The following is a 115,343-nucleotide window of genomic DNA, read 5'->3' on the forward strand; positions in this document are numbered from 1 at the left end:
TTCAACCCGTGCGCGGTTCCAGCTGTTTATGCCGTTAAATCGTTTCTGCTGGAGATTTGGATCATAAAACTTTCCGTTGGCCGGAATCAGATCGTAAAGCGACGCCAGTGTGCGGTTGCCCAGCACTCCTTTTTTTGCATCGGGGTGTTTTTTGTCGTCAAGGATCTGGAATTCGCACCCAATTGCCGAACCTTCTCCTTTGTTCAGATTGCCTTGTACAAAATATTTTATTCCGCTGTTGGCTCCTTCAGTCAGGTTAAAATCAACTTCCAGAACAAAGTTTTTATACATTTTTTCGGTAACGATATCACCGCCATTTCCTGATTCTGCTCCATCGGCTTTTTCAACCACCAAAGTGCCGTCTTCAATGTGCCAGCCTCGTTGCGGGAAGTTATCCAGTTTTACTCCGCGCCAGCCTTTTGTGGTTTTCCCATCCCAAAGCAATTTCCAGCCATTGCTCTTTTCTTTTTCGGTAAGCGTATTGGTTAAATAACTCACTTCCCGAACTCCTTCCGGCATTGGCATACGGACGCTTTCCAGGTTTTCGGTTTTAATTCGGATATTTTTCCAGCGAATGGTTTTGCCTTCCTTTTCTGTACTGTTTCCGATTGAGTGCACCTGAAGTGCGATAAAACCTTCGGCAGTTAAATCGTCAACCAGGTTGGCAACCGGCTGTCCGTTTATCCAGGTGCGGATGGTATTGCCAATGGCTTCCACACGGTATTTATTCCATTCGCCGTTTTTGTAGGCTTTTTTTGCCGGCTGGTTGTATTCCAGCGGGTAAAGCCAGCCGCGGCGTGCCTCATCGTAAATTCCTCCCGACCAGCGTCTTTCTGAATCGTCGCACTCTACCTGGTAGCCGTGAACGCGGCCATCTCTGTAATCTTTCAGACTGTTGCTTCGGATTTGCACTCCTGAATTCAATCCGGCTTCCATTTTCATTTCGTATTCCAAAATAAAATCGCCGTAGTTTTTTTCAGTAGCTAAAAATGTGTTTGGAGTACCTGCTTTACTGGTGCCGATTATCTCGCCATCTTCAATTTTATACTCGGCTGTTCCGTTTAATACTTTCCAGCCTTTTAATGTTTTGCCATCGAATAGTTGTTTCCATTCGTTGGATGATTTGTTAGTATAAGCATTTCCTAACAAGGAAAGCACCACTAGCAAACCAGATAATACGAATACTCTCATTGGTTCTTTTTTTACAATATTCATTATACTTTTTTAATTCATTAAGGTTCGTATTCTAATACATTGTCCTATTGTCCGGAGTTATTTACTACTTCTCAGGTGCCGGAAATTCGCGCATTGGACTGTATCGAATATACGAATCAAAAACTTCCTTATCCGGCCCTACAACACGCGGATCGCCTGATTTCTTCAATTCACTCATCAGCGCATCTTTCATTTCCTGTTCTATGGCCGAATATTCCGGATTCCCTGCCAGATTGCTCAGACAATACGGGTCGTTTTTTATGTCGAAAAATTCAACTTCAGGCCTTTTTGCAACCGCCAGATTAAAATAAGGTTGAATTTCGGACTCATCGTAATGTTCCACAGTGTACGATTTTGTGGGACACGCATCAATGTCGGTAAATGCCCAGTCGGAATGGTGCTGTCCATCTTCATCAATTCCATACATCGGCAATAATTCATCCTCTGTTCCGGGTTTTATTCGCTGAGGAGCACCGGCAGGCCAACGTTCGGGTTTAATGTTCCAGATGTACAGAAAATCTTTGCTGCGAATCATTCGCTGCGGGTACCCCCGGTTTTCATAACGTGAAGACGAGTGTCTTTCACGCCCTGAAAATACATACTTTTTGGAAGGATCGACAATTCCCTGTTTCTTCGATTCAAGAATATTAATCATACTTTCTCCCGACATGGAAAGCATGCCTTCGGAACCGGTTTTTGTAATAGAAAGAATGGTTGGAGCAAGGTCGGCAAAACTTACAGGAACGTCGACTACACGCCCTCCGGGAAAGTCTTTTGGAAACCGAATGGCCATAGGAACATGTATACCATAATCGTACCCATTGGCTTTTGCCCGTGGGAACGGCATTCCATTGTCGGCCGTAACAATTACTATGGTATTTTCCAGTTCGCCAATTTCATCAAGATACTGGAGCATTCGTTGCAAATGCAAATCAAACCATTCTATTTCAACTGCATAATCAAGCATATCTCCCCGTATAATGCCGTTATCCGGGAAAAACTCAGGTACCTTTTTTATGTCATGCTGATTTTTGTTGTTTCGTTTCCATGAATCCTCTTCGTAACCACGGTGTGGCTCTTTAGCGCCATACCAGAAGAAAAATGGTTTATCGCCCTTAACATTTTCAAGAAAAAATTTGAAATTTTCGAAGTAGTTGATGTCGCTAATTCCGTTGGCGGTTCGTTCATCGCCAGGCGTTCCTTTTTTGTATACAATATGGCTATGTTCGATACCCGCCGCATTGGTCGATCGCCAAAGTGAGTCATTTGATGAACGGGCATACTGGAATGGATCGACACCTTTCCCGGTTCTGCCGGTGGCATAACCGTTAGCTTCGAGCAAATCAACGAATGGAATGTGTTTTTTCATCCATGAAGAAGCGTGTTGCCCCGATTGCTCATTTTGCCAGTGGTGGCGGCCTGTAACAATCGAACTGCGGCTTGGCGCACATCCCGGAGATCCGGCAATACAATTGCTAAAATAAACACCTTCACGAGCCACCCGGTCGAAGCCCGGAGTATTTACAAACTTGCAACCTGCAAAGCTTGTGTGTGCAAATGATTGGTCGTCGCTGATCGCAAAAAAGATATTTGGCCTGTTATCTTTTCTGTTTGCCGATGATACAAACGAAAATAACAGAATTAATATGAATAAACCAGACTTTATTTCCTTCATGAAACTTACATTTTGACTATTGAATTATTGTCATTTCAGTACATTTTTTTTTGTTCTTCCCCACTTCAAATAGTGATATGAAACTACACTAACAGCAGGATCAGAATATTCACTTTTTTCGTTCATTAGCTCGTGATAATTTTTGAAGCGAAGCTGCCTATTTCTCTAAAAGAGCATTTACACACCATATATATGGAGCCTGTCCATGAAAATCTCCGACAGGGCGTGGACGATCATAATAATATTGTTTATCGTTCTTTTTACCTGTTCCAATACAAACTTCGGTTACGTTACCCTGTTCATCAATATACGGTACCATGGCTAACCAGGCCTGACGTGCCGCCGGACCATACTCTTCAGCATCAAGCCAACCATGTTTAACGCCCATGATAAATGCGTAGGTAAACATTGCTGTTCCTGATGTTTCGGGCCAAAAATCCGGTTCATCAATGAGTTGATTCCACATACCACCTGGGCTTTGATACGCTTTAAGACTTTTCATCATAGCTAAGTAACCTTCCATAATACGTGGACGATCCTTGTGATTCTCAGGCAAATCATAAAGTAAATCGGCCATTCCTACTGCCATCCACCCATTTCCTCTCGCCCAGTAATAAGGCACATCAGGAGCGTGATAGAAAAGTCCGTTGGGACGTTGTATTTCATCCAGATAAAGCACCATTTCATTTGCCGCCCGATCAATATATTTCGGATCACCGGTTACTTTATATGCCTGATTCTGTACAACTGTGATCATATACATATCGTCGATCCAAAGGCGGGTTTGCCATGAATATCCTTGTTCATGCCATTTGCGTTCTTCTTCGTTTGCATTGGGTGGAAGCATCCACTGCGAATCAGCATAAGGCAATCCAAGTTCGAGGTAACGTTCATCTTTGGTCATGGTATATAATCTCAAAGGCAGGCTGCCAAACATATTCTGATCGACATGAATCGGCGGAGGAAGAAGGTCTTTTTCGATATGAAACAATAATTCAAAACGTGTTCTCAGCTCCTTTAATAATTTTTGATCGTTGGTAAGTTCGGCAAATTTAAGCGCCCCGTACCAGGTGCAAACTTCAGCATAATGAATACCTCGGTCGCCATAAAGCTGGTGTTTACTCTCCAGAAATCGTTTGCTTAGCTTATCGCCAACAGTTTTGGGATTTGCCATTACAGGAAAATCATCAAAATAATTTTGAGCTACGCAAATATTAGTCAACAACAGTGCAACTGCCAGTAATAAATAAGTTGATAGTTTCATTTTTTGATAGATTTATTCAAAGTTTAGATTGGTTTCAAAGTAAAGGTTGAAAATAACAGTTATGATGTACTTTTCATAGTACAATTGTTCTTTTTTAAAGACAAATATACTTTAGACCTTTGACAGGCAGCTCACCATACATATTGACATTCTTTTCGAATGTACTGTCTTCTATTCTTCCAAAAGCGCATTCAAACACCAAAGGTACGGAGCCTGCCCGTGATAATCTCCTTTTCTTCGTGGACGGTCGTAATAGTATTGCTTATCATTTTTTTTGTTGGTGCCAACACAAACTTCCGCTACTGCCCCATTTTCATCAACGCACGGAACCGGAGCCATCCAGGCTTTGCGGGCTACGGGTGCATACTCTTCAGCATCGAGCCAGCCATGTCTAACACCTATAATAAAAGCATAGGCAAACATAGCTGGCCCCTGATTTCCTTTGTCAAAAATCGGATGAACCATCAAATCAGTAAAAGTTCCTTTTGGATTATCGATAACGGCTACACCAAATCTGAAACTATACGGTTCTCTGGTTGGATATTAGCGCCAACCAGTACAAAACAGCGGACAAACTTACGATCGTCTTCCTACACCTCCGGAGCCCGGAAATTGACAATATTCCACGTATCGATAGTATTGTCCTGATAAATATGGCCATCCTCCTTGAAGTTTTGCAAGTAGGAAGATGAATACATTTTAAAGTCGTCTTTTACGCGACCGGTTCCGATCATGTAATAAATTCCATCCCACGCTTTCAAAATATATCGATTTCCAGACTTTGCAGCAGAGGATTATCAATTTTCTAATCTGAAGGTCAGGCTGGTACGCCTTAAAAAAAAGCAACAATTGCGATGAGGAAAATATAAAATCACCTGCTAATTATCTCTCGTTAAAAATTTAGTAAAACTATTCTACGCCGGTTAAACTTTTAATTGCATCAACCTCTTCATGGCTGTAAGGTGTTCCATCTGGGTGGAAAATCTCGTGAAACCAAAGTGCGGGCTCCGATCCATCCGGAATAGGTTCGTCCCATGCATATTTAGTGTTCGATTTTCCTGCTACCAATCCCCAGTTAATTGCTCCTATATTTTCTTTGTGAAGAATCGGCATTATATTCTGGAAATAACTGTTGTTGCGGCGCGCCATATACTCGGTACAAACCATTGGCAGATCTCTTGTTTTCAATGTATCGATTGCAGCCTGATGTTGTTCAGGACCTTCATAATTGTGATAAGTGATAATATCGGAATTTTCCAGCTGAAATTTATTCAGATCTGTTAAAGAAGCATTCCAAACACCTACCGAAACCGGTTGTGACGGGCGGATTTCCCAGGCCCAGTTAAATACATTTTGTAATAAAGGCATGGAACGGTTACCGTAACCAGAGTTACCAGGCTCGTTATATAGATCCCAAATTGCAATCCTGTTATCGTTGTTGAAAGTTGTTAAAACATCTTTTACGTAGGCTTCTAAAGTTGTTACCAATTCAGGATCTTCAAAAATTAAATCACCTGGATCGCGTACCCATCCTGAGTTATGAACGCCCGGTTTAGGATCGGGTTGTTTACCGGCCTGGTAAGTTGCATTCCAGCAATCATCGAAAAACACAAAAATGGTTTTTATTCCGTGGCTGTCTGCAATTTCAAGATACTGACTCATTCGTTTCTTGAAACCTTCCTTATCTACTTCCCAGGCAACGTGGTGCAGATACACCCGCATACAATTCATACCAATCTCTTCGGCCCAGCCCAACTCACGATCGATGGTTTCCGGATCGAAACTTTCTGCCTGCCAGGTTTCCAACTGATTAATTGCTGTACTCGGATTAAAATTACAACCCCGAAGCCAGCCGTGCTCATCACCCCAGGCTTTAGCTTGTTCCACAGTCCATATCTTGGCAACAGGTTCTGTTTTTACTATCTTTTCTTCAGCATTTTTAGTTTTAGTCTGACAAGCTGAAAATGCTACAACAGCTACAAGCATAAAAAAAACTACTCGTTTCATTTCTGTATTGATTTATTTAAAGTTGATATTTCTATTTAATTATTGCCAGACACCAGGTGTAAGGGCTGTTTTCTTCGCAATTCGCCAATGGTTCATCCACTCTGCCAGTTGTTGCCTGATACGTCAACACAAAGTTCACCCCTATTTCGTCAGGCAGAATATTGTTGAACATTTGCAATGGTATAGCCAATTCGAGTTGACTTTTACTGCCAACATTTTTCACCACACATTGCAAATCTGCCGGCACACTTTCTTCTTCCCAGCCACCATAGCTTCCCTGTTTGATATCCAATTGTCCATCGAATCCACATTCAAACGAATAAATACCTTCATGAGGTTTTTCGTATCCGGTTCGATGCGTATCAATCCGGAAAGTAACTTTATTACTGTTGATGTATTCAGCCAACAGGTTACTTACTTTCATCCCTACGTACAAAAAATGCTCATCAATACATAGCGATGCGGACAAATTCGTATTGCTTTCGTGCCCAACAAAATATGGCCAATCCTTCTGCCAGCATTCTTCAGCAAAAGCTCCATCAACTGCTGCTGTCCCTGACTTTATTTCGTATTCAGGAATTACATGGCCTTTAATCATCCACACTTCGGTTGCACTGTACGAATAGGCATTGGTTGAAGTGAGGGCAACCGGAACTGAACCATCTTCGATAACTGAAACTGAGTTCCACAGTCCCCATTTTGACAGTGGAATTTTAAAGGGTACACTTCTGTTTTTGAATTGCCTTCCTGAGTCATTTCCAATCTCAATATGCTGGCATGAACGATCCCACAAATCGCTGCGGTTCCATGTTGACTGATAGGAAAGTAAAACTTCACCGGTTTTTAACCTGGCCAAATAAGGGCCGCCAGCATAAACAGCCTCATCAAATGGATCCTCCAGCGGATGGTAATCCCTGCGAACATCATCAGCAGTTACATAGCCATCCGTCCAGTTATCCGGTATCTTCTCATGATAAATACCGGGTTTAAATTGTCCAATCTTGTTGTCTTCAATAGCTACAATTATCTCCCCTTTATCTTCAAGCACAAGTGGAGCCGGCATACCATCGCGGCGTCCCTGTCTGAATCCGACAATTTCCGGCTCTTCCGTCCAATTATCCCCGTTATCCGTTGATCTTAGAACCGAAATATTTTGTTCGTCGGAAGAAGTATAAATTCCTTCGTTCGAGAAAAACAATTGCACCTCACCATCGGGCAACTGGGCAAATGAAGGCTCCCAACACCCATTGTTAAAAGTTGACTGCGCTTCATAAAGTAATTGTTCATCGAACCAATTTTCACCGCCATCAGTGCTTTTTCTTACTTTAATTCCAAATTTTCGATCATCAGAATACGGTTCAAGAGGACGTGGGTTGCAGGCAATCAGTAACGAATGATCACTCAATTCAATTAGATCAGGCACTGCCATATTGATGTTATTCTCTTTTGCAAAAATAATTTGCGGAACGCTCCATGTCAGCCCCAAATCATTACTGAATACCAGCTCAACATTGCCCGCCGAGGTTTCGTACACACAGGCCAATCGATTATTGTTTAACTGTATCAGTCGCGAATATCCGCAATAAGCTATTGTGCGGCCATCGGCAGGAGCAATTTTTACCATGCTGCTATAATCCCATGCAATTCTGGTCCCATTAATATTTTGTTTAATGGACGGAACTTCCCGTTCCTCTGCAATCCCGTCCTCTTTATTGCAGGCCATAAAAAAAACGATACAGTAAAGAAATCCTGTTATGAATAATATTCTGCTCATACTTCTATTTCAATTTCGGTATGATATAATCCGGGCCAATACTCATTGTTTTCTTTCCTCCTACAGTGGTAAACTCTACAGTGGTGATATACATATGACGAGGATGAATATTGGTTTGGCTATTGTGAGCATGAAATACTTTTCGAAGGTTTCCGTCCTTATCCGTAAACAGGGCACTATGTCCCACACCTACCAAATCTCCCGGTTTCTGATAAACCGGATTATTTTCATATTTCACCCATGGCCCATTAATATCTGACGCCGTTGCAACACCAATTCCATAAAACTGGCTTTCGTAGCTGTTGGCCGAATAGGTCATATAATAGGTACCATCGTGTTTTATCACGAATGCACCTTCGTTTACCCGCGGCCATACTTCTTCCCAAGCCTGAGAAACGTTAATGCATTTTGTCATGGTTTCTGTTTTTATCGTCGTCAAGTCGTCCTCCAACTCTGCCACCCAAATATTCAGGCCATCGTTAAAACGATCGAAAAATAAATATGGCTTGCCGTCGTCGTCAATAAACAACGAGTTATCGATACACTTTTCACCTTCAATCATTGGCTTGTAAACATCTTGTGTAAACGGTCCTAAAGGACTGTCGCTTGTTGCAACACAAATATGCTCGTCGGCCGAATAGTACATGTAAAACTTTCCGTTTACATGATAAACTTCTGGCGCCCAAAACCACCGGTCGGCCCATACATCCATTTTATTTAGTGCCAAACCTCTATCGGCGCCCTCCGGAATACTCCAGGTTAACAAGTCGTCTGAAACAAAGACTGCAATACCGTCATTCAAATACGTTCCGTAGGCATAATAAGAACCCTCCCAAAGCATAATAAAAGGATCGCCTAAAGGTACTTTTGCAATTTTCGGTTCGGGGTCTATCCCGGGATCTTCAGGTTGCGACTCACTACACGATGAAAACGGTAACAAGAATAATATTGCCACACAATACAAGAATATATTTTTCATACTTTATTTAATTTTTACGATCGTAACAGATCAGGTTTTTAAAAACACCAGCTGTTTGTTTTTGAAACCTTACAACCGGTTCTTTTGTCATCCTTCCAGGAATTTAGTTTCCGGTGAAATAAAAGTTCTGATATCTTCTTCCCATAACTTATGGGTATCCGACTAACAAAAAACTTCATTCCTGGAAAATAGTTCGGGGGGGATAATCGTACGTCAGAATTAGCCGGAGCCTGCCAATTGAGACCAACTACAGGCTGCCTTCAAACGATGTCCTTCAATAAAAACTGGCCGTTTATTTTTCTGCCACTACCGGCACAATAATTTTACCGGGTTCAACGGTGAACTTATACAGGCCAGAGCTGGCGTCCCACTCTTTTTTTACAGGAACTATTCTTGTTCTTCTAGGACTAACCTGATTATTACTAAAGTGAACATGATACACATAATACAACTGTCCGTTTGGTCCTTCAAAAAAGTCGCCGTGCCCCGAGCCGTTTTCATCTACTATGGAACGATGAATAATTGGGCTGTTCTTTTGCTTTATCCATGGTCCAAATGGCGAATCGGCAACCGCATAACCAACCGCATAATCGATATTTTTGAAGTGATTGGCTGAATAAAACAGATAGTATTTGTCTTTTAATTTGAAAACTGTTGGCCCCTCCATAATTGGTGCTGATTCGAAATTTGGAGTAGCTTCCCAGGGCTCGGTCTGATCAAAACATTTTTTCAATGTTTCCGGCTTTATTTTACCTTTTTCCATATCGAACTCAGCCACCCACAAGTAATTGCCGTTATTAAAGCGCACGTGATAAAGGTAGTACCTGCCATCTTCATCCTGAAAGATGAACGAGTCAATATTCTTCTCAGAACCGTCAATCGGAGCAACTTTATCTTGCTTGTAAGGCCCCATTAAGGAGTTTGATTTTGTCAATACGGTTTGCTCGTTGGCCGTGTACGACAAATAATAAGTTTCATTAACTCTGAATATCTGAGGAGCCCAGAAACCACTTTCTCCAAAAGCCTGATTTCCTTTTTTCATGATCATATGAATCCCGTTTGTTGAACCTGCCGGCGAATTCCAGGTTTTCAGGTCTTTGGATTCCAACATCGAGAATCCTGATGGTCCTACCCGGTGCCCTCCGGTTCCAGTCAAATAAAACGTATCTCCCTCCACATAAATCGTGGGATCAGCATAAAATATTTCCTGGATTTTCTGTGCCGCTACTTGTGTGGCAAAGAATAATATGAGCGAAAAGATGATTATTAATTTCATTATTAAGTTATTTAACGTCCATTCCTGTTTTTACGGCTTCATTATAATAGAGTAAAGGCGCTGCCGAGCATTATGTATTCCCTCATGTAAACACCAATGTGATGTTATTCCGTTACAATGCCAAAATGATTCACTAATCGATCGTATTCTTCTTTTGAAATAGTAATCATGCATCCATGCCTAACCGATGAAGGAAGACTGTATTTATCCCAATCACTGAAAAAGGTGTAACCCGATGCCTGGTACCATGGTCCATTCATGTTATCAGCGATAGAAAGACCATATGAAACACCTGGGTATTGCTCGTAATAGAGGTACCAGATTTTATTGTTTGGCGATGGAACAAGCATAGGTGCTTCCCTGAAATTAGGGCTTATTGATGGACCTGGCTCGGAATAGGGCCCGAGTAAAGATGGTGCCTTCGAAATTCGGATAGTTTTACCGGTAGTCCAGTAAAGCGTTGGGTAAGTTTCATCCTTTATTACCGCATAATAGTCGTCGCCAATTTTCCGTATAAAAACATCTATAGTTCCCATATCCCATTCGAACAATCGTGTTGGGTGATCAGAAAAAGTCTTCAAATCTTTCGACAATACATAAAGCGTTCTTTGGCTTGCCCAATAGGTTTCTCCTCCTTCTTTATGAGGCGTATGCCAGGTTACCACATACTGTTTTGAATCCTGATCGAAATAAATTTTTGGAGCTCCGATTCTTTGAAGTGCATACGAATAATCGGGAGTGCTTTTTAAATCAGGAGTAAGGGTACTGTATTTTTCCCAGTTAATTAAATCATCAGAAACCCAGAAGTTGATATCGGGTGACCCATCTCCCGTATTTCCTGCAATGTAATAACGACCGTCGTGCCCTTTACAAATATCGGGGTGTCCATGATAATCATCAAACACCCGCTTACGATCATTCAATGCGTGCCAATGCAAACCATCGAGACTAACCGAATAGTACAACTCGCCATAATCCTGATGGGTCATGTGTGCGAACAAGTAGGCTTCGTTTACGGGTTGCTCACCTTCTTTTACCTGGCCTGGCGGATCGGGCTGCTGCGCGTTTAAGCTTAACACACCAAACACCTGAAAAAAAAGAAAAAAGATAGTTACAAACTGCTTCGTTTTCATTGTAGGTAGGGTTTTAAAAAGTGAAAAAATCTACAAGACCTTTGAGTACAAAGGCCCTGTAGATTCCTATACAAAAATTAATACATAGGATTTTGATCCAAATTTGGATTATTATCAATTTCTGTTTGAGGAATAGGCATACGGCTTGACTTTCCTACAACAAAATTGCTAAAGTCCTGGTCGCGGCTTATCAATTCATTTAAACCTTCGCTTGATTCCCACAAATTCCATCTTTTCAGGTCGGCCCAACGCACACCTTCCAGACAAAGCTCCAGTGAACGTTCCATTTGCAAACGTTTTAGGAAATCATCTTTTGATGTAACAGCCGAAGCGTACAACGTACTATTTTCGAGTTTTGGAAGATTTGCACGTTCCCTAACCCTGTTAACACATTCGACTGCCAATGCAGGAGGTGTACCGCTTGAAAGCTCGGTCAAACATTCAGCATATAAAAGCAGCACATCGGCATAACGGATTACACGGAAATTTATAGGCGAGTAATAGTCTTCATGGTTCCTGTAGTAGTCGCCCTGATATTTCCTGAAGAAACAGTCGGTTCCCCATCCTGCTTGCCAGTCACGACCATAAATTTTTTCATCCGGATAATCTGTCTGTAGCTCCGGATAAAAAATACTGGCACGTAAACGAGGATCGATTTGTCCGTCGGTGGTTGATTCTTTTTTATACTCATCAACCAACCATCTTCTGGGTTGTCCATCGCACCAGCCAATACCTCTTGGAGCAAAAAACTGAGCCCTGTTTGATCCAACGTTTTGGTTAGGCACATCGCCGTCACCCCTTGGATTTACATCAGAGAACTGGATTTCAAAAACCGATTCGATATTATTCTCGGTGGTATGCATAAAATTGTCTTTGTAGTTAGCTACCAGGTCGTAATAACCGGCTCCGCCTCCTTCAACCAACCACGAAAGAGCATCTTTAGCCTCCTGCCATTCGTGCATCTGCATATGAACTTTTCCGAGAAGTGCCAATGCTGCACCTTTAGTCGGGCGTCCAAGATTGCTGTTGTCCCATTGATCAGGCAAACCATTTACTGCATCCTGAAGATCGAGTTTGATTTGATCATAAACCTGTGCTTCTGAAACTTGTTCAGGAATATCGTCAGGTTGGGAAGCGTTAAGCACCAAAGGAACATTATCAAACATCAGTGCAAGGTTGTAATAGTAAAATGCCCGAAGGAATTTAGCCTGTGCCAGTATGGCATCTTTGTCGGCCTGGTTGCTGAATTCTATTTCAGGAACATAGTCAAGCACCTGGTTGCAACGGAAAATAGCTTTATAGTGATCACGCCACATCCACCGGTTACCTTCCCAGAAGTTGTAGTTGAAATAAATAAACCGGGTCCACTCCTTCAATTCGTTCCACGGACTTTGACTGTATCCTTCGTCTGATGTCAGATCGAAGCGAAAATAGATCCAGCGTGTCCAACTGCCTGGTTTATAAAACATGGTATATACCGCATCCAGGCCCAATTGGGCATCTTCAGGGCTTTTCCAAAAAGTAGCCGTTGTTGGAAAGTTTGGGTTCTCTATATCAATAAGGTCTTCGGAGCAAGACATTGCCGAGAAAACCAGTACTAATAGGCTGTATATAAATATCTTTTTCATAATTTTTCTAAATTAGAATTGGAATGAAAGTGAAAAAACAACTGATTTCGGCGACGGATAAGCAGCATCATCCTGTCCTTTAACCCAGATATCGGGTGACTTAAATTCAGGATCGAGACCAGTATAATTAGTAATCGTAATAAGGTTTTGTCCTGTTACAGATACACGCATATTATCAAACACATTAAGCAGCTGTGCTTCAGGGAATGTATACCCCAACGTCATTTGTCTGATTTTGAAATACGATCCCTTTTCAATCCAGCGATCCTGATCACCACGTGCATTTCTGTTATCGGCATATATTACCCTTGGATTTTCTGTATTTGGATTTTCCTCGGTCCATCCTTTATATCCTGAAAGGTGGTTTGTATTGTCCGAGAATCCGCCCATCCAACTGGCAGCTCCATTAAATACATCCTGACCAAATGAGCCAAAACCGGCAAAACTGAAGTCGAAGTTTTTATAACTCACCTGACCATTTAATCCGATCTCAAATTTTGGCCATGGATTTCCGGTTATCGTTCTGTCCTCATTGTTAATTTGGCCATCGTCATTTACATCCACGTAGCGGATATCACCGGGTTTTGCATTGGGTTGAATAACGGTTCCGTCCGAATTTTTATGGGCCAGAACTTCGCCTTCATTCTGGAAAAGGCCATCTGTTTTAATCGTATAGAACATGGCTAACGGTTCACCAATTTCGGTTTTTGTTATCCAGGTATATTGCTCTACTTTTCCATAACCAAATTCCAGCACTTCATTTCTTAAACGCGTAAATGTTGCTCCCAGAGAATACTTAAATCCTCCTTTTGTATCTCTCCACGATCCTGAAAACTCAAATCCCTTGTTTCGTAAGCTTGCTGCATTAACATATGGATTTCCTCCATCATTTCCCGTTGTCAACAAAATTGGCATTGGTGTTAGTACATCTTTAGTTGTCGAGATGAAATACTCTGCACTAATTTGCAATTTACTATCAAGGAAAGCGGCATCAAGACCAAAGTTTTCCTGGGTTTGCTCTTCCCATTTAAGATCTGAATTTACCAGTTTTATTTGGGTCATACCATTTTCCAAATGCTGATCTGATCCAAAAACTGCAACCGGGAACGAGTTAAGAACTGCCACATAGTCCCAGTTACCAATGTTTACATTACCCAGTGTACCGTGACTGTATCTTAACTTTAAATCGTTAATCCACGGAACGTTAAAGAAATTTTCTTTACTTATTCTCCACCCTGCAGAAACCGATGGAAAGAATCCCCATTTATTATCGGGTGCAAATTTTGAAGAACCATCGTAACGGAATGTTGCACTCAATAAGTACTTTTCTGCATACGTGTAGTTCAATCGTCCGAAATACGAAATTAACGACGATTCGCCGATATTTCCCCAGGCATTCGGATCGGTGGTACCCGCATCAATTACATCAAAATAACGCTCGCCTACCTGAACCAGATTTTTCTTTTCGGCAGCAATCATTTCATAGTATGTATTCTGGTAAGAGTTACCGACAACTGCGCTAATATCGTGTTTACCAAACTGGTTTTTATAAGTTAAAGTATTCTCAATTAACTTATTTTCGAATTTGGCTTTATTTTCATATCGGGTAGAAGGCTCGTATGGTTGATTAAGCGTGAAATTTCCTTCTTTCCTTAACCATTTATGATTATCACGGCTTGTTTCGTAACCCAGGTTTAACTTATACTGAAAGCCTTTAAAAAGGTCAAGTGTGGCATAAAGATTACCCCTGATCCTCAGGTTCTCATCACTGTTATACATTAAATCTTCTGTAGCTATCGGATTCGATCCGAATGTTCTTGCCGTTGCTTCGTTCCCATATCCATAACCGCCAAAATTGTTTTCGTCGTATATCGGAATGATCGGTAACATTCGAAGTACATCAATATGTTTTGAAAAGACAGAATTCTGGTTTTCTACAAAGGTGTTGCTCACAGCCAGATTTTCACCAATAGTGAAAATACCTTTACTTCCCTCTGTATTTACCCTGAAACTGTAGCGCTCCATTGAAGTACCGTAAACGGTTCCCGGATTATCGTAATAATTCGTGGAAACCAGATACCTTCCGTCTTTGCTGCCACCTGAAAACGATAAATTATGATCCTGTACAATTGCAGTTTCAAAAACGGCATCATTCCAGTCGGTGTTTCCATCCATCCAGTTTGGAACCGCATGAACATCAGGAACACCATCAGCGATGGCTGTTTCGTATGCCTGAGTTGTGATATCAATCCACTCTTCGCGTCCCATTAAATCCATCATCGGAAGCTGATCAATGGAAAGTTTTCCGGTATAGTTTACTTTCATTTCGCCGGCAGCACCTTTCTTGGTCTCGATAATAATTACACCGTTGGCTGCTCTTGAACCGTAGATCGCTGCTGCAGAAGCATCTTTTAATACCTGGATTGACTCGATATCATTTACGTTAAAATCGCGATTACCAGATGTTGGCAATCCATCGATAATATACAAAGGATTATTGTTGGTAAAGTTACCCAACCCCCTGATTTCAACTACTGGTTCGCTGCCAATTCCGCCACTTGACCGGATGTTTACACCTGCAACAAGTCCTTGTATTGCATCGCCAACCGACAGTGCGCTAACGTTTTTAAACTCTTCAGCTTTAACAACAGATACTGCACCGGTTAAATCGGCCTTTTTTACCGTACCGTAACCAATGGCCACTACTTCCTCAATCCCAATAGCATCAACAACCATTGAAACATTAATACTAGTCTGTGTTCCAACTTCAATCTCCTGGGTAAGCATACCTACAAAGGAAAACTGAAGTATATCGCCTTCAGAAATATTTGTTAAGAAATATTCTCCATCAGCATTGGTAACAGTACCTTTTGTAGTACCTTTTACCACAACAGTCACACCTGGTAATGGCTCACCACTTATATCGGTAACTTTACCGGTAATTCCATTTTGTTGAGATCCAATCGCTATTCCAGTAGCCAGATTATACGCTTCTGAATGTTTGACAATTATATGTCGGTCCATTAATTCGTAGGTATATTCTGTTCCTGCAAAAACTTCCGAGAGGATATCTACGATATTGGAATTTGTTTGAGTAATGGATACCCTTTTCGATAGATCAACTTGTTCACTGTCATAAAAAAAGCGGAATTCACTGGTTTTTTCAATTTGTTCAAATAGTTCAGCTAGCCGGGCATTTTTCATGTCCAATGTTAACTTTGTTGATTGTGCATATGTAGAAGCCGAAACCTGCACAAATGCTACTACTACAAGCAAACATGTGATCTTCATAATTTTCATTAGTTTTTTGAAATGAGGCATACAACTCTCCCCATTGCAAATGTTAGTTTTTTTCATACATTTAACGTGTTAAAGTTCGATAATTGAGCCGATTGGCTTATTTATTGATTCTCAAAAGGAAACCTTAGGAGTGTTTCCTGACAGACGGGAAGTGCGGCCAGGCATTTCCCGTTTTTAGTTCATAAATTTGGTTTATTACATAGGCATTATTTTTAGCTATTTGTCGATATATATTTTTCCACTGTCAAAATAGTAATCAAAGGGTTTACCCGAAGCACTTTTAAATACCTCCATAAGGGTGTAAATATTGTCATCCACACTTAAAGTACCGGTAAAAATGCGTGATTTAAGCTCTTCGTCGCCAAATATGATTTCAACATTGTAAATACGGGCAATTTTGATTGCCAGCGAATCAAATCGTTCATCCTTAAAGCTATAAATGCCTTTTTGCCAGTAATCATGAAAACCATCCGGGATGATTGATTCGTACACCTTCCCGGAGGTTTTGTCATAAACTAAACTATGCATTGGTTTTACCATAAAAGATCTGTAACTCTCTTCGGTAACACCAGATTGAATATCAAATTGAATTTTTCCTGAAACCAGTTCTGCTTTTACCTCATCGTCATCGGGGTATGCCACCACAGCAAACCTGGTTCCCAAAACTTTTATGCGGTGTTCCCCCACGTTTACAATAAAGGGATGGTCTTTATCGTGTGTTACTTCAAAGAATCCTTCTCCTTCAAGCTCCACATTTCTGAAATCTCCTACAAAATTTTCAGGATAAACCAGTCTGGTACCATTACTTAACCAAACTTTCGTACCATCGGGTAACACAATTGACGTGCGGTTTCCTTTTGGCACAAAAATCTCGTTTATAGCAATTTCATTATTAAAATCGGCATACTGAACCAAATAACCTGCAGAAACGGCCAGGATAATAATAGCCGCGTATTTTGCGATATTCAGCAGAATTGAATTCCGGTGGCCTTTAACACCTCTTTTTACTGCATTAAATCCTTGATTTATGGTTTCGTCATCCATTTCGTTACCTGTTTGCAGTAAAGCCCAAAGTGTTTTATAACGAATATATTCCCGGCTGTTCTCCCCCGATTCGTTTATATAATTTAAAAGCTCGTCTGAATCTTTCAGCGCCTTTTTTTCTGTTATCTTATGTATTAGTTTTTCTGAATCCATTTTGCGATTGTTACTAGTTAAATGACTAAACTTGCTTTTACCCTATTAATAAAAACATCATTTTTTTACTGCCCGGGCAATAAAAATTATAAAACACTGACTAACTGCACACTTAGCAGAACCGTATTTTTCTCTATTTAATGCTAAAAAGCAGCCAGGCAACTAATGGGAGATAATCTTTAAGTGAGATTCTGAGGGTTTTAAGGGCTTTGGTAATCTGGGCTTCAACTGCCTTAACTGAGATATCTAAATCTTCAGCCACCTCTTTGTTTTTCTTTCCTTCCATACGGCTTAAAATAAAAACCTCGCGACAACGCTCCGGTAGTTCCAAAAGCGTTTTCTGAATTATAGTTTCTATTTCCTGAAAAGTTACGGTGGAAGTATCGAGATCCGATAAAGCTTCTGTATAAACTTGATTTTGTTTTTGAAGAACTGCCTCTGAACGGTATTTTTTCTTCACTTTTTCGTGACGCAAATACATCAGGCAATTGTTCTTTACGTTGGTGTACAGATAGCTTTGAAGTTGTGTTTCGTTTAAAAACTGTGGTTTTTTATCCCACATGGCAATAAATGCATCCTGAACAAGGTTCTTTGATTCCCCTTCAGGAACAAATTCTTTTGCAAAATAAACAAGGCGAGGATAATACAATTTAAAAACCACTTCAAAAGCAGCCTCTTGCTTATTATTCAAAAGTTGTAGTATCTCGTTAGTTAGCGACTTCATCTGTCCGTGAAAATTCAATTGCAATGATAATCAAAAAAATACAAAACTGTATTTTCTTATGTTGAAACAGACTTTTGAATACATTTAAAATTGCAGCTCACTTAAAAGCAAATCATCTGTACTTTGATGAGTTGCATTCTTATTTTGCTATAACCCCGGCAACAAATACAACACCCCAATACTAATAATGGTTAGTGTTGATATTCCCACCGGGAACCACACCGGGGCAATCCACGGACGTGGAATTAGGAATAAAACATCGATAGTAGTGAGCTTTGGCGGCCATTTTATCAGCACATACAACGATACGTAATAAAACAAATCCCAGAAAGCAAATGTCCAAAGGAAAACCATTGCCCGGTCAAGCCATGAATTACCAACCAGTAATGCCAGTGTTACCAACATAATAATGGTTGCGGCCTCGCGCGTCATTTCAATCTTTATCGTTCGCTTTGGAACCTTCTCCAGTAATTCTTTATTTCCCGCTTCCGAATCAGCATCCAACAGTCCGATGGCTTTTCGGAGATAAACCACCACCACTCCCTCGAAATGTGCCATGGCGATACCAAAAACAGCAAGCAATACATATTGTGTAAGCATAACAAGTCGGTTTTTATCGGTTCTTTTATTTGATTTAAGTTACGCATATCTGCCGAAAAACACAATGCAGGCTTGTACCTCCCCTTCTTTTACTATTTCATATCCTATTTAAGTTATTTCACTTCGCGGACAATCTTTCCTATAAAAATGCGTAATTTTTATCCTAAAAATGAATGAAAAGGAAGCCAATCCTGAAAACAAAAAGCCCCGGCAACTTTAAAGTTGCCGGGGCTTTTTTCATGTTTACTACTTATTATCTTCAAAGAAGGCCGCAACACTTTCCTTAAAATTTTCGGTGTCGTACTGTACTTCTTCTTTAAATTCGTCCCAGGTTTCTTCTCCCTGGTCCTTCATTTCATCAACCCTAACGGTTAACGAGTCGCTTTTAATCTTTAGCTCCTCGATTAAATCTTTCGTCTCTGTATTTACCTGCTTGGTACCTTTTCTTAACTCATCTTCATAATCGTAAAGCTTTTCGTTAAAATCGGCAATAGCAGAGTCAATTTCCATTTTTAACTCCTTTTTATCCTTTTCCAGAATAGCATTAACATCCTGTTTTACTTCCTGCAGGTCTTCAGCCAATTCTTCTTTGTTCTCGTTTTGTTTGTTCGAAGAATTACACGAAAGAACAGCGGTAGAAAGTAATAGGATAAAAATCCAGTTCATCCGTTTTTTAAATGCTTTCATTGTGATGTTTTTCATTTTCATGTTACTTGTTTTTAATTCAACAGTAGAATTCGGTGAAAATACTATGCCATGCGCACAGTTGGCTGTTTATCCTTCAAACACGCCTTTTTAAGTGAAGTTTTTCCACACTATTCTCTAAAATTCTACAACCGGAAACCTGCACAGCAATAGTATCTGCTCGCAGTCCATCTATCAAAAGCGCGTACCTGCTGCATTTTCCGGTGAATAAACATTATTAAGAATGCCGGGCACGTATGTTGCCTTATGAACGGTGTAACAGGCTGATTGAAACACTGAGCACTAAACGAAATAATGTTTTCACCCGGACAAATCCCCGCCTACATTGATTTTGAGAATTAGGAATAAAAATAAATAGCCATGCAAAAAACATTTATAGGAATACTACTCGTTATACTGGCTGTTGTTTTGTTTGCATTAAACAATTCGGCAGTAGTTTCTATTAATTTCTGGGAATGGAGCATCGAGTCCAATTTGTCGTTGGTAATAATTGTAGCCGTTACGTTTGGCGCCATGACCAGCTTTATTTTATCGCTGCCCTATCGTGCAAAAAAGAATCACGAAATTAAAAACAGAGACAAATCGATTAAACAGCTAGAGAATCAGGTTCGTCAATTGGAAAACAAAATCGAATTTGCGGTAAACGATAAAAGCAAGGAACATAAAGTACCAAATGAGATGGTAGACTAAGGGCTTGTTCACACTGCATTTTGGAGACAATTGAACACCGCATTAATTTGTCGGTTTTCTGCACAATTGGCAACACTGTGAATTGTGCTTTTTTTCCGCAAAATGTGACATCTTTCCACACTGATCAGCTAACTGATTATTGCACTACAAGTTGCGCAAAGCCACTTAAGTTCTGGCAAATTAGCAAAACGGCACCAACTTCGTAATAATACCTGCAAAAAGTGTTTCGTGGCACGTTTCTGGCCAAACTAAAGCTGTAACGATTTAAAACAATTAGTTATGAGAACAAACAATCCAATAAAAAACAACTGGTCGTTTATCAAACTTGGGCTAAAAGAAAAATATCCACAGTTATCAAAAAATGACCTTACGTATGTTGACGGCTATGAGAATGAATTTCTGCATAATCTGGAGCTAAAATTGGGAATGAACAGAGAGCAGTTAACAACAATTCTTTACAGCCTTATTCCCAGCGAAAGCACCGAGAATTTATAAAATTCATACCGAAAATATAGCTCCCAAATAACTGTTCATCAAAAAACACATAGCTATGAACTCACACCACGAAAAACATAAGCACTCGAATCATGACCACCATGAAGGGGGGCAGCACAATCATACCGAACATCATAAACACATGATCGCTGATTTTCGCAAACGGTTCTGGATTTCGCTGGTACTAACAATTCCAATACTTGTTTTATCGCCGCTTATTCAGCAAATAATTGGTTACGAAATTCAGTTCAGTTTCGATAAATACATCCTGTTTACTTTATCAGCAATCATTTTCTTTTATGGCGGATGGCCTTTTCTTACCGGCTTAGCCGACGAATTGAAGAAAAAACAACCGGGAATGATGACCTTAATTGCGGTAGCCATTACCGTAGCTTTTGGTTACAGTACGGCCACAACTTTTGGATTAAAAGGCGTTTCCTTTTTCTGGGAGCTGGCCACATTGATCGATATTATGCTGGTGGGCCACTGGATAGAAATGAAATCGGTGGTAAATGCTTCAGAAGCGCTGCAAAGTTTGATTGATTTAATGCCCGGCGAGGCACACTTAATTGAAGGTGACGATACCCGCGATGTAAAAATTGATGAACTAAAAGCAGGCGACACCGTGCTGGTTCGCCCCGGAGAGAAAATTCCGGTGGACGGAAAAATTATTGAAGGGAAAAGTAATATAAACGAATCGATGGTAACCGGAGAATCACAACCGGTGAGCAAATCGAAAGATGATGAAGTAATTGGCGGAACGGTGAATGGAACCAATTCGCTAAAAATTACCGTTGAACAGGTGGGTGAAGAAGCTTATCTGAATAAAGTAATTCAGATGGTTCGCGAGGCACAAAGTAAAAAATCGAAGACACAACATCTTGCCGATAAAATTGCATTTTGGCTCACCATTATTGCTTTAACGATTGGTTTTGGAACACTCACAACGTGGCTGGTGCTGGGCAAATCGTTTGTTTTTGCGCTCGAGCGTATGGCAAGTGTGATGGTAATTACCTGCCCGCACGCACTTGGACTTGCAGTGCCGCTGGTGGTAGCTATCTCTACATCGGTATCGGCTAAACAGGGGCTGCTCATTCGTAACCGGACTGCTTTCGAAAATGCACGAAAAGTTTCGGTTGTTGTATTTGACAAAACCGGAACGCTAACCAAAGGAAACTTTGGGGTAACACGTTTTAAAAGCTTGTCCGACTCTTATTCCGACGAACAAATTCTGGCAATGTCAGGAGCTTTGGAATCCGAATCGGAGCACCCGTTGGCCGAGGGAATTCTGCGTAAAGTGAAAGATGAAGGTATTGAAATTCCGAAAGTTTCGGATGTTGACACCATTACAGGAAAAGGAATTGAAGGGAATGTAGATGGCACACAAGTTAAAGTTGTTAGTCCCGGATACCTGGAAGAGAGCAACATTGACATTCCGGAAGAAGTAGACACCGACAGCCAGGAAACTATTGTTTTTGTTGTGGCAAACGACAAGCTGGCCGGAGTTATCGCTCTTGCCGATGAGATTCGGAAAGAATCTTTTGAAGCGGTAAAAATGCTAAAAAAACAAGGAATTAAAATCTATATGATGACCGGCGACAACGAAAACGTTGCAAAAGCAGTTAGCAACAAGCTGCAACTCGACGGGTACTTTGCCGAATTGTTGCCCGATCAGAAACTGGATAAACTTAAGATGATCCAGGATAGAGGCGACTTTGTGGCCATGACCGGCGACGGAATAAACGATGCTCCGGCACTTGCAGCTGCCGACGTTGGAATTGCCATAGGATCGGGTACCGATGTGGCCGCAGAAACAGCTGATATTGTTTTGGTGAACAGTAATCCGAAAGATATTTCGGCTCTGCTGCATTTCGGAGAGAAAACCCACCGGAAAATGATACAGAATTTTATTTGGGCTACCGCTTATAATGTAGCTGCTATTCCGCTGGCTGCCGGAGTACTGATCGGTTATGGAATAATGATCAGCCCGGCGTTGGGAGCAGTGCTAATGAGTTTAAGTACCATTATTGTTGCCATAAATGCGCAACTATTAAAAAAAGGAATCAAGTAACATTTAAAAGTAAAAGCTATGTTTAAAATAATTGATATTACAAAAGAAGAGTTGATTGCTCTTGAAGTTGAAGGAAAACTGACAGAGGAAGACTACAACAAAATTACTCCGTTGATTGAAAAGGCGGTTAAAGATTTTGGAAAGGTAAAATTGTATGTCCAGCTAAATTATGTGGACGGGATTTCACCAAAAGCCTTTTGGGAAGACGTAAAAACCTACCTGAAACATTTTAACGACATGAAAAAGATTGCTGTTGTTGGAAAGTCGCGTTGGGAAAAATTGTGGTCGGAACTAGCTGCTCCATTTATTTCCGGCGAAGTAAAATATTTTGAGTTTACCGATATTGACAAAGCCCGGGAGTGGGTTAAGGATTAATTATAACCTGAATTCGAATTTAAAATAGCTCACAGCTTTAGCTATTTTTAGACAGAAACTTTCAACGGTTTTCGAAGTACTATCGGGATAATACAAGAAAATTGTTGGAAGTTTATGGCAAAAAGAGCAAAGCCATGAATGGAAAGTCCTTCTCACGCCATCTTTCCATTTAGAATTCTTTAAAATAACCCGTTATTTCTGCATAATTCTAAATGGAAATCTGACGCAATTATGACTTTCTGTGATAATATTTTAAAATCGAACTCAGGTTTATACATCAATACTAATTGTTGTTTAACCGGTTGCGGCATTCAGTTGCCCAACCGGTTTTTTCATGTAAGCACTTATAATTTAGGCTAATATTTTTTTTTCGTATGCGCAGCTTTAAACTACATGTTCTTATTTACTGTTACATTCGGACGGGTCATTTCTGCGGGTTTTACCCATTCATCAAACTGTTTTTCGTCTACCAGTTCTAATTCTGTGGCAGCTGCTTTTAAACTGCATTTGTTTGCATGCGCATATTTGGCAATTTGTGCGGCTTTGTCGTAGCCAATATGCGGCGTAAGCGAAGTCACCAACATCAACGAATTATTTACATGCGCATCAATTTTTTCAGTATCGGGTGTTATTCCTTGCAAACAATTTTTATTGAACGATACACATGCATCTGACAGCAATGTAGCCGACTGTAAAAAATTGGCAATCAACACAGGTTTAAAAACATTTAGTTGAAAATGCCAGTAGGAATTTGCCACCGAAATGGTTGTATCGTTACCCATTACCTGGGTACAAACCATTGAAAGTGCCTCGATTTGAGTTGGATTCACTTTTCCCGGCATAATCGACGAACCGGCTTCGTTGGCAGGAATATTCAATTCGCTGATTCCGGCTCGCGGCCCCGAAACCATTACCCGCAAATCATTTACAATTTTCAGTAAACTAACGGCCAGTTGCTTTATTGCACTGTGTGATTGCACAAAAGCATCGTGCCCGGCAATCAATGCAAACTTATTTTTGGCTTTTGTAAACGGCAGTCCTGTTTCGTGGCTTATTTCATTTACAATTTCGTCGTCGAAACCTGTCGGAGAATTTAATCCTGTTCCCACAGCAGTGCCTCCCAATGGCAACTCCTGCAAATCGGGCAAGGTATTTTTTAATGCATTAATTCCTTTTTCAATTTGGGTAAAATAGGCCGAAAATTCCTGGCCTAAAGTAATCGGAACGGCATCCATAAAATGCGTTCGGCCAATTTTGACGATTGCCGAAAATTCATCCGATTTTTTGTTAAAAGTATCATGCAGTTCTTTCAGTGCCGGCAACAAAGAAACTGTTAGCGTTTTGTATGCTGCAATGTGCATGGCTGCCGAAAATGTATCGTTTGATGACTGCGATTTATTCACATCGTCGATAGGGTGAAGCTCGATATTTTCCCACTGAAAATCGTTTTCTACAATTTGTTTTACCCGGTTGACGATCACCTCGTTGCAATTCATATTAGTGTGCGTGCCCGAACCGGTTTGCCAAATTACCAACGGAAAATGTTGCCCTAACTTTCCGGCTAAAATTTCGTCGCAAGCGGTTTCTATTAACTGCTTTTTGTTTGTAGAAAGTATTCCCAGTTTATGATTACTACGGGCTGCTGCTTTTTTTATAATCGCAAAAGACTCAATTATTTCCTTTGGCATTGAAGCCTCCGGGCCAATCCTGAAATTCTCCAGCGACCGCTGTGTATGCGCTCCCCAAAGTTTTTTCTCAGGTACATTTATTTCTCCCAGTGTGTCTTTTTCAACGCGATAATTCATAACTCCTCCTTTACTTCTGTTCTATTGTTTTCAGTTCTTTCGTCTTCTAAGTGTTGCTAAAGTTCGGCTCTAAATAGCATCAATTTTGGCAGCCAGAATAAAGTCGTTTGGAGATAAGCCACCAATGTTGTGCGTGCTGATTTCAACCTCAACCGAACCATAATGCACACCCAAATCGGGGTGGTGATCTTCTTCATCGGCCAGCACAGCAATTTTTTGGGCAAATGCAATGGCTTCGTTAAAATCCTTGACAGAAAAACTTTTCCAAATCTTTTTGTTATCCACTACTTTCCAATCTTCATCTATTTTCGCCTTATAATGCTTAATCTCTTCAGCATTTAGCGGTGTTGTTTCTTTTTTGCACGGTGTACAGTGCTTTTCTTTTAATTCACTCATAATCTGTATATTTTATTTGCAGGAAAATGCCTGTATAAATCATTTATGAAAATAATGTACCACAACGTAATTCATTGACTACAAGCCCGAACGTTAACATTATACGGGTGCAATTTCCACAAGTTGTGAAATGAAACCACAACTTTTAAATCCCGGCAAAGCTGTTTTCTCCTTGTTCCAAATCCCCCCTATAAAAACGAACAATAGCGTTTACGTTTTGTTTCTAATTCAGTAACTTAAACCCGATTTCTATTACCAATTAAATCTGAACTTTGATCATGAAAGAAAAATTCAACAAAGAGAATCCTCAAAAAGAAATGAAGCGCCGCGAGTTTATCCGCGCAAGTGCCACTTTTGCTGTCGGTGCCGGAATTCTGGGGCTGAGCAGTTCCAAAGCGTTTGGAGTCGGCAATGACTCAGTGGCTCAAAGCACAATCGGGAACGTAAGCTTAAACAACGGGGTTCAAATGCCAATTTTAGGATTTGGAACTTTGTATCTGAATGGAGAAACGGGTGCACAATGTGTTGCCGATGCCATTTCGCTGGGCTACCGATTGATTGACACGGCCACCATTTATGGCAACGAAGAAGCTGTTGGAGCGGGCATCAAAAAAAGCGGAATCGATAGAAGAAAATTGTTTATTACCTCGAAGCTTTGGGTGGACGATTCGGGTTATGAAAAGGGCAAAGCTGCCTTCCAGACTTCGCTTGACAAACTGGGAATTGACTATCTTGATCTTTACCTCATTCACCGTCCGCGTGGCGATGTAAAAGGCTCGTGGAAAGCTATGGAAGAGTTGCACAAAGCTGGCAAGATAAAAGCCATTGGTATCAGTAATTTCGAAGATCATCAGATTGATGAACTGCTGGAGTACGCCACCATAAAACCCGCCGTTAACCAGATTGAAACACATGCATTCTTTCAGCAAAGTAAAGCACGAAAATCGCTTCTGAATTATGGTGTACAAATGGAAGCCTGGTCGCCGCTGGCTCAGGGCCGCAACGGACTGTTTACCAACGAAACGCTGGCTTCCATTGGTGAAAAATACAATAAAAACAATGCGCAGGTAAGTTTGAGGTGGCATTACCAACGCGGTATTGTTGCCATTCCGCGCTCATCGCAAAAGGCACACATGATGGAAAACCTTAATATTTTTGATTTCGAACTCAATGATTCGGATATGAAAACAATTGCCGCCCTGGATCTGGAAAAAACACAGTTTCCGGAGTGGGAATAGCTACCATACTACCACAACATTTATCGATAACGGGGCCGGTTTTATGGCTCCGTTCTTTTCCCAAAAGAAATTTTAGCCTCAAAATCTTTACAAGCACCTAATTTTGGCCTGTTCCCGCAACATATTCTGACTATTTATTTACCGTTTTGTTTATTGACAAACAAGCTCTCAAACCACTTAAGTTCAGAATAATTTCCATTTTACTGAATTCATTATGGTCAATTCGCACCCCATAAATCAGCAATATCCTTTCTAATTAACAACCCCAAACTCTTTAGTTTTACATAGCGATAGTGCTCCATTAAATCAAAACGGGCTTTTACTTTTAGTAAACATTTCAAACCCAATGTTTACCGTAAGTTGAGGATCGCAAAATAGTTCGCCTATGAAAACACTTCTATTAATCACGATTTTTAGTTTGGTTACATTGGTATCTCATGCCCAGTGGACTGATAAGCCTTCAAGCACTACAAAACATTGTTTATACTCATCAGGAGAATATTTGGTTGGCGATCAGCAAGCCGGGAAATTAGGCATGAGTTATACCTACAACAATAAGTATATAATAAGCGTTGGATACTCGGCTACATTTAAAACAACAGTTACGCCTTCTGATAACTTTCTGAAATCGGCTACAAACGTTACGCCTGCCACTTCGGTTGAACCTTTCGAGAATTCGGAGAATTTGCATATGATGATGGGCCGAATTTTTAACCTGAATGAAAAAAAGAATTTACGTGTTGTTCTTCAGGCCGGCCCAGGAATTGCCACATTTCGAGAACCGGAATTTGCACTGGTTAATGCAAACAGCCAGTATAACTTTGAAACAAAAACATCAAAAAAGCTTAGTCTGGTTTTAAATCCAAAGTTTGAAATGCCTTTACACTCTACAGTTGGATGTTCTGTAGGACCGCTGGTTGTTGTAAACAGTAATCAAACTTACATCGGTGCAGGAATTGGAATTATGTATGGACTTCTTTAAACAACTAATTAATCCACACCCGTTTTTAACTTTAACCCTCAATCAGTAAACGAATTATTCACGATTTCCCTCGCTCCTGAAAAGGATCTCAGTTATTTACTTAGATTTTGTTAAGTATTTATTACCCCTACCCTTCATTCTTTCCGACAGTTTTGGTATCTTTAGACCAATTGACGTTTGAACATTAAAACCCTATTTGATTATTTATTATGTTGGTACCAAACAATGAGATGGAATTTATGAAGAAAATTCTGGCTATTGATGATAATAACATCAATCTGGAACTTATTTCGCAGATTATAAAGGTATACTACCCCGATTTTAAATTCATTGGCGCGTTAAACGGCAAAGAGGGCATAACTATTGCACAAAACGAAAATCCCGATCTGATTTTGTTGGATATTATGATGCCTGACCTGGATGGATACGAAACCTGTAAGTTGTTAAAGAAGAACAACCGAACAAAACAAATACCAATTATCATGGTATCGGCGCTGGGGCGCGATAGTGTTGAACGCACCAAAGGATTGAATGCTGGGGCTGATTCTTTTATTTCAAAACCGTTCGACCAGATTGAATTAAAAGCACAGATTAATGTGGCGCTACGGATAAAATCGTACCAGTTGCAGCTTAAAAAGTTAAACTCTGAAGTTACATTGGTTGAGGAGCGGGAAAGAAGGCGAATTGCTGAAAATCTGCACGACAGTTTGGGACAAACGCTGGGGCTGGCATTTATGAACCTGTCGTCGATTGACGTTGATAAATGTTCTCCCGCCATAAAAAACACCATTAAATTCACTTCAAAATTGCTCAATAAAGCCATAGAGGAATCGCGGCGGTTAACCTACGATTTAAGTCCACCAATACTATATGAATTAGGCTTGTTGCCAGCCATTCAATGGAAACTTGAACAGTTTGAGAAAGACTTTAACATTAAAACAAATCTTATTGTTGAAAACAAGAGTACGCAACTGAGTAAAGAGAATAATATTTTTCTGTATCGCACAGTTGGAGAGCTGCTAACAAATACATCGAAACATGCCGAAGCGACAGAGGTTACTGTAAAACAGGCAACAAACAACGGCATGTACTATATTTCGGTTGAAGACAACGGGATTGGTATAGACAAATCACCCTCGAAATCGGTATCAAACAAAGGTGGTTTTGGGCTATTAAGTATTGAAGAGCGAATTGAAAGTTTGAATGGAACCTTTAATATTATAACCCTTGAAAAAGGGACGAAAGCCGAAATTGAAATACCGTATTCTCTTGAACAAAATTAATCTAATAACAACAGATCTTTATAGCATATTCGTACGCTTTGCTAAGGATCTGGAAAATAAAAAGTAAATGAAACGAGCATGTAATCCGCCAACTGGCGGAACATTCAGGAAGATTATTAAAATACGTGCGAGTTCCTTATTATACCGCTAAAAACAAACAATTTTAATAATATGAAAATAAAGGTTATAGTTGCTGACGATCACCAACTTTTCAGAGAAGGTTTAATAAACCTACTACACTCGGCCGACAACATCGAAGTAATTGCCCAGGCCGAAAACGGACAAGATGCAATAGACAAAGTGGAAGCTTTTAAGCCCGATGTGCTTTTGGTTGATATTGCAATGGAAAAAATTAACGGCATAGAAGCCACACGGATTCTAAAAGACAAAATGCCGGAAGTAAAAATTATTGCCGTATCTATGCACTCCGACAAACAATATGTTAAGGGAATGCTGGAAGCCGGTGCCGATGGTTACCTTTTAAAGAACTGTACCTACCGACAGCTTACCGATGCGGTAAACTCGGTGCACGACGGCAAGAAATTCCTGAGCGAAGACATTACCGAAATTGTTATTAATGGCTACCTGAATTCGCGTGCCGATGATAACGATTCCTACTCGCAATTATCCGATCGCGAAAAAGAAATATTCCTGCTGTTTGCCGAAGGAAAATCAACACGCGAAATTGGCGACAAACTTTTTATCAGCGTAAAAACGGTTGGTACACACAAACAAAATATTCTTGAAAAGTTGGATTTAAAAACCAACTCCGATCTTGTAAAATATGCCTTGAAAAAGGGGTTGATCCAACTCGACTAGCGGGATTTTCACGCATTAAACCAAAACCTAATTTAAAACCGGATGAAGAAGAATGTTATTGTTTTGGGCGCCGGACTTGTAGGAAGTTCAATTGCCAAAGATTTATCGAAGAACCACCAGGTTACCAGTGTTGACTTTGACAAAAAAGCCCTAGACAAGTTTTCTGCGTTCCCCGAAATAAAATGCATTCAGGAGGATTTAAGCCAACCCGAAAATATAAAATCACTGGTTTCCGGTTACGACCTTGTAATTGGTGCAGTTCCGGGTTTTATGGGCTACCAAACCATGAAAGCGGTAATTGAAGCCGGAAAGAACATGGTTGATATTTCGTTTATGCCTGAAGATTTTCTGTCGTTAAACGGTTTGGCTAAAAAAAATAAGGTTTGTGTTGTGGCCGATTGCGGCGTTGCTCCCGGCATGGGAAATATTATTTTGGGGCATTATAACCAGCAAATTACAGTAAAATCATATGAATGTCTGGTTGGCGGCCTGCCCGTCATCCGCGAGTGGCCTTACGAATATAAAGCGGTGTTCTCTCCCATCGACGTAATTGAAGAATACACACGCCCTGCACGTTATATTCAAAACTACGAGCTGGTTGAAAAAGAAGCACTCTCCGATCCGGAATTAATCTATTTTGATGGAATTGGCACGCTGGAATCGTGGAACTCCGATGGTTTACGTTCGCTGATGCAAACCATGAAGAATGTTCCCGATATGATTGAAAAAACGTTGCGTTACCCGGGATGCATCGAGTACCTTCGCGTTTTACGGGAATCGGGATTTTTCTCGTACGATCCGGTTGAAGTTAACGGGGTTAAAGTGCGGCCAATTGACGTTACGGCCAAATTACTGTTCCCAAAGTGGCAACTAAAACCCGGAGAGGAAGACTTTACCATAATGCGCATTGTTATTAAAGGAGTTGAAAACGGAAGCGAAAAAACATTTACCTACCATTTGCTCGACAAATACGACCGCGATACGCAAACCATTTCAATGGCACGAACAACCGGCTATGCGTGTACCTCTGTTGCAAATCTCGTTCTTGATGGAACTTTCAACACGCCTGGCGTAAATGCCCCTGAAGCTGTTGGAGCACAACCCGGAAACCTCGGTTACATCTTCCAATACCTGAAAGAACGTGGCGTAATCTACCAGCTTTCAGAGTAGTTGCAACTCGCTCACTTAAAATTATTTTAACCTTAACCCAAAGCAAATCATCTTTTGTAGCAAATTGCTATTTTTGCACCATGGAAATGATTATTGGATTTGGCTTTTTACTACTCACCTTTATTGGTGTTTTTCTTTTAGTAAAAGCAAATAAAAAAAGCGGGAAGACAGATAACAAACAAGAAGAAGTGGTTGCTCCACCATCCGACTGTTGCGGTGCGCACGAGATATGTGAATTTGATCAGATGAAAATGAACGAATCGATTGTTGAATATTACGACGACGAGGAACTTGATGCCTATAAAAATATCGATGAAAATTCATACACAAACAACCAGATAGAACAGTTTCGCGAAGTTTTGTACACCTTAAAAACCGAGGAAATAAAGTTCTGGCTGCTCAGTATTGAGCGCCGGCACATTCAACTTCCGGCCATTTTAAAAAGTGAAGCCCGAATGCTAATGGCCGAAGCATAGTTACTTTTTCGTTGATCCCTTAAACCTCTCCGTTAACTTTGCCTTTTTTAAGGAGCAGAATAAAACTGATTTCCTTATCAACAGGAATTATTTATATCTTCATATCATTCTTTGAAAAAAGACGATTAATCTTTAATCCTCATTTTTTCACCCAACAAGGTTAAACCAACAATTTCAATTCTATGAAAAACTTTTTTCTTCTACTTGTTCTTGTAATCAGTTCAGCAAGTTTATCGGCCCAAACAGAAAAACGACCACTTACTTTTGAAGAAATCCTAAAGTGGAACAGAATTACCGAAACCCATCTATCGAACAACGGGAAATACATAGCCTGGAAAGAAGAACCCTGGAAAGGTGATGCGACTTTGAAAATCAGCACTCCCGATGCCACAGAAATTGCATCATTTAATTGGGGAAACAAAGCCCGGTTTACTGCTGATTCAGAATACCTGATTTTTACTGAAGTTCCACCGGCAGATACAATACGTGCATTAAAACTTAAGAAAACGAAAAAGGAAGACCTGCCTCAGAATAAACTGGTTGTTTTTAATATTGGTGAGAATAAATCCGAAAAAATTGAAAACCTGAAATCGGTGAAAGTTCCCGAAGAATGGCCGGGTTGGATAGCCTATCAGGCGGAAGATCCAGATGATTCCACAAAAAATGAAAAGGACAAAACAGATCCGTTGCACATCAAAAACCTCAACACCGGATTAATAAAAACATATCCTGCAGTAAGCAGTTACGAATTGGCAAAAGATCAGCCATTTATCAGTTTTATTTCGGAAGGAGACAGCACTTTTACAGCAGGAGTTTACCTGGTTGATTTACAAGCTGAAAAGGTTACCGCGATTATAGAAGCAGAAGGAAAATTCAAACAACTTTGTATTGCCGACAGTGGTGAACAACTTGCTTTTTTAGCCGATACAACCGATGCCGAAAAGCCATCGTTTGCGCTTTATTACTGGGATGGTGAGCATGAAGCTATTGTTACCGACAATTCAAACAAGGCCATTCCTGAAAATTGGGAAATAAACGAGAATGGCAATCTTTCGTTTTCAGATAATGGCGAGCGTTTATTTTTTGGCATTGCTCCTAAAATTCCCGAAAAAGACACCACAAAACTGGAGGAAGAAATCCCGACACTTGATGTTTGGACGTGGAACGAGGAACAGCTTCAAACCGTTCAGCTCAACAATAGAGAAAAGGATCTAAAGAAAAGCTATTTGGCAGTTGTTCATCTCGACGAACAAAAAACGGTTCAATTGGAAACAGAACTTTTTTCAGGGATACAAAAAATACAAAATGGCGATGCCGATAAATTGCTGGCCTACAGTAACCGGCCTTACGCTGTACAAACCATGTGGGAAGGCGGCCCGTACCACAACGATTTTTATCTGGTTGACATCAATTCAGGAGAGGCTGAAAAAATTAAAACCGACTGTCGGGCCACTCCATCAGTTTCTCCCGACGGAAAATTTGTTTACTGGTACAATGCTATCGATACTACTTGGAATACCTACGATATGGCAAGTGGCACTGAATATCAAATCACTGATCCGGCAACTATTCAAACGGCAGACGAATTAAACGATGTCCCAAATCTTCCCGGATCATATCGTACTGCTGGTTGGCTTGAAAATGATGACGCGATACTGATCTACGATCGTTACGACCTTTGGAAAGTTGATCCGACCAATGCTGCAGCCCCCGTTAATCTCACCCAAAATGGCAGAAATGAGAAGATCAACTACCGCCTTGTTCGTTTTAATCCTGAACCAAACACCGGTATCGATCCGTCAGAAACCGTTCTGCTGACCGGGCACAATGAAGTTTTTCGTGCTGATGCCTATTACACTTTTGACCTCAGCAAAAACAAAGTACCTGAAGTTCTTTTTGGTCAGAATTATAGCTTGGGAACGCCCAAAAAAGCGAAGGATGATGATCTGATCATTTTTACAAAAGAAGATTTTGAAACCTACCCCAACCTGATTGCAACCGACCTGCGGTTTAAAAAGGAAATGCAAATTAGCGATGCCGCACCTCAGCAAAACGAATTTAATTGGGGAACTGCCGAACTGGTTACTTGGCGTTCGCTTGATGGCCTGGTTTTAGAAGGCACCTTACACAAACCTGAAGATTTTGATCCGGGCAAAAAATACCCGATGATCGTGAATTTCTACGAGAAAAGTTCGCAAGAGCTGTTGAGCTATCATATGCCCGAAAACCATCGCTCAACAATCGATTATCATTATTATACCAGCCATGGTTATATCGTATTTAACCCCGATGTATACTACAAAGAAGGGTATCCGGGTGAATCGGCATTTAATTGTGTGATGCCCGGCATTACAGCGCTAATCGATAAAGGCTTTGTTGACGAAGAACACATTGGTGCGCAGGGGCACAGCTGGGGCGGTTACCAGGTAGCTTACCTCGCTACACGAACCAATATGTTTGCGGCTATAGAGTCGGGAGCTCCGGTGGTAAATATGTTTAGTGCCTACGGTGGTATTCGCTGGGGATCAGGATTAAACCGATCTTTCCAGTACGAACACACACAAAGCCGTATCGGTAAATCGATTTGGGAAGCTCCGTTGCGTTATATGGAGAATTCGCCACTGTTTACCCTTGACAAGATCAACACTCCAATTCTAATTATGCATAACGACGATGACGGTGCAGTGCCATGGTACCAGGGAATTGAATTCTTTATCGGACTTCGGCGTTTGCAAAAATCAAGTTGGTTGCTTAATTACAACGACGCTGACCACTGGCCAACTAAAATTCGTGATAAGCACGATTTCCAGATTCGAATGGCACAGTTTTTCGACCACTACCTAAAAGGTGCACCAATGCCAAAATGGATGGACGAAGGTATTCCTGCTGTTAATAAAGGAGTGGTTATGGGCTATGAATTGGTAGAATAAAAAACTAAAAAAGCGATGTACTTCCTGTTAAGTACATCGCTTTTTTGTTATTGTTATTTTATCGAGTCCAAAATCTCCAGGGCCTCTTCAAATTTTTCTTCCATTACCCGGATTTCAATACCAATATTGGTAGGACTTCCGCTAAAAGTACCATCTATAGTACTTGTAATCTCGTTTACCAGCATAAAATCGATGCCGGCTTCGTCAAGCATTTCTTTAAACAACATGTATTTCATGTCGAAATTGCTGGTGAATGTAGCAACAGTTACAGCTTTACTCATTTGTTTTTACTTTTATTTTATGCAAAAAGGCAGGTAATCGGTCTGCCGGAAAATTATTGCAGACTGTCTTCCAGCTTTCTTTCCGGGATTTAGGTAACACTATAGAGAATTAATCATCCAGACCTTTTTTGGTCTCAATAACCACCACTCCATTTGCACCGCGTGCACCATAAATTGCGGCGCTACCATCTTTAATTATGTTGATACTTCTTACCTGCGAAGGCACAAGCGTGCCCATAATGCTTCCATCTACCTGAACACCATCAACTATAATTAGTGCAGCACTGCTCAGGTTTATCGAATTAACTCCGCGAATAATTATATCTCCGTTACTTTGAACCTGAACACCGGCAAAACGTCCCCGCATCAGATCGTACATATTGGTATACTGCGCGAAATCAACATCATCACTTGTCATTTGGGCCAGTGCATTCAATCGTTCTCCATCTTTTACATAACCATATCCAATAGCATATTCCCTGGCTTTTTCTCCTGCTTTAAGTTTCAAATTAACGGCAACCAGCTTTATCTGTTCCTCCAGTTTAACATTCTGGGTAATAAATCCTTTTGCAGATATTTTCAACTTATCCTCACCATTCACTTTAACTTTAAATTGTCCCAGTGAATCAGTTTTTACAATTTCTTTGGAGCTTTTAAGCATCACTTCGGCACCAACAATAGTAATACTGTCGAACGTGGTTACTATACCTTGTACAAAACGTTCCTGAGCAATACTATTCATCGTAACTAAACAGAATAGTGCGAGAAATACGAGAGAAATTCGGGTTTTCATTGTATTGGCTTTTTTGTTTTATTGTTTGTTAAAGGTAAAATAATTTAACAAAAAGCCAAGATGCCAAAATCAGATTAAATATTTTCTTTAGCTGGTGCTACACGCTTCACCCGGTAAGGCTTTTTCTGTTGCGATTCGAAATAAGTTCGCATCTGTAACTCGGCGATAATACCTGTTGTAATAAACTGAATACCACCCAATACCAACAAAATACCAAGTAATAATAATGGTTTGCCCCAAATATCATTGCCCATAACTTTGAGTATAAGCAAGTAAATGTTAATCAGCACCCCAATTGCAAGCGTAAAAATACCGATTTGACCAAAAAAGTGCATCGGACGTTGCAGGTACTTCTTAAAGAAAACCATGAGTACAAGGTCGCTCATTACTCGAGTTGTACGGCTAAGATTGTATTTTGAACTTCCAAATTCGCGTGGACGGTGGTTCACATCTACCTGAGTAATTTTTGTAGCGCCTTCGAGTGTTACCAGTGCAGGAATATAGCGATGAAGTTCGCCGTAAATATGGATGTTTTTTATGGTATCGTTAGTAAAAATTTTCAGGGTACATCCAAGGTCTTTCATATAAATTCCGGTAGCGCGGCGTATCAAATAATTGGCAATTTTTGAAGGCACTTTACGCAGAAACATACCATCTTTTCGGTTGGCGCGCACCCCTGCAACCATGTCCCATTCTTCTTCTTCGATCATTTTCAGCATCATAGGTATATCTGCCGGATCGTTCTGTAAATCGCCGTCAATCAAGGCTACAAAATCTCCTTCCGCCTGATCAATTCCGGCCTGTAGCGCCGAACTTTGCCCGTAATTTCTTTTTAACTCCACCAATAGAAACCTGTCGTCGTTAATTTTTCTGATCTCCCGGCGTGTATTATCGGTTGATCCATCATCTACAAAAATCGCTTCGTAGTCAATTCCTTCGAGTGCTGCCTTAATTTGCTCCGATAATGGTTTAATGTTTGGCTCTTCATTCCAAACACAAATTACGAGTGAAAGCTTTTTCATGATCTGTTTTTATCTGTTTTAAGCTGCTTCAACACAACCTTGATTTTGCGATTGCAAAGGTATAAATTCTGTTTTACGATAAGTTACTCAATTCCATTAAGTTTCCAAATGAACGAAAAACGTACGGTTTTATACAACCAATCGTGTAATCCGTGTTGGTATTTTATTGAAATTGCTTTTTTATTGTATTCTTTCCGGAGTTCAAAATTTAGTTGCCTGGGTCGATCGCCATTATTTTTATAACCAGAATAACCCGACCACGACGGCGTAAAACGCCAGTTGTTTTTCTGAAAATCAGCACCTGCACCATAAAGGAAGGCATCGTTTTGTAAATTTAGCTCATCGTTGGTTTGCCAACTGTAAAAACCCAGCATTGCATGCGGACGAAACAATAGTGTTTCCGGCTGTCCATAATCTTTCGAGAAACTATAATCGAACGAATAAGCCGGCGTATCGGCATAACGTGCACCTTCGAAGTTAGTTCCCGATGCCGTTTTTAATATCGCCCGAAACATCGTATTTGGGAAAGCCCGGTCTTTAAAAAGCTGAATAAACGTTGAGAAACAGAAATCGCCCATTGCATAACCTTTTCCATCTTTGTCGCGCGAAAAACGTTCATCTCGTATTTCTTCGGTGTAGGCATAATGTTCAAGCAACACGCCATACATTTCAACGGCAATTTTGTTTTGTGCAAAAGGGATATAGACCCTTCCAGAAATATCTTGCGTTGGATCGCCCGAAAGAAAGTGACTCGAAACGGTAAGTTCAAACTCCGTACGTCCTTCGATAATACCTTTCTTAAGTTCCGGAACCGGCAAAGCATTTGGTCCCAGGTATGCAGGCGAAATGATCAGCCAGCTTCGCCAGCCCGGATCACCTGTTTCCCAGCCGTGCGCATCATTCCACCACGACCAGTCTTCCTGAGCCGAAACAAATTTTAGTGTACTTGTGAATACAAGTAAAATAATAAGTAATCGTTTCATCGATGGTTTACACCTTTTTATCTTTTCCCGTGAAGAAGACCCTTTCTTCAGAAGTAGTTAAGATATACCAAATGTAAACGATTTTTTAATGCAGCCAATGTGCACCAAGGAAAAAGCTTTTAAAAAAAATAAGCCCCTCAGGAATTCTGAAGGGCTTAAAAATCAAAGCTTAAGTTTTTCTCTTATACTTTGGGGTATGCCGTCTTTGTGCACCATAATGCACATTGTTTTGTAATTTACATAAGGTTTCGAGGCGTAGAAATAACCATCGTATTTATTGTAATCGCCCCACGAGTTTTTCACTTTGTAGAATGTATGTCCTTCCTGATCTTTTGCAGTACCGATAATATGCATTCCGTGGTCGTCGGTAGTCTCGTAATCATCAAATGCTCTCTGGCGCATTTCCTGGGTTACTACCAATTCAGGTACCGGGTTGTCCAGTTTATACAGTTCTTTTTCTTTTTCTTTTTGTGGCAGCGCCTCCCATTTTGCAATTTCGGCATCGTCCATGTTCTCTTCCGGAGCGGCCGGCAAAACAGCCACACCCTTATTACTGGTGGCAAATCCTTTTTCGCTGACATCGGCTGCCCAAGCAATGGTTAATCCATTATTCAGCGAATAATCAATAATATTCTCCAGATCTTCAAGTGGAACGTTGTACACCTGATCCCACGACCAGTTATCAGGAACTTCCAAAATAAATTTATCGTAGAACGGATGGTGTGTATATGAAGTGATCTCTACATAATCGTTCATGTTTAATCCAACATAATCGCTGGCAAAACTTTGTGGTGTATATTGTTTTCCTTCGTACTCAAACTTTTGTGGTAACTCACCTAAATACGAGTTCAGGGTACCTTCAATAGCTTCATGCCATACAGTGCTCAGTTTTCGGTTACCGTTTTTCACAACAGCGTCAACATGGTCTTTCAGCACATTATCCATTTCGCCATGCACATGTTTTTCTTCGCCATAGTTTAAACCATCGTAAACCGACTCCGGAACAATTCCGTATTTCGCAATCATATTGGTAACATCGTGAAAAGCACCACCTGCCGAAAAATTCAGATTACCATGCACACGTACGTGCTTTTCGGCTTTTACTGAATAAGTATGCCATACAACAAACATTTCTGAAAGGTCCACCTCTGGTTTTCCCAGGCGCATCATTTCCGACTCCAAAAATGATAGCCCCGAAAACGACCAGCAGGTACCTGAACGGTATTGGTCTTTTACAGGCGTGGCCGCTAATGAAATCTCGTCTTCAAAAACATAACCGGGTTCCTCCTCCTTCTTATCATTCTCCGCAAATACACTAAGTGTAAATACCGCAATCAATACGGTAAAAATAAAACGCAACTTCATCAATTAATTATTAAATTATTACCCCTCTTTTTTTTTGAATTAGCGTCAAAATTAACAATTAATTCTTTTTAGAAAAGAGAATTTAAGGTAGACTTAATAAAAATTAGAGGTCACTTTTCAGTTTAAAAGTTATGTAACGAGTTATGTGACTTAAGTTACTGAACTTCGCGGTAACGGAAGCAGTCAACCAGGTGGTCGTTTACCATTCCGGTGGCCTGCATGTGCGCATAAATTACAGTCGATCCGACAAACTTAAATCCACGCGATTTTAGGTCTTTCGATATCGCATCCGACAGTTCGGTTTTGGCCGGCAATTCAGCAAGCGTTTTAAAGCAATTTATCGTCATCATGAAGCGGCACTCCCCATTCTTCATCGTGATATTTGATCATCAACTCGTTTTTTGTTCCCCAATCACAGCGTTTACACATAATTTTAGATTTAAGTCGCTATTCGTTAAAAAACCTAACTGTTTATTACTTCCAACTATGAAAATACTATTTTTGTTTGTTTTCAAAAACAGGACGAAGTACACCTTCAAAAAAAGGGTACGAAAGAAATACATAAATGAAGAAACTTACCATACTTTTTGCACTCTTGTTATCGATGAGTTTCCTGGCCGAAGCTCAATTGAACATCAACCACTTTATCAGGGTGGGAAGAACGCGCATATCAATTGGCAACTACACGGGAGCAATCGAATATTTCAATATTGTTATTGAATTTAAACCTTATTTGGCAGAAGCTTATTTGTACCGCGGAATGGCGAAACATTCGTTGGAAGATTACCGCGGAGCAATCGCAGATTACGACAAAGCAATTGAAATAAAACCCTATTACCCGCGCGCTTACAACAACCGCGGAATGGCATATCACAACCTCAGGCTGTACAAACGTGCTATTGAGGATTACGACCGTGCACTGGAATTTGACCCGTCCGATGAATCGATATACAACAACCGGGGTATCGCCAAACTGGCACTGAAAGACCTGAATGGTGCTATTGAAGATTATGACAAGGCTCTTGAGGTAAACCCAAAATCGACACATGCCCTGATGAACCGAAGTAACGCCAAAATTGTAAGCGGAGACATTAAAGGAGCCATCAGCGATTTAAACCAGGTAATTATCATCAGACCGCATTATGCGGCTGCCTACTTAAACCGTGGATTGGCGCGATTTGAGCTGGAGGACTATGCATCAGCACTGCGCGACTACGACCAAAGTATTCGCTTCGATGCCACAAATGCGCTTGCTTTTAATAATCGGGGTATCGTAAAACATAAGCTGGAGGATTACGAAAGTGCCATTATGGATTACGACATGGCCATTCAGCTAAATCCGGAAATGGCCAGTGCCTATTTTAACCGCGCCATGGCCCGCGAAATATTAAACCGCCCCGGTTATGAGCAGGATTATCAAATTGCGGCCCGCCTTAATCCTCAATTTGATTTAAGCCAACGGCGAATTGATGCCGAGCAATTGGCACAGCAGCAACAACAGCAACAAAAACAGCAGAATTCATCATCGCAGCAAAATAATAACCAGCAAAACTCGCAGGCAAATCAGCAGGCGTTGGTACAAAACAATCAGCAACAATCGTCGCAGCAAAACAATGCCACGGTTGCCGATCAGAAATCGGATGAAGAAAAGCGCAAAGAAGAAATGGAAGCTGAAAGACGCCGACGCCGGATGCGTATGGATTTGGTTATTGAAGACACCCGCGATATTCCGGAGGAAGTGGAGGAGGTTGACGATGGCCGGATTCAGAATAAAAACATTGTTATCGATCTGCAGCCCATGTTCTTTATATCGGCATTTGAGAAAAATGCGGTCGATTACGAGCGTTTCCAGTATTACAACGTGGTAATTGATGATTTAAATGCCGAGAACAACTACAATCCTTTGCTCTCTATTTCGAATAAGCCGGTAACCACTTACCAATCGGTTTTTGAGAACTTCATCCTGTTTTTTAATGAAAAAATAGAGGTGCAGGAAAATGCGCACAACTATTTAAACCGCGGTATTTTTTATAGTCTTACGGGCGATTACAACAGTGCGTTTGCCGATTTGGATAAAGCAATAACGCTGGATGAAAAAATTTCGCTGGCCTATTTTACGCGAGCCAACACACATTACAAATTAAAAGAGCAGGTGGAACTGTTGGCCGGAGTGGGTTCAACCAATTCGCTGACATTAAACGAGGGAAAGATTAACGATAACAGCAATGAGAAGCCAACTACAGTTGAATACCAGGAGATTCTAGATGATTACGCGGTGACACTGTTTCTTGATCCCGATTTCTTTTTTGGCTATTACAACCGTGCGTTTATAAAACTGCGCCTGGGAGAATATCGCAGTGCGGTGGAGGATTTAAATCATGCCATCGACCTGGAACCTGAATTTGCTGAAGCTTATTTTAACCGCGGGCTTACAAAAATTTTCCTTGACGATATTGAAGGCGGTGCGCTGGATTTAAGCCGTGCCGGTGAGCTTGGAATCGACGGGGCTTACAACATTATTAAACGGTATTGCAACTAGGGATTGAGGGAGATTGGTCACTGGTCATTGTATATTGCCAAATTGATAAATTGTGGAATTGTTATACTGATAAGCAGCATTACTGTATCTTGTTACCTGGATGCCTGACTCTCACTTCTTGAAACATGTAACTCGTGGCTAGTAGCTCGCAACTCGTAGCTGATTCTTTCAACTTTCTACTTTTGCCTTGCACTTTTTATTTTATACTTTTTACTTTTGCTCCCGACGCTTCGGTCGGGATTTCGCCCAGCATAACTGTTCTCAACTTTCTACTTTTGCCTTTATACTTTTACCTTGTATTTTTTTACTTTTGCCTCGTCACATTTTGACTTTATACTTTTTACTTGAATTATGAATCAGCCACTCGCAGAACGCTTACGACCAAAAACATTAGACGACTACATTGGGCAGGAACATCTTGTTGGGAAGGACGCTGTTTTGCGCAAACTGATTGATTCGGGCAAGATAACCTCACTTATTTTGTGGGGACCTCCGGGAGTGGGAAAAACGACTTTGGCGCGAATAATTGCCAATACACTTGACCGGCCGTTTTACACGCTAAGCGCCATTAACTCCGGCGTAAAAGATATTCGCGATGTGATTGACAAGGCCAAAAAGCAACAGTTTTTCAGTCGCCCAAATCCGATACTGTTTATCGACGAGATACACCGTTTTAGCAAATCGCAGCAAGATTCGCTGCTGGGTGCTGTTGAAGATGGTACCATTACATTGATTGGTGCAACAACGGAAAATCCTTCGTTCGAAGTGATCTCTCCCCTGCTTTCGCGCTGCCAGGTGTATATTTTGGAGCATTTGGATAAAGCTGCTTTGCTCAAGATCATCAAAGAAGCCACAAAAAAAGACACCGTACTTAAAGAGAAAAAGATAACACTGCGCGAAGATTCGGCGATACTTCGTTACTCAGGTGGCGATGCGCGGAAACTGCTAAACGTGCTGGAACTGGTCACCCTTGGCGAAGACAGCGATAACATTGTTATTACCAATAAAAAGGTAACCGACAAGCTGCAAAAAAACCTTTCGATATATGACAAGAAAGGTGAAATGCACTACGATATTATTTCGGCATTTATAAAAAGTATTCGTGGTGGCGATCCGGATGCTGCAGTGTACTGGCTGGCGCGCATGCTTGAAGGTGGCGAAGACGTTAAATTTATTGCCCGCCGTTTGCTGATACTTGCCGCCGAAGATGTTGGGTTGGCCAATCCGAATGGCCTGCTGATGGCACAAAATACTTTCGATGCCGTGCATAAAATAGGGATGCCCGAAGCACGTATTATCTTATCGGAATGTACCATTTACCTGGCTACCTCGCCAAAAAGTAATTCGGCCTACGAAGCCATTGATAATGCCATTGCCCTGGTAAAACAAACCGGAGACCTGCCGGTACCGCTACACATACGAAATGCCCCAACCAAGCTGATGAAAGAAATTGGCTACGGCAAAGACTACAAATATGCACACGCCTACGACGGCAACTTTGTAGAGCAGGATTTCTTACCGAAAGAGATTAGAAACAACCGCATTTACCAGCCGCAAAATAACGCATCTGAACTGAAAATTTTGGAGCGTTTGAAGAAATGGTGGGGGAAGCGGTTTTAGTCACTCGAAATTAGATTTTAGTTTTTTGATAATTTCTAGCGTTTATATTTATCATTCAATCCCACCCCATCAAGAATCTGTTGTTTATATTTTTCGATTCTTCTTTCCCGTGTTTGTGTTTGTTTGGGTTGCGAGAAATATATTATGTAACCTCTCTGACGGCCCGGCGTTAACGTGTAAAACGCATTTTTAAATAACGAATCTTCTTCAAAGGCCAGTAACAGCTCATCGGGAACGGGTTCAGGGTTCTTCTTTAATTCGATCTTTTTCCCACTTTTTTCTATTTCAATTGCTTCCGATATATATAAGCTTAAAACGTCTTTCAGTTTCTCAATTTCTTTGGTGTTTGTAAATTTTACCAATCGGCTTGATTGTATATTTCCCTGTTGTTGCAGAATTTTATGCTTATCACTTAAAAGTACGCCTTTGAAAAAAACAATGTTGGCCGATTCTTTTAAAGTGTTTACCATCACTACGTTTTTGCCATTGAACGTATAAACAGGAACTCCCCATTTTATTTCTTCGGTTAAACCGCTTTCCAAAACAATTTGCCGAAACAATTCAAGCTCTTCCCTCCAATCGTTTACTTTGCACTGAAGGGTTCCGCCATATTTACACCTCATACAACCGTCGATCAGGTATTTATCCACCTTCGGATTTAATTCGATTTTCATTTTTGTACTACTATTGTTTATTTATATTAAAGGAATGCAATTCAAAGTGTTCAATGGTTTGTTCGTATAATGCTTACCGTTTGCTTAAAATTCTGTGGCGATTGAAAACCGGCATGATTATCCGATCAAAACCATAGTTTGTCAGAAGTAGAAAATTTTGAGTAACGATAATAAGTAATGGATTATTGCTGCAACGGGAAGCTGTTTTAACCTATTTCATTTCATAACACAAATAAATACCATCATTCAGTTACTCCAAAAGCTTTAGCCAAACCACTTGGTCCGGTTGGTGCCATATCCTTGAAAATCCATCTTAATCCCCGGGTATATCCCTCTGCCGCCACCCCTGTATGTCGTTCTCCTTCAATAACGTAATTTAGCAACGAGAAATTCTGGTAGTGATGACTTTCAATCTGCTTCTGTAAACGAATAATGGGAGCACGAAAAGCTGGATATTCATCTCCCCCCGCCGAAAGAAAAAGCCTGACAGGCAACTCATTGGTCAATTTAGAATAGGCACTATCTGTTAGGAATAAATAGTTCTGGCCCCACATCGCCGCCGGACTTATTGCAATATACCGTTTAAAAAGTTCCGGCTTACTATACATAGCATAAAGCGAAAAAAGGCCTCCTGCAGATTGTCCTCCCAGTGCCCGAATGGATTTATCGGCTCTGTAATTTGATTCAATAGTTGGAATAACCGATTTTTCAATAAATTGCAGAAACCCGGGCCCATCGCCAGTATTCTGATTAAACTCATACCATTTTGTTGGCGTCAGATCACGCATTCTTAAACTGTCATAATTTACATTTTCGCCCGGATAAGATAAGCCAACCATGATCATTTCAGGAATTACATTATCATACCGTAAGTTACCGTAGATGGAATAAAGTAATGGCATATGCCAATAGCCATCTAAAAAATAAAACACGGGATATTTTTTACTTTTTGAATGATTGTAACTGTCCGGAAGAAAAATAATCAGTTCGTGATCTCTGCCGGTTAATTCATTTTTTAATTGTACGGTCTCCGTGTTTTTAAGTACAAAATTTTGCGACTGTGCCTTAAATGCGGGTTGCAGTAATAAGCCAACCAGGGCGATTAACAGAAACTGTTTAGGCCAGGATTTGTTTGTTCCAGGTTTCATACTTCGAGATTAAATTACTGATACTTATGCTATAACAAAAACGGTTTCAAATGGGTTCAAAGGCAGGTTATACAAAGCAGGCTCTTCCTCTCCTCGTCACAAACGAGTGGTAGTAAACAAATTCAGCAGGTGACTTGAAATCACCTGCTGAATAGCGCACAAAAAAGGGGAAACCTTGCGGTCTCCCCTTCTTCTATCAAATTCTATAATATAACTACATTAAGAACGAAATAAGCACACCTGCAGCAACTGCCGAGCCAATTACACCAGAGATGTTACTGGCCATACAGTACTGTAAAATGTGGTTCTTTTTGTCGTATTTCAATGCCAGCTCGTTAGCCACACGCGACGCCATTGGCACGGCACTCAGTCCGGTTGCACCAATAAGCGGGTTAATCTTTTTCTTGCTAAACATGTTCACCAGTTTCACTGCAAAAATACCACCGGCAATCGATATCGCGAAGGCCACAAAACCTCCAACAACAATACCCAGTGTTTTTGCCGAAAGGAAAACCTCAGCAGTCATAGTCGCTCCAACGGTAAGCCCCAGGAAAATAGTTGCAGTGTTCATGATTGGTCCTTGTGCGGCATCGGCCAAACGGCTTGTCGACGAACCAACCTCTTTAATCAGGTTACCAAACAACAACATTCCCAATAGCGGCACCGACGACGGAACCAGAACAGCAGCCAGTGTTCCCAAAGCAATCGGGAAAATAATTTTGGCAGCTTTTATATTCTTGATCTCGTATTTTGCCGGATACTGTTTTTCCATTTGTTTCATGTTGATGGCGAACTCTTTTTTCGTGATAAACAACTTTGCAACCAATGGAATAATTACCGGTACCAGCGCCATGTACGAATAGGCCGCAATAGCGATAGGGCCAAGTAAGTGCGGAGCCAGTTTAATGGTAGTATAAATAGCGGTTGGGCCATCGGCACCACCAATAATACCCAGCGAAGCCGCTTCTTTAGGCGTAAAACCAACAGCAATGGCGCCCAGCAAAATGGCAAAAATACCAATCTGTGCAGCGGCACCAAATAAGGCCAGTTTCAGGTTACGCAACATCGGACCAAAATCGGTTAATACACCAACACCCATAAAAATTACAGGAGGCAGCAAGCCGGTTTTAATCAGCGAATAATACAGGTAATTCATAATCCCGTAATCGTGCGCAATTTCAAACAGGTTCATATACCGGTGTCCTTCCAGCTCAATCAGGTCGGAGTTTACAACTCCCATTTGCCCCCCCGGGAAATTGGCCAGCAGCACACCAAATGCTATCGGGATAAGCAACAGTGGCTCATACCCTTTCTTTATCCCAAGATAAAGCAACACAAACGAGATCGCCCACATGATCAAAGTCTGGTAGGTGATCTCGCCAAGTGCGGTCATGTTAAACAGTTCTGATAAAATATCCATAAATCTGTTTTATGACAGTTGTATCAATACATCGTCTTCATCTACACTGTCGCCGTTGGCTTTTAAAATAGCGGCAACAGTACCATCGCTCTCAGCAACAATAGCGTTATAGGTTTTCATCGATTCGATGTAACAAACCAAATCACCCTCTTTTACTTTATCGCCAACTTTAAGCGCGGTTTCCGATGTATCTTTTGTTAACATGAATTTTCCTTCCAACGGAGCAATAACTTCAGAGGCTACACTTCCGTTTACTGCCGGAGCAGCTTCTTCTTTTGCCGGAGCAGCAGCTGCAGGAGCGGGTGCTGCGTCAACACCGTCGTAGCTAACGCCAACTTTAAATTTCTCGCCGTTTACATCAATAATCATCGATTTTGGCTCGAATGCGCCGGCAGGAACTTCAACTACCGCAGGTTTTGGCTCTTTGGCTGCTTTTTGAGCTGCAAGATCGGCTTCGAAATCGGCTTTTGCTTTACCCGATTTGTAGGCACGGTATTGCTCAGGGTGCATAGCCAGCTCGAACAACTCTTCGTCGTCCTGACCATAATCCCAACCGTTGTCGTCCATTTCTTTTTTGAACACATCCAGGTTATCAGGATACTGCTCTTGCGGAACACCGGTAAAGAATTCTTTTCCATTTGCTTTGGCCAGCTCAATAATCTCAGGAGCCAATTCTCCGGGAAGTTTTCCTGATTTACCAATGATCATATCCCAGATGTTATCGGCGATCATACTCCAGCGCTCGCGGCCTTTTATTACCTGAAGCACGTTCATGAGTGCCAGGTTTTTCACGTACTGACTAAATGGTGTTACCAGTGGTGGGTAACCTAACTTAGGCCATATGTATTCTACCTCATCAAACAGTTTAATCAGCAGATCGTCCTGAGTTAAGGTTGGTTTATTGCGTTTTATCAGCCATTTGTTCAGGCTCTCGAGGTTGTTACCCAGGTCGGCCATCAAACTACCCATCATTCCACCGGGAAGACCAGAACCAATCAACAACGAGTTCATGTGACGGTTTTTCGGGTTGATGTAGTAACCCAGGAAATCGTCGATAAACTCCTGTGTCATCGAACGCACTTCCATGTAGGCTTTCATGTTCACCTCTTTTACTGCATAACCGGCATCTTTTAACATACCCTGAACGGCCAATACATCGGCGTGACCAGTACCCCACGACAGTGGCTCCATAGCAACGTCAACATAATCAACTCCTGCGCGTGCAGCCTCTAAAATACTTGCCATCGAGAAACCAGGACCAGAGTGACCGTGGTACTGAACAGTAGTTTTAGGATGTGCAGTTTTTATATTCTTGATAATTTTACCGATGAAAGCAGGACGACCGATACCGGCCATATCTTTTACACAAATCTCGTCGGCACCCATTTCAATTAAAGTGTTGGCCAACTCGGTGTAGTATTCAACCGTATGAACTTCTGAAATAGTTAAACTCAAAGCTGCCTGCGAAATCATTCCACCTTCTTTGGCAAACTTAATCGAGTTTTCAAGGTTACGCGGATCGTTCAATCCACAGAAAGAACGGGCAATATCGGTACCTTGTAATTTCTTAACTTTAAACATCAGCTTACGAACGTCGGCAGGAACCGGGCTCATACGAATACCGTTTAAAGCACGCTCCAACATGTGTGTTTGAATACCGGCATCGTTAAAAGGCTGTGTCCATCTGCGGTTGGCAATGTTTGGATTTTCGCCAAACAAAAGGTTGATCTGCTCGAATCCACCTCCGTTGGTCTCGACCCTGTCGAAACATCCCATATCGATAATTGCGGGTGCTACTTTTTCAAGTTGTTCTACTTTGGGAACGTATTTCCCTGAGGATTGCCACATATCTCTATACAGCAAGCTAAATTTGATTTCCTTCTTCATTTCTGTTTATTTTTGGTTTATTGGATAAAAAGATACCTTTTACTTCGTCGCCGTTTTTTTCCTTCGTTTGCTCTATTCTGTCTGGTTCGTCGAATCGCCTCCACGGAAAAGGTTTCGGAAGTTAATATCCGTTAACTACTCTTACATTTTCTCAACCGATGTTACCCTGCCTTTTCCTTTGGTAGTAATTTCTACAGCAGAAACAATAGCGGCCAGTTTCGATGGGTTAATCTCATTTTGCGATGTAACTGCAGAACCCGTCTGATCGACGACAACAACTGCAAAACGATTGGTTATTCGAATAATAATATTCCCCAAAACCACCACCATGATGAGGATAAAAAAGACGGTACTCATGCCCGTTAGCATCAATTTTAAAGCTTCGTTCATCTTTGTATTTTTTGTTTAAATTGATTTTTTAGAGCTTGCAAATATATATTTCATTATCACATAGCGATTCAAATTGATTTCATTTTGTAAGCATTTTTAACGTTTTACTATCATTTTGAAAGTTACAATAAAGAAAGATTTCTTTTTACATATGCAAATATTTAACTATGAAGAAGTTATAGACCATCAAAAAAAATGGTTTCCGACCACCTGCTTTACAACATAAATATCAAGCACTTAACATTAAGGTTAGATTTGAAGCAATTTTTGTGTGCGAAACACACATTGATTATTAAAATGAACTTAAGACCTGAATATCCTCATTGCGTTAAAAAAAGTAACTATTTGGAAACATAAGTCGGATGGAAATCCAGCAATACCAATAAACAGTTATATCGAATTTATTTAGTGTTTAAATTTAATGTACCTTTGTGCCAGATTTTAGGTTTAAGAATTTTTATCTACCTCCTATTCCCCCGCCTTAGGATATTTGACTTTTCTTTAAATCTCATCTCTTAACATTAAAAACATTTTTAATAGCTGCTGATATTTATTAAATTAGAGGTCGGTAAGCTATAATCACTATTAAAAATTTATATGGGAAGATCGAAAGAAACATTTGGTAAAAAAGAAGTACGAAAAAAACAAGCAAAGAAGAGAAAAGAAAAAGAAGCAAGAAAACAGGCTCGTAAAGAAAATGGCGGCAATTCAGGATTGGACGATATGATTGCCTATGTTGATGAGTTTGGTAACATCACCGATACTCCGCCTGATGAAACACAAAAGGAAGAAATAAACATTGAAGATATTGATGTAAGCGTACCAAAAGGCGGTTACGGAGAAGCAGAGCCTAAAGAAAAACAAGGTGTAGTGACTTTCTTTAACGAACAAAAAGGATACGGTTTTATTCGCAACCTGTCGAACAACCAAAATATTTTTGTTCACATTAATGAAGTTGATGGCACTATAAAAGAAGGAAACCGGGTTACCTACGAAGAAGGACAAGGGCCAAAAGGACCTGCGGCAATGAATGTGAAGATTTCGGGCTAATCTGTTCAACAAAACAAACGGCAACTTCTGCCAAAACAGTTTACAAGATGGGAAAAGATTTAAAGTTAGCGGTACTTATCGATGGCGATAATATTCCCTCTGCATACGTTAAAGAAATGATGGAGGAGATTGCCAAATACGGCAATCCAACCATTAAACGTATTTATGGCGACTGGACCCAGCCCGGTTTAATAAAGTGGAAAACACTTTTGCTCGACAACGCAATTACTCCCATACAACAATACGGTTACACCACCGGAAAAAATGCTACCGACTCGGCCATGATCATCGATGCCATGGACATCCTGTACAGCGAAAAAGTAAATGGATTTTGTTTGGTATCGAGCGACAGCGATTTTACCCGGCTGGCAACACGTCTGCGTGAAGCCGGGATGCATGTAATTGGCATTGGCGAGAAAAAAACACCGAATCCGTTTATAGTTTCGTGCGACCGTTTTATTTATATCGAAATATTAAAAAGCCGCTCGAAAGAAAATGAAAGCACGACTTCGAATAAGTCGGATAAAAAAGCAGGTGTTGACAAGATAACTCCAAAGGTTATTCGCCTGATTTCGAAAACCATATCGGACCTGGCCGACGACGACGGCTGGGCTTTCCTGGGCGATGTGGGAAGTTTACTGCAAAAGAAACAACCGAATTTCGACTCGCGGAACTATGGTTTTGAAAAACTGACACCACTTATCGACTCCACCGGGATGTTTGAGATTGATCAGCGTGTAGGACAGGGGAAATACAAATTGATGTACGTGCGGAATAAAAAGCGTTAGTATAAAAAAACAGGTTTCGAGATACGAGCTACGAGTAGCGAGCGATCAACCTACATCAATCTTCACACTCACTCCCCAATCCATTCTTCACTTTTTACTTTTCCTCCCTACGCTACGGTCGGGATTTGGCTATCGCCGATTTTCAATTCGGCCAGCACAGCTGTCCTCAACTTTTGCCTCTTGCCCTGTGATTAGCTAAACAGCTCCACAATTTCCTCTTGTGTAATCTGCTCAAACGGATTATTGGAATTGATAAACTTATCGGCCAACGAGCTTTTCCGTTCTTTTAGCTTTTGAATCTTTTCTTCAATAGAATTTTCGGTAATAAAACGATACACAAAAACATGCTTATCCTGCCCAATACGATGCGCCCTGTTAATCGCCTGGTTTTCGGCTGCAGGGTTCCACCACGGATCGATAATAAAAACATAATCGGCTTCGGTAAGGTTAAGCCCTACTCCACCGGCTTTTAATGAAATCAGAAAAATCCGGTTATCCTCATCATCCTGAAAAGCTTTAATTACTTTTTCGCGTTTTGTGGTTTGCCCGGTTAATTTGCTGTACTTCCATTTTTGTTCTCCAATTTTGCTTTCTAATAGCTCCAGGTGAGTTACAAACGATGAGAATACCAGTACTTTATGTTTCTCAGCAACAAGGTTGCTTAACATGCGGAAAATCTCGTCGAATTTGCCCGATCGTTCCGACGCTTCATCATCCACCAGCGAGGGATGATTGGCCAACTGACGCAATTTGGTAAGTCCCTGCAAAACCACAAACTGCGATTTTTTGAGCCCTTCCTTTTCAATGGTCGATAAAATGGTATTTCGGATAACCGATTTTTCCTGCTCGTACAATTTTTCCTGCTCTCCTGCCATCGGGCAAATCCGCACTTCTTCCATCAACGGCGGAAGATCTTTGGCCACCTCCACTTTTTTACGACGCAAAACAAACGGACGGATCATCAGCTGCAGTTTGTCCATTTGCTCTTCACTGGCATGCTTTTCAATGGGCGTAATAAATGTCCGGCGGAAAAAAGCCAGGTTCCCCAACATTCCGGGATTCAGGAAATTCATTTGCGACCATAAATCCGACAGGGAATTTTCAATCGGCGTTCCGGTAATTACCAGTTTGTAACGTGCTTTAATATCCATTACCGCCTTGTAGGTTTTCGAGCTTGAATTCTTTATCGACTGGCTTTCATCCAGAATCAGGTAAAAGAATTCGGTGCCCCGCAACTTATCGATATCGTTACGAACCGTTCCGTAAGTGGTAATTATAATGTCGTAGTACGATGCTACTTTACCCAATTCCTCAGCTTTTTTGCGTTGTGTTCCCACATGCTGATAAACCTTTAGCGCCGGCGTAAATTTCTTTATTTCGTTGCTCCAGTTGTGTACCAACGATGTGGGCACAACAATTAAACTGGCTGGTTGCACAGCTGTTTCCAATTTTGTTTCGCTGGCAAATAAATCGCGCTGCCCGCTGGCGTCCACAGGATTATGAATTTTAATCTCCTGTTTCAATCGTTTAAGTTTCAACAAAAGCGTAAGCGTTTGCAGGGTTTTCCCCAGCCCCATATCATCGGCAAGGCAACCACCCAGTCCGTTTCGGTACAAACCATACATCCAGTTAAAACCTTCTTCCTGGTAATTTCGCAGTTTGGCTTTTAAATTGGCAGGCAACACCGGACGCTCCATTTCGGCGTTTATCAGCTTCTCATATTTTTGTTTTACCTCCTTGTCAACCTCCTGAATGGAGTTTTGTAACAAAGTAAAATGGTGCTTCTCAAACTTTATATGCTCGCCTTGTTGTTTGCCAAAAGGCAGAAGTCCTTTGTAGCGGGCAAACCACTCTTCGGGCAACACGGCAACTTCTCCGTTTGGCAGTTCAAACTCACGAATATCGTTTAAAATGTATTTTTTAAGTTGAATAAAAGGAATGCTGAATTCGCCAAACTTTACCACCGCATAAACATCAAACCAGTCGCCTTTTGTTTGCGTTTTCAATTCCAGTTTCTGGCTTCCGGTATAAAACTTCTTCTCCAGCTGTTCCTGTTTTATCACAATCCCTTGTTCTTCCAGCTGTGGCCGTTTCTCGTTTAGCCAGTTCACAAAAAAGTACAGTGCATTTTGCGGCTCAAGCAGGGAAACGCCGTTTAAGGTGTACGATCCGTTATCATCCTTTAAGCCGGTCTTTTTAATAAGCTGAAGTACTTTCTTTTCCCAGGTAAAATCGCGCGTGGTTTTGTAATACACAAAGGTGCCGTTTTGTTTTTTCACGCTGACCGCCATTTTGCGGGAAGAATCGGGCAGAAATTTTTCGTCGCCATACTCGAAGTTCAACACCAAACACGGCCGGTATTGCAGGTTATTTTCGAGCGACAACACGGCCTTTTTACCGGCCGATGCATGAACGACTTCAAAACCTTTAGCCTTTACATCATAATCGCGCACGGTATTCAGTACAAATCCTGAATAATACTTGTCTTCGATGGTGTTGGGTACCGTAACGTAATCTTTCTCGAAAAAGGGCATCAGCTTTTTGGCATTTAGCTTTTCAAACGCTACCAACTGGTTTCGGTAAATCAATAAACACGGATCGTTGGTTACCACCTCCACCGAACGCGCCGACAACAGCATTTCCTTTTCTTCCAAAAATATGTGCAGCCTGTAACGGGTTTGTGTTTCGGTGCGCTCGAATTCAAATTCAGGCCGGGCAAAAAACGGCGGCACTTCAAGTTGATCCTCGTCGTACAGGTTCGAATATTTAGCCTCTTTACGAAACAAACGCACCGGGCTGAGCATTAAAATGGAACACACCTGCATCATACATTTTTCGATAAAAGGTGTTACCTGTTTTTCGAAATAACCGGGGCGTAACGATGTATAAAAATCGGACACACTTGCGGCACGTGAAAACTTTTTGGTAAGCCCTTCATCGCTGTATTTTTCAATCAATTGAACCAGCTCTTTTTCGTAGGGTTTAAAAGTGTACTCCGAATCATTCAAGTCGTGCGGTTTTACCAATCGCACCACCGAATAAAAACGCTCCTTCTTTTCGATTAAAAAAGGCTGAAAAACCAGCCCCAAAAAACGGTGCTCGGTTAAGGCTATTATAAATTCAAATCGGTCCATTTACTTCTTCAAAAAAAGATACGCACAGAACTTTTCAGTGTTGCCCGGCGTAGCAGTTCGAATTAAAGAACCTCAAATATATAAAAGCTGCTCGGTAACCTGACTTTATTCAGCAAAAATGTTTATAGAAAAATAACATCTTTACGGACATAAAACTTACAGCATGAAAAATCTTACCGTTACAAAAATCGATACAACAACTTCGCTATCAATACAGGAAGCAGCTTTGCTTTTGGAAAAAAACACTAAAACTGAAGCAATTGACATTCTGAATTGGGAAAAAGCCTTTCCATATAAACCGGAGCTTAAATTCAGGATTGCTCACACCGGAAACGAAATATGGTTAAGATTTTACGTTCGCGAGAAAAATATTCTGGCGCAGGAAACCGAAATAAACGGCGATGTTTACAAAGACAGTACGGTTGAGTTTTTTATTTCGGTTGACGGAAAGAATTATTACAATTTTGAGTTTAACTGTATTGGCACGCCTCATGTGGGTTATGGCCCGGGACGTGGAAACCGCACCCCCATTTTGCCCGAAGTTGTAAAACAGATCGATATTGAATCGAGTCTTGGCGACCAACCTTTTGCTGAAAAGTCGGGAGATTTCTCGTGGGAAATGATGATCTGTATTCCTACGCAGTGTTTTGCTTTTGATAAAGTGCAAACTTTAAACGGCTTGGAAGCAACAGCCAATTTCTACAAGTGTGGCGATGAAACTTCTGATCCGCATTTTGTAACCTGGAATGCTGTTAACACGGAAAATCCGGATTATCATCGCCCTGAGTTTTTTGCTCCGGTTAAGTTTAATGACTGATAGCAGCGTTACCGACAATTTCCAGAAATACATGCAAATTCCCCAAACGCTGTAACCTCTCCTATTTCCCGCCAATAAGCGCACATGCTTTAAAACAGTATTCCATTTCACTACTTACCTTGTATTACTATGTATCTGTTTATACATTAGTTGGAAATTTTCTGAAACAAAATTTATGACCAATAATAAAACAGGATTACCAATAAAGGCAATGAATAAATAGAACTTGTGAATGCCTGTTTTGAGATGATCGGTAACTCATTACTAAGAATTAAAAACTTTAAACCATAAACCTTATGAATAAATACATACTTGCGTTTGACCAGGGCACAACCAGTTCGCGCGCTATTGTTTTCGATCAGCATGGAGCGATAAAATCGGTTGCCCACAAAGAGTTTGAACAGATATTTCCGAAACCGGGGTGGGTAGAACATGATCCCAACGAAATTTGGTCGTCGCAGGCAGCAGTTGCAGCCGAGGCCATTACAAGAATTGGAATTAACGGAAAAAATATTGCAGCAATTGGTATAACAAACCAACGCGAAACAACCATTGTTTGGGACAAAGAAACCGGCGAACCGGTTTACAATGCCATTGTTTGGCAAGATCGGCGAACAGCCAAATATTGCGATGCATTAAAAGAAAAGGGATATCAGAAATTGATTCGCGCTAAAACAGGATTGGTAATTGATGCTTATTTTTCGGGTACTAAAGTGCAATGGATTCTTGAAAATGTTAAAGGTGCAAGAGAAAAAGCAAACGAAGGAAAATTGGCGTTTGGCACCGTTGATTCGTGGTTAATCTGGAAACTTACCCGCGGCGACAAACACGTTACTGATATTACAAATGCCAGCAGAACATTGCTGTACAATATAAACGATTGCTGTTGGGATAAAGAGCTGCTGGAACTTTTTGATATTCCGGAAAGTATGCTTCCCGAAGTTTGTGCATCAAGCGAAATAGTGGGATACACCAAAACAACAATATTTGCACACGAAATACCAATTGCCGGTATTGCCGGCGACCAGCAGGCAGCATTGTTTGGCCAGCAATGCATACACCCCGGAATGGCTAAAAATACCTACGGAACGGGTTGTTTTATGCTGCTTAATACCGGCGAAAAAGCCATCCTATCGGAAAACAACCTGGTAACTACCATTGCCTGGAAGATAAACGGAAAAGTATCGTATGCTCTGGAAGGAAGCATTTTTATTGCAGGGGCTGCCGTTCAGTGGCTTCGCGATCAACTGGGCCTGATAGACAGTGCACCGGAAATTGAAGCGCTGGCGCTTTCGGTTGAAGATAATGGTGGTGTTTATTTTGTTCCGGCATTAACCGGACTTGGAGCTCCACACTGGGACCAGTACGCCCGTGGTATTGTGGTTGGCATAACCAGGGGAACATCGAACGGGCATTTTGCACGAGCCACATTAGAAGGAATTGCCTTTCAGGTGATGGATGTGCTGAAAGCAATGGAGGCCGACTCGGGCATTGAAATTAAAGAACTTCGTGTTGATGGTGGCGCGGCAGCAAACAACCTGCTGTTACAATTTCAGTCGGAGACACTGCAATCGCCGGTAATCCGTCCCCGTCAACTGGAAACCACTGCTCTGGGAGCTGCTTATCTGGCAGGTTTGGCAGTTGGTTACTGGCACGATCTCAATGATTTGCAATCGCAATGGGAAAAAGACAAAACTTTTACGCCTCAAATCTCGAAAGAGGTGATGGATAAATCCATACGCAAATGGCAAAAAGCACTCACAAAAGCCAAGGAATGGATTGACGATGATGATGATGAATAAACTACTTACTAAGCCTGAAATTTATGAAAAGACACAAACAACTACGGAAAGCCAAGGCCGATATTGAATGGGATATTGTTGTAATTGGCGGTGGCGCTTCAGGACTGGGAGTAGCGCTTGAATCTGCTACACGAAAATACAAAACACTGCTGCTTGAAGGTGTCGATTTTGCCAAAGGAACCTCGAGCCGAAGCACCAAACTGGTGCACGGCGGTGTGCGTTATTTGGCACAGGGGGACATCTCGCTGGTTTTGGAAGCCCTTCGCGAAAGGGGATTAATGCGGCAAAATGCGCCTCACCTGGTAAAAAACCAGTCATTTATTATTCCCAACTACGAATGGTGGGGAGGACCACTTTACACCATTGGCTTAAAAGTTTACGACATGATGGCCGGGAAACTGGGGCTGGGGCCTTCAGTGCACCTCACAAAGGAAGAAACACTGGAAGCTTTACCCACCCTGAAAGAAGAAGGCTTAACAGGTGGTGTGATATACCACGACGGACAATTTGATGATGCCAGACTCTCGATAAACCTTGCGCAAACCATTATTGATTATGACGGAGTGGCCGTAAATTATACCAAAGTTATTGGTCTGCTAAAAGATAAAGAAGGAATGATTTGCGGGGTAAAAGCTAAAGATGTTATTGATGGCGATGAATTTGACATAAGAGCCAAAGCAGTGGTAAACGCAACCGGAGTTTTTACCGACGAAATTTTACAAATGGATGAACCCGGCACCCCAAAAAAAGTTGTACCCAGCCAGGGAATTCATCTTGTTCTCGATCATGATTTTCTGAAAGGCGACCATGCCATAATGATCCCCAAAACCGATGACGGGCGGGTGCTTTTTGCCGTTCCTTGGCGCGGGAAAGTAGTAGTTGGCACTACCGACACCATGATTGAAAATGCCAGTCTTGAACCAAGAGCACTGGAAGAAGAAATTGAGTTTATATTAAATACTGCCAAACGCTACCTTACACGCCCTCCTAAAAGAAGCGATGTAAGAAGTATTTTTGCCGGACTACGACCACTCGCTGCCCCCGAAGGAGAAGACAAACAAACAAAGGAAATTTCCCGCAGCCATAAAGTTATCATGAGCTTATCGGGACTAATTACTATAACCGGCGGAAAATGGACAACCTATCGCAAAATGGGTGAAGACACCCTACACAATGCAGTTATTTTGGCCGGCTTACCTGAACGCCCCTGCCAAACCGAAAATCTGGCAATCCATGGCTATACAAAAAACATTGATCATAACGATCATTTTTATGTGTACGGATCGGAAGCAAAAGAAATTAAAGAGATGATTGAAAACGATCCGGAATTGGGAGAAAGACTGCATGAACGGCTTGAGTTTACAGTTGCCGAGGTTATCTGGGCTTGCAAAAAAGAAATGGCAATGACTCTTGATGATGTGCTGGCACGCCGGGTAAGAGCTTTATATCTCGATGCACGTGCAGCCGAAGAAATGGCGCCCAAAGTAGCACAAATAATGGCAAACGAGCTAAACAAAGATACTGACTGGATTAACCAGCAAGTTGAAGAATTTACCGAAATTGCCAAAGGTTATTACCTGTAAAACCAATTTACTTTAAACTAAACGAATAAGAATATTAAAATAAACCTGTAACTGAAATGAATGAATTTGTAGCGGAAATAATTGCCACAATGATACTGATTCTCCTTGGAGATGGAGTTGTGGCAAATGTAGTTCTAAAAAATACCAAAGGTCACAACGGCGGATGGATCGTAATTTCACTGGGCTGGGGACTCGCCGTAATGATGGCAGTAATAGTTGCCGGCCCCATTAGCGGAGCGCACTTAAATCCTGCAGTAACACTTGGCCTCGCATTGGGCGGAATATTCCCGTGGGATAAAGTTCCGGTATATATTGCCGGCGAAATAATAGGCGCTATGCTCGGGGCCATATTGGTTTGGTTAACTTATCGCGATCATTTTAAGGCCAACACCGATAAAGACGGATTTTTAGGTGTTTTTGCCACATCGCCGGCCATCAGAAATTATAAGAACAATTTTATCACCGAACTTATCGGAACTTTTGTACTCATTTTTGTGATCTTTTATATCACCGATATTAAGTTTGAAACCCAACAGCTGCAAACTGTTGAAGTTGGTTTAGGTTCAATTGGAGCGCTTCCTGTTGCACTTTTGGTAACGGCAATAGGCTTAAGTCTTGGCGGCCCAACAGGTTACGCCATTAACCCTGCCCGCGATTTGGGACCACGTATCATCCATAGTTTGTTAAAAGCTCCGAACAAAGGAAGTTCTGACTGGGCTTATGCATGGGTTCCAATCCTTGGACCAATTGCAGGAGCTGCTCTGGCTGCAGCACTGTTTTGTTTTTGTTAAAGCAAATTCGCCGATACATACAATAAAGAAGTCACTATCAGTAAACGATAGTGACTTTTTTATTTTTAATGCACTACCTAAATATATCCATACCAATTAGTTGTTATTTTTCTGCTCATTTCATAACTTGTATATCCAATTAATTTACAAACTCTAAAGTTGTGACCCGGAGATTGCAAACACAAACCAATGACGCATGAAAAACAATTCGAGGCTTATATTCTTAGATACGGTTTCTTATGAAACCGCGGCTTCGATATTGCTATAGCCTAAACAAAGCTTAATATTTTTAAACCCATAATTATGACAACTTACTACGACATTCACTGCCACATTTTTAACAAAGACGTGATTATACGCAAGCTTGTAAATGTGGTTCAATCGCTACTTGCCATTAAAGACCTGGTGGACAAAGGAGTTACATCGGCCGAACTGAGATTTAAAATTGACGGTATTAACCGCACACTGGAAGAAGTTACGCAACCATCGAGCGAAGATGTGTTTGAAGCGCTCGACAAAGTGTACCAGGGAAATGTGGTTACTACTCCTTTAATGTTCGACCTGACTTATGCCGATGATAACGACGACGACGAGAACCAGAATAAACGTTACCGCAAGCGCATAAAACGTATTTTCTGGCTGCTGTCGGTGGCACTGCCTTTTATTAAAATGCGGGTAAACCGGAAACTACAGAGCGAAGAACTGGCCGAAGCTTTCGACAAAATCAGAGACCATGTAAAACAATTTGAAGACAGTTTCGATCGGAAATCGGATGAGGAAGTGGAAATTTTCGACAATGCCAACTATGCCCAGCAAATTGCAGATTTGGAGTACCTGGCAGGTAAATACGAAACAATAAAACCTTTTTTTAGTGTTGATCCGCGCCGTGAATACAAAGGCAACGTCAACCTGGTTGACAAGCTAAAAGAGAAGATTGTTGCCGAAGATGGTCGCTTTGCCGGTGTAAAACTGTATGCTCCGGCAGGTTTCTCTCCTACCGATCCGGTGTTAATGGGCACCCGCAACGCTCCCGGAGTTTATGCCTTATGCCAGGAGCACAATATTCCGATTACGGTGCACAATTCAAACAGCGGATTTGCCTGTTTGTCGTCGGTGCTTAAAGTGCGCGGCGATGTACTTATTAACGGAAACACCATAAAACCTAAAAAGCCACTTGTTTTCGACTACCGCTTTTTTAGCCGCAAAGTGCACAAAGCCATTGCCGAGCGGGCGAAAAAATTAAACCACCCAAAATTGTGGGAACTGGTAATGAAAAAGTATCCTGACCTGACCATTAATTTTGCGCATTTCGGTGGCAGTGGCCAGATTATGGACTACATAAATTACAATTTCCCGGAAGAGCAAAAACGGGTAGACGAAGAAGAATTTGAAGATGCTATCATGTCGCTGTCGAACAAAGACAAGGAAATTATTCGTGCGGCCTACACTTTAAAACGTAAAAAGCGAATTCTGCGCGAAGACCTTACCATTGCCGAACGTGCCAAAGTGTGGAATGCACTTTACCGAACCGGCTTTATCGACAACTGGGCAAAGGCCATTTTCGATATCATTAAGAACCCGAAATACCCGAATGCTTATACCGACCTCTCCTGTTTTTCGGAAGGAACGGTTATTGAATCGCCAACCACTCAGGAAATGGTTTTCAGCATCCGCGAAACACTTAGCACTTTTAAAACCAGCTTCTACGATAAACTTTCCGGCTACGAAAAATCGAAAATTCTTTATGGCTCCGATTATTACCTCACCCAGTTTTTTGGGCCGAGCATGGAACAATATTTCAACGATTTCAAAACAGCATTTGGCGATGATTTCGACACCATTGCCAGTGTCAATCCGAAACGTTTCCTAAGTATTAACCCTTAATGCAAATTGGTATGGAAGATTTATTAAAAATAGCGTTTGCCGAGTTGGGCACCGAAGAAATTGTTGGCTCGGAACATAACCCTGAAGTTTTAAAATATGCCGAAGAAGCAGGCATTGCAGGCGTTACCACCGACGAGATTCCGTGGTGCAGCAATTTTGTAAACTGGGTGGCCATGAAAGCCGGCCTGGAATATTCGAAAAAACCCAATGCGCGTTCGTGGCTCAATGTGGGAGTAAAAACCATAAATCCCGAGCCGGGCGATGTGGTGGTTTTCTGGCGCGAAAGTCCCGAATCGTGGAAAGGGCATGTTGGTTTTTTCCTGGGTGTTTCTACCGACAAAAAGCGTGTTTACTGTTTGGGCGGCAACCAGGGCAACCGCGTATCGGTTTCGGCTTACCGCATAAATACCGTTTTGTCGTATCAGCGATTGGCGGCACAGCAGCAACTCATTATCCCCGATCCTTTACTGCAAAAAGGCAGTAAAGGCGCGGCTGTGGTTGCCTTGCAGGATGCACTAAAACTACTGAATATTAACGTGGGAACTTCCGACGGTGATTTTGGTCCAAAAACCGAAAACGGCGTAAAAGAGCTGCAAACACGCAAACCGGAACTGGAAATAAACGGCGTTTACAACAACGAAACCCGCGATCTCCTGGAATCATTATTCCAGGCATAACTATACATTACACATTTTACTCATCATTAAATCCAAAAAATTATGACAACAAAAGTAGCCGATCTTACTCCGGAAGAATTTGTTTTACTTCTGGACGATTTTTACGCAGAACCCAAAAAGCGTAATAAAATGACAGAAGCAGAAGTTAAAGATCTTGCCATTCGCTTAAACGAAAAAATTGATGTCCCTTTTATTAATGAAACCGGCGAAGAAAAAATCCTCGTAAAAGTGATCTTTAAAATCGACACCTTTTTATACGACCATTTACCCAACGAATTTTACGACCTCATCCGCAGCTCGGATCATGGTATTTCAAAAAAGGAAGCCAAACGTTTGGTGCGACGTTTAACACGTCTTGCCAACGATAAAATTGACATACCCTACCTCCCGGAAATGGCCGAACATATTGCCATAAAATTTGTAATTGGGATGGTAGTTAAAGCTGCCCGTAAAAAGCTTAATTTCGACGATGTTCGTGCCAAATCAACAGAAATGCTCGTTCCAGAATCGGACGAGAACATTGAAGATTTGGTTGATGATTAATACGGTTTGCCCCGATGTAATTGAAAACTTTGTATCTTGGATAAAGAAAATTCCTGAAGTTGACTATTCCAGGCAGAGCCAAAGGGAAATACGCCAACTTAATTGCCGCAAAATAGCAGAAAACCGAATTTTCTTTAGTTCACCCCTCTGTCATCCGTTAGTTGCCCGATGACATCTACCATCAACGGGGGAGAAAAAGCGGCCCCATGGCAAAGACTGGGGAATTATTAGATTTAAAAGCCAAAGTTATGAGTACAATTCAATTACACCGGGGCGATATTACCCAACTTGAGGTTGATGCCATTGTAAATGCTGCCAACAAATCGTTGCTGGGTGGTGGCGGAGTCGACGGTGCCATTCACCGGGCAGCCGGCCCCGAACTTTTAAACGAATGCCGCCAGCTTAACGGCTGCGAAACCGGCGATGCAAAAATTACAAAGGGATACAATCTTCCGGCAAAATATGTGATTCATACCGTTGGTCCGGTTTATAACGGAGGCCGATACAACGAAGCCGAGAAACTGGCTTCATGCTACCGCAGAAGTTTGGAAGTGGCGCTGCAAAACGGTGTAAAATACATTGCTTTTCCCAACATCAGCACGGGTATTTACGGCTACCCGAAACACGAGGCTGCACAAATTGCAACACAAACGGTAAAAGACTTTTTGGCGAATGATCACGAACTTGATACGGTGATATTTTGCGTGTTTGATGAAGAGAATTACTCCATTTACAATAATTTGCTTACCTAACCGATGCTTCTAATGGTTTACAGGGGCACCTCTCCCATACAAAAAGTAAATTTTCATATATAAAAAACACTATTCCCTGACATTTTGTAAAATCTCCCACGGGAGAACCGGATAAATGTATGGGAGAACTACGTCCAAACGTGGGAGAACCATCCAAGACCCCGGGAGAACAGCAAAAAACCGTGGGAGAACGCCTTATTTTTATGGGAGAACGGCCGCCGGACCAAGGAAAAGTGACTTTAATCGCGGGAGAACTTACAAGCAGCGTGGGATAACTCGATATCGGGGCAGGAAGATGCTAATTCTCCGACGCCTTAAGTAAATGTTTCATGTTTCGGTGGTAGGTATTGGTAAGGCGGGTATGAAAATAAGGGTACAAGAAGTGGTCGCGCAAAACAGACTCACTTTTAAAATAAGTACGATGTGTAATTTTTGTGTATCCTTTTCGCATTTTTGTAAAAGTTAATTGCTGCTTTCCATGTGTAATATTATCCTCCACGTAGCTAAATTCAATTACTTTCTTTTTGTCGTCAACAGTTGTAATCTCAAATGCGGTGGCTAGCTTTTTAACTTTCAAAACATTCAGGTTTAAATAAATTACCTGTCCCGGATCAATTCCATCCACGTGTCCGTTCGGATAGATCATCTCATTATTACTTTTCGAAAACAACATTGCAAATGAAAACCGCGACGCATTCCAGGCAATCGATGGATTGGTATGCACGTAAAACGACCACACTTTGGGCAGGCTGTCTTTTATAACATATTCGCGTTCGTGAAAACGAAAACCAACGGTGCTGGCTGTTGGTTCCAACGATGGTTTTACATCCGAAAAAGTTTCGGTATTGTTTTTAATCTGGATCTGCACGAAATGCTCAACTTGTTCGCAGCCCACTTTGTCGAACTCAACATCGGCCAAATACATCTGGCCAAAGCTCAAACCTGCAAAGGAGTTAATAAACAAGAACAACAGCATTAATTTTTTCATGAAGTTGATTAAAAGTACTACTTCTAAAAGTACCGGTTTTTTTTACCAATTTCAATTTGATTGCCATTTTTTTTATTAATTCAAACTTCAAATTCTTTTTATCGTATATCAACTGAACAGATGACAACTTATAATTACAAGATGGGTCAAGGAAAAAACAAATACAATCGTAAACTGCGAATAATTTTTTATTCGTTCTTTGCTTTTGCGATGGTTTTGTTAACCATTTGGTTCGGACTTCGCCTTATTGAGCTATTATAGAAATATGTTGCACAACGGCTGAATTAACATTTTTACAAAAAAATAATACCTTTAATTTTTAGCATCAAAAAAATGTATCTGGAATGAAGAAGAAAATTTTTCTGTTAGCCGGTGCCCTGCTTTTTGGCTTTACAATGCTTTTTGCCCAGCAAAGTACCAATAATCCTGATGAGGAGATTTGTAACCACATTCTTAATGAATTGAAACAGCACAGCGAAAAACCGACACCAGAACTTGTTGTTGAAGCCGGAAAATTACTGATGAACACACCATACGTGGCCCACACTTTAGAAACGGAGCCCGAACAATTAATCGTTAATTTGCGCGAACTGGATTGTACTACATATGCCGAAAATTGCCTGGCGTTGGCACGAACTGCCAAAACACGAAAACCCTCGTTTAAACATTTTAAAAACGAGTTGCAACTCATCCGTTATCGCGAAGGAGAGATAAACAGTTACCCTTCGCGATTACACTATTTCAGCGACTGGATTTTGGATAACGACAAGAAGGGCACGGTAAAATCAGTTTCGCAATCGATTGGTAATACCGAATTTGATAAAACGATTAATTTTATGAGCCTACACCCCACCAGCTACAAACCATTAAAAAACAATGCAGTATTTATTGAAGCCCTGCACAAGCAAGAGCAGGAATTAACAAAAACCCAACTGTACTACATCCCTACCGAAAAACTGGAAACGCTAAAACATCAGATTAAAAATGGTGATATTTTTGGCATCACATCAACTGTTGACGGACTGGATATAACTCATGTTGGAATTGCTGTTTTTAAAGATAATGAGCTTTATTTTATGCATGCATCATCAAAAGCTGAGAAAGTAATTCTATCGGAACAAACACTGTATGAATATTTGGTAAACCGGGCTTCAGTTTCCGGAATAATGATTGCGCGTCCGCAATAAATTAAAATTCTAACCGATCATTCAAATACATTTTTTTGCATTTTTTTTGTTTTGTATTAAACAAAACATGTAATTTTTCCGTAACTTCTCAACTTAGAATTCATAAACACATGATTATTAAATTCAAAATTATGAAAAAAACAATGGTAAAATTTATAGCTGTTTTGGCTATAGTAATTGGTGGTGTAGTTTCATCAAATGCACAGGAACTTGGAGTTCGATTTGGTGATATTTCCGGAGGAAATGTTGCTATCGATGGTATTTTTAGTACAGGGCAGTTTAGCCGTATTCATGGTGATGTTTCTTTTGGAAATGGATTTGGTGTTGATCTGTTGTGGGACTTCTTTTACAGACCGTTATCAGGAGAGGCTTTTAACTGGTACATGGGTGTTGGTCCATACCTTGGAGTTTTTGATATTGGTAATGATGATGATGAGTTTAACCTCGGAGCAGCTTTCGAAATCGGACTCGAATATCATTTTAATTCAATACCAATAGCCCTGGGAGTCGACTACCGGCCTGCACTGGAGATTATTGAAGATACCGACTTTCATGCCGGAGACTTTGGTTTTAATATCAGGTATGTGTTCGGACAATAGCAGTACTTAAAATATGAAGGAAAGCGTCGTAAGGCGCTTTTTTTATGTCTTGTCGATTCCTTTTTCTATTTCCCCCTCCTGGTCTTTCATTTTGAAATAACGGCGTAGCAAAACCTTTTTCAAATCGCGGGCGATAACCTGGTGGGCAATAATTTCGATATGCGAATAATGAGGCAAATCATGCTCTGCCTGAACGATTTCGCGGTTGGTAATATCCACCTGATAAAGCACCGATAACAACAAATCGTAGTTGGTTTCAACCAAACCTGTTATCTGATCAATTAATTGCTGGTGCAATTCGTGGTAAGCATTATCTGTGTCGCCCGAAAAAGTGATCTCCACACCAAACATTCCAAAATCCTTCATAATCTGCTCGGCCGTTTGCTGAACTATTTCAGCCTTGTCCATCAGGTTTTCCAGGTTGGTGTTATTTACAACAGGTAGTTTCATTTTTGTTCTTTTTATAAAGATAAACGAAGTTTATTTCTCGCCAAATCATTTATTGTCTTTCCTTTAATTCTATTAAATTTACGGTTACTAAAAATCAATTAAATCTAAAACGATGAAAAAAAGTCTTTTCTCTCTTACCCTGGTTCTTTTTGCATTTTTTGCCATGGCCCAAAACAATTTTAGCAAATCAGCAATTGGCGTTGGTGTTGTTGTTGAAGACCTCGAAAAATCAATCGATTTTTACACCAATGTTATTGGCATGGTAAAAACCGGTGAATTTTCGGTTTCTAAAGAACAATGTACCGAGTTGGGATTAACCGACAGTTACCAGTTGGATGTTACCATTCTTAAACTGGAAAACAGCGAAGAAGCCAGCGAATGGAAACTGATGAGTTTGGGAACAAAAGCCAAACACCCGAAACAGAAATTTATGAGCGATGACACCGGAATGCAGTACATCACTTTAATGGTGAATCACCTGCAACCTGTTTTAGACCGGATTGAAAAACATGGAGTTAAAGTTTTGAGTGGCAAACCATCAGAACTCGGTGAAAACCGTTTTTTCCTGCTGGTTCAGGATCCCGATGGAACTTTTATTGAGTTGATTGGGCCAAAATAGTTTCTTTGCAATTCTAAATACCGGAAAAACGACACCAATAACCATCTGGCAAACAAAACGTTATTATTATTATTTATTTGGAATAGACATATTGTATTCAAACAATAATTTTTTTGAGTAATTTCGAACAGAATTAAGTTTTATTCGAAAAGCAACGTTTATGAAAAAAAAGGTTGAAGCCGGATACCGAACATTATCACTTGGAGAGGAGATATTTAATAGTATCACACATGGAATAGGGACTTTGCTAAGCATTGCTGCGCTTGTACTTTTGGTTGTATTTGCAGCTATAAAAGGCAATGCCTGGCATGTGGTAAGTTTTAGTATTTTCGGAAGCAGTTTAGTATTGCTCTATTTATCATCGACACTTTACCACAGTTTCACCCGCGAAAAATTGAAGAACCTGTTTGTTCGGTTCGATCATGCCGCCATATTTTTATTAATTGCAGGCACCTACACGCCTTTTGTGCTCACCACCATTCGTGGTGCTTTGGGCTGGACTCTTTTTGGAATAATATGGGGATTGGCAATTACCGGAATGGTAATCCGCTCGATTTACTTAACCCGTTTCCGGAAATTAATGGTTGGCATTTATCTGGCCATGGGCTGGATGTTTTTATTGGCCATTGGCCCCATTGTCAGAAATCTGCCTGCGTCAAGCATTGCCTTTTTGTTTGTTGGTGGAGCCTGTTATTCAATCGGTGTTATTTTTTACGCTTGGCGAGGCTTAAAATACGGCCATGGTATTTGGCACCTTTTTGTTTTGGCCGGAAGTATTATGCATTTCTTCTCGGTACTTTACAGTTTAAATTAGGAATTAACAGATTAGAGATACAAAAAAGCAGGATGATTTCTCATCCTGCTTTTTTGTTATTACGAAGTGTCTTTCTTTTACGAATGTTTTTCCGACAGGTATCGCTCTGCATCAATTGCAGCCATACAACCCGATCCGGCAGCAGTAACCGCCTGACGATATTGCGAGTCTTGCACATCGCCGCAGGCAAATACTCCGGGAACTTTTGTTTTTGATGTTCCCGGTTGGGTTAAAATATAACCTACATTGTCGGTATCAAGGTATTCAGCAAAAATATCAGAGTTTGGCTTGTGACCGATGGCCAAAAAGAATCCGTCAATTTTAATATTAACTTCCTCTTCCCCTTCTTCTCCATGGTTTTTAACCAATGTTGCACCTTCAACCACACCATTGTCGCCAACCAATCCTTTTGTTTGGTGTTTCCAAAGTATTTCTACGTTTGGTGTTTTTTTCACGCGCTCGGCCATCACTCGTGATGCACGAAGCACATCACGACGTACAATCAGGTATACTTTGTTACACAGACCGGCCAGGTACATAGCTTCCTCAGCAGCAGTATCGCCACCACCAACAACGGCCACATCTTTCCCTCTGTAGAAAAATCCGTCGCAGGTTGCACAGGCAGAAACTCCACCTCCGGCATATTTCTTTTCGTCTTCCAGTCCAAGGTATTTTGCTGTTGCACCGGTTGCAATAATCACCGTTTCGGCTTCGATCAATTTCGAGCCGTCGATCCACACTTTATGAATATCGCCCGAGAAATCAACTTTCGTTGCCATTCCCCAACGTACATCGGTACCAAAACGTTCGGCCTGCTTTTTCAGATCTTCCATCATTACCGGGCCGGTAACACCTTCCGGATAACCCGGATAGTTCTCAACTTCGGTGGTTGTTGTTAACTGACCTCCCGGTTGTAATCCTTCGTACATTACCGGACTCAGGTTAGCGCGTGCAGCATAAATTGCAGCAGTGTAACCTGCAGGGCCCGATCCAATAATCAAACATTTTACCTTTTCAACGTCAGTTGGTTCAATGTTTTTATTCTCGTTGTTATCGTTAATATCAAGTGGTTTAAACATCATTTAAATTTTTAGTTGCACAAAAATACAAAACATACCTCATTGATTGTCATAAATTCAATCGATAATAATGAAGTAATGATAGCTGAATTCTATGTGTTCAATAAAATAGTAGATTAAAGAAAGAAAAAGTTTTGTAATAATAATTTCTAAACTTACTTTTGCAATCCTGATTCGGGATGTGGCGCAGTCCGGTTAGCGTACTGGTCTGGGGGACCAGGGGTCGCAGGTTCAAATCCTGTCATCCCGACAGATTCAAAAACACTTAATTACCCTGCTAAAACTAAGGTTTGGCAGGGTTTTTTAGTATATAAATCTTTTATTCTTATCTTTGCTCTTATAGAATATCACGGAACTATATTTAACTGTTTTTAATAAAAAACGTCACAAAAACGTCACAATATGGCAACAGTAAAACTCAAACTAAACAAAAATTACAAGTCAAAAGATGAGAAAAATAACTCTTACCCGCTTGTTTTTGTTATCGGAAACAGGTCTACTCATGCCCATATTTCAACAGAAATTAAATTACCCGAGGAATATTGGGACCCTGTTAAGCTAATTAAAAAGGGAGCTCCTGGAATTGATAACCCGTCATTTCAAAATACTCAACTCGCAACCAAACTAAGCGATCTTTATACGTTTATAAACAAACTATCTACTACCGGCGAAATAAACGCCCTCAGTGCTGCTCAAATAAAAGCAAAGTACCAATCATCTAAAATAAAAGAGAAGTACGATTTTTACACCTATTTCGAGTATTACATTACCACTAAAGGCGAGAGCACAGCAACCATTTACAAACGAACCTATAAAATTCTACAAAACTTTAATTCTTCCCGATTATCCTTTTCAGATGTTAATGCAAGATTCCTGCGTGATTTTACATCGTGGCACGATAAATCCACAAATGGCACAGCTATTCATCTTCGAAACATAAGAGCTGTTTTTAACGCTGCTATCGATGATGATGTTATAGGTCTTGAATTATATCCTTTTCGGCGCTTTAAAATACCGAAGGCAAAAACGAGGAAAAGAAATATTACTGCCGGTCAGATAAAAACATTCAAAGATGCAGAGCTTTATGGTGTGCCTCATCTTGCCAGAGACGTTTTTATGCTTCAATTTTACCTTATCGGAATAAATCTGAAGGATCTTACTTATTTAAAGAAATCATCCGTTAAAAGAGGCCGGTTAGAATACACACGAATGAAAACTGGTACCGAATACTCTATTAAACTGGAGCCGGAAGCCAAGCGCCTTATTAAAAAGCTTTCAGGTAAAAAATACCTCATCTGTTTAGCCGAACGATACCAAAACTACGATTCGATAAAAAAGGAGATTAACAAGAAGTTAAAGGCAGCCGCAAAATCAGTAAAGATACAAGAGCCCTTATCTACTTACTATTCGCGGCACTCGTGGGCAACAATAGCCCATAAGTTAAATATACCCGAAGATACCATTGCCGCAGCGCTCGGGCACCAGTCGGCTCATAAAATTACCAGTATTTATATTGAAAGAGACATTTCAAAGGTTGATAATGCCAACAGAAAAGTATTAAATGCTATTAAATAATAGTGCCAAAAAGTGTAAATATTATCGATTTTTACGGGGCTTAGACTAAAGTTAGTGCCATTTTGTATAAATCATTCCTGCGGTATTAATTTAGCTTGAAGATCAATTACACGTTCCTTCTCGGCCAGTAATTGTTCTGTTAAATTCAATATCTTATCTTTTAATACCTCAATACCATAATCACCGGCGCTGCTTTTACCTGTAATCAACCATCGCGCATCAATATCAGGATAGTTCTCAATTGTTTTAACCATATATTTATCAGGTATTGGCTTTCCGGCTTTCCAATTACTTACCTGCTGGCGCGAAGCTTTTACAGTCTTTCCGTAATCTACCTGACTTTCGCCAATTGATTTTAAGAATTCAAATAGTCGATCATTTCTATTCATTGCTTAATTAATAACGATCTAAAATTTCTTGCTTCTTTTTATTAAATTCTGATTGCGTGATTGTCCCGTTATCCAGCAATTGCCTTAGCTTGTTTAACTCATCATACATTTTATCTGTATTGGTAATTTGTTCGGTCTTGCTGGTTGTATTAATATTAACCGTTGGATCTTTGGTCGTATTAAAATCACCTAAACGACCATAACTGTCTACCTTGCCATTAACAACCTTCACGTAGTAGTCGGTATAAAAACCATATAAAGCATCATCACTCGTCTCTGATAGTTTATAATGCAAATACTCGGTATTACCTGTAACACTTGAGCTATTTGGTTCACCCATTGCACTTATAACACTTTCTTTTGTCATTCCCGGAGACAGGGAATTAATTCGTTTAGCTGTTGCACATCCTACAAACAAGATAACAACAAGAAAATAAAATGATATAGTAATTTTCTTCATAATAATTTACTTGATGGTTAACATTACTCCGTATCAACTGGCCTGATTATTCCGGTCCATTTATCAACAATTGCAAAACCGCTTTCAATAACCTCATACCTTGTTGAATAGGCATAAATTACCGACGATGTTATTAATCCTATTGCCAGTATTATTGCGGCTATAATATTTCGATTACTCTTATTGCTCATCGTTTAGTTTAATTTTTCATCAATAAATTTATGGTTCGTTCCTTTTCTTCAAGTCGCTTATCCTTTTCTTCTATTATTCTTCTCAAATGTTCTACCTCTTTTCCATACCATCCTTGGGGCTCGTTTGAAAAATCACCCATTTGTTGATATTCTTCAACTTTTTGTGTTTTCTTTTCAACTCCCCTGAATAACCAATTTGCATCTACATCTTCAAACACCTCTACAATTTTAATAATCCACTTCGACTGAACATCAGTGTCATTGTTATAAGCGCGGCTCAAAACACCTTTGCTGGCGCCTATTTTAATCTCTATTGGATGTATTCGAAGTCCTGTTTCCTGCATCAACCGATCAATAATTAATTTGATACTTGTCATCTTTGTTGAAAATTAATTACTTTTTAATTTGTTTGTTTACAAATTAGTTTGTAGAATTGCAACATAGTTGTTTTCTAACAAACTTTATAGATAAATAAGTAAATAAAGATATGACATCTTACGCAGACAATCAACAAAAAGTTCCAATTAGTCCCACATTGCGAAAATTATCAATCAACGGGACCGCCTCTTTTCCGATAAAAAAACACTCATCGGTTCGCTCTTGCTGTCAGGTTGTGGCTCTAAACATCGATGTAAAGTTTAAAACTCACCTCGACCGCAAAAATGAAGTAATTATTGTTACCCGAGTTCAGTAATGCAACGCGATACATCCATAAAAGCTTATAACTCCATTAAAGCCAATGGTTTGATTACCGGCCGGCGAATGGAGGTTTATACCTGCTTGTATCAGTTCGGACCATTAACCGCATCACAGGTATTTCTGAAAACTGGCTTAAAAACCAACCAAAGCGGAAGGTTTACTGAGTTGAAGGAAATGGGCGCAATTCGTGAAAAAGGGCGAATTACCTGCCCGGTTACTAAATCAGAAGCTATCCTTTGGGATGTTGCCGATACTATTCCGGTAGAACCCAAAAAAAAATCCACACGAAAAGACAAAAAGAAAGAAGTATTAAAGCTGATTGCTGAAATAGGAAAAAAGGTTCAAGATCCCGAGAAAAGTCAGCTTCGCAATATATGGCATAAGGTTAATGCACTTTAATATCATTAATTATGGCAAACGACAAAAAAACACCTGTTGATATAGTGGCGCTACAATCAAAAGTATGGTTAACACCCGAGGAAGCGGCTAAATATATGTCACTATCGCGCAGACAAGTGGATATTTTACGCACTAAAGGAACACCAAACAATGGTACGCTTCCATTTTCTCAAATTGGCAAATCTATATTCATACGTCGCACAAATATAGATAAGTATCTCACCGAACACGAAGTCAAATCAGCAGTGTAATGAATGTACCATTAATCATAGGGATAACACTTGTTCTGATTGGTTGCTCAATAGTTGCAACACTTTTCACAAGCAGAAAAAACAAAACTAAATAAACAATAATACTATGCTACAAACATGGTTCACAGCTAAGGTAAAATACCTTAAGGTTTCCGAAAGTGGAAGCGAAACAATGGTGAAAGAACAATTCCTGTTAGATGCAGTATCGTACACCGATGCCGAAGCCCGTATCATTGGCAAAATGCAGGAATTAGTTAAAGGTGGTGAATTCGCTATCGATGCAATCACCAAGTCGCGAATTGCCGAGGTATTTCCTTACGATGATGGAGAATGGTGGTTTAAAGCAACAATTCACCTGGTAACAATCGACGAGGAAGCCGGCAAGGAGAAACGCATTACCTCGCATTACCTCATTATGGCCGACAATATTAAAGAAGCTTTGGCCCGATTGGATGAAAGCCTGGAATACCTGGTAATTCCATACCACACAACATCAATGGCTATCAGCCCTATTGTCGATGTATTTCCATACGAACCAAAAGAATCAGAAATACCCGAAGGTTTTGTGCCGGTAGAAAAAACCATTACCGAAGGATTGATTTCGGAAGAAGAAGCTAAAGAGAAATTTCCTGTTCCCGAAGAGGAATAGAACTAAAAATATTTCGGGGGAGGGACACCCTGAAGGGATGGAGGATAACAACCTCGCGGTGTATAGGTTAACCGGCGGCGTTCTTATAAGTTAATAAGTTAAACAGGTGGGCAAATCACATTCAATTTAATAACAGAGGTTCTTTGTTTTATTTCAACAATCTAAGGCCCACCACTTGCCGGATTAGCTCAGGGGTAGAGCGTTGGCGTGTTAAACCAAAGGTCGCGGGTCCGAGTCCCGTATCCGGCGCAGCAGCAATTCAATAATCAAAGGAAGATCGGAGCGAATAACAGTAACTCCCTTCTTCCTATTAATTGCAGAGTTCTTTAAAATATTGAAACCACACAGAAAGGAGAGGTTGATCTTCCACTAAAAGTATAAGGGAGGGCATAAGATACGATAAATGACGACTACCGGAAACGCTGTCTGATCCGGGGTAAATAGTGAGGGACAGTCGAATTATACCAGAGGTGTAAGATTAGTAGCAAACCTCTCCGTAACGAAATAATCAGCCACAAGAGGATTGCCGAATAGGAACAATTCGGAAGTGGTTGGTTGGTACCGTGGCGAAATTGGTAGACGCAGGGAACAAGAGAAGGAGCGTACTTGATTGCCCAGAACGACTAAATCGATCCGGTTGGCTATGGTAAGTCTCTTGAAGCAGTAGTCACAAATCAGTTCGTACAGGTTCAAGTCCTGTCGGTACCACAGTTGCAATGCAACTATTTGCCTCATCCCTTACAGAACGAACACTGAGAGGCTGCAAGAAGGGAAAGCCCGGACAATTCCGGGCAACATCGCGAGGTAGAGCAGTTGGCCAGCTCGGTAGGCTCATAACCTACAGGTCGGGGGTTCGAATCCCTCCCTCGCTACTAAAAGCTTGTAGCTAACGGCTCGTAGCTCATTTGAAATTTTGACAACAAAAAAGGGTAGCACTTACTACACAAAAAGCGTCGCATCTACAAATAGGGGTTTGGATTTGTAGCTTTTCTAAAAGTCTTTTTATCGAGATAAACTTTAAAGAACGTAGCTGCCCTTTTTTAAAGATAATGCGCCACTCGGCGCACCATTAGGTAGTTGGTTTAGGTTTCTCCCCTGGCGACGGTCGGGGGAGTTTAACAACCTAATCAACCTTTAAAGTAAAAAACTAAAACAACTATTATGGATTCAGATCAATTACAAAAAGTATTTCCCGATACAAAAAGCTGCAGAGGAACTTCGCTTCACCTGCTTCCATTTACCGGATCTATTCAATTTCATCCCAAACAGAAGCTACGCAACTTTGTAGAGCAGCTTTCGGGAGGTTTCGAAGTACATTATTACGAGAATGATGATTTCTATGTAACCGAATTCCTGTGGGCCGACGAACCTACAACAATCCTTTTATGCGAATTGGTTGCTGCAGTTAAAAAGCCTACCGACCTGCACTTTCATTTTCTACCCGGAACAGGACGCTTCGAAATATTCATTGAACGATACGAACCTACTTACTCAACATTAAACGACGAGGAACTGGATTACTGATGGCCCGGAAAAAGAAAAATAAAAAACAACGCGAAATGGCTGCAATAATTAAACAAACAATAGAAATTACCTGCAAAGAGGCAGACTGTAATAATACTTTTCGTTGGAATCCAAACTATACAAGTATAAGACCTGTACGCTGTAATTGTTGCGAAAATAAAAAGCAACTGGAGAAGCAGCAAAAGTCTGCACAGAAATACCAGGAGAAACGCAGGGCAAAACTGGCCGAACAACGCAAACAAGATGCCGGTTCCGGTGGTCGCGGAGCCGAAACAATAAACGCCAACTACCCAAAACTTAAACGGCAGAAAAAACAAATTCGAATTAAACCAACGGTTAACAACGTTCAGGTAAATAATTCGCAACCAAAAGTACGTAAGAAAGGCCGCAAATGGTACGAACTTCCTACCAACCTGTTAATTCAGCACGTTCAGCAAAAAATGGTTAATCCGTACATCCGGAAACGCGATAAAGCGCTTTATGCCGGTCGCTGTATATCGTGCGATCACGGAAAGGTTGAAGAAGCCGGTCATTTCTATTCAGTAGGTTCCACTCCCGAAATGCGCCTTATGCCCGAAAATATTCACGGACAATGCCACCATTGTAATGCACTGCTCGGAAGTAACCAAAAAGGATACAATAAGGGCCTCATCGCCCGTCACGGACAAAAATATGTACATGAACTACATAAGCTTCATGCCGAATGCCAAAAGGCAAATACAAAGCTCCTACGGCACGAAATATTAGAAATAGCAGCTACCTATAAATACCTGTCGAGAAATCGCATATGGGTATTTACTTCCGAAGAATTCAACACAATTCGCCGCGAGGTTAATGAGGCAGCTTAATTCACCTTGATCAAAAATAAAACAAACAACAATATGCCACCTATTTTTTACATCGATCTGTTCAGTGGTGCAGGAGGTACAACAACCGGCATTCACCTGGTTAACGACAATGTTAAAGTTGTTGCATGTGTAAACCACGATTCAGAAGCAATTGAAAGTCATAAAGCCAATCACCCCGATTGTTTACACTTTATTGAAGATGTTCGCGATTTTGAAGTAATTAAAGCACTTCAAATACTGGTTAAAAAACTCAGAAAAGAACATCCCGGTTGTCTTATCATTCTTTGGGCAAGTTTAGAGTGTACAAATTACAGCAAGGCTAAAGGAGGAAAACCCCGCGATGCCGACAGTCGCACACTGGCTTGGACTTTATACCGTAAATGGTCGAAACGATACAAACGATATGTAAAAGGTCCGGGCTATTTACAAATGTTAAAACCGGATGGACTGGAGATTGAAAATGTAGAAGAATTCAAAGCATGGGGTCCACTTGATGAAAACGGAAAACCAATATCACGTTTAAAAGGCCGCGACTATGTACGTTTTATCCGCGCCGTAAATGCTCTTGGTTATCGTTACGATAGCCGTATGCAAAACTCTGCAAACTTCGGAGGATTTACTTCACGAAACAGGTATTTCGGGAAGTTCTTTACTAAAGGGCTACCGATAGAATGGGCAGAGCATACACATACCAAAAACCCAAAGAATAACGGATTGTTCCCCGATCTTCCGAAATGGAAAGCATGTCGCGAAGTACTGGACCTTGAAGATGAAGGCCGTTCAATCTTTCAACTTAACGGAAATGGTAAAATGGACTGCGAAGATACGCTTAAACGTTATCTGGCCGGTCTGCATAAATTCGTACCTAAAAACGAAAACAAATTCCTTCAAAAAGAATATTCAGGACACCCCGAATCAAAATGTTATTCTATAAACGGACCGGCGCACACTGTTACTGGAATCGATCATCATAAGCTGGCATTTATACACCGATACAACGGAGGTAATACCGATAATAAATGTACGTCTGTTAATAAGCCCATTGGTTCATTAACTGCCGCAAACAGGTTCTCGGTTGTTAATACAACTTTTCTTGCTGCATACTACGGAAATGGCGATAATGTAAGCTCTATTGATAAGCCATGCCCTACCGTTCCAACAAAAGACCGTTTTGCTAAAGTTCGTATTCAACATTTTACTAACTACTATTCAAGCGGTGGACAACATTCTGATATTGATCGGCCTTCTCCGGCAATTACAGGTGTGCCAAAACCTCGCCTTACTACTATTGTAATGATGGACCAACAATACGGCTGCTCGAAACCTCATGGTATTGATCGTCCGGTTGGAACAATTACGGCCAATCCGAAGCAAAACCTTGTTACCGTTAAATCATTTTTGTTTAATCCAGGATGGGGAAGCTCTACTTCTTCAGTTGATAAACCATCGCCAACAATTGTTGCCCGACAAGATAAAGCTCCTGTTTCAATCATTAACGCCCAACAAACAAACAGGCCATTCTTTGCTGTTCCTCTGTTCGAGGACCGGGAAAGCGCAACAATGACCGAAATAAGAATTTTCATGGCCTTGCACTATATCATCGATATTAAGCGAAGGATGTTAAAAATACCCGAGTTAAAACGCATTATGGGATTTCCCGAAAACTACGTGCTGAAAGGTTCCGAAACCAAACAAAAGAAATTTATCGGAAATGCAGTAGAGGTAAATATGGCTCGTGCTCATATTTCAGCCAACGTTAAAGCTTTCCAAAAATGGCACCAACAAAAACAACTTAAACAAGCAGTATAAAATGATAGTACGTTATTCAATTATTGTATTCGTAACACAACTAATATTTATTGGTTGTCGCACATGGAATGTTAAAGCTATTTCGGCAAAAAACATTCACCAGGTTTTATTGTCAGGCACATTTGTACATCTGGCATGGTTGGTTTCAATTGCCATTGGGGCCGTTTCAATGAACGAAATCATTACAAACTTTCGATGGTCCTATATCCCTATTGTTTTATGCTCGTTAACAGGTGGCCTTATTGGTTCTTACATATCAATGAAAAATAAAAAGCTGTAAATGAGCAAACCCACTATAAATAGGCACCTCATCGATTGTATGGACTTTATGAAAGATATTCCTGACAATCACTACGATCTTGCTATTGTGGATCCGCAATATGCAATTGGAGCACATAAAATGCCAATGGGCTCACATCCTACTCGTACAAAAAATGGGTACCCTGCCGAATCGGTTGCTGTTAAAGTACGCAAAAAAGCAAAAAACAGACTAAACGACGGAAGGGGTAAACTCCGCAACCGCTTTCTTAATCAATCCGATTGTTCGTGGGACAGCGAACCACCTCCACCCGAATATTTTAAAGAATTGTTTCGCGTAAGCAAAAATCAAATTATTTGGGGAGGTAATTACTTCGACCTGCCTCCTACCCGTTGCATAGTGGTTTGGGATAAAGTACAACCCTGGGAAAACTTTTCACAGGTTGAAATAGCATGGACCTCTTTCGATTATCCGGCTAAAATATTCCGCTACTCAAACAAAGGAGGCGATAACATTAAACGACTGGAGAAGATTCACGAAACAGAAAAACCGGTTGAACTATACACATTTTGCTTAAACAAATTCGCTAAACCCGGTTTCAAAATACTCGACACTCACGGAGGTTCATTCTCCAATGCTTTTGCTTGTTACTTATTGGGCTTCTACCTCGACATTTGCGAAATCGATCCTTACAAATTCGATGTTGCCGAAGAACGTTTCTTAAACTTCCTGCAAGCTCAGGAAGAAATTGCTCAGTTTGGCTACGCTAAAACTGCTATCAGTAAAGACAATCCAATACTATTTTAATTATGGAAAAAATATCAAGAATAAATCATCCCGAGAAATACAATTCTCATCTTACAAACGACTTCCGTACGCTGGCCGCCGAAAAGTTAGGTGAATTAGATACAGCAACATCGTTTATGTATTTATTTCGACGATTTAAAACACCAACTTACGACAATAGTGATGAGTATAAAATCCTTTACCAATACAATTTTAAGTTCAAAGATATAATTGTAAGCATACATGCAAGCTATCATCAATTTGTGACTTTTAATCTGTGGATTCCTAAAAAGTCATTAACCCCATTCTATAAAGAAAACAGAAAATACCACAAGCAACAACTTCGTAAATCGCTTCAGCGAAATATTGCCTACATGCCTTACAGTGTCTTTTTTTATCAGATAAAAGAATCAGACTTATTCACTCCTAAACAATCAGAAAAACAGTGGTATCACATCGATCGTGAAGCAAAAGAAATTCTCACCAGTGAAGAGTATAACTTCCTTGATACAACAATGCCTAAAAATGATGTTACTCCCGGAGAAAGCCAAAGAATTATCGAATTATGCGATAAACTATCTGATCACCTTACCAAGAAATTTAGAAGCTCTATTTCGGCCTCAGACCGCAAAAGACTTTATCATTGGATGCCCACGTTAAACGATGTTCCTGAAATTCGGAAACAATGCCTTCAGTTTATACAGGAACTTAAACGCGGCTGTTACGTGCGCGATGAAATCATAAACATTAAAGGCTATATCAGCGAAAATAATCCAATCCACCGATTCGAATAAAACATATTACAATGAACATCGATCAAGCGAATAAAAACGAACAGGAGCGTTTAAAATACCTCATCGACAACGAAACCGACGGGTTTACTAAAAAATGCCTTCAGGATGATCTGAAAGAACTCGAAGCCAGTCCGAAAAAATACTGGTTACGCTTTAAACTTGATGCTTTTCATCCCGGAAATATCGAAGAAACACAACGGGTAAACACCATCGCCGCAATGCAAAAATTCTATTCACAAAACTAAGCCCCTTTAGGGGTTTGGGGTAATAACCATTTCAATGAAAAAACAAGTATTCATAGCAGCAATAACAGCCCTGCAAAAACAAAACGATCTCGACAGTAAAAATGCCGAATTACTGGCGCAGGTATTTCCGGAAAGCGATAGTGCCAATACGCTTTATCCAAACCATTTTATTACCAATACACTTATGGAGGTAATTCACGAATGTATGGGCGATACTTTCCGCGATAAGGCCGGAATGACCTGGTGCGAATACTTCTGTTGGGAACTCGATTTTGGACGCAAATACAAACCCGGAATGGTAAAGGACAATGGTAATAATATCGACCTATCGACACCGGCTAAACTGTACGACTTTTTAAAACAACTACAAACCGAGACTGAAAACTAAAAGATATGGAAGGTTGGATAAAACTATATCGCAAAATAGCCGAAAATCCACTCTGGTTAATCAAACCATTTTCGCGCGGACAAGCATGGATCGACCTCTTAATTTTGGCTAATCACAAACCCGGATTCTTTTATATCCGCGATGTAAAAGTAAAGGTCGAACGTGGTCAGGTAGGTTGGAGTGAACCCAAACTTTCCGAGCGATGGGGATGGTCGCGCACAAAAGTTAGAAAGTTTTTAAAAGACCTTGCAGAAGAACAGCAGATTGTACTTGACAAAAAGACTGTAACACAGATAATTACAATCCTTAATTTCGACGAATATCAGAAAAAAGAACAGCAGGAAATACAACAGCCAATACCGCAGCGCATACAACAGGAGAACAACAGCGAGACAGCAGCAGAACAGCAGCAAGACCCTAACAAGAATGATAAGAATATAAAGAATGATAAGAACTCTCTTTTTAGACAGAGATTTTTTTCAGTTTTAGAAATATTCTATTTCAAGAATTTTAAAAACCCAATTACCGTTACAAATGCCTTCTTTAACCACTACGAAGGAGTAGATTGGAAAAATGCGCGTGGCCTCGATATTGTATCAGTAGAATCGGTTGCCGAAAATTGGGACAACCAAACCACCGAAGGAATAAATTGCCCCGACAACCTGCTTGCGAAATGGAAAGTAATGTTCGGAATTCTGAAAAACAACACCGAATACTTCAATAAATTCCTTCTCATCCGGCCGGCAAAACTCGAAAACAAAACACTTACCATTCGCGGAAAACAAAAAGACATTGAAGCTATTGAAGCCGATAAAGAACTTTTACAGGTGTGGCGCAATGCCCTGTTTATGACTTTCGGCAAAGTAACCATACAATACGAACTCGACAAACAATTAGTAGCATGAAAGCCTGGTACATGTCGCAAAATAGATTCAAAAACAAAATTATTAAGCGTTGGGAAGAACAAGGCTTTAAATACAACTACGGACATATACAGCTACTCTCATTCTCCTACAATACGCTAATGTTCTGGGAGAAAAAGAAGAAGAATAAAATATCACAGAAAAATAAAAGGGTAGTACACCCTACCCTATTCTAAATCAAATATTATGAAAGTATTTAAATTCAAATCAGACGATTACGAGTATGCCATTTCCGGTAAAAATGAAGCAGAAGCAAAAGAGGCATTTTCTGAATTTGTTGGCGACCGCGAAATAGAATCCACCGAAGAAATTCCCGAATCAAAATGGGATGAAAAGTTTATCACCATGTATGAGGATAACGACCGCGAAAACGAACCGTTTAAAGTTTCTATTCGTGATGAAATGATGGGCGATAGTCCGACATTCATTTATTCTAACGATCCTGATTTCATGGATTAAACCACCAGGACAATGACACCAACATTTAAACCAATAGGAAGCAACGAGCTTGTGCCAATGACACGCCGCTACCCTAACCTACCCAAAAAGGTATTGCAGCGCGATTCGAAAATAACCAAACGAATTATGATGGCATGGGATGTTGATGGAGATCCTGAAAAAGTACTGGCTATTTTCCTGAAAGAACGCAGGATGCTTTCGCACGAACGTTATTGGGAGCTTATGCGCTCGGTTTGGATAATTGCCGGTAGTGTTGAAAATTCCGAACTGTTCCGAAAACTTATGCAAGCCAATCGCCGGAGCCAGTTTTTCTTCTCAACACCCGAAGAAGCTAAAAAATTGCGCGAACTACCCGATACCTTCAAGGTATTTCGTGCAACCAACGATTCTGCCGATGGAGGACTATCGTGGACCCTCTCAAAACAATATGCCGAACACTACAAGCAAGAATTCGACAAAGAAATGATTGTTATGCGGAAAGTTAACAAAAGTGATGTATTCGCCTATATCGAACGAAATAACGAATCTGAAATAATTATTCTATGAAACAACAACAATTCATACAATGCCCGGAATGTGGTAAGCCAATGATTGCCGACTTTATTCCAAACTCAGGTAAACTAAAAAATGTCTCAACAATAGCCGATACAACAGTTTATTTTAAATGCGGTAGTTGTGGTGCAGGTGGAATGACAATGGAGCAGAACGAAATTGATGAAATGAAACCAATACCGGCACTATCCATCCGTCAACCGTGGGCATGGTTAATTACCAACGGCTACAAAAACATTGAGAACCGGAACACTCTTAAAAATTTCAGAGGATTGTTTCTTATTCATGCCTCATGTAAAACTGATTTTAAAGCCTTTCATGATCATATAGTGAAGGTGGGTAAAGAAGCCCCAATAATTTGGTTTGATCGTTTTCCTGAAAATATAGAAACAGGCGGCATTATCGGTTACGCCACAATAACCGACTGTGTACAAAAATCAGATTCGCCCTGGTTCGTAGGTCCCAATGGTTTTGTTATCGAAAAACCTCATCCTCTACCCTTCACTCCCTGTAAAGGTGCACTCGGATTTTTTCAACCTAAAATATTTACAAAATGAACACATTACTCACTATCCTATTAATTCTGGCAGTTATCAGTATTCCCGGATTCTTAGCTGTTCGGGCTATAACAATTATCGTTCGCAAAGAGGAAGAAGAATTCCGTATTCGCGAACAGCGACTAATTAACAAGGATTACCTCACCGACCCGGAGATATGCCCCAGGTGTGGCTATAAACACCCAAAGGTTAAAGAATTTGGATTCTGCGGAACCTGTGCTTCTCAACTTTATGGCGATTCACCTTATTTACACGAAATAGTATGAAAAAATATTTAGCAAAAGGAACACTCACAATCAGCACTCACAGAACTACTATATACTTCAGAAATGAAGAATCGAAGTGCTATAATTTCCAAGACGATCATCTTAATCCTCACTACCAGTTATGGGAACATATTTTGGGGTATTTATCTCGCAGAGGATTTCATGTGACTGCCGATCCTCGCATACTGAAGGAATATCGATGCCTTACAAAAGATCATAAGTATGGAATCAAAAATAACCTCGAATTTAAAACCGAGAGATTTCCAACTGGCTTTAATATTGAATTCTATCAGAACATTAATACAGAGCATAAAAGTGGAGGCGAGTACGATTTCAGAAAGTATGAATTGATGCCTTACCTCATCAAACTATCTTTCAGAAACGAAGTATTACGCCTTGCTGAATATGCCCGTAAGAAAGGCGTTAATGTTGTCATTGAAAAGCCGCTATCTGATATTAAGAAGATCATTGAAGATAATCAGAAAAACCCTCATGTTCATGGACCAGATATTTATTGCTTGCAGGATATTGCAAAATACATGGATAAACCTGGCATGTGCTATAACGATAAAGATGCCAATGGAAAGAAAATCATTTGTGGCGAGATAAAAGCTTTTTACAATAGTAAACGAAGATTATTAATCGGTGAAGTATGGCACCATATCAATAATATGTGGTGGGTTTTAATCAACGGAGAACGTCACAATATTGCTTCATTTCATCTGTTTGACTATTCACCCGACTTGCCAAATCGTAAGCCATTAACGCACAATCAGCAAATTCAAAGACTTCATTCCGAATTACAAAAAGCAGCTGATCAACAAAACTACGAACGCTGTATTGTCCTTCGCGATAAACTTAAAGATGTAAAGTTATATCGGGTTTGGAGTATAAATCACGGCTGTTGGTGGAGGCCCGATTCCTCCGGATACACAAGCGATAAAAACAAGGCCGGTGTCTACACTGATGAAACGATAAATAACAACAGTAGTTATTTCAATAATCAAGAAACCACTAAAGCAATACCTGTTGAATCATGAGCCTACGTTACCGCGATCTGCCCGAAATACCTGCCGATCAACTACGCCCCGGAAACATTGTTACAACCGGACCAGTGCAGGTAACTATTAAATCAGTTTCAGAAAACTATTGCCGTGTAGTATTTCATCATCCAGTAAACGGCGATTATGTGGAGCTGCGTAAACGTTCCGAATTACGCCCGGTAGTAGTTAACGAATTTCGTATTGAAAAGCTTGGATTCAAAAAGATAAACAAAGTAGAATTCTATTATCCTGAAAGTAATTTCATGCTTAATTACGACGGTGAAGATATGTTCTGGTTATGTATGTGCGGATCGGATAAAATAATAGCCGAAGGAAACTTCCTTCACCACCTCCAGAACCTCATCAACGATTTATCAATTAAAGAATTTAAACTATAATGGAATCAAACGAATTAAGAATTGGAAATCTGGTGGATTACGAGAAAACAACACATCGTATCACCGCAATTAACACTACTCCAAAGAATGATTATTCATTCTGTGAATCGCAATGGATCAATGAAGAAGGAAATGAATACTATTCTCACACCTTCGATCTGATTAACCCAATACCACTAACTGAAGAATGGTTGCGAAAGTTTGGTTTCGACGATAAAGAATATAAACCCGGTTATATTGGCATCGATTATAAAGATGGAATGATATTAAGCTTTGTTCTCTGTAAGCCCGGTAAATTATTCGAAGCGCAGAAACACTACACTTTTGAACTTCGCGATCATTATATCAATCCAATCGAATATGTTCACCAATTGCAAAACTTCTATTTTGCTATTACGGGGCAAGAATTACATTTAAAATCTTAACCATCATGAACAAAAGCAAAGGAAACATGTACCCATGGGTTACTCATACCTGGAACCCTCTGGGCGGCGAATGTCCTCATCGATGCTCTTACTGCAGCACAAACAAATTAAAACGTTGGCCCGGTATAAAATCAAAGTATTCGGGTAAACCACGTTTGTACGAAAGCGAGTTACAAACAAACCTCGGATCCGGAAACTTTATTTTCGTTTGCGCCCAAAGCGATTTATTTGCCGAAGCTGTTCCAAGCGAAATAATTGAAAAGATACTGTTGTATTGTATGCGTTTTGATAATAAGTACCTGTTCCAAACAAAAAACCCAAAACGTTTACTCAGCTTTCAAAACGAACTAAAGGCACTCGATTTTGTATTGTGCACAACAATAGAAACCAACCGGCACTACACTACCGAAATGCGCGATTGCCCAAAACCCGAAGATCGCGCCCACTGGATGAATGAAATTGCTCACGAATTCGGATTTAATTACCCAAACGAAAAACTCTATGTTACCATCGAGCCAATAATGGATTTTGATCTTCATCAATTCGATACATTAATAGAAACCTGTTTGGCTACCCAGGTAAATATCGGGGCCAACTCCGATGCCAAACGACCCGTTCCCGAACCTTCAAAAGAAAAGGTTAACGCTCTTATTAAATGCCTCGAAAAGCATACTACTGTAAAAGTAAAATCAAACCTTCAACGTATCATAGGCCCTCCATAGTGGAGTATATTAATTTGTTGTAAACACGTTTTAATGTGTTACAACGGATAGTGGTATGATGTCGAAGCGTGGCACACCACGAAAGTTTATTTGAAACACTAATTAAAAACAAAAATAGAGATGGAAACAGTAATTATAAGAACCAATATGGGAGAAAAGGAAGTTAAATCATTTGCCAAATTTGAAGTATTTGGCGAAAACTTCCATGTAACTAGAAGACATGAAACAAAAACTGGCTATACTGCTACGCATGAGGAAACTGGATTTTGCTTGATGCTTCACCGAAAAACAATAAAAGATTGCATAACTGCATCCCGTGAACATTTGGAAGGATACGGAAAAGAGAAAGTAATAACTGTACTGAACCAATACAAAGAGAAGATAGAGCAAGGTGAATTTGACTAATATGTGTGTTGGCTTTTGTTTTTAATTGTTCCGAGTTTGCAGAACAGTTACTACAATGAGCCGAACAGCTTTGCATTATACCACATGTTAGCGCGGCGAAGCGAACGTTTTTAATATTGAGTATCGAACTTATTAATCGCTTCTTAAAATGCGCGCTAACGTATGGTTGTATGAAACGTGCGAAATATCCTACTGAACTTGATACTAGAGAAAAAATAATAATGCCTTGGGCGGGCTTTGTAAAACCCTTTCTATTATGGAAAATAACAGAGTTTTGACAAAAAGAGAGATTAGAAACGAACTTTTCGGCATTCTATCTATGTGTGATGGATTTACAGATGAAGGAAGTATGGTTGGTGGAGAACGTAAAACTGAAATGATAAAGTATTTGCCGAAAATGATAGCTGCAAGAATTATGGACTTGCAAGACTTAATTGATAAGTGCGAACTTTATGGAAAGTAGTTGTGCGTGTGGCATTATTATTTTGCTCCAATTACGCACCGAAGATTGAACTAGGTACGACCGCAAGCATGTTTTATACAACGTGTTAGCGGTATGTGCCTTAATTCTTCGATTTCAAAGTTATGTAATAACCTTTTTAGGCATTACCGGTACGGCTGTATGATTAGTGTGCTTTACCAAATTTGCAGAGAATTAAATACGAGATATAAACATTAAAATTACTGAGCGATGGATGAACAAGAACAAATATTTTGGGAAATGATAAACTTTGAATTAGGTGAAACTTTAGAATACCTAAAAGACAAAGAGAGTATATGGCAGCACCTTACGGACGAGAACAAAGCATTAATTATACAGCTTGTTAGCGTTGCGAAGCGAACGGTTAGCATGGAGGAGCTTATGGTTTACTACGGACAAAGCAAACATATATTTAGCGATTCAGTTGAGCAGATATTATCAGACATGCTAACTGAACGCTAACGCTCGAATAAACAACCCCCATTAAAACACACTTAATACTAAACACTTACAGTATGAAAAATGTGAAATTGCTAAAAGATTACACACGCGAATTAAAGATTCGTGGAATGGCTGAAAGTACCCGAAAATCCTATCTGTCGGCTTTTAAAAGTTTTCTGGCTTATTTCGATGGCGAAGATTACCGGTATATCTCAAAACAAAGTATTCTCGATTACCTGGAATCACTGTTCGATATAGCAGCATCAAAACCCTATATCAATATGCAGATTAACGCCATTAAATTCTACTACGAAAAAGTGTTAAATCAGCCGCGAAAAACATATTACCTTCAGAGGCCGTTTAAAGACCGTAAATTACCTGTCGTTCTTTCAATCGAGGAAATACATATGATTTTGGAGAAGATTGGAAATTTCAAGCACAGAACGATGATAGAGACAATTTACACACATGGTTTAAGAGTTTCGGAACTTCCGGCACTTACTTTATCCGATATTGACAGCAAACGAAATGTCCTCATCGTTAAAAATTCAAAACAAAACAAAGACCGTAACATCCCACTCGATCAGGTTTGTTTGGTCCACCTGCGCCAGTACTACCGTAAATACAAACCTAAATTTCTCCTGTTTCCCGGACAAAGCGGATTGTATTCTCCTACCTCAATTCGTAAAGTACTAACCAAAGCCGTACAAGCTGCCGGAATTACTAAAAACGTAACTTCACATACTTTACGGCACTCCTACGCAACACACTTACTGGAGCAGGGAACCGACCTAAGATATATTCAGGAAATATTGGGCCATGCCTCCAGTAAAACTACCGAAATTTACACCCACGTAACAACAAAACACCTCGGCTCTATTCAACTCCGTTGGGCCTCCTAAAAAACAATCAACTGAAAAAAGAAGGCTGCTCCTTCCCCTTTTAGGGGGAAGTCTCCGTCGGCTGACGGAGGAAGGGGGTCACAAGCCAAAACCAAAAAACTTGCATATATGACAGCCAGCTTGCATATATGCAAAGCCCCGTAGTCAACACCACGGGGCTTCTTTCCTATTAAACCTAACATATGAAAATATATCGCGTAGCGATTCCTTATCCTTTTCCCCCTTCAGGGGAAAATGTCGGCGTAAGGCTTGTGCGAGGCCGACAAAAGGGGTCACACTCCCCAATTACATATCAATATTAACCGATCGCCGGTTTCCGCAACTCGGCACTAAGTCGTAATATTTCCCTTATTTTCAGGTTAAACAAAGTGGAATAGGCTTGTGCCTGGTCCATTCGGCCCTTTATTACAAACCACTCGCCCAATATGTAATTCACCAAAGCCTCCTCAATTACCAAATCAATATCCTTGGGTGTATTGGGGTTTCCTCCCGTTTCCTTTTTAATTTTTAATTCTACACTGGCATCGGTTATTGTTTGGGCATTGGTTATTCCAAATGTCAACTTACCAAAATATTGAAACACCTGTTTACCAGCATCTTTCATTTTCAGAATAATGGTGTCCTGCTCATCGTCAGTCACCGCGTATTTATCTACCATCGATATTCCTTCTTCCGGAGGAAACGATTGTGCAGCACGGGCACTCAGTTGTTGCACCTTATCGTTTAAGGTCGCTAATGTGTAGGTAAATACAATATCGTTATCGTTAACTACTACTGACATAATTAAAACATTTTATATTTTCGTTTTAAGCCTTTCCTGCGGTTTATATATCCCAAAAGGTCGCTATGGTTACTTTCGTACTCATTCATAAAAAAACCGCCATCTATGTTGTTGTGAGGAAGGAATTTGCCAATGGCATAATTTACCAAAGCATTTTCAATGGCATTTTCCATTAGCGGCAGTATTGTGGTGCTCATGGTTTCGGTTTCAATCATACGGAACACTACACAGTTTTGGGTTTGGTTTTCTTCCTCATCGGTGTAGGTTACATCCCATTCAAAACCCTCCAGTGGAGTTTCCAGGTTGGCAAGGTCGTGTGTATAAGGCTCCATCATGCCAAACACTTTTATTGCAGCTTCTTTTATCAGCTTCTTTACAAATTTCTCATCGCCATCGCCCATCGAAACATCATCAAGCTTTGCTATTCCAAGCTCATCCTTGTGTTCTTTTAAATACTGAACACTGTCGTACTTTGCCCGGGCAAACACGTTTTTTATTTCGTACCAAAATACCATCATGTCTGTTAACTTTTAAATTCCTATTACATCAATCCATCCTTTTCAGCACGAAGGCTGTTCTTTCCCCCTTCAGGGGGAAATGTCCGGCTTTGACGGACAAAGGGGGTCAGGGTTTTAGAATCCCGGCCTCCCACCGGGATTCATTGCAAACCTTACCACAACTTATGGTGTACCACCTGTCAATGCCGTTTTACCGGCATCTTTCGGCCTTATCTCAATGATAACATCGTCCAATTCGGCCCTTACCACCTTTCCGGCAGCAATGGCCTCTTTTACATTGTTCTCAATCAACGAACCATCATCTTTGATAGACTTATCTATCCTATCCGACAGGTCCGATAAACTGAAGAACAATTCTCCAACTTCTTTAAAAAGGATTGTTCCTTTTTTAGAGTACTTGTCAATTACCAATGCCCATCCTTTTTTCTTGATGAACAACCAGGCAACAGAAATAACACCTAACAGGCTTATTCCCGATACCCATCCTTTAACATCTGCTAAAATGTTTAATAGTCCCATTATGCTGCGTTTTGAATAAATGTTTTATAATAAAGCTCAACGTAAACTCCTGATTCTCCCCAGGTAATTTCATTTGGCGTATCGTCGGTATTGGATAAATCAACCAATATTTGTTGCGCCAATTGTGTGCAGAACTTTTGCCACAATTCGCCTTCGGTATACTTAAGTTTCGCGAATAGGGCAATTAACTGTTCTTCCGGATCTTCTATGTTTGCTATTTCGCTAACAATATTTAATTGCATTGAAATAGTGGGTATATGCTTACGGGCCAGTGCAATGGCCTTATTTATAATAAAGTCGTCGAACTCTCCGGGAATAATTGTTTTTACCACCTCGCCAATTATATCTATACTACCGGTCTCAATACCTTTTTTTACACCCTCAACAACTGCCGAAGCAATGGGTACCAATCGGTCAACTGCTTTATCAAGCCCTTTCAATAGCTTCATAACCCAGTACCATAATTTTAAGAGTAACTTTTTCATTTTTCTTTTAATCGTCTGAATCCTAATAAATCCTTATCGCGGTATAAACGGATCGATACCTGGTTGCCCTGGTTTCCTCCGAGTACGTTTATCAATCCATCCTCATCAATGTTTATGAAGATGCCTACATGCCCCTGCCAACTTGAATTTCCCCTTTTGAAAACAACTATATCCCCCATTTGAGGATATGCCGGTATTTCTCCAATTTCCAACCAACTACGGGCATTGGCTTTATGGGTACGTTCCAGTCCGGCTTTCATACATGCCCAATCAACAAAAATGCTGCACCAGGGCGTTTCATCATCGTTTACCCAGGTATGACCGGCTTCGTGTGCGTAATTCAGGATAGTTTTATTGTCGCGCTCTCCTGCAATCTCTTTCACACCATATTCGGCCAATGCTATTTCAATTAATTTTTGGCTCATTGTTTATCAGCTTTAAATTCCAGTTTCCGGTTTATTTCCGAAATATCTTTATGAATTTCTTTGATCGTAACTTCGTAAACATTCCGATCTGCTTTGTTCTGTTCAATCCTCGCCTGTTCCTTCTCCACGTAATTTAATCGATCATTTGTTTTGTAGTAAAATCCTACACCACTTACTACTACCAAAAGAGCCAACGAACCGGCAATTTGCCAAAGCGTTTTTTTAAGTCCGGTTATAAAAGCAATGTCTTTTTCGCTCATTTTATCACAACTTATTATTGGGTTTTTATTTCATTCCTAACAGTCCCAAAAAAACTTCCTTCGCTCCTTTTAACCATTTCCGGCTTTTCTTCTCTGCTGCTTTTTCGTGTATGCGCTGTATAGCTTCCTGCTGAAGCTGCTCCGGTGTTTTATTCTTACTTCGCTTTTTCCTTCCCATGGGTATTGTTATTTTAATTCTACTTTTTACCTGAGATTCAAATTCGCGCTCGGTTTTATTTTTGTACTTGTTTGAATCGGATAACATGATGTTCCTGCTTTAGCATTTTGTACTGGCGAATACTAAGCGTTTCATCCACTTCCCATCCTTCTTCGTAAAAGGCATTCAACAAACTTTCGTATTGCCCGTAATCTTCATAGGTGAATGTTATTTTTTCAACTTTGTACATAGCTTTTTAATTATTCAATCAACTGCCATCCTGCCGGGTAAACGGTGGGGCTCCACGTATTTGCATCAATAAGGCTTTCGTAGGTGCTGCCGTTAAATAGTACCCGGTCGCCCAGGTTATAGGCATCCTGTGCGCCGGTAGGTTGTACCCACTCAGCAACTTGCCCCGGAGGTGTAAATGGTGTATACAGTGCCGGGGTTTGATTGGGAAACCAATCGGCTTGCGAGGTGTGTGGTTGTACTACCTTATACAAAGTTGAATCGTATACAAACACTTCTCCGGCTTCATAGGCTACTCCCTCGCGGTATTGTTTATAAATGCCGCTTAGTACTTCCAGTTCTTCCGTTGTAATGCTATCCGATTGCAAAAGCGGTTCACTCAGTAAGCGGAGCAATGCTTTTATTTGTGCGTAATCGAAATTTTCATCAAGGCTTTGCAGCAGGTTTTCTTTGCGCTGGGCCAGTTCTTGTGTCGTTAAATCGTTTACACTCCTGGTTACATAATCATTTGCCGCATCGTAATACAGTGCACCTAAACGTTGTGTTTCGCTGTTATATTCGGGTACTACCTCGGTTCGCCAACCATCGGCATACCAAATACTATCCGATAGGTTATCGTAGCCGTAAACGGTTCCTGTGGCTCTTACAAAGGTTTTGGGTATTGAACCCGATTGTACTATTTCACCGTTAGCTACTCTGTGGTATCTTTGCCCACTTGCTGCAAGCGAGAAAAGAAGTATTGATATGTATAGTAGGTGTTTCATTGTTTATAAATAATTCCTTGCCATATGTAGTAAGTATATCTATTCATTGAGTAGGCATAAGCATAATTATCAAACTCATAAACATATAAGGACGCATCACCTAAGCCATTGATATACTTGAAATTATTATAAGCAGCCGTTGATATATCCCAAGCGGTAGACAAATCGTATTGAGATATTCTATTGTTCCCTAATTCGGTTATCCAAAACGTATAACCATCATTTGAAAAACATACATGAGGATTTGAATTTGTCACACCAATATTTTGAACGTAACTTGCAGTAGATATGTCCCAAGCTGTCGATAATGTATATTCATATAAGTTACTTGTGCCTGAAACATACATTTTAAATCCATCAACACTAAAATCTACGCCAAAAGGTGAACCGGTTTGCCCCGAAACTGAAAAATAAACATTATCGTAACTTACCGTCGATATATCCCAAGAGGTAGACAGACTGTAAGAATAAATGCGATCATTAGCACTACCCGCAATAAACATTTTAGCCCCATCCTCGCTAAACGTCAAACCAAACGGTGTGCCATCTTGACTTACTGAAAAATAAGCATTATCGTAACTTGCAGTAGATATATCCCAAGCTGTTGATAAACTATAAGAATAAACTCTATCGTTAGAAGTAGAGCCGTAAAAAAACTTTGTTCCATCGCCTGAGAACCATAATAAATACGCATAAGAAATATTGTCATTTCTAAAGTAAGCTGTTTGAACCGATTCGTAGGAAGTTATATCCCATCTTACTGGAGAAGAATCTGCTGAAATTACAGGCTTTTGCATTGCCCCAATACCAGGTATCTGTCCTTCAATTTCGCATGAGAAAAGCGTTATTACTAATGCTATTAAAAAAATTATTCGTTTCATATTATTAATCGTTAATCTTTAATTATTAACCCTTTATCAGCTTGCTGCTTGTGTTACACTCATGGTAAAAAGGTTCGTTCCTATGCAATGGATGTAGATGTAGAAAGTTCCATCGGCAAAGTCTGCCGAACCGTTTAATGTTACTATCTCGCTCGGCACTGTTACCGATGTAAAGGACGAAATGGTAAGTACCACACAAATGGTTTTATTTATCTGCGGATTACTTATAGCGATGGTTCCGCCTCCGGTTACGGTTGAATAAATAATTGGCTTACCCGAGAAGTCCCACGAAAGGTCGTTGTCAACTATGGTGTCGGTTAAAGTTGTGGCTACATTTCCATAATCTACTACATCATCGGCAATGGTTAAAGCTGTTTCGCCTGTTACTTCTCCAGTATGTGTGGCATTGGTTTCTTTGGCTGTATTGGCTGCTACGGCTGTTGTGGTCGAAATATCCACTGTTTTAGTTGCTTCGCCATCATTTTCAATACTTAACTGAATATCATTTCCTGAAATACTGAAAACATCAATAGTCTGATCGTCGGTATTGGCTTCATAGCCATCTTGTAAAGGAGATAAATCGATACTACGTGTTGCTTCGCCATCGTTACTAATCGACAGTTCAAGATTGGTACCTGTTAACTGTGCAACATCCAATGTTTGTGCATCGGTATTATCTAAATATGGTGAAAGACTAACACTGTTTCCATCCTCAATACTCAATGTATTGGTTACGAGCGAAAGCGTTTGATCATCGGTTCCGGTGCCATCCTGCAAACTGGCAAGGTCAACAGTTCGTGTACTGTCGCCATAATACAGATATAGTGTTGTGCCCAGTATTTTCAGGCTGTCAACTTCGGTCCGGTCGGTAATTAAACTTATGGCTACGTTTATACTTTCGTCAATGTATTGTTTGGTGGTATCAATGTCGTATTTAGTAGCCAGTTCAGTTGTATCGGCAGTAATTTGTATATTTCCATTTGCATCACCTCCTACGTTAACCCCGTTGGTTCCCATAAGATTGTAATATACCGGAGATGTTGCTGTTTCGATTCCATTGATATAAACAGGAGCATGTAAGTTTACCGCAGCTATTTTTTTATGTGTAGTTCCATCAGAAATCATTAAATATTTACTTCCTGAATTAAGGATCGATAAGGATGGTAATTCAGTCAATCCCGGAATATCAACACCCAGTTTATTGCCTAATGTGCCATCGCCTTTCAGGGTACTATCGCTTTCTACGGTTTGTGTTCCCCAATTATCGCCATCAACGTCTAATTCAATGTTGTCAATTTTATTGTTAATTACTGTTAGCGAATCCAGTATGTTATCAATGTCGTAGCTGTTCTGTATTATTGTGTCCCAAACATTCGTTAATTCAAGGTTTATTACCGTTATCGAATCGTACAGGTTTTCAATGTCAACATTCACTACCGTTAACGAATCATACAGGTTGCTAATGTCGTTTGTTAAGTTGGTAATCGAATCGTACAGGTTCGATATGTCCGTATTAATTATGGTAATCGAATCGTATAAATTATTGATCTCAATATTTACCTGTGTTATCGAATCGTGCAGGTCAACAAATATCGAATCGTGCAAATAAAGTGTCGAAAATATACTATCCAACTGTTCGCGATGAACGATTAAACTATCAATATTGGTCTGAATAGCTGTGCGGTGTATAAGCAAACTATCCTTAACCGTTTCTATTTCGGTACGGTGTACAATAATCGAATCTTTAACGTTTTCAAGTTCTGTGCGGTGTTCTGTTATACTGTCTTTTAGTGCTTCAATTTCGGTACGGTGTACAAGCAAACTATCTCTTACATTCGCACTAAGCGTATCAATGTCGGTTTTGGTTGCCATAAGCGCTGTATCAACCTTTAACGGATCGCCAATGGTTCCCACTCCATTCAGGGTTTCATCCGAAACAACCACCTGGTCGCCCCAATCGTCGCCAACGGTTGCAGGTATATCTATTCCTCCCTGTAAAATCACATAATCAATGTACCAACCATCGGGGGCAGTCGATTTAAAAAGGTCGTTTATAACCCGTATCTCATCAAAATAAACGGAGCTGATTACAAATTCAGATAAATCAATAGAAACAAACTGCCACTCAGTAGTTGAATTGTTGTAATCGATAAGCACCGGGCCTGTAACTGTTACACCATTCCAATACAACTGTACAGCCAAATCATCTTTAAAATAAAGTGGCTCCTTTAACTTTAACCATAATGATAAGGTTTCATAGTCACCTATCGCTATATCCGTAGCCGATTGAAAATAAATATAATCGCCGTTATTTAATGTATTACCTTCGGCAGCAATGCTTCCGTTGTGTACTACTGCGGTTTGGTTAAAATCGGTAACTACACCCGAATAGCCGGTTGTCCACTCTACATTCTCATCATACACTACTTCTGTTACTAACGAACCGCCGCCAGGATCACTTGGTTCGGTTGCATTGGCAAGTATCAATACACTTGTAAGCGGCAACTGGCTCGATAAATCATATTGTGGTGTTTGCGGATTTACCGAAGGTGTTCCGGTAATATAACTTACCACTCCCAGGGTATCTACCACAAATAAATCAAATCTGCTATTGGTAGCATCAGCAGCAGTAAGCGTTAGCGTTGTGGAGCCGGAGGTGTATAATGTACCATCGATGTAATAAGCAGCCGGACCAACGGCAAATGTTAACCCGGTTTGCCAGGTTACTATTCCTCCCGAATACAATCCATCGGGTTTCGGTATATCGGTAATGGTTATTTCCTCCCCGTTGGCGGTGTAATTCAGCCACTCTATCGGGAATGTATTATCAGGTATTACATAAATCGTATCAATAGGATATTCTAAATTGTCAAGCTTGGTTTTATCTCCGGGTGCCAATAATCCTGCATTGGTTTGATCGGCCAACGGAAGATTAGTATCAGTACCCGTACTCGAATGTACGGTAATATAAGTTGGTGTTGCGGTATTGCTTAAATCAGTTACGCCAAAACTCAAACTATTCAGGTAATCGTAAATGGCATTTTTACTGGCGGCATCCATATCGCCATCCCATGCGGCACTAAAAGCATCATCTTCAATAATGGTAATAAAGTAAGCCGTATCGTGCCCAAACCATGTTCCCTGCCAATCGCCCGTATTATCAAGTTCGGTTAAAAAACGCGAAGTATCTACCCGTAAAGGATTGGTAAAGGTTCCCTCTCCTATTAATGTGCTGTCGTGGTATACCCAACTCAACTTTTGGTTAAACCGTACCCAATCCTCCCAACTTAACCAACCGTTCTGTGCCGATCCTGCCTTAAGCATTCCCAATACCTGTTCGTTCAAATACATACCGGCAAGTGTAGCGTTGGCATCAAGAGTTAAAATATCGTGTCCACCTGCCAATGCTGCAAGACTGTCATTCAACGCCGTTGGAGTAACATATTTGGTCGAATCTTCAACACGAAGAACCATACTGTCTATCAGGTCCGAAAAATCAATAGTATCGCCATGCCATACCAGGTAACCCGAAATACTTATTTCTGCTGTTTGCAGGTATGGTATCGATTTTGTCCTGGAATTGGGCCTGTTCTGTGCAAAACCTGTTGCAACCAGTACCAATAGTAATATGCTAACTAAATATCTTTTCATTAGGTAAAAAATTCTACTTTAGGTGTCCTTCTGCTGGTTTGCCATTTAATTGTGCAGGGCTGCAAACAGTTTATCACAAACCCGTTAACAGTTTTATTTTCATCCAGTATCTCCAGTTCATCGCGCACATCAACTCCATCGGCTGTTTGTGCTTCAATTACATCAATTATGTAACTGGTATCATCGTAAGGGTCGTCTCTTGTAACATCAACTCCATCATCCGAAAAGCTTATTACATTATCTCCGGCAACCGCTTCCGTCACGCCGAATTTCATCAACCACGCATTAATAATATTTGCCCTTGTATAATCCTGTTGTTCTTTTACAAGGGCCTCAACCAATGCCATTTGCTCTACTGATAATGCTCCCATAATTCTACCTTAAGTTGGTGTAACATAAATTGGCTTGCTCAAAGGCCAGCTTACTTAATTCCGCAAGATTTATGTTTTGCAAAATCTTACCGGCACATATCCAGCTAATCGAATCCCAAAGATTTCCCGGTGTATCTTCGGCGGCCATTATTGGGATATATAAAAAGCGGTTTATAGTATGTGCTGATTTTACCGAGTAGTATTCAAGTACTTTTCCTGTATAGGGCACCTCATCTTCTGCAATAGCTTTGCCTAAATCAATGTCCTGTGTCTTGTCTTCATATAACGAAGTGTTTTTACTATAAGTAGCCGTTGTACCATCGCCATACGTTAGCAGATAGTTATTTTCATCTGCCGTAATTGATATTGCTAATTTGAACTCACCTCCATTTGCTTCAGTACGATATACCTCAACTGACGTAACCCCATCTGTAAAAGGTATAGTATATAGGTTTATATATTTTGTTTCGCCAGAAGCTATCGTTATCGAAGATTCTACACTGGCATTCGATTCACGTGTACCATAAAGATATTTTGCCTTGTATTTATATACTCCTTCTGGAAATCCACCTTCCCACCCGTCTGGCACCAAAGAACTAAGCAATTGAAATGAGTCTGGTATTACTAATTCTACTGCAGCATGTTTTGTAATCGCAACAACGGGTTTTGCTGTTCCGCCCCTTGTATATTTATTACCTTGTTCCTGATATTTGGCATCAGCTATTGTGATTGGTTCCGAAACCTGTCTTTTCCATTCACTTAGTCGCAAAGCAAAAAGCCGTAAATAGTCTTGAGGACATTTTATATAACCTATTTTATCGTCTTTGTCATCAACTATAGCACTTTCAAGCGACTGTTTTACCGGGCAAATATGTTTGGGCGCTGTTTGTAATACATTCTTTGCAGCCTCATCCAAAAGTCCGTTGATATACAAATCCAATGGATCACTAACATTAGGCTCAGATTCTAAGTTATAAACAACACCTTCGCCTTGCGGAATAAGCTCATCAAGTTTAATCTTAACCAAATTAACAAGTGCCATTCGTGCATCGCTAATCTCGCCTATGCCTCCACTCCCCGAACCATCACCATCGGTGCTTAAATCCAAACTTTCCAGTAAGGCTATAAGCGCTGATTGATATGCTAGTTTTTCCTGTACTAATGTGCCCATCGTATTCTTTAATGTAAAAAAGCCCTACCCTGAAAGGGCAGGGCTTTCAAATTCTCTGGTTTTATGCTATTCTTCAAGGTTCTTGTCAACCACCAAGTCAAATCCTTTTTCTTTCGCTAATTCAATAGCTTTTTCAGTGTTTGTTTTTGGCGAACAAACTACTCCCATTTCAGCCAGCCATTTTTTAGCTGCAGCAAGTGTTTTTACTTTTTTCTCCGGCAATCCGGTTGAAGGAGAAGGCTGTTCGCTCTCCCCTTGGGGGGTTTCTTCCTCATTTGGATCTGGCGAAGGTGTTTCTTCATCATCCTTATCGCCTAATCCGTCATTAATAGAAGCAATAAGCTCACACGCTTTCTCCTGGTAATTTTCTACCGTTGCATCAGGATAAAGTTTTAACACCTCATCAAGCAATGGTTGATAAACCGATGTGTTGGCTTTTACCGGGATATTTACCGGCTCTGCTAATACTTTTTTTGAAGGAAATACGGGGGCTTTAGTAACCGGCTTATGACTGTCGGAAACCTTCTGTGGGGCTTCGCAATTGAACATTTTTTTGTAAAACGGAGATGCTTCAATGTGTTTTTGCCATTCCGGGTCTGTTGTTTCAAAAAAGAATCCACCATTTGGGTTTCTTCCTGAAAATGGCAGTAGTACGCTGCTCTCTCCATTACTTACCTCTATGGTAAGCGGAGAATAACTAATATATCGTTTTAATGTTGCCATTGTTGTAGTTTTAATTATTAAGCAAAATGAAAAGTAACGGAGCAGAGAAAACTGCTCCGTTATATAGATCGGAATACTAACTTCCTTCGATGATGTAGTGTGATTTTTTATTCTTCACCAACATAGTTGAAGTTTGCTCAATTGCATAAGCATCAACTTTGGCAATACCCGACGATTTTTTGTCAATCTTACGAACATTAAAACCGGCTCCGGCAAGGTCGCAGGTTCCAATATTGGCTTTGTCAACCACAATACCACCTTTAGGTTTGCCTAACAAGTCCATTTGTTCGTAGTAACTTACATTCAATGTACCAAATGTCGAAACAAGTTTTACAAACTCAATTCCGTGAACTGTTTCAACCTCTTTCGCTGTTAATCGTTTATTATCAACATTAACTTTTTCAATGGCTTCAATCAAATCAGCACCACCAAGCAGGTAACGCGATTTACTTCCGTTATTTCCGGTAAAGAATGTTTTTAACCAGGTAGTAAAATCACCGGCGCTCGATAAGTTAGCCAGCGTAGGAGTAAGTATTTGTACACCTGAATCGTTCAGAATACCCTGACAAGTGTAAATTCGTTTTTCTTCTCCGTCAACAGTTACACGGCTTACAGCTTTAAAACCTCCAAGGAAAGCTCTTTCGCGCTGAAGCTTGAAATCTTCAATCGCCATTCGTTTTAACTGAGCAATACCCCAATCAGCTTCTTTTTTCATTAGCTGTTGAAATTCACTTTCTTCAACTTGTTCCATAAAGTTCTGAACATAGTTAAAGTCAGTTTCAGGTAATTTACCCCATGCAGTTGTACTTGCGGCAATCTCATCGTGTGCCGAACCTGAACGATAAATTACTTCTGCGGCAAGATCGGTATTGGCCAACGTGGTACCAGCATTCAGTAACTGGATAGTCATTTGATTAGTTGTTGGGAATCCGGTAACAATACCTACAAGGAAACGCGAACCGGTGGCTACAAGTGTTGGTGCAGTGGTAATACCTGTAAAATAAATGGTATTTAATTTGGTAAATGCCGAACTGTCATCAACAGTCAATGTGGTCACTCCACTCGAAATTGCAGTTGCACTGGCAATCGTGGCGCTTAATCCTCTGGCATCAACAGCATAGTATTTCTTTTCCCAACTATTAGTGCTTTCAATGGCATTGTCGCTCATCAGGGTTAATAGCGGTGTTTGATAGGGTTTGTACAGCTCAACTCGCTTCTGTACATCGCGCATATCTAAATACTGCGCATCCTCATCGTAAGTAGCTCCACCCGTAGCGGCTTCTTGTGTCACTGTGCCACCGGCAACAACTGTGCCTTCAGCAGCAAATACCGAAACAACCGGGAACAGTCCCGCAATTGCTCCAACTACAAGCCCAACTACCATAAGCAATGCCAGACTTGCTAAACCTTTTAAACTAAATATTCGTTTCATAATTAATTAAAATTTATTGTTTAATCATTCCTTAAATAACTCCTTCAAAAAACTTTTCAGTTTCGTTCAATTTGCGCTTAGGCTTATTACCTCCGCTTGAAATGTGTGGCATTCCATCTCCCTTATCTGCATTTTTCATGCGATCGGTTATTTGTTGGTTTCTGCCTCTTGTTTCTGCAGTTTCTATTTCTGCATTTTTCAGCTCCTCAATCTCTTTCATCTTTTCGTCATAAATCCATGCCTTGTAAAGCGAGGCAAAATGCTCAGGACTAATGTTATCATCTACCAGGTCGGCTTTAATCGAATCAACGAATGTTAAAAAGGCGATTCCCTTTTCTTCATCCATTTCTTTTTCTTCAATAAACTTCGCGGCATTTTCAAGCGAGATTTCGCCATTCTTTTTATAGGTAGCCATGCGCTCATCGCGGCCCTTTATCTCCTCATCACGGGCCGCAACGGCACTGTTGATATTTTCCCAATCCGGTGCACCTTCAGGTGGATTTAATACGTCACGGTCAAATGTCCGGGCAATCGCTTCTACCGGGTCCATTCCTTTTTCACTTATGTAATAAAGCATCTCAGCAAAAGCAGGAAATCGTTTTGCAGCAGTTAATAACTTCTCTTGCGGTCCACTAAGTTTATCAATCACCATTACCGCATTTTTTTCAACATCCTCAGGTGTCGCTTCCGGCACATACTTTCTTACTGCAATCAACAAAGGCGTTTCCTCTGTCTCTTGTTCTTCCGGCATAGTTTCAGCTAGTGCCTCTACAGTTTCAGTAGTTTCCGGTATAGCCTCTGCTGCGGCTTCTTCGTTAACAACTGTATCTTTTTTCTCGTCTACCATGATTTACCGAATTAAGTGTTAGTGCCTTTCGGCTTTATAATGGTATAAAAGTAGAGTAGTCATTCCTTATTTACATGTACATTGTTCACATATAGTTGATAAATATTCACGTTTATATGTTTTTTGTACATGCTTAATTGCATAAATTAGTAGCAACAAATTCTAATAAAATGCCAATAGCTAATACCCGGCTCGAAGCAGCCATGATCCTCATCGATGAAAGAACCGAGGAATACAACAAAAAATTCAAAAAGGTGCGCGAAGAACATGGCGACTGCGTTGCTCCAAAAAAACGAAGCGAAATTATTGCCGAGGTGGCCGAAGAAACTTTCTACAACGAAAAAACACTGATGCGAAAACATAACGATTGGATGAAAAATCGCGGAGTGTTTGAAAACCGGGCACCCAAATGTAATAATGAATAAATCGATTACCGAAATATTAAACGAGAACAGCCGACGCAATAGCTTGCTCGATGCAACTTACGATCCTTTGCGCGGAATCGGTTCGCCACTGGAACGTACAAAAGTTTGGTTCCCGGATGTTGACATGGAGCTGTTTTTACCCAATTCAATGTTGGAGGCCGAAATAACTTCAATCATTTTAAAAGCCGGTACATTCAAAAAGGCAGCAGCAAATCTTAATATTTCAGTAGGCAAATTATTTCAACTATTTATTCAGGAACGGTTTAAGCACGACTTTGAGTTTTGGGCGGCAATGTGCGTTACTATTCTGAATAAAGATACATTCAAACACGTTCCTTTTATTCTTAGAGGTGCTCAACGAGAATTGCTTTACGAACTGGAGGAAATGCGCCTTCGTGGCGTTCCTATTCGTGTTGTTCTGTTAAAGGCCCGGCAATGGGGCGGATCTACATTAGTACAGATTTATATGATGTGGATTCAGCAAATTCATCGCGAAAACTGGCATGCTGCCGTTTGTGCCCAGGTTGACGATGCCGCCAAAAATATTTCGAACATGTACGACACTGCCGCCGAACATTACCCGAAAGTTTTTGGTAAAATTACTTTCAAACCCTATAAAGGCTCATCAAAAAACCGGATGTCGGTAGAGCGCAAATGCGTTATAGGTGTGGGCTCTTACCTTAATCCCGATCAGTTCCGTTCTTACAACTATGCCATGGCCCATTTATCAGAGGTAGGGCTTTGGAAAGACACGGAAAAGATTAAAGCAATGAACCTGGTTGCATCGCTGAAAGAAACAGTGCCCGATCAACCTTATACCCTCATTGTTGAAGAATCAACAGCTAAAGGACTAAATTATTTTCACGATTCATGGCAACTAGCCGTTTCCGGCAAATCACGCTACAAAGCTGTGTTTATTCCGTGGTGGAAAATCGACAGGTGCAGAACACCGCTTGAAATACCGGCAGAAGATTTTATAAAATCGTGGGAAGATTACGAATGGTATCTTTGGGAATTGGGCGCTACGCTCGAAGGAATTAACTGGTACCGGCTGCATAAAGCCGATAAAGGATACCAGGATTGGGAAATGATGTCGGAAAATCCATCTACTCCCGAAGAGGCTTTCCAATCATCCGGACAAAAAGTATTTCCTCCGAATTATGTTCTGGCTGTTCGCCGCCATTGTATCGATCCTGTTTTGGTAGGCGACGTGTACGGCGATGCGCGATTAGGAAAAGAAGCATTAAATAATGTACGAATAGAAGAAGTTCACCAGGGAAACCTTAAAGTATGGAAAACGCCCGAAGAACTTCAGGCTGCAATACTGCCCATACGTTATCGCTTTTGTGGGTTTGCCGATATTGGTGGTATTTCGAAAAATGCCGACTACTCGGGTTTTAAATTAATCGACCGCGAACCTATGCTTTACGGTAACGATCCGGAGGTGGTACTCGACTGGCACGGACACCTTGATCAGGACTTGTTTGCCTGGAAATGTGCACAGCTTTGTATGGCCTATGCCAACCGCGAGATTAACGAATTCCCCTTACTGGCTTTCGAAGTTCAATCGCTAAAAAAGAAAGGCGTTGAAGGCAACCATTCACTAACAATTCTCGACGAAATTAAAGACGACTACCCAAATATATATACCCGTAACGATCAGGAAAAAGTGGGTGACGAATGGATACCTAAATACGGCTTCCACACCAATACAAAAACTAAAGGATTAATAATTAACGCCCTTCGTGGCTCTATGCGCGAAATATTCAGGGCCGAAACTGGCGAACAGGACGATTGGGGCTACATAGAGCACGACACGAACGCCTGTGATGAATTCTCATGGTACGAAGTAAAAGAAAACGGAGAACTCGGAAACATCGATGGTAAACACGACGACAGGGTAATGTACACCGCCGGAGCTGTATGGCTGGCCATAAAACACATGGACCTGCCCAAAATGATTAATACAACACGATTACCAAAAAGAAATACAAGAAATACAAGTTATGCAAAATTCTAAAAAAGTGAACAAAGGTATGCCTACCTACCTCGAACTGCATCTTACCGAGTGTTTAACACGCGAAAATGTAACAGTTCCAAAACAGGCTTTCCCGTACATACGCGAAGCAATGAAAGACTTTGCCGCTTATTCAGTACGCGAAATTCGCAAACAAGAACGCGACGATATGTTGTGGGTATTTCGCAACCTGCCAAGAGTATTCTTACTAACCCGGTGGAGAATCCAGAAACTGTACATCCGCAGGCGGTTCTTTAACATGGCTAAAAAAGAAGCAATTGCCCGGGCAAATACCGAAGGCTATAAAGTGTATGTAGTGCGCGACAGCGATTTCAGGTATCGAACATTTTCAACGCTCGATTTTAAAATCCATAAAACAATCCGGGCCTTCAAAAAAGACCTTACCGCAAAAGATATGGAGCGTACCGCAGCATATATTGCCCATCCGCCAAAGGGCTCAACCGGATCGGGTCATGCCGCACACGATGTACATGAAATTGCACGTAGTAAACGCAAAAACAAAGGCACTAACATTCGGCTTAAAAAGAAACGCAACCAGGCAAAACACCGCAACATTCAACCAATCGCCAATCCTAAAAACAAAAAGCCGGAAGATGAAACGCAAGAGAAAAATGAAAGGCAAGAGAAGGAATAAGAAGGCTGTTTCCTCCCCCTCCGGGGGGAGGTCGGTTTTAACCGGAAGGGGGTCAACACGCCCAATAAAAAAGCCAAAACAAAAACCTGCTCCATGGTACGAAAAATACGGTACCTACCCTTTTGCAGGTATGGATATAGACTACGAATAATATGAATGAAGTACACCAGTTTTTGCTAAAAACTTACGCTAAAACAAATCGGCCATTATTTCCGGTTATTTTGCTCAAACTGGCCTTTGGCCCTACTACTGTTGTGCAGCTTAACGAACTTCGAAAAGAAGGTATTGTAAAACGAACAAACGCTGCTAACCAAACTTTTGCAGAACTATTAAAAACTGAATAATATGAAAAAACTATCGTCATATCAAAAACTAAAACAACGAGTAGAAAAGCTTGAAAAAGAAAAGCGAATACTTGTACTTGAACCTAATTCAGTAGAAGCAATGAATATTCGAGCAGTTATTGTAACTGGCCAAGAATTAACCAACAATATTCTTTGGGGCAGCAGACATGGATCCGGAAACGGAATACTTGATTTAATAAATCAAAATGCTGAGTGCAAAGAATCAATTCCTGAAAAGTTTCTTCGCTTAGCCCAGGAATTTAAACAATTACAACCCGACAAAGAGCAAAAGTCGATTAAAACAGGTCGTAAGTTGATCGAAATATTTAACGACTACATGAATTCAAAACTCAAACAAAAGAACGGAGAGAAACTTAGTTGTAAAGAAATATACGGTATACCGGTAGAGGAAGTATCGTATTACCCCGAAAACTTCTTCATTTTTGATAATAAAATGTATTGGATTGAGGGAGACGTTATTTCTGTACAAAAGATTCCTGAATTAAAGCTTGATGAACAAGCAATATTTATAAGAGATCCACAAACAGTAGATACACCTTTTGTATCAATGTCATTTCATGGTTTTTATCCACTAAAAAAATAAATATGAAAACAATAAATCTCTATTTCGATTTTGAATTTACCTCACTATCTCCCGATGCTCAACCTATTTCGCTTGGGATTATAAGTGATGAATTGTGCAGTAAATGTATTGATAAAAACTTGCAGCCAAATGAGGATTGTGAGAATTGTTCTGGTGAATGGCATAAAGGTTTCACGCAAAAATCCTTCTACGCCGAATTCTCCGATTACGATAGTAATCGTTGTGATGATTGGGTAAAAGAAAATGTGTTGAGCAAACTACTTATAAAAGAAAATTCAGAGGTTGGTAAACAATTACCAAAAACGAAAGTAGTAATAGGTGCAATTCATTCCGTTAGTAATTATCTGAAAGAATGGCTTCATCAATTCTCCGACTACCAAATACAATTCATTTGCGATTGTGGTACCTGGGATTGGTACTGGTTGGTGCAGTTGTTAGCTGAATGGGAAATAAAAAAAGAGATCGATAACTTAAAATACTTAACAGATCCAATAGATGAATTAAAGTTTCAGCAAATGAAGTTCCTTACTAAAGCAGGAGAACGAATTATGATTGCTGAAAGTGAAAATGGTTTTGGATTGGAACGAATTTCAATAATTACGAGAACCGGCCTCCCAAAACTCCCCGATAACATTTCCCCGGTCCCGTTCGATCTGAACGATTTAATTTCCATTAAAAAAAGTATTACACCTAAAGAAGCTTTTGATTTAAACCGGGAAGAACTATGTATTGATGTTACTGATACAGAATTATGGCAATCATTAGAACGAATTGATAAACATTCATTACCCCAAAGGCACAACGCCCTTTGGGATGCCAAAGTAATTAAGGAAATCTATCAAAAACTGAAGAGACAAAAAGGTTATTCAGCCAATATTGACGATACAACGCCCTTTGGTACTCAAAGCCACGACCATAATAAACACCGTGTATATGTGGACGGACTAAGCTATGAACAGGCAAAACTATTACAAACAACCATTATAAATCTTTAATAATGCAACAAGGAATTAACGTATTTATAGAAGACAGTTACAGCAGCAGACATAAGTTTGTTTGGGTAACTGAACTCGTTGGAACAAAAATGTACAATCTGCATTTCGACGGATTACAAATCGTTCGTACTGAAATAAAAGACGAACTGGCTACACCTAAAGGTCTTGGGCTGCAACCTATGTTGTCGCTTCCTGAGACGATTTCGAATATCGTTTTTAAAGAGATAGCAGAAACACTGTCTCGGAAGGGAATTAAACCAGATAATCAACACACTCTTGAAGGTGAATTAAGAGCCAAACAGGAACATCTTGACGATATGCGAATGATTGTAAAGAAAACCCTGAAGATCGATTAATTAACTTATAAGTTAACTACTATGTCATGTAAGAAAATAGCAATTATAGGTGCAGGACAAGGATTACGAGCAATCGCAATGGGCTTACAAACAGGAATAGCTCCTCATCGACTTACGAATGATGACTTGACTGCATTTGTCAAACAAGTGTTTAGTAATAATTCTGTCGAACCACGAAGATTAATTATCGGTCCTGACTTTGCCCCTGCTTATCGAAAGGAACACGGCGATGATGAATTCTATGAATTAGTAACCAGTAAACACATACAGCTTCAATGCGGTGAAGAAACTTACAACTACATTATGGATTTTGTCAAGTGGTACGAGCTTAAAGATTCACAACGTAATAAACCAAAACTTAAAAATAATGGGAGTAATAACCTACACAAGACCGGCAAAGTGTAAAGACTGCGAACATTGCCAGTATTACTACGAAGGAAAACGCAAGTTTCACAAGTGCGTAAAAAAGGACCGAAGAACCACACTGAATGAATCTGCTTCATTGTGTGTAGATCGTGGAGATTTTAAAATGAGAGAGAGTTATTACCCTAAAAGGTTAGACCAATGAAAAAAATCCACTGCAACCAATGTAACAAGTTTCTGTTCGAAACAGAAAAGTCATGGGGTGCTGCCGGTGCCGAAGCGCAACATAAAGGCTTCGTGTATAAAATTCCGGCTCTGTTCACCGATAAATACCCTCGGCTATTTTTCTGCAATCACGAATGCGGTAAGCTATTCTACAACGAAAAAATTCCGAAAAACGAAGAAGTTACAAAACAAATTAACGAACTAAAAGCTGAAATACCCGATCATGCAAAAGCATGTGCAAAAGCTTTAGGGCAAATTCACTCAATGATGGGATTACCTAAAAGCGCATTCGGAAAACAAGGACCACATAAAAAATGAAAGTAAAACGCTTTAACATACCTCTATACGGTTACGGGGTTTCGCTTATCGAAGTGGAAACTAAAGACGATGCCAAAATCATTCGTAAAGAACTGAAACGAAACAGGATCGATCCTGAAGATATTTCACAAATCGAGGAAGAAATAATACAGGGAAAATTTAACGGGGGTTATACTTACCGGCACCAAAAGTCAAAAATGTTTTGCGTTATTCTTTTTCCTTGTACTTCTCCTGCTCAACGGCTTAATACCCTGGGCCACGAAAAACGACACATTGAAGATCGATTAGCGCAATATGTTGGAATAGATGATATTGAAGCCATGGGATATATTGCCGGTTTCCTTACTGAAAAATTATTTGCTTAATATAAAAACCTTGCGGCGTAAAGGTTAGCTGCTATTACATCATGCCTACAAATAATGAAATAACAAAAGAAAAAGAATTAAACTTAGTGTTAAACGAGTTAGAAAATGCGGTTGGATTAGCTTATCGTAATTCGTGCCGGGTAAAAGAATTGCGCGAAAAACTAAAAGGTAAATCAATACAGGAACAATCGAAAGAAAACGAATCTACTGAGCCTAACTCATTTCTTTCGCGGTTTAAGGTAGTGCTTCACCGCCTTATCGATACTAACGATGCAACATCTGAAGAACTAATGCAAATTGAAGAACTTATTTAGCACCGGAACCGAAAGGAGAACCGCTGCCTGTGAAAGTCAGGCTGTTAATTTAACTCCGGTAGCCGTTACTGCCGGAGTTTTTTATAACAAAAACCCCGGCTCAATAAGAACCGGGGCCAAACTACCTAACTAAACTAAACCTCCCAAACAAACAACAAAACATCATTATAGCACAAAGGCTGTTCCCTCCACCTTTAGGGGGAGGTGTCCGCAGGACGGAGTGGGTCAGAGGTCACGCCGCAACCTCCCTCCGCTGCACCGCTTGTCCCAATCCGCTTAATACTGCATTCGGATCTTCTCCACTCTCGGCCTGTTCTTTTGCATTCTGTAAATCTTCTAACAGAGCTTTGCTGTAAGGATAATCGGTATGTTTCAAGAACTGCTCCAGTGTAATTAACTTCTGAATTAACAGGTCTTTCAGCATTTCATCATTCATAGCCTTATAAACCGGACTGTCGCCACCTTTGGCAATTACCAGCTGTAAATCGTTGGCTAACTTACGCGCCTCTGCCGGGTCGTAATATTTATCTTCTTTACTGTCGCTGCCGGTAACGGTAAGGTAACGCCCACTGTTATAAAACTGAAGAATCATATCCAGTACTTTCATATCGCGTTTTTTGCGGTACGATGCAAAGAAATCTAACCAGCGTTTCAGGTTAATAGTGCTTCCCTGTGCTTCGGCAATATACCGGCTGGCCGGTACATTCGATCCTGCACTTTGCCCTTGTAAACTTGGCTGTACTCCCGAAATATCCTGCATTAACTTGGTGTACATATTAATAATCTCAAACAATGCCCGGTCAAGTCCGGCACCTTTAAGCTCTTTCGGGGGTTTTGCACCATCTTTTAATCGTAACACAATTACTCCACCAACCCTGCGGTAATCTTCTGCAATATCTTCAGGACGTTTATCGCCTAAGCTGGCCTCATCAATAATAAGGGTATTTTTTGCACTGGTATTCAGTATAAAATCCATCAAGGTAAATATGCGGTTATACTGCTCCTGGGTGTCTTTTAATTCTTCTACAAAACCAAATACCTCGCCACTTATTAACGGATATGGGGCCAACACAAACGGATGTTGAAAATTGCGGTAAGGACTAATACCCTCTTTAAGCACATGGCCCCATGGTGTCATAAATTTATAAAACCAACGGTAACTTGGTTCAAACTTATAATGAATACGAGGCACATCATCCATACTGAATCCTTCGGCAATGTACTTTTCAAATCGCTGTCGGGCAATAGCCTCCAGTTCTTCAATAGGTCGTGTCCATTCACCTTCGCTTCCATCAGCCTCATCGCTCCACTTAATAACATCAACAGCACGTTTTTCCCATACCTCAATCACCCGGCATTTATGACTTTCAGTTGGCATATAAAAATTCAGGTTTTTAATGCGCTCAGGGCTCAAACTGTCGTAATGCGGTGTTTCGTGCCGGTCAACATGATAAAGGCGGCGTATCGCTTCCTTGTCCGATGCTGATTGGGCAAAATGAACATACATATCATCCAGTGTCATATCGTGCAACATACCTATTAAACGCAGGTCCTTACCCCGAATATCCTGAATGTCGTTATTAAAGAAAATATAATTCGGATCGTAATAATCAATCAACACTTCATGGCGCTGTAAATCGGGCCAGTAATCAAAACCTAAACGCATGGCCGGAATTCCCGATGCTAAAAAGTAATCCAACACACGCGGATCCACTTCGCTAATTTCATTCACATCCAAAACCGACTGTAAAGCATTGGTGAGAATTTTTTCCTGTCGTGCCGATCCGGGTTTGCGCGATACCACCATACTTTTCCCTTTGTCCTGACGGAACAAACCCTCGATAGTGGTAACTATTGGCCGGATAATATTTTGCACATAAGGGGTTTTTCCCTGTTCAGCAATATATTCAGCTTCAGTTATTGTTTCGCCCGAATCGTTGGTTACTTTACGCTCCAGTTGACGGCCACGCATAAAATTTATATTCTCATGCATCCTGTCGCGCACATCTTCCAGGCTTTCCCAATACTGCCGGTATTCATCAAGGCGAACAACATTTTGGCTTAAATTGCGTTGCTTGGTAGCAAACAATATTTTGTCCGGCTCTAATCCCAGGTTACTCCGGGTACGCAATTTCATTTCTTTAGGCGAAATATCTGTTATCATAGCTTATAGTGTTTATTCGTTTATAATCTTTTCAACTTCTGTTACAGCCTCCTGCATTAATTGAGTAACTTCTTTTGCACCTTCTTCGCTGTCCATTCCTATCTTCTTAATCAAATCGGTAATCTGATCGTCGTACATCGAGAACAGCGCATTCATAACTTTTAACTGATCGCTACTCAACTGTTCAAGTTTTTCAACGTCGCGTTCGCGATAGGCATAATCTTCTACTGCTCCAAATTTTTCGCTTATATCACGGTAATCGTAATATTTACCTATCACACTCCATTTTGAATCGGGCGTATTTCGTATAAAGGCATTAATAAATGGTACATTGTCAATATCCACTTCTTCTTCGCTCGAAAACAACTGAACCAAAGTGGTAACCATGTCACTAACTGCTTTTCCTGATCCACCCAAGTAGCTGGTTATTATATGCTCTATTTTACTTGGATTCCAGTCGAGCCACCAATTCAAATCTTTAACCTTACCATCTTTTACATCAAACTTCAAATTGCCATATCGTCCTCCAATATCACGAGCTAAGAAATCGGTTATCATTTTAATGGCAGGGTTTACATTTTTTTTATGCAGGGTGCTGCTTGCCAACTGTTCTTCAAGCTTTTTCGTATATGGCTCTTTGTAAATACGGCTCTGCATAAAGTTGCGGTTATCAATAAGCTCCTGTATTGGCTTATAATAAGTTGGTACCAGTGGAGTTAATTTAAACTCACCTTCTACCCAAAAGCCCGGAATATCAATGGGGCTTAAGCCTCCAATAAAATTTAATACCGTATCGTAAGTAGCCTGTTTGCCGGTTGTCTTTCCTTTCGCGAATAAATCATAAGCAATTACTCCCATACTGTGAAAACCTCTCCAAAACTGAGGTAATGGAATTCTTATGTATTTGTCGCCTAATTTAAAGTTGGCATAGTTGCGGCGTACCCAATCGTTAATATCGTAGTAATCATCGTCGTCGTCGAACATGTCATTAAGCATGGCTTCAAAAAATCCTAACATAGCCACACTTCCTGCTACTGCTGTAAACCGTCCCGGATGATCTTTTGCCAGTTTAAAGTTTTTCTGCGCTGCCTGAATTGCCACATTAAAGAAGGCCCAAACACTGTCAACCACTTTCGAAACTTTTCCTTTGCGGTTAAAGTTTACCGAGGCTTCTTTGGCATGCATAGCTGCATCTTCCTTGCTGTTACCGGCTTCAAGCGAGCTTAAATAAACAGCAAATCGAGTGGTATCTTCAAATAACTGGTTCCATTTCTGAAAAGCGTTTAATGCTCCAACCAACTGATTTACCGTAGCTCCTTTAAAAGTGCCTTTCTGCAATATCCGTTTCAGTTCTTTTTTAAGATCCTTTTCAATTTCCTGCGGAGTTTTTTCATGGGTGTAGCCCGTAGCTCCTCCAATATGGTAAAAGTCCTGAAACTGCTTATCAAGTACATTTCCTGTGGGCTTTCCGTACAGATAACGACGTACCGTTGCCATAGCTTTCGGAACATTCTTCATTACTCTCGGATTGCCTTCTCCTATTAACATAGAAAAGGCTGCTTCAGGCACATCGCGGAAGAAGTTGGTAAACGGGAATACCGGGTTTGAGCTGGTAAACATCGCCTTCATAAAATTCGTCAAACCTCCGGCCCCTGTAATTTTCGATAATCGGTCAAGATCACTTGAATCGTAAAACTTACCAAGTACTTTAAAAATGGTGTTCTGTCGGTTGAATGACTGTGCGGTGCTTAAATATTCATCGGGGAAGACTACGGCAACATCACCACCGTCGCGCTTAATTATAACTTCGTGTTCACTACTCTCGAAACCTGAACGCAATTTCATGTGTTCTTTGTAGTACTCAGTCTTTACATCGCCACTATCAAAAAGTTCCTTACTCGGCTTTTCAATGGTAGGTACCCACACTTCTTCTTGTTCGTGTGTTTCCGGGTTAATTTCAGTATCGCGGATGTAATAAACTTTCTTAACCGAATACAAGTCCGAAAATTTATCCCGGTCGTAATTGGCCATTACCAGGTTTAACAAACTTTGGTTAACCTCATTGTTTACCCGTTCGCCAATAGCTTTAAAAGCAACAGCCTCCATATTCGATAATGGATTGTCGGCTAAACTGGTTCGTCCTTCAGAGTGTCGCAAGCTGCGTCCAAAACCGTTACTGCTATGGTAGCGTAATGTTTTAGCCAGTCCGTGGCGCCATCCTCGTAACGGAACAAAATATTTGTACTGGCTTTTATAATGGTTGTATTGTTTCTGCGAAATCTGTCCTCCCTTTAACCAGTGGTCCAATATAGTGCCGGAGGCTTTATTAACCGCCTCCCATAAATTATCGATGTATTTCTGATCGATATGCTGTTCAAATTCTTCAACCATCATATTCGCCAGGTCGTCGGGCTTAATATCCTCGTCGCTAAAAGAACTCACCCCCGAGTAATCTTTTTTATCTAACTGGTCAAGCTTTTCGTTGCGTTCCTTAGTACTAACCTTTTCTCCATCCGCTTCTTTTACCTCCAGCCATCGGTCGTATTCTTCCATACGCATCGATCTGTTACGTTCCTCGGCATGTTTAGCATATATGTATGGAATAATATAGTCGTGATTTATTTTAGAGGCTTTTACCAACTCACTGATAGCTTCCAGTACCGGAACCATATTTTCTTCATGGAAATCGCGGTAAAGGCGCTCCATGCGTCCAAAACTCAAATTAATATCTCGGTAAGGTTTTGTTTTATTCCAAATTCGGCCGCCTCTTTTTTGAACTTCTTCTTCCAGTTTGCGAATAGGAAGGTTTTTATCTTGCCACGACTGGCGAACATAACCTATCCATTCCTTGAAGTTTCGTGCTGTTTCACGTTCGTTGTAACGTTTTCCGGCTTCTTCCAAATGGTCGCCTAAAAAGTTACTATCCCCCGGCTCTTTTGGTGGAGGTGTTTTCTTTTTAAAACGTATATCAGGGTTATTAGGGTCAAATCCCCCGTTGTTTCCTGTGGCTGATTTTATTTGAGTAGGTTCGAAAACGGCCATTCCTCCGGTGTCGGAAATAATGCCATCGTAACCTTCTTTTTTAATCTGCTTGTCAACTGCTGAAATAGCCTTATCTCTCGATAAACCTTCTGCTACCTTAGAGGCTACAAGTGCTTCATATTTATCTGAATCAATGGGTTTTTCCATTCTCAGATAAACCGGCATAACGCTCTGGTTTTTTCCTTTGCCAAAATATTCAGCTCCCGAAGCAGCTATACTTGCTGCACCACCTGTGTCGGCAAAGTAAAATTTACTTTTACCCCAACCAACTTCCATGCGGCGGCCTTCTTTGTCCTGGGCTTTGGCTTTCGAAAATTCGTTAAAGTCTCTGGCGGTACCATGATATACCACCATGGGGCTTCCATCCTCGTTAACAATTTTAGAATTACCAAACCAACTTTTAAACTCGGGTGTTTCGGTTTGGGGCGCAGCTTTACTTGAATAGAGAATGTCGCCTAAGAATCGGCTTTTACTTCTTCTCTGGCCTGTTCCAGTGCTTTGTGCTGGTCCATTTTTGGTTGTTTGTTGCAAATTTCGCGGTACTTGTCCGCTACTGCTTTGGGTACTCCCATGTGCATCCGCATTGTTCCTGATTTCACTATTATTCGTTCCATATTCTTTAAATCTTCCGGTTACCCGGTGTAATGCAAATTGTAATGCTAAAGGTAATAAATTATAATCGACATTTCCCCTGAGTATATCATCTAATCGGTTATTATTTGATAAATTCTCTACCGAAAAAGCAATTAACTCATTGGCTTGTGCCGACTTACTTTCAGTATGGTAATTTTTAGGAAGAATCCTTTGAATATATTTCTCTCCAATGGTATCATATAATTCAACCAGTTCAGCGTTAGAATATTCATTTCTTACTATACTGTGAGATATTTCATGCAACCATGTTTGGGCAATCTGCTCATGTGTATTGTTGGTTTCAGAAACAATATAAATTATACCGGCGTTTTCAAGACCGTAAATTTCAACACCTTCTGAAATTTCTTTACGCATTAACTCAACCCTCTCCTTCGATACTCCTGCCTCTTCCATCAGATCGGGCAATTCGTTAAGCTCTTTTACCACCTCGGTTTTGGCAATATTTCCACTTAGCTTATTCAGGTAATTAACAAACCATTTTGTTGCTTCGTGTTTCTGGTCCAGTCCGTTCTTTCCACTTAAGTTGCGGGAAAAATTACTGTTCTTCGAAAACATTGGCATACCTTTTACCAAGGCTGTTTCCTTCATTTGCTCAGTAATAGGAAGGGAAAGTTGTTGCGAATACCTAATTTCACCTTTTGATTCTTCTTTTAACTCGTAAAGGTTATCAAACTCTTGCTCTGTAAGTTCTGAATTTTTGAATCCAACACCATATTTGTTTTCTAGATGCTTCTTATATTCAATGAAATTTTTCCCTTTTTTTGAACCAAACTCAATCGGTTCAACCTTTGCCCCAAACTTTTTACCCAATTTACCGGCCAATTTTGGAACAATTGAGTTATAGAAGGCTTTCATTCCTTCTCCGCCTACTTTAAGGTCATTCCCTTCGTATGTTACAGTTTTTGTAGTTAAAGGATTGCCATCAGATTCAATCTGTTTGCGTTCTAAATCGTTAACTGCTTTTTTAGCTAATTCTTTTCCTATGTAGTCCTCAATTTTTTCTTTAGGAATATTTGATGCTACCTCAATACCTTCACTATTATTGTCTGCGTGAATATCATACTTTCCATCTTTATTCATGCTAACATAAATAGCATCTACCTGCTTACTCAAATCATAACGTTCAGCCTGTTGTTCTCCGGTAGTCCATGCAATACGGTCAAAACCATTTTCGGCTGCATAACGAATCATTCTGCGTAATGCCAGGTTAACCCATTGGTCCGTTTTTTTGAATGGCATGTTGGGAACACTTCCAATATCTTTTGTATTAACCGCTAATCGTTCTTGTCGTAAATCCCATAATTCATTACCAAGTTCGGGGTTTGTGGCTTGCATATCTACAATACTTCCGTATTGTTCTCTCATTATTGATTCAAGTTCAGCAAGTCTTTTAGCTTTGTCATCGGGGAATCCCTCACCTTTAAACCCTTTCTTCTTTCCTTTTTGCGCCCAATCCGATTGTATTTCTTCCAGAAATAATACTTTGTTACCTTCTGCATCGGTTCGTTCGTTAAAACGAATGTGTGCTAAAATGTTTGGTTCGTCGAAGTGGGATGATTTAAAATCACCATTAGTATATCTGTTACCATATCGCTGATTGTATTCAACTGCAAGCGGATCTGTTGAACCTTCCTGCATAATTTCCTGACCGCGTTCTGAATAAGGGTCAATTCCTTTTTCAATTAAAAACTGATCGAGTGAAATTGCCTTTTCTTGTGGCATAGTCAGCAACAGTTCCTTGTAGTTTTCTCCTCCCGGAAGTTGATATTGATGGTATTTTGTTTCAGTAGCCGTGCCGTCATACTCTTTATCAACTCTGGAACTTAATTCATTGTAATAATTCAGGTCGTTTTCTGATAGTGATTCTTCACCATCTGTCATTACCTGATCTTCAAGTTCTTCATAGTCTTTCCGTTCTTGTTCTGTTAACTCGTTCGTAATTCGGCCTTTCTGAACTTCCTCAACCTCAATTTTATTCTCATCAATCCAATCCTGAATATCTTGTGTGGTGATCGATGTTTTATTATCAATAAACTCTCCCCAATCCATCCAGTCCAATTCAGCTTGTTTGGCACCGTTTTTAAGCAACATGGCTTTCATTTGTTCCGGTGTGCCTTTGTCTTGTTTAATACCGGCCAATGCTTTTTCTGTTGGAGAATAAAACACATCGCCTTTACGGAAAAGAATTGTATTCCCTTCATCGTCGGTTTTCTCCTGTATCGTGTTAAACAATTGCTGGAACGCTTCATTTATTTCACCGGTTTCGGCTTCAAGCGGATAAGGGTAACTATCCATTTCCAAACCACCATCCGTAATCCAGTCGCCTATTTCCTTAAAATTGGCTAAGTAATCGTTCTGCTCATTAGTTGCTCCTAATTTTTCAATGATAAAATTTTCAAAGCTACGCGCTGTCATCTCAAGCATTTGCGACCAGTAACGTTTACTCCGGGTTTCGTCAAGTATTTCGCTGCGTTTTGGTAATCCCGAGGCTTTAATCTTGTCAACTACTGCCTGGAAAGCTTCGTGCATTTCTTTACGAATA

The 115,343-nt window shown here is 40.5% G+C and carries 119 protein-coding genes and 3 tRNA genes (1 of these 122 running past the window's edge); 66 read left to right on the forward strand and 56 right to left on the reverse strand.

Going from position 1 to position 115,343, the window contains the following annotated elements:
- The 16 genes from G4420_RS00005 to G4420_RS00080 form a co-directional block, all read right to left on the reverse strand.
- On the reverse strand, nucleotides 1–1,191 hold a 1,191-nt coding region (locus G4420_RS00005), incomplete at its 3' end, for a 3-keto-disaccharide hydrolase (protein ID WP_163321584.1).
- Between the two features lie 88 nt (nucleotides 1,192–1,279).
- Nucleotides 1,280–2,890, reverse strand: a complete 1,611-nt coding sequence (locus G4420_RS00010) for a sulfatase family protein (protein ID WP_163321585.1) — start codon at nucleotides 2,888–2,890, stop codon at nucleotides 1,280–1,282.
- A gap of 157 nt (nucleotides 2,891–3,047) precedes the next feature.
- Nucleotides 3,048–4,154 carry a glycoside hydrolase family 88/105 protein gene (locus tag G4420_RS00015; RefSeq protein ID WP_163321586.1) on the reverse strand — a complete coding sequence of 369 codons (1,107 nt, stop codon included), beginning with the start codon at nucleotides 4,152–4,154 and terminating at the stop codon, nucleotides 3,048–3,050.
- A gap of 171 nt (nucleotides 4,155–4,325) precedes the next feature.
- The gene (locus G4420_RS00020) at nucleotides 4,326–4,652 is read right to left on the reverse strand and encodes a glycoside hydrolase family 88 protein (protein ID WP_262888316.1); all 327 of its coding nucleotides are present in this window, start codon (nucleotides 4,650–4,652) and stop codon (nucleotides 4,326–4,328) included.
- A gap of 92 nt (nucleotides 4,653–4,744) precedes the next feature.
- Nucleotides 4,745–4,915, reverse strand: a complete 171-nt coding sequence (locus G4420_RS00025; protein WP_163321588.1) for a hypothetical protein — start codon at nucleotides 4,913–4,915, stop codon at nucleotides 4,745–4,747.
- A 148-nt stretch (nucleotides 4,916–5,063) separates the two neighbouring features.
- The gene (locus G4420_RS00030) at nucleotides 5,064–6,161 is read right to left on the reverse strand and encodes a glycoside hydrolase 5 family protein (RefSeq protein ID WP_163321589.1); all 1,098 of its coding nucleotides are present in this window, start codon (nucleotides 6,159–6,161) and stop codon (nucleotides 5,064–5,066) included.
- 31 nt (nucleotides 6,162–6,192) lie between these two features.
- A complete protein-coding gene (locus G4420_RS00035; RefSeq protein WP_163321590.1) occupies nucleotides 6,193–7,935 on the reverse strand; it encodes a sialidase family protein in 1,743 nt (580 codons plus the stop codon).
- A gap of 4 nt (nucleotides 7,936–7,939) precedes the next feature.
- Complete coding sequence (locus G4420_RS00040) at nucleotides 7,940–8,914, reverse strand: glycoside hydrolase family 43 protein (RefSeq protein ID WP_163321591.1); 975 nt, start codon at nucleotides 8,912–8,914, stop codon at nucleotides 7,940–7,942.
- A 292-nt stretch (nucleotides 8,915–9,206) separates the two neighbouring features.
- Complete coding sequence (locus G4420_RS00045; RefSeq protein ID WP_163321592.1) at nucleotides 9,207–10,190, reverse strand: glycoside hydrolase family 43 protein; 984 nt, start codon at nucleotides 10,188–10,190, stop codon at nucleotides 9,207–9,209.
- 104 nt (nucleotides 10,191–10,294) lie between these two features.
- Nucleotides 10,295–11,323: a glycoside hydrolase family 43 protein gene (locus G4420_RS00050; RefSeq protein WP_163321593.1), complete on the reverse strand. Its 1,029-nt coding sequence runs from the start codon at nucleotides 11,321–11,323 to the stop codon at nucleotides 10,295–10,297.
- Nucleotides 11,324–11,400: 77 nt separating this feature from the next.
- Nucleotides 11,401–12,951: a RagB/SusD family nutrient uptake outer membrane protein gene (locus tag G4420_RS00055; protein ID WP_163321594.1), complete on the reverse strand. Its 1,551-nt coding sequence runs from the start codon at nucleotides 12,949–12,951 to the stop codon at nucleotides 11,401–11,403.
- A gap of 12 nt (nucleotides 12,952–12,963) precedes the next feature.
- Nucleotides 12,964–16,242 carry a TonB-dependent receptor gene (locus G4420_RS00060; protein WP_246241498.1) on the reverse strand — a complete coding sequence of 1,093 codons (3,279 nt, stop codon included), beginning with the start codon at nucleotides 16,240–16,242 and terminating at the stop codon, nucleotides 12,964–12,966.
- A gap of 225 nt (nucleotides 16,243–16,467) precedes the next feature.
- Nucleotides 16,468–17,448, reverse strand: coding sequence for a FecR family protein (locus tag G4420_RS00065; RefSeq protein WP_163321595.1), 981 nt, complete (start codon nucleotides 17,446–17,448; stop codon nucleotides 16,468–16,470).
- Between the two features lie 133 nt (nucleotides 17,449–17,581).
- Nucleotides 17,582–18,172 (reverse strand): RNA polymerase sigma-70 factor, encoded by a 591-nt coding sequence (locus tag G4420_RS00070; protein ID WP_163321596.1) that lies wholly within the window; start codon nucleotides 18,170–18,172, stop codon nucleotides 17,582–17,584.
- A gap of 147 nt (nucleotides 18,173–18,319) precedes the next feature.
- Nucleotides 18,320–18,772: a hypothetical protein gene (locus tag G4420_RS00075; protein WP_163321597.1), complete on the reverse strand. Its 453-nt coding sequence runs from the start codon at nucleotides 18,770–18,772 to the stop codon at nucleotides 18,320–18,322.
- A 246-nt stretch (nucleotides 18,773–19,018) separates the two neighbouring features.
- The gene (locus G4420_RS00080) at nucleotides 19,019–19,480 is read right to left on the reverse strand and encodes a hypothetical protein (RefSeq protein ID WP_163321598.1); all 462 of its coding nucleotides are present in this window, start codon (nucleotides 19,478–19,480) and stop codon (nucleotides 19,019–19,021) included.
- A gap of 357 nt (nucleotides 19,481–19,837) precedes the next feature.
- Here G4420_RS00080 and G4420_RS00085 point away from each other — a divergent pair, with 357 nt between their 5' ends.
- The 4 genes from G4420_RS00085 (at nucleotide 19,838) to G4420_RS00100 (ending at nucleotide 23,108) form a co-directional block, all read left to right on the forward strand.
- The gene (locus G4420_RS00085) at nucleotides 19,838–20,167 is read left to right on the forward strand and encodes a LapA family protein (protein WP_163321599.1); all 330 of its coding nucleotides are present in this window, start codon (nucleotides 19,838–19,840) and stop codon (nucleotides 20,165–20,167) included.
- A gap of 279 nt (nucleotides 20,168–20,446) precedes the next feature.
- A complete protein-coding gene (locus tag G4420_RS00090; RefSeq protein WP_163321600.1) occupies nucleotides 20,447–20,662 on the forward strand; it encodes a CsbD family protein in 216 nt (71 codons plus the stop codon).
- A gap of 55 nt (nucleotides 20,663–20,717) precedes the next feature.
- On the forward strand, nucleotides 20,718–22,733 hold the full coding sequence (locus tag G4420_RS00095) for a copper-translocating P-type ATPase (RefSeq protein WP_163321601.1): 2,016 nt from the start codon (nucleotides 20,718–20,720) through the stop codon (nucleotides 22,731–22,733).
- Between the two features lie 18 nt (nucleotides 22,734–22,751).
- Nucleotides 22,752–23,108 (forward strand): SpoIIAA family protein, encoded by a 357-nt coding sequence (locus tag G4420_RS00100; RefSeq protein WP_163321602.1) that lies wholly within the window; start codon nucleotides 22,752–22,754, stop codon nucleotides 23,106–23,108.
- Nucleotides 23,109–23,497: 389 nt separating this feature from the next.
- Here G4420_RS00100 and fumC read toward each other — a convergent pair whose 3' ends face one another.
- The gene (gene fumC / locus G4420_RS00105) at nucleotides 23,498–24,913 is read right to left on the reverse strand and encodes a class II fumarate hydratase (protein ID WP_163321603.1); all 1,416 of its coding nucleotides are present in this window, start codon (nucleotides 24,911–24,913) and stop codon (nucleotides 23,498–23,500) included.
- 69 nt (nucleotides 24,914–24,982) lie between these two features.
- Entirely contained in the window at nucleotides 24,983–25,309 is a 327-nt protein-coding gene (locus G4420_RS00110) for a 4a-hydroxytetrahydrobiopterin dehydratase (RefSeq protein ID WP_163321604.1), read from the reverse strand.
- A 278-nt stretch (nucleotides 25,310–25,587) separates the two neighbouring features.
- Between G4420_RS00110 and G4420_RS00115 the strand changes: the two genes are divergently transcribed.
- The 7 genes from G4420_RS00115 (at nucleotide 25,588) to G4420_RS00145 (ending at nucleotide 34,207) form a co-directional block, all read left to right on the forward strand.
- The gene (locus G4420_RS00115; protein ID WP_246241499.1) at nucleotides 25,588–26,547 is read left to right on the forward strand and encodes an aldo/keto reductase; all 960 of its coding nucleotides are present in this window, start codon (nucleotides 25,588–25,590) and stop codon (nucleotides 26,545–26,547) included.
- Nucleotides 26,548–26,932: 385 nt separating this feature from the next.
- Nucleotides 26,933–27,529, forward strand: coding sequence for a hypothetical protein (locus G4420_RS00120; protein WP_163321605.1), 597 nt, complete (start codon nucleotides 26,933–26,935; stop codon nucleotides 27,527–27,529).
- 239 nt (nucleotides 27,530–27,768) lie between these two features.
- Entirely contained in the window at nucleotides 27,769–28,812 is a 1,044-nt protein-coding gene (locus G4420_RS00125; protein WP_163321606.1) for an ATP-binding response regulator, read from the forward strand.
- Nucleotides 28,813–28,983: 171 nt separating this feature from the next.
- Nucleotides 28,984–29,631: a response regulator transcription factor gene (locus tag G4420_RS00130; protein ID WP_045027195.1), complete on the forward strand. Its 648-nt coding sequence runs from the start codon at nucleotides 28,984–28,986 to the stop codon at nucleotides 29,629–29,631.
- Nucleotides 29,632–29,673: 42 nt separating this feature from the next.
- Complete coding sequence (locus G4420_RS00135) at nucleotides 29,674–30,801, forward strand: saccharopine dehydrogenase family protein (protein WP_163321607.1); 1,128 nt, start codon at nucleotides 29,674–29,676, stop codon at nucleotides 30,799–30,801.
- Nucleotides 30,802–30,881: 80 nt separating this feature from the next.
- Nucleotides 30,882–31,277, forward strand: a complete 396-nt coding sequence (locus G4420_RS00140; RefSeq protein WP_163321608.1) for a hypothetical protein — start codon at nucleotides 30,882–30,884, stop codon at nucleotides 31,275–31,277.
- 182 nt (nucleotides 31,278–31,459) lie between these two features.
- Nucleotides 31,460–34,207, forward strand: coding sequence for a S9 family peptidase (locus G4420_RS00145; protein ID WP_163321609.1), 2,748 nt, complete (start codon nucleotides 31,460–31,462; stop codon nucleotides 34,205–34,207).
- A gap of 53 nt (nucleotides 34,208–34,260) precedes the next feature.
- Here G4420_RS00145 and G4420_RS00150 read toward each other — a convergent pair whose 3' ends face one another.
- The 7 genes from G4420_RS00150 to G4420_RS23225 all read right to left on the reverse strand — a co-directional run bounded on the left by G4420_RS00150 (nucleotide 34,261) and on the right by G4420_RS23225 (nucleotide 39,080).
- Nucleotides 34,261–34,488, reverse strand: coding sequence for a putative signal transducing protein (locus tag G4420_RS00150; RefSeq protein ID WP_163321610.1), 228 nt, complete (start codon nucleotides 34,486–34,488; stop codon nucleotides 34,261–34,263).
- Nucleotides 34,489–34,597: 109 nt separating this feature from the next.
- Nucleotides 34,598–35,281, reverse strand: a complete 684-nt coding sequence (locus G4420_RS00155; RefSeq protein ID WP_163321611.1) for a TonB-dependent receptor plug domain-containing protein — start codon at nucleotides 35,279–35,281, stop codon at nucleotides 34,598–34,600.
- Between the two features lie 74 nt (nucleotides 35,282–35,355).
- Nucleotides 35,356–36,303 carry a glycosyltransferase family 2 protein gene (locus tag G4420_RS00160; RefSeq protein WP_163321612.1) on the reverse strand — a complete coding sequence of 316 codons (948 nt, stop codon included), beginning with the start codon at nucleotides 36,301–36,303 and terminating at the stop codon, nucleotides 35,356–35,358.
- An 83-nt stretch (nucleotides 36,304–36,386) separates the two neighbouring features.
- The gene (locus G4420_RS00165; RefSeq protein ID WP_163321613.1) at nucleotides 36,387–37,286 is read right to left on the reverse strand and encodes a hypothetical protein; all 900 of its coding nucleotides are present in this window, start codon (nucleotides 37,284–37,286) and stop codon (nucleotides 36,387–36,389) included.
- A gap of 162 nt (nucleotides 37,287–37,448) precedes the next feature.
- Nucleotides 37,449–38,651 (reverse strand): C1 family peptidase, encoded by a 1,203-nt coding sequence (locus G4420_RS00170; RefSeq protein ID WP_163321614.1) that lies wholly within the window; start codon nucleotides 38,649–38,651, stop codon nucleotides 37,449–37,451.
- 155 nt (nucleotides 38,652–38,806) lie between these two features.
- The gene (locus G4420_RS00175) at nucleotides 38,807–38,965 is read right to left on the reverse strand and encodes a DNA-3-methyladenine glycosylase I (RefSeq protein ID WP_246241500.1); all 159 of its coding nucleotides are present in this window, start codon (nucleotides 38,963–38,965) and stop codon (nucleotides 38,807–38,809) included.
- 13 nt (nucleotides 38,966–38,978) lie between these two features.
- Complete coding sequence (locus G4420_RS23225; RefSeq protein WP_204273550.1) at nucleotides 38,979–39,080, reverse strand: DNA-3-methyladenine glycosylase I; 102 nt, start codon at nucleotides 39,078–39,080, stop codon at nucleotides 38,979–38,981.
- A gap of 136 nt (nucleotides 39,081–39,216) precedes the next feature.
- Between G4420_RS23225 and G4420_RS00180 the strand changes: the two genes are divergently transcribed.
- Nucleotides 39,217–41,190: a tetratricopeptide repeat protein gene (locus G4420_RS00180; protein ID WP_163321615.1), complete on the forward strand. Its 1,974-nt coding sequence runs from the start codon at nucleotides 39,217–39,219 to the stop codon at nucleotides 41,188–41,190.
- 351 nt (nucleotides 41,191–41,541) lie between these two features.
- Nucleotides 41,542–42,810 (forward strand): replication-associated recombination protein A, encoded by a 1,269-nt coding sequence (locus tag G4420_RS00185; RefSeq protein WP_163321616.1) that lies wholly within the window; start codon nucleotides 41,542–41,544, stop codon nucleotides 42,808–42,810.
- Between the two features lie 35 nt (nucleotides 42,811–42,845).
- Here the strand turns inward: G4420_RS00185 and G4420_RS00190 are convergent, their stop codons facing one another.
- The 5 genes from G4420_RS00190 to G4420_RS00210 form a co-directional block, all read right to left on the reverse strand.
- Nucleotides 42,846–43,484, reverse strand: coding sequence for a YdeI/OmpD-associated family protein (locus G4420_RS00190; RefSeq protein WP_163321617.1), 639 nt, complete (start codon nucleotides 43,482–43,484; stop codon nucleotides 42,846–42,848).
- Between the two features lie 242 nt (nucleotides 43,485–43,726).
- Nucleotides 43,727–44,632, reverse strand: a complete 906-nt coding sequence (locus G4420_RS00195; RefSeq protein WP_163321618.1) for an alpha/beta hydrolase — start codon at nucleotides 44,630–44,632, stop codon at nucleotides 43,727–43,729.
- 214 nt (nucleotides 44,633–44,846) lie between these two features.
- Nucleotides 44,847–46,052, reverse strand: coding sequence for a sodium ion-translocating decarboxylase subunit beta (locus tag G4420_RS00200; RefSeq protein ID WP_163321619.1), 1,206 nt, complete (start codon nucleotides 46,050–46,052; stop codon nucleotides 44,847–44,849).
- A 9-nt stretch (nucleotides 46,053–46,061) separates the two neighbouring features.
- Entirely contained in the window at nucleotides 46,062–47,939 is a 1,878-nt protein-coding gene (locus tag G4420_RS00205) for a biotin/lipoyl-containing protein (RefSeq protein ID WP_163321620.1), read from the reverse strand.
- A 141-nt stretch (nucleotides 47,940–48,080) separates the two neighbouring features.
- Entirely contained in the window at nucleotides 48,081–48,329 is a 249-nt protein-coding gene (locus G4420_RS00210) for an OadG family protein (RefSeq protein ID WP_163321621.1), read from the reverse strand.
- Between the two features lie 597 nt (nucleotides 48,330–48,926).
- Between G4420_RS00210 and G4420_RS00215 the strand changes: the two genes are divergently transcribed.
- Both G4420_RS00215 and G4420_RS00220 read left to right on the forward strand, forming a co-directional pair.
- On the forward strand, nucleotides 48,927–49,379 hold the full coding sequence (locus G4420_RS00215; protein ID WP_163321622.1) for a cold-shock protein: 453 nt from the start codon (nucleotides 48,927–48,929) through the stop codon (nucleotides 49,377–49,379).
- Nucleotides 49,380–49,426: 47 nt separating this feature from the next.
- Complete coding sequence (locus G4420_RS00220; protein WP_163321623.1) at nucleotides 49,427–50,167, forward strand: NYN domain-containing protein; 741 nt, start codon at nucleotides 49,427–49,429, stop codon at nucleotides 50,165–50,167.
- Between the two features lie 191 nt (nucleotides 50,168–50,358).
- On the opposite strand, the gene G4420_RS00225 is transcribed toward G4420_RS00220, so the two are convergent.
- The gene (locus tag G4420_RS00225; RefSeq protein WP_163321624.1) at nucleotides 50,359–53,301 is read right to left on the reverse strand and encodes a DEAD/DEAH box helicase; all 2,943 of its coding nucleotides are present in this window, start codon (nucleotides 53,299–53,301) and stop codon (nucleotides 50,359–50,361) included.
- A gap of 163 nt (nucleotides 53,302–53,464) precedes the next feature.
- On the opposite strand from G4420_RS00225, the gene G4420_RS00230 reads away from it, so the two are divergent.
- The 8 genes from G4420_RS00230 to G4420_RS00265 all read left to right on the forward strand — a co-directional run bounded on the left by G4420_RS00230 (nucleotide 53,465) and on the right by G4420_RS00265 (nucleotide 62,150).
- Nucleotides 53,465–54,118 (forward strand): carbohydrate-binding family 9-like protein, encoded by a 654-nt coding sequence (locus tag G4420_RS00230; RefSeq protein ID WP_163321625.1) that lies wholly within the window; start codon nucleotides 53,465–53,467, stop codon nucleotides 54,116–54,118.
- A 296-nt stretch (nucleotides 54,119–54,414) separates the two neighbouring features.
- On the forward strand, nucleotides 54,415–55,920 hold the full coding sequence (gene glpK / locus G4420_RS00235) for a glycerol kinase GlpK (protein ID WP_163321626.1): 1,506 nt from the start codon (nucleotides 54,415–54,417) through the stop codon (nucleotides 55,918–55,920).
- Between the two features lie 23 nt (nucleotides 55,921–55,943).
- Complete coding sequence (locus G4420_RS00240; protein ID WP_163321627.1) at nucleotides 55,944–57,503, forward strand: glycerol-3-phosphate dehydrogenase/oxidase; 1,560 nt, start codon at nucleotides 55,944–55,946, stop codon at nucleotides 57,501–57,503.
- A 56-nt stretch (nucleotides 57,504–57,559) separates the two neighbouring features.
- Nucleotides 57,560–58,294 (forward strand): MIP/aquaporin family protein, encoded by a 735-nt coding sequence (locus tag G4420_RS00245; RefSeq protein ID WP_163321628.1) that lies wholly within the window; start codon nucleotides 57,560–57,562, stop codon nucleotides 58,292–58,294.
- Nucleotides 58,295–58,597: 303 nt separating this feature from the next.
- Nucleotides 58,598–60,178 carry an amidohydrolase family protein gene (locus G4420_RS00250; protein WP_163321629.1) on the forward strand — a complete coding sequence of 527 codons (1,581 nt, stop codon included), beginning with the start codon at nucleotides 58,598–58,600 and terminating at the stop codon, nucleotides 60,176–60,178.
- Nucleotides 60,179–60,189: 11 nt separating this feature from the next.
- The gene (locus G4420_RS00255) at nucleotides 60,190–60,855 is read left to right on the forward strand and encodes a C40 family peptidase (RefSeq protein WP_163321630.1); all 666 of its coding nucleotides are present in this window, start codon (nucleotides 60,190–60,192) and stop codon (nucleotides 60,853–60,855) included.
- 42 nt (nucleotides 60,856–60,897) lie between these two features.
- Complete coding sequence (locus tag G4420_RS00260) at nucleotides 60,898–61,398, forward strand: hypothetical protein (protein WP_163321631.1); 501 nt, start codon at nucleotides 60,898–60,900, stop codon at nucleotides 61,396–61,398.
- Between the two features lie 248 nt (nucleotides 61,399–61,646).
- A complete protein-coding gene (locus G4420_RS00265) occupies nucleotides 61,647–62,150 on the forward strand; it encodes an O-acetyl-ADP-ribose deacetylase (protein ID WP_163321632.1) in 504 nt (167 codons plus the stop codon).
- Between the two features lie 298 nt (nucleotides 62,151–62,448).
- On the opposite strand, the gene G4420_RS00270 is transcribed toward G4420_RS00265, so the two are convergent.
- Entirely contained in the window at nucleotides 62,449–63,138 is a 690-nt protein-coding gene (locus tag G4420_RS00270; RefSeq protein ID WP_163321633.1) for a hypothetical protein, read from the reverse strand.
- 344 nt (nucleotides 63,139–63,482) lie between these two features.
- Between G4420_RS00270 and G4420_RS00275 the strand changes: the two genes are divergently transcribed.
- Together G4420_RS00275 and G4420_RS00280 are read left to right on the forward strand one after the other, a co-directional pair.
- Entirely contained in the window at nucleotides 63,483–64,325 is an 843-nt protein-coding gene (locus tag G4420_RS00275; RefSeq protein ID WP_163321634.1) for an N-acetylmuramoyl-L-alanine amidase-like domain-containing protein, read from the forward strand.
- Between the two features lie 131 nt (nucleotides 64,326–64,456).
- Nucleotides 64,457–64,924 carry an outer membrane insertion C- signal gene (locus G4420_RS00280; protein ID WP_163321635.1) on the forward strand — a complete coding sequence of 156 codons (468 nt, stop codon included), beginning with the start codon at nucleotides 64,457–64,459 and terminating at the stop codon, nucleotides 64,922–64,924.
- A 42-nt stretch (nucleotides 64,925–64,966) separates the two neighbouring features.
- Here G4420_RS00280 and G4420_RS00285 read toward each other — a convergent pair whose 3' ends face one another.
- Nucleotides 64,967–65,374, reverse strand: a complete 408-nt coding sequence (locus G4420_RS00285) for a hypothetical protein (protein ID WP_163321636.1) — start codon at nucleotides 65,372–65,374, stop codon at nucleotides 64,967–64,969.
- A 112-nt stretch (nucleotides 65,375–65,486) separates the two neighbouring features.
- On the opposite strand from G4420_RS00285, the gene G4420_RS00290 reads away from it, so the two are divergent.
- Nucleotides 65,487–65,993 (forward strand): VOC family protein, encoded by a 507-nt coding sequence (locus tag G4420_RS00290; protein WP_163321637.1) that lies wholly within the window; start codon nucleotides 65,487–65,489, stop codon nucleotides 65,991–65,993.
- A gap of 160 nt (nucleotides 65,994–66,153) precedes the next feature.
- Complete coding sequence (gene trhA, locus G4420_RS00295) at nucleotides 66,154–66,807, forward strand: PAQR family membrane homeostasis protein TrhA (protein ID WP_163321638.1); 654 nt, start codon at nucleotides 66,154–66,156, stop codon at nucleotides 66,805–66,807.
- A gap of 77 nt (nucleotides 66,808–66,884) precedes the next feature.
- Here the strand turns inward: trhA and trxB are convergent, their stop codons facing one another.
- Nucleotides 66,885–67,886 (reverse strand): thioredoxin-disulfide reductase, encoded by a 1,002-nt coding sequence (trxB, locus tag G4420_RS00300; protein WP_246241501.1) that lies wholly within the window; start codon nucleotides 67,884–67,886, stop codon nucleotides 66,885–66,887.
- A 175-nt stretch (nucleotides 67,887–68,061) separates the two neighbouring features.
- On the opposite strand from trxB, the gene G4420_RS00305 reads away from it, so the two are divergent.
- A tRNA-Pro gene (locus tag G4420_RS00305) sits at nucleotides 68,062–68,136 on the forward strand.
- A 152-nt stretch (nucleotides 68,137–68,288) separates the two neighbouring features.
- Nucleotides 68,289–69,461 carry a tyrosine-type recombinase/integrase gene (locus tag G4420_RS00310; protein WP_163321639.1) on the forward strand — a complete coding sequence of 391 codons (1,173 nt, stop codon included), beginning with the start codon at nucleotides 68,289–68,291 and terminating at the stop codon, nucleotides 69,459–69,461.
- A 71-nt stretch (nucleotides 69,462–69,532) separates the two neighbouring features.
- Here G4420_RS00310 and G4420_RS00315 read toward each other — a convergent pair whose 3' ends face one another.
- From G4420_RS00315 to G4420_RS00330, 4 genes are read right to left on the reverse strand one after another with little or no spacing between them, the layout of a single operon-like run.
- Nucleotides 69,533–69,850 carry a hypothetical protein gene (locus G4420_RS00315; protein ID WP_163321640.1) on the reverse strand — a complete coding sequence of 106 codons (318 nt, stop codon included), beginning with the start codon at nucleotides 69,848–69,850 and terminating at the stop codon, nucleotides 69,533–69,535.
- A gap of 7 nt (nucleotides 69,851–69,857) precedes the next feature.
- On the reverse strand, nucleotides 69,858–70,310 hold the full coding sequence (locus G4420_RS00320) for an SHOCT domain-containing protein (RefSeq protein WP_163321641.1): 453 nt from the start codon (nucleotides 70,308–70,310) through the stop codon (nucleotides 69,858–69,860).
- A 23-nt stretch (nucleotides 70,311–70,333) separates the two neighbouring features.
- Nucleotides 70,334–70,501: a hypothetical protein gene (locus G4420_RS00325; protein ID WP_163321642.1), complete on the reverse strand. Its 168-nt coding sequence runs from the start codon at nucleotides 70,499–70,501 to the stop codon at nucleotides 70,334–70,336.
- Nucleotides 70,502–70,509: 8 nt separating this feature from the next.
- Nucleotides 70,510–70,878, reverse strand: coding sequence for a hypothetical protein (locus G4420_RS00330; RefSeq protein WP_163321643.1), 369 nt, complete (start codon nucleotides 70,876–70,878; stop codon nucleotides 70,510–70,512).
- A 316-nt stretch (nucleotides 70,879–71,194) separates the two neighbouring features.
- On the opposite strand from G4420_RS00330, the gene G4420_RS00335 reads away from it, so the two are divergent.
- From G4420_RS00335 to G4420_RS00460, 26 genes are all read left to right on the forward strand, one after another.
- On the forward strand, nucleotides 71,195–71,599 hold the full coding sequence (locus G4420_RS00335; protein ID WP_163321644.1) for a hypothetical protein: 405 nt from the start codon (nucleotides 71,195–71,197) through the stop codon (nucleotides 71,597–71,599).
- Nucleotides 71,600–71,610: 11 nt separating this feature from the next.
- Nucleotides 71,611–71,850: a helix-turn-helix domain-containing protein gene (locus tag G4420_RS00340; protein WP_163321645.1), complete on the forward strand. Its 240-nt coding sequence runs from the start codon at nucleotides 71,611–71,613 to the stop codon at nucleotides 71,848–71,850.
- Nucleotides 71,851–71,956: 106 nt separating this feature from the next.
- A complete protein-coding gene (locus G4420_RS00345; protein WP_163321646.1) occupies nucleotides 71,957–72,499 on the forward strand; it encodes a DUF4494 domain-containing protein in 543 nt (180 codons plus the stop codon).
- A gap of 177 nt (nucleotides 72,500–72,676) precedes the next feature.
- A tRNA-Asn gene (locus tag G4420_RS00350) sits at nucleotides 72,677–72,748 on the forward strand.
- A gap of 549 nt (nucleotides 72,749–73,297) precedes the next feature.
- A tRNA-Met gene (locus G4420_RS00355) sits at nucleotides 73,298–73,371 on the forward strand.
- A gap of 289 nt (nucleotides 73,372–73,660) precedes the next feature.
- Nucleotides 73,661–74,023: a hypothetical protein gene (locus G4420_RS00360; RefSeq protein WP_163321647.1), complete on the forward strand. Its 363-nt coding sequence runs from the start codon at nucleotides 73,661–73,663 to the stop codon at nucleotides 74,021–74,023.
- A 35-nt stretch (nucleotides 74,024–74,058) separates the two neighbouring features.
- Nucleotides 74,059–74,871: a recombination protein NinG gene (locus G4420_RS00365; RefSeq protein ID WP_163321648.1), complete on the forward strand. Its 813-nt coding sequence runs from the start codon at nucleotides 74,059–74,061 to the stop codon at nucleotides 74,869–74,871.
- Nucleotides 74,872–74,904: 33 nt separating this feature from the next.
- Entirely contained in the window at nucleotides 74,905–76,680 is a 1,776-nt protein-coding gene (locus G4420_RS00370) for a DNA cytosine methyltransferase (protein WP_163321649.1), read from the forward strand.
- 1 nt (nucleotide 76,681) lies between these two features.
- Nucleotides 76,682–76,960, forward strand: coding sequence for a hypothetical protein (locus tag G4420_RS00375; protein ID WP_163321650.1), 279 nt, complete (start codon nucleotides 76,682–76,684; stop codon nucleotides 76,958–76,960).
- Nucleotides 76,961–77,746, forward strand: a complete 786-nt coding sequence (locus tag G4420_RS00380; RefSeq protein WP_204273552.1) for a site-specific DNA-methyltransferase — start codon at nucleotides 76,961–76,963, stop codon at nucleotides 77,744–77,746. It abuts the gene before it with no gap.
- Nucleotides 77,747–77,748: 2 nt separating this feature from the next.
- Entirely contained in the window at nucleotides 77,749–78,519 is a 771-nt protein-coding gene (locus G4420_RS00385; RefSeq protein ID WP_163321651.1) for a hypothetical protein, read from the forward strand.
- Between the two features lie 11 nt (nucleotides 78,520–78,530).
- Nucleotides 78,531–78,764, forward strand: a complete 234-nt coding sequence (locus G4420_RS00390; protein ID WP_163321652.1) for a hypothetical protein — start codon at nucleotides 78,531–78,533, stop codon at nucleotides 78,762–78,764.
- 34 nt (nucleotides 78,765–78,798) lie between these two features.
- Nucleotides 78,799–79,152 carry a hypothetical protein gene (locus G4420_RS00395; protein WP_163321653.1) on the forward strand — a complete coding sequence of 118 codons (354 nt, stop codon included), beginning with the start codon at nucleotides 78,799–78,801 and terminating at the stop codon, nucleotides 79,150–79,152.
- Between the two features lie 5 nt (nucleotides 79,153–79,157).
- On the forward strand, nucleotides 79,158–80,057 hold the full coding sequence (locus tag G4420_RS00400; RefSeq protein WP_163321654.1) for a hypothetical protein: 900 nt from the start codon (nucleotides 79,158–79,160) through the stop codon (nucleotides 80,055–80,057).
- A gap of 204 nt (nucleotides 80,058–80,261) precedes the next feature.
- A complete protein-coding gene (locus G4420_RS00405; protein WP_163321655.1) occupies nucleotides 80,262–80,534 on the forward strand; it encodes a hypothetical protein in 273 nt (90 codons plus the stop codon).
- A 12-nt stretch (nucleotides 80,535–80,546) separates the two neighbouring features.
- A complete protein-coding gene (locus tag G4420_RS00410; protein ID WP_163321656.1) occupies nucleotides 80,547–81,080 on the forward strand; it encodes a hypothetical protein in 534 nt (177 codons plus the stop codon).
- Complete coding sequence (locus tag G4420_RS00415; protein ID WP_204273553.1) at nucleotides 81,077–81,643, forward strand: ASCH domain-containing protein; 567 nt, start codon at nucleotides 81,077–81,079, stop codon at nucleotides 81,641–81,643. The genes G4420_RS00410 and G4420_RS00415 overlap by 4 nt, the downstream gene beginning before the upstream one ends.
- Nucleotides 81,640–81,909 carry a hypothetical protein gene (locus G4420_RS00420; protein ID WP_163321657.1) on the forward strand — a complete coding sequence of 90 codons (270 nt, stop codon included), beginning with the start codon at nucleotides 81,640–81,642 and terminating at the stop codon, nucleotides 81,907–81,909. The genes G4420_RS00415 and G4420_RS00420 overlap by 4 nt, the downstream gene beginning before the upstream one ends.
- On the forward strand, nucleotides 81,906–82,949 hold the full coding sequence (locus tag G4420_RS00425) for a UvrB/UvrC motif-containing protein (protein WP_163321658.1): 1,044 nt from the start codon (nucleotides 81,906–81,908) through the stop codon (nucleotides 82,947–82,949). Before G4420_RS00420 ends, G4420_RS00425 begins: the two co-directional genes overlap by 4 nt.
- Nucleotides 82,946–83,350, forward strand: coding sequence for a hypothetical protein (locus G4420_RS00430; protein WP_163321659.1), 405 nt, complete (start codon nucleotides 82,946–82,948; stop codon nucleotides 83,348–83,350). Before G4420_RS00425 ends, G4420_RS00430 begins: the two co-directional genes overlap by 4 nt.
- Complete coding sequence (locus G4420_RS00435; protein WP_163321660.1) at nucleotides 83,350–83,775, forward strand: hypothetical protein; 426 nt, start codon at nucleotides 83,350–83,352, stop codon at nucleotides 83,773–83,775. Before G4420_RS00430 ends, G4420_RS00435 begins: the two co-directional genes overlap by 1 nt.
- Before the next feature lie 5 nt (nucleotides 83,776–83,780).
- Nucleotides 83,781–84,497 (forward strand): DUF5131 family protein, encoded by a 717-nt coding sequence (locus G4420_RS00440; RefSeq protein ID WP_163321661.1) that lies wholly within the window; start codon nucleotides 83,781–83,783, stop codon nucleotides 84,495–84,497.
- A gap of 120 nt (nucleotides 84,498–84,617) precedes the next feature.
- The gene (locus tag G4420_RS00445; protein WP_163321662.1) at nucleotides 84,618–84,902 is read left to right on the forward strand and encodes a hypothetical protein; all 285 of its coding nucleotides are present in this window, start codon (nucleotides 84,618–84,620) and stop codon (nucleotides 84,900–84,902) included.
- Nucleotides 84,903–85,158: 256 nt separating this feature from the next.
- Entirely contained in the window at nucleotides 85,159–85,365 is a 207-nt protein-coding gene (locus tag G4420_RS00450; RefSeq protein ID WP_163321663.1) for a hypothetical protein, read from the forward strand.
- A 228-nt stretch (nucleotides 85,366–85,593) separates the two neighbouring features.
- Complete coding sequence (locus G4420_RS00455) at nucleotides 85,594–85,845, forward strand: hypothetical protein (protein WP_163321664.1); 252 nt, start codon at nucleotides 85,594–85,596, stop codon at nucleotides 85,843–85,845.
- Between the two features lie 53 nt (nucleotides 85,846–85,898).
- On the forward strand, nucleotides 85,899–86,726 hold the full coding sequence (locus G4420_RS00460) for a tyrosine-type recombinase/integrase (RefSeq protein ID WP_163321665.1): 828 nt from the start codon (nucleotides 85,899–85,901) through the stop codon (nucleotides 86,724–86,726).
- A 298-nt stretch (nucleotides 86,727–87,024) separates the two neighbouring features.
- On the opposite strand, the gene G4420_RS00465 is transcribed toward G4420_RS00460, so the two are convergent.
- The 16 genes from G4420_RS00465 to G4420_RS00540 form a co-directional block, all read right to left on the reverse strand.
- Nucleotides 87,025–87,507, reverse strand: coding sequence for a hypothetical protein (locus G4420_RS00465; RefSeq protein WP_163321666.1), 483 nt, complete (start codon nucleotides 87,505–87,507; stop codon nucleotides 87,025–87,027).
- Between the two features lie 2 nt (nucleotides 87,508–87,509).
- Nucleotides 87,510–88,025 carry a hypothetical protein gene (locus G4420_RS00470; protein WP_163321667.1) on the reverse strand — a complete coding sequence of 172 codons (516 nt, stop codon included), beginning with the start codon at nucleotides 88,023–88,025 and terminating at the stop codon, nucleotides 87,510–87,512.
- Nucleotides 88,026–88,187: 162 nt separating this feature from the next.
- Complete coding sequence (locus tag G4420_RS00475; RefSeq protein WP_163321668.1) at nucleotides 88,188–88,544, reverse strand: hypothetical protein; 357 nt, start codon at nucleotides 88,542–88,544, stop codon at nucleotides 88,188–88,190.
- On the reverse strand, nucleotides 88,544–88,993 hold the full coding sequence (locus G4420_RS00480) for a hypothetical protein (RefSeq protein WP_163321669.1): 450 nt from the start codon (nucleotides 88,991–88,993) through the stop codon (nucleotides 88,544–88,546). Before G4420_RS00480 ends, G4420_RS00475 begins: the two co-directional genes overlap by 1 nt.
- Before the next feature lie 32 nt (nucleotides 88,994–89,025).
- Nucleotides 89,026–89,454, reverse strand: a complete 429-nt coding sequence (locus tag G4420_RS00485; RefSeq protein WP_163321670.1) for a TIGR02594 family protein — start codon at nucleotides 89,452–89,454, stop codon at nucleotides 89,026–89,028.
- The gene (locus G4420_RS00490) at nucleotides 89,451–89,714 is read right to left on the reverse strand and encodes a hypothetical protein (RefSeq protein WP_163321671.1); all 264 of its coding nucleotides are present in this window, start codon (nucleotides 89,712–89,714) and stop codon (nucleotides 89,451–89,453) included. Before G4420_RS00490 ends, G4420_RS00485 begins: the two co-directional genes overlap by 4 nt.
- A 25-nt stretch (nucleotides 89,715–89,739) precedes the next feature.
- A complete protein-coding gene (locus tag G4420_RS00495) occupies nucleotides 89,740–89,892 on the reverse strand; it encodes a hypothetical protein (protein WP_163321672.1) in 153 nt (50 codons plus the stop codon).
- A 55-nt stretch (nucleotides 89,893–89,947) separates the two neighbouring features.
- Nucleotides 89,948–90,121 carry a hypothetical protein gene (locus G4420_RS00500; protein WP_163321673.1) on the reverse strand — a complete coding sequence of 58 codons (174 nt, stop codon included), beginning with the start codon at nucleotides 90,119–90,121 and terminating at the stop codon, nucleotides 89,948–89,950.
- Nucleotides 90,122–90,131: 10 nt separating this feature from the next.
- Entirely contained in the window at nucleotides 90,132–90,884 is a 753-nt protein-coding gene (locus G4420_RS00505) for a carbohydrate-binding protein (RefSeq protein ID WP_163321674.1), read from the reverse strand.
- Nucleotides 90,881–91,765 carry a YncE family protein gene (locus G4420_RS00510; protein WP_163321675.1) on the reverse strand — a complete coding sequence of 295 codons (885 nt, stop codon included), beginning with the start codon at nucleotides 91,763–91,765 and terminating at the stop codon, nucleotides 90,881–90,883. The genes G4420_RS00505 and G4420_RS00510 overlap by 4 nt, the downstream gene beginning before the upstream one ends.
- Nucleotides 91,766–91,801: 36 nt before the next feature.
- Complete coding sequence (locus G4420_RS00515) at nucleotides 91,802–95,416, reverse strand: hypothetical protein (RefSeq protein WP_163321676.1); 3,615 nt, start codon at nucleotides 95,414–95,416, stop codon at nucleotides 91,802–91,804.
- Nucleotides 95,416–95,787, reverse strand: a complete 372-nt coding sequence (locus tag G4420_RS00520) for a hypothetical protein (RefSeq protein WP_163321677.1) — start codon at nucleotides 95,785–95,787, stop codon at nucleotides 95,416–95,418. Before G4420_RS00520 ends, G4420_RS00515 begins: the two co-directional genes overlap by 1 nt.
- Before the next feature lie 4 nt (nucleotides 95,788–95,791).
- Complete coding sequence (locus G4420_RS00525) at nucleotides 95,792–96,958, reverse strand: hypothetical protein (RefSeq protein ID WP_163321678.1); 1,167 nt, start codon at nucleotides 96,956–96,958, stop codon at nucleotides 95,792–95,794.
- 66 nt (nucleotides 96,959–97,024) lie between these two features.
- On the reverse strand, nucleotides 97,025–97,681 hold the full coding sequence (locus G4420_RS00530; protein WP_163321679.1) for a hypothetical protein: 657 nt from the start codon (nucleotides 97,679–97,681) through the stop codon (nucleotides 97,025–97,027).
- Nucleotides 97,682–97,757: 76 nt separating this feature from the next.
- Nucleotides 97,758–99,113: an SU10 major capsid protein gene (locus tag G4420_RS00535; protein ID WP_163321680.1), complete on the reverse strand. Its 1,356-nt coding sequence runs from the start codon at nucleotides 99,111–99,113 to the stop codon at nucleotides 97,758–97,760.
- 31 nt (nucleotides 99,114–99,144) lie between these two features.
- The gene (locus G4420_RS00540) at nucleotides 99,145–99,960 is read right to left on the reverse strand and encodes a hypothetical protein (RefSeq protein WP_163321681.1); all 816 of its coding nucleotides are present in this window, start codon (nucleotides 99,958–99,960) and stop codon (nucleotides 99,145–99,147) included.
- Nucleotides 99,961–100,130: 170 nt separating this feature from the next.
- On the opposite strand from G4420_RS00540, the gene G4420_RS00545 reads away from it, so the two are divergent.
- From G4420_RS00545 to G4420_RS00595, 11 genes are all read left to right on the forward strand, one after another.
- Entirely contained in the window at nucleotides 100,131–100,385 is a 255-nt protein-coding gene (locus G4420_RS00545; RefSeq protein ID WP_163321682.1) for a hypothetical protein, read from the forward strand.
- The gene (locus G4420_RS00550) at nucleotides 100,378–102,405 is read left to right on the forward strand and encodes a hypothetical protein (RefSeq protein WP_163321683.1); all 2,028 of its coding nucleotides are present in this window, start codon (nucleotides 100,378–100,380) and stop codon (nucleotides 102,403–102,405) included. Before G4420_RS00545 ends, G4420_RS00550 begins: the two co-directional genes overlap by 8 nt.
- On the forward strand, nucleotides 102,392–103,057 hold the full coding sequence (locus tag G4420_RS00555) for a hypothetical protein (RefSeq protein WP_163321684.1): 666 nt from the start codon (nucleotides 102,392–102,394) through the stop codon (nucleotides 103,055–103,057). Before G4420_RS00550 ends, G4420_RS00555 begins: the two co-directional genes overlap by 14 nt.
- Nucleotides 103,058–103,209: 152 nt before the next feature.
- Nucleotides 103,210–103,401: a hypothetical protein gene (locus tag G4420_RS00560; protein WP_163321685.1), complete on the forward strand. Its 192-nt coding sequence runs from the start codon at nucleotides 103,210–103,212 to the stop codon at nucleotides 103,399–103,401.
- Between the two features lies 1 nt (nucleotide 103,402).
- Entirely contained in the window at nucleotides 103,403–104,005 is a 603-nt protein-coding gene (locus tag G4420_RS00565) for a hypothetical protein (protein ID WP_163321686.1), read from the forward strand.
- Between the two features lie 2 nt (nucleotides 104,006–104,007).
- The gene (locus tag G4420_RS00570) at nucleotides 104,008–105,000 is read left to right on the forward strand and encodes a hypothetical protein (protein ID WP_163321687.1); all 993 of its coding nucleotides are present in this window, start codon (nucleotides 104,008–104,010) and stop codon (nucleotides 104,998–105,000) included.
- A 2-nt stretch (nucleotides 105,001–105,002) separates the two neighbouring features.
- Complete coding sequence (locus G4420_RS00575; protein ID WP_163321688.1) at nucleotides 105,003–105,356, forward strand: hypothetical protein; 354 nt, start codon at nucleotides 105,003–105,005, stop codon at nucleotides 105,354–105,356.
- A gap of 21 nt (nucleotides 105,357–105,377) precedes the next feature.
- Nucleotides 105,378–105,761: a hypothetical protein gene (locus tag G4420_RS00580; RefSeq protein WP_163321689.1), complete on the forward strand. Its 384-nt coding sequence runs from the start codon at nucleotides 105,378–105,380 to the stop codon at nucleotides 105,759–105,761.
- Between the two features lie 159 nt (nucleotides 105,762–105,920).
- The gene (locus G4420_RS00585; protein ID WP_163321690.1) at nucleotides 105,921–106,262 is read left to right on the forward strand and encodes a hypothetical protein; all 342 of its coding nucleotides are present in this window, start codon (nucleotides 105,921–105,923) and stop codon (nucleotides 106,260–106,262) included.
- A complete protein-coding gene (locus G4420_RS00590; protein WP_163321691.1) occupies nucleotides 106,259–106,627 on the forward strand; it encodes a hypothetical protein in 369 nt (122 codons plus the stop codon). The genes G4420_RS00585 and G4420_RS00590 overlap by 4 nt, the downstream gene beginning before the upstream one ends.
- Before the next feature lie 41 nt (nucleotides 106,628–106,668).
- A complete protein-coding gene (locus G4420_RS00595; RefSeq protein WP_163321692.1) occupies nucleotides 106,669–106,941 on the forward strand; it encodes a hypothetical protein in 273 nt (90 codons plus the stop codon).
- Between the two features lie 232 nt (nucleotides 106,942–107,173).
- Here the strand turns inward: G4420_RS00595 and G4420_RS00600 are convergent, their stop codons facing one another.
- Together G4420_RS00600 and G4420_RS00605 are read right to left on the reverse strand one after the other, a co-directional pair.
- Nucleotides 107,174–109,105: a portal protein gene (locus G4420_RS00600; protein ID WP_163321693.1), complete on the reverse strand. Its 1,932-nt coding sequence runs from the start codon at nucleotides 109,103–109,105 to the stop codon at nucleotides 107,174–107,176.
- Between the two features lie 12 nt (nucleotides 109,106–109,117).
- Nucleotides 109,118–115,343: the 3' portion of an LPD5 domain-containing protein gene (locus G4420_RS00605; RefSeq protein WP_163321694.1), read on the reverse strand. 5,945 nt of this gene lie beyond the right edge of the window; 6,226 of the gene's 12,171 nt are visible here — the last part of the coding sequence; the start codon falls outside the window, past its right edge; the stop codon is at nucleotides 109,118–109,120.

Origin of the sequence: Draconibacterium mangrovi (assembly GCF_010586825.1) — a bacterium.
Classification (GTDB): domain Bacteria; phylum Bacteroidota; class Bacteroidia; order Bacteroidales; family Prolixibacteraceae; genus Draconibacterium; species Draconibacterium mangrovi.

Coding starts and splice junctions, on each gene's coding strand:
- G4420_RS00010 (WP_163321585.1), bottom strand. CDS start 2,890: ATGAAGGAAATAAAGTCTGGTTTATTCATATTAATTCTGTTATTTTCG.
- G4420_RS00015 (WP_163321586.1), bottom strand. CDS start 4,154: ATGAAACTATCAACTTATTTATTACTGGCAGTTGCACTGTTGTTGACT.
- G4420_RS00030 (WP_163321589.1), bottom strand. CDS start 6,161: ATGAAACGAGTAGTTTTTTTTATGCTTGTAGCTGTTGTAGCATTTTCA.
- G4420_RS00035 (WP_163321590.1), bottom strand. CDS start 7,935: ATGAGCAGAATATTATTCATAACAGGATTTCTTTACTGTATCGTTTTT.
- G4420_RS00040 (WP_163321591.1), bottom strand. CDS start 8,914: ATGAAAAATATATTCTTGTATTGTGTGGCAATATTATTCTTGTTACCG.
- G4420_RS00045 (WP_163321592.1), bottom strand. CDS start 10,190: ATGAAATTAATAATCATCTTTTCGCTCATATTATTCTTTGCCACACAA.
- G4420_RS00050 (WP_163321593.1), bottom strand. CDS start 11,323: ATGAAAACGAAGCAGTTTGTAACTATCTTTTTTCTTTTTTTTCAGGTG.
- G4420_RS00055 (WP_163321594.1), bottom strand. CDS start 12,951: ATGAAAAAGATATTTATATACAGCCTATTAGTACTGGTTTTCTCGGCA.
- G4420_RS00060 (WP_246241498.1), bottom strand. CDS start 16,242: ATGAAGATCACATGTTTGCTTGTAGTAGTAGCATTTGTGCAGGTTTCG.
- G4420_RS00065 (WP_163321595.1), bottom strand. CDS start 17,448: ATGGATTCAGAAAAACTAATACATAAGATAACAGAAAAAAAGGCGCTG.
- G4420_RS00070 (WP_163321596.1), bottom strand. CDS start 18,172: ATGAAGTCGCTAACTAACGAGATACTACAACTTTTGAATAATAAGCAA.
- G4420_RS00075 (WP_163321597.1), bottom strand. CDS start 18,772: ATGCTTACACAATATGTATTGCTTGCTGTTTTTGGTATCGCCATGGCA.
- G4420_RS00080 (WP_163321598.1), bottom strand. CDS start 19,480: ATGAAAATGAAAAACATCACAATGAAAGCATTTAAAAAACGGATGAAC.
- G4420_RS00085 (WP_163321599.1), top strand. CDS start 19,838: ATGCAAAAAACATTTATAGGAATACTACTCGTTATACTGGCTGTTGTT.
- G4420_RS00090 (WP_163321600.1), top strand. CDS start 20,447: ATGAGAACAAACAATCCAATAAAAAACAACTGGTCGTTTATCAAACTT.
- G4420_RS00095 (WP_163321601.1), top strand. CDS start 20,718: ATGAACTCACACCACGAAAAACATAAGCACTCGAATCATGACCACCAT.
- G4420_RS00100 (WP_163321602.1), top strand. CDS start 22,752: ATGTTTAAAATAATTGATATTACAAAAGAAGAGTTGATTGCTCTTGAA.
- fumC (WP_163321603.1), bottom strand. CDS start 24,913: ATGAATTATCGCGTTGAAAAAGACACACTGGGAGAAATAAATGTACCT.
- G4420_RS00110 (WP_163321604.1), bottom strand. CDS start 25,309: ATGAGTGAATTAAAAGAAAAGCACTGTACACCGTGCAAAAAAGAAACA.
- G4420_RS00115 (WP_246241499.1), top strand. CDS start 25,588: ATGAAAGAAAAATTCAACAAAGAGAATCCTCAAAAAGAAATGAAGCGC.
- G4420_RS00120 (WP_163321605.1), top strand. CDS start 26,933: ATGAAAACACTTCTATTAATCACGATTTTTAGTTTGGTTACATTGGTA.
- G4420_RS00125 (WP_163321606.1), top strand. CDS start 27,769: ATGAAGAAAATTCTGGCTATTGATGATAATAACATCAATCTGGAACTT.
- G4420_RS00130 (WP_045027195.1), top strand. CDS start 28,984: ATGAAAATAAAGGTTATAGTTGCTGACGATCACCAACTTTTCAGAGAA.
- G4420_RS00135 (WP_163321607.1), top strand. CDS start 29,674: ATGAAGAAGAATGTTATTGTTTTGGGCGCCGGACTTGTAGGAAGTTCA.
- G4420_RS00140 (WP_163321608.1), top strand. CDS start 30,882: ATGGAAATGATTATTGGATTTGGCTTTTTACTACTCACCTTTATTGGT.
- G4420_RS00145 (WP_163321609.1), top strand. CDS start 31,460: ATGAAAAACTTTTTTCTTCTACTTGTTCTTGTAATCAGTTCAGCAAGT.
- G4420_RS00150 (WP_163321610.1), bottom strand. CDS start 34,488: ATGAGTAAAGCTGTAACTGTTGCTACATTCACCAGCAATTTCGACATG.
- G4420_RS00155 (WP_163321611.1), bottom strand. CDS start 35,281: ATGAAAACCCGAATTTCTCTCGTATTTCTCGCACTATTCTGTTTAGTT.
- G4420_RS00160 (WP_163321612.1), bottom strand. CDS start 36,303: ATGAAAAAGCTTTCACTCGTAATTTGTGTTTGGAATGAAGAGCCAAAC.
- G4420_RS00165 (WP_163321613.1), bottom strand. CDS start 37,286: ATGAAACGATTACTTATTATTTTACTTGTATTCACAAGTACACTAAAA.
- G4420_RS00170 (WP_163321614.1), bottom strand. CDS start 38,651: ATGAAGTTGCGTTTTATTTTTACCGTATTGATTGCGGTATTTACACTT.
- G4420_RS23225 (WP_204273550.1), bottom strand. CDS start 39,080: ATGTGTAAACGCTGTGATTGGGGAACAAAAAACGAGTTGATGATCAAA.
- G4420_RS00180 (WP_163321615.1), top strand. CDS start 39,217: ATGAAGAAACTTACCATACTTTTTGCACTCTTGTTATCGATGAGTTTC.
- G4420_RS00185 (WP_163321616.1), top strand. CDS start 41,542: ATGAATCAGCCACTCGCAGAACGCTTACGACCAAAAACATTAGACGAC.
- G4420_RS00190 (WP_163321617.1), bottom strand. CDS start 43,484: ATGAAAATCGAATTAAATCCGAAGGTGGATAAATACCTGATCGACGGT.
- G4420_RS00195 (WP_163321618.1), bottom strand. CDS start 44,632: ATGAAACCTGGAACAAACAAATCCTGGCCTAAACAGTTTCTGTTAATC.
- G4420_RS00200 (WP_163321619.1), bottom strand. CDS start 46,052: ATGGATATTTTATCAGAACTGTTTAACATGACCGCACTTGGCGAGATC.
- G4420_RS00205 (WP_163321620.1), bottom strand. CDS start 47,939: ATGAAGAAGGAAATCAAATTTAGCTTGCTGTATAGAGATATGTGGCAA.
- G4420_RS00210 (WP_163321621.1), bottom strand. CDS start 48,329: ATGAACGAAGCTTTAAAATTGATGCTAACGGGCATGAGTACCGTCTTT.
- G4420_RS00215 (WP_163321622.1), top strand. CDS start 48,927: ATGGGAAGATCGAAAGAAACATTTGGTAAAAAAGAAGTACGAAAAAAA.
- G4420_RS00220 (WP_163321623.1), top strand. CDS start 49,427: ATGGGAAAAGATTTAAAGTTAGCGGTACTTATCGATGGCGATAATATT.
- G4420_RS00225 (WP_163321624.1), bottom strand. CDS start 53,301: ATGGACCGATTTGAATTTATAATAGCCTTAACCGAGCACCGTTTTTTG.
- G4420_RS00230 (WP_163321625.1), top strand. CDS start 53,465: ATGAAAAATCTTACCGTTACAAAAATCGATACAACAACTTCGCTATCA.
- glpK (WP_163321626.1), top strand. CDS start 54,415: ATGAATAAATACATACTTGCGTTTGACCAGGGCACAACCAGTTCGCGC.
- G4420_RS00240 (WP_163321627.1), top strand. CDS start 55,944: ATGAAAAGACACAAACAACTACGGAAAGCCAAGGCCGATATTGAATGG.
- G4420_RS00245 (WP_163321628.1), top strand. CDS start 57,560: ATGAATGAATTTGTAGCGGAAATAATTGCCACAATGATACTGATTCTC.
- G4420_RS00250 (WP_163321629.1), top strand. CDS start 58,598: ATGACAACTTACTACGACATTCACTGCCACATTTTTAACAAAGACGTG.
- G4420_RS00255 (WP_163321630.1), top strand. CDS start 60,190: ATGGAAGATTTATTAAAAATAGCGTTTGCCGAGTTGGGCACCGAAGAA.
- G4420_RS00260 (WP_163321631.1), top strand. CDS start 60,898: ATGACAACAAAAGTAGCCGATCTTACTCCGGAAGAATTTGTTTTACTT.
- G4420_RS00265 (WP_163321632.1), top strand. CDS start 61,647: ATGAGTACAATTCAATTACACCGGGGCGATATTACCCAACTTGAGGTT.
- G4420_RS00270 (WP_163321633.1), bottom strand. CDS start 63,138: ATGAAAAAATTAATGCTGTTGTTCTTGTTTATTAACTCCTTTGCAGGT.
- G4420_RS00275 (WP_163321634.1), top strand. CDS start 63,483: ATGAAGAAGAAAATTTTTCTGTTAGCCGGTGCCCTGCTTTTTGGCTTT.
- G4420_RS00280 (WP_163321635.1), top strand. CDS start 64,457: ATGAAAAAAACAATGGTAAAATTTATAGCTGTTTTGGCTATAGTAATT.
- G4420_RS00285 (WP_163321636.1), bottom strand. CDS start 65,374: ATGAAACTACCTGTTGTAAATAACACCAACCTGGAAAACCTGATGGAC.
- G4420_RS00290 (WP_163321637.1), top strand. CDS start 65,487: ATGAAAAAAAGTCTTTTCTCTCTTACCCTGGTTCTTTTTGCATTTTTT.
- trhA (WP_163321638.1), top strand. CDS start 66,154: ATGAAAAAAAAGGTTGAAGCCGGATACCGAACATTATCACTTGGAGAG.
- trxB (WP_246241501.1), bottom strand. CDS start 67,886: ATGTTTAAACCACTTGATATTAACGATAACAACGAGAATAAAAACATT.
- G4420_RS00310 (WP_163321639.1), top strand. CDS start 68,289: ATGGCAACAGTAAAACTCAAACTAAACAAAAATTACAAGTCAAAAGAT.
- G4420_RS00315 (WP_163321640.1), bottom strand. CDS start 69,850: ATGAATAGAAATGATCGACTATTTGAATTCTTAAAATCAATTGGCGAA.
- G4420_RS00320 (WP_163321641.1), bottom strand. CDS start 70,310: ATGAAGAAAATTACTATATCATTTTATTTTCTTGTTGTTATCTTGTTT.
- G4420_RS00325 (WP_163321642.1), bottom strand. CDS start 70,501: ATGAGCAATAAGAGTAATCGAAATATTATAGCCGCAATAATACTGGCA.
- G4420_RS00330 (WP_163321643.1), bottom strand. CDS start 70,878: ATGACAAGTATCAAATTAATTATTGATCGGTTGATGCAGGAAACAGGA.
- G4420_RS00335 (WP_163321644.1), top strand. CDS start 71,195: ATGCAACGCGATACATCCATAAAAGCTTATAACTCCATTAAAGCCAAT.
- G4420_RS00340 (WP_163321645.1), top strand. CDS start 71,611: ATGGCAAACGACAAAAAAACACCTGTTGATATAGTGGCGCTACAATCA.
- G4420_RS00345 (WP_163321646.1), top strand. CDS start 71,957: ATGCTACAAACATGGTTCACAGCTAAGGTAAAATACCTTAAGGTTTCC.
- G4420_RS00360 (WP_163321647.1), top strand. CDS start 73,661: ATGGATTCAGATCAATTACAAAAAGTATTTCCCGATACAAAAAGCTGC.
- G4420_RS00365 (WP_163321648.1), top strand. CDS start 74,059: ATGGCTGCAATAATTAAACAAACAATAGAAATTACCTGCAAAGAGGCA.
- G4420_RS00370 (WP_163321649.1), top strand. CDS start 74,905: ATGCCACCTATTTTTTACATCGATCTGTTCAGTGGTGCAGGAGGTACA.
- G4420_RS00375 (WP_163321650.1), top strand. CDS start 76,682: ATGATAGTACGTTATTCAATTATTGTATTCGTAACACAACTAATATTT.
- G4420_RS00380 (WP_204273552.1), top strand. CDS start 76,961: ATGAGCAAACCCACTATAAATAGGCACCTCATCGATTGTATGGACTTT.
- G4420_RS00385 (WP_163321651.1), top strand. CDS start 77,749: ATGGAAAAAATATCAAGAATAAATCATCCCGAGAAATACAATTCTCAT.
- G4420_RS00390 (WP_163321652.1), top strand. CDS start 78,531: ATGAACATCGATCAAGCGAATAAAAACGAACAGGAGCGTTTAAAATAC.
- G4420_RS00395 (WP_163321653.1), top strand. CDS start 78,799: ATGAAAAAACAAGTATTCATAGCAGCAATAACAGCCCTGCAAAAACAA.
- G4420_RS00400 (WP_163321654.1), top strand. CDS start 79,158: ATGGAAGGTTGGATAAAACTATATCGCAAAATAGCCGAAAATCCACTC.
- G4420_RS00405 (WP_163321655.1), top strand. CDS start 80,262: ATGAAAGTATTTAAATTCAAATCAGACGATTACGAGTATGCCATTTCC.
- G4420_RS00410 (WP_163321656.1), top strand. CDS start 80,547: ATGACACCAACATTTAAACCAATAGGAAGCAACGAGCTTGTGCCAATG.
- G4420_RS00415 (WP_204273553.1), top strand. CDS start 81,077: ATGAAACAACAACAATTCATACAATGCCCGGAATGTGGTAAGCCAATG.
- G4420_RS00420 (WP_163321657.1), top strand. CDS start 81,640: ATGAACACATTACTCACTATCCTATTAATTCTGGCAGTTATCAGTATT.
- G4420_RS00425 (WP_163321658.1), top strand. CDS start 81,906: ATGAAAAAATATTTAGCAAAAGGAACACTCACAATCAGCACTCACAGA.
- G4420_RS00430 (WP_163321659.1), top strand. CDS start 82,946: ATGAGCCTACGTTACCGCGATCTGCCCGAAATACCTGCCGATCAACTA.
- G4420_RS00435 (WP_163321660.1), top strand. CDS start 83,350: ATGGAATCAAACGAATTAAGAATTGGAAATCTGGTGGATTACGAGAAA.
- G4420_RS00440 (WP_163321661.1), top strand. CDS start 83,781: ATGAACAAAAGCAAAGGAAACATGTACCCATGGGTTACTCATACCTGG.
- G4420_RS00445 (WP_163321662.1), top strand. CDS start 84,618: ATGGAAACAGTAATTATAAGAACCAATATGGGAGAAAAGGAAGTTAAA.
- G4420_RS00450 (WP_163321663.1), top strand. CDS start 85,159: ATGGAAAATAACAGAGTTTTGACAAAAAGAGAGATTAGAAACGAACTT.
- G4420_RS00455 (WP_163321664.1), top strand. CDS start 85,594: ATGGATGAACAAGAACAAATATTTTGGGAAATGATAAACTTTGAATTA.
- G4420_RS00460 (WP_163321665.1), top strand. CDS start 85,899: ATGAAAAATGTGAAATTGCTAAAAGATTACACACGCGAATTAAAGATT.
- G4420_RS00465 (WP_163321666.1), bottom strand. CDS start 87,507: ATGTCAGTAGTAGTTAACGATAACGATATTGTATTTACCTACACATTA.
- G4420_RS00470 (WP_163321667.1), bottom strand. CDS start 88,025: ATGATGGTATTTTGGTACGAAATAAAAAACGTGTTTGCCCGGGCAAAG.
- G4420_RS00475 (WP_163321668.1), bottom strand. CDS start 88,544: ATGGGACTATTAAACATTTTAGCAGATGTTAAAGGATGGGTATCGGGA.
- G4420_RS00480 (WP_163321669.1), bottom strand. CDS start 88,993: ATGAAGCTATTGAAAGGGCTTGATAAAGCAGTTGACCGATTGGTACCC.
- G4420_RS00485 (WP_163321670.1), bottom strand. CDS start 89,454: ATGAGCCAAAAATTAATTGAAATAGCATTGGCCGAATATGGTGTGAAA.
- G4420_RS00490 (WP_163321671.1), bottom strand. CDS start 89,714: ATGAGCGAAAAAGACATTGCTTTTATAACCGGACTTAAAAAAACGCTT.
- G4420_RS00495 (WP_163321672.1), bottom strand. CDS start 89,892: ATGGGAAGGAAAAAGCGAAGTAAGAATAAAACACCGGAGCAGCTTCAG.
- G4420_RS00500 (WP_163321673.1), bottom strand. CDS start 90,121: ATGTACAAAGTTGAAAAAATAACATTCACCTATGAAGATTACGGGCAA.
- G4420_RS00505 (WP_163321674.1), bottom strand. CDS start 90,884: ATGAAACACCTACTATACATATCAATACTTCTTTTCTCGCTTGCAGCA.
- G4420_RS00510 (WP_163321675.1), bottom strand. CDS start 91,765: ATGAAACGAATAATTTTTTTAATAGCATTAGTAATAACGCTTTTCTCA.
- G4420_RS00515 (WP_163321676.1), bottom strand. CDS start 95,416: ATGAAAAGATATTTAGTTAGCATATTACTATTGGTACTGGTTGCAACA.
- G4420_RS00520 (WP_163321677.1), bottom strand. CDS start 95,787: ATGGGAGCATTATCAGTAGAGCAAATGGCATTGGTTGAGGCCCTTGTA.
- G4420_RS00525 (WP_163321678.1), bottom strand. CDS start 96,958: ATGGGCACATTAGTACAGGAAAAACTAGCATATCAATCAGCGCTTATA.
- G4420_RS00530 (WP_163321679.1), bottom strand. CDS start 97,681: ATGGCAACATTAAAACGATATATTAGTTATTCTCCGCTTACCATAGAG.
- G4420_RS00535 (WP_163321680.1), bottom strand. CDS start 99,113: ATGAAACGAATATTTAGTTTAAAAGGTTTAGCAAGTCTGGCATTGCTT.
- G4420_RS00540 (WP_163321681.1), bottom strand. CDS start 99,960: ATGGTAGACGAGAAAAAAGATACAGTTGTTAACGAAGAAGCCGCAGCA.
- G4420_RS00545 (WP_163321682.1), top strand. CDS start 100,131: ATGCCAATAGCTAATACCCGGCTCGAAGCAGCCATGATCCTCATCGAT.
- G4420_RS00550 (WP_163321683.1), top strand. CDS start 100,378: ATGAATAAATCGATTACCGAAATATTAAACGAGAACAGCCGACGCAAT.
- G4420_RS00555 (WP_163321684.1), top strand. CDS start 102,392: ATGCAAAATTCTAAAAAAGTGAACAAAGGTATGCCTACCTACCTCGAA.
- G4420_RS00560 (WP_163321685.1), top strand. CDS start 103,210: ATGAATGAAGTACACCAGTTTTTGCTAAAAACTTACGCTAAAACAAAT.
- G4420_RS00565 (WP_163321686.1), top strand. CDS start 103,403: ATGAAAAAACTATCGTCATATCAAAAACTAAAACAACGAGTAGAAAAG.
- G4420_RS00570 (WP_163321687.1), top strand. CDS start 104,008: ATGAAAACAATAAATCTCTATTTCGATTTTGAATTTACCTCACTATCT.
- G4420_RS00575 (WP_163321688.1), top strand. CDS start 105,003: ATGCAACAAGGAATTAACGTATTTATAGAAGACAGTTACAGCAGCAGA.
- G4420_RS00580 (WP_163321689.1), top strand. CDS start 105,378: ATGTCATGTAAGAAAATAGCAATTATAGGTGCAGGACAAGGATTACGA.
- G4420_RS00585 (WP_163321690.1), top strand. CDS start 105,921: ATGAAAAAAATCCACTGCAACCAATGTAACAAGTTTCTGTTCGAAACA.
- G4420_RS00590 (WP_163321691.1), top strand. CDS start 106,259: ATGAAAGTAAAACGCTTTAACATACCTCTATACGGTTACGGGGTTTCG.
- G4420_RS00595 (WP_163321692.1), top strand. CDS start 106,669: ATGCCTACAAATAATGAAATAACAAAAGAAAAAGAATTAAACTTAGTG.
- G4420_RS00600 (WP_163321693.1), bottom strand. CDS start 109,105: ATGATAACAGATATTTCGCCTAAAGAAATGAAATTGCGTACCCGGAGT.